The following is a 115,343-nucleotide window of genomic DNA, read 5'->3' as shown; positions in this document are numbered from 1 at the left end:
TTCAAGATCTGGAACATGGCCACGGTGGGCGGGAACCTGTGCAACGGGCTGCCGGCCGGCCCGATGATCTCCCTCACGGCCGCTCTCGACGGGGAGTGTCTGCTCCTCGCCCAGGACGGGGCCCGGCGCCGGGTCCGGGTCGCCGACTTCGTCATCGGAGCGGGTCGCAAGGACCTCGCCGCGGGCGAGCTGCTGCGCTCGGTCACCCTCCCCGCCCGTGCCCTGGCCTGCCGCACGGCGTTCCGGCAGACCTCGCTGTACGGCCTGGGCCGCTCGGCCGCCCTCGTCATCGGCACGCTCGACCCGGTCGACCACTCGGTCGCCATCACCGTCACCGCCGCCACGGTCCGTCCGGTGCGGCTGTGGTTCCCGCTGGCCCCGACGGCCGGGGCGCTGCGCGAGGCGATCGACGGGGCGGTCGCGGACGGTGAGTGGTTCGACGACATCCACGGACTGCCCGAGTGGCGGCGCCACATGACGTTCCGGTTGGCGGAGGAGATCCGCCGCGAGCTGACGGAGGAGGAGCGGCGATGAAGGTGGAGCGGCGATGAAGGTGGACGTCAACGGCCGGACCTTCGAGGAGGAGCCCCGGCCAGGCCAGTGCCTGCGCACCTATCTGCGCGAACGCGGCTGGTTCGGGGTGAAGAAGGGCTGCGACCAGGGCGACTGCGGCGCCTGCACGGTCCACGTCGACGGCGAGCCCGTGCACAGCTGCCTGTACCCGGCCTTCCGGGCCGACGGCCACCGCGTCACCACGGTCGAGGGCCTGGCCGCCCCGGACGGCGAACTCCATCCCGTCCAGCAGAAGTTCCTCGACGCCCAGGGCTTCCAGTGCGGTTTCTGCACGGCCGGCTTCCTGATGACCACGGCCGCCCTCGACGTGGACAAACTGGCCGATCTGCCAAGGGCGTTCAAGGGCAACCTGTGCCGCTGCACCGGCTACCGGGCCATCGAGGACGCCGTCCGCGGGGTGAAGAACGTGGAGGCGCCCGCGCCCGGCGAGTCCGTCGGCCGCAGCCTGCCCGCCCCGGCCGGACCGCAGGTCGTCACCGGCACCGCCCGCTACACCTTCGACATCGACGTGCCCGGCCTGCTGCACATGAAGCTGCTGCGCTCCCCGCACGCGCACGCCCGCATCCTCGCGATCGACACCTCCGCCGCCCTGCGCGTCCCCGGCGTCCAGGCCGTGTTCACCCACCACGACGCCCCGGAACGGCACTTCTCCACCGCCCGCCATGAGCACCCCGAGGAGGACCCGGACGACACCCGGGTCCTGGACGACACGGTCCGGTACGTCGGCCAGCGTGTGGCGGCCGTCGTCGCCGACAGCGAGGCGGCCGCCGAGGAGGGCTGCCGGCGGATCGAGGTGACGTACGAGGAGCTGCCCGCCGTACTCGACCCCGAGGAGGCCATGCGGCCGGGGGCGCCCGTGGTCCACGACAAGGACGCGGGAACGGCCCGGATCTCCCGCCCGCAGGACAACGTCGTCGGCGAGGCGCACGGCGAGATCGGCGACATCGCGGCGGGCTTCGCCGAGGCGGACGTCGTCTACGAGGAGACCTTCCGCACCCAGCGGGTCCAGCACGCCAGTCTGGAGACGCACGGCGCGGTCGCCTGGATCGACGAGGACGGCCGGCTCACCGTCCGCACCAGCTCCCAGACCCCCTTCCTCACCCGCCGCGCCCTGTGCACCCTGTACGACCTGTCCGAGGAACAGGTCCGGGTGATGGCGGGCCGGGTCGGCGGCGGGTTCGGCGGCAAGCAGGAGATGCTGGTCGAGGACATCGTGGCCCTCGCCGTGCTGAGACTGCGCCGCCCGGTGAAACTGGAGTACACCCGCGCCGAGCAGTTCTACGGCGCGACCACCCGGCACCCCTTCACGATCCGGGTGAAGGCGGGCGCCCGCCGCGACGGCACCCTCACCGCCCTCCAACTGCGCGTCGTCGCCAACACCGGTGCGTACGGCAACCACGGCCCGGCCGTGATGTTCCACAGCGTCGGCGAGTCCATGGCGGTCTACCGCGCCGCGCACAAACAGGTCGACGCCTACTCGGTGTACACGCACACCGTCCCGGCGGGCGCCTTCCGCGGCTACGGCCTCGGCCAGGTGCTGTTCGCGGTGGAGTCCGCGCTGGACGAGCTGGCCCGCCAACTTGGCCTGGACCCGCTGGAGTTCAAGGCCCGCAACATCATCGGCCCCGACGAGCCGATGCTCACGCCCGGCGGCCACGAGGAGGACCTGCACATCGCGAGCTACGGCCTCGACCAGTGCCTGTCGATCGTGCGCCGGGCGCAGGCCCAGCCCGGTGAACCCGCCCCCGAGGGCTGGCTGCTGGGCGAGGGCGCGGCCCTGGCGATGATCGCGACCGGCCCGCCCGGCGGCCACATCGCCGACGCCAAGGCCACACTGCTGCCCGACGGCACCTTCGATCTGGCCGTCGGCACCGCCGAGTTCGGCAACGGCACCACGACCGTGCACCAGCAGATCGCGGCCGGTGAACTCGCCACCACCGTCGACCGGATCACCATCCGCCAGTCCGACACGGACGTCGTACGGCACGACACCGGCGCGTTCGCCTCCACCGGCACGGTCGTCGCCGGCAAGGCCACCCTGCGTGCCGCCCGTGCCCTCGCCGACCAGCTGCTGGACTTCGCCGCCGCCCAGCTGGGCGTGGAGCGCGCGAACTGTCGGCTCACCGAGGAGGCCGTCCTGCACCCCGGCGGACGCCTGCTGCTCAAGGAGGTGTACGCGGCCTCCCGCGCGGTCGGCCTCGCACTCGCCGCCGACGGGCACTTCGGCGGGACCCCGCGCTCGGTCGCCTTCAACGCGCACTGGTTCCGGGTGGCGGTCGACCCCGGCAGCGGCGAGATCCGCATCCTGCGCAGTGTGCACGCGGCCGACGCCGGCAAGGTGATGAACCCGATGCAGTGCCGGGGCCAGGTGGAGGGCGGCGTCGCCCAGGCGCTCGGCGCCACGCTCCTCGAGCAGGTGCTGCTGGACGAGCGGGGCGCGGTCGACACGGCCGCCTTCCGCCGCTACCGGCTCCCGCAGTACGCCGATGTGCCGCGCACCGAGGTGCACTTCATGGAGACGGCCGACGCGATCGGGCCGCTGGGCGCGAAGTCGATGAGCGAGAGTCCGTTCAACCCGGTCGCCCCGGCCCTGGCGAACGCCCTGCGGGACGCGACGGGTGTGCGGTTCACCGAGGTGCCGCTGCTGCGTGACCGGGTGTGGCGGGAGCTGGAGCGGCACAGCGGTAGCCGCCGTCCACTCGGATCGCCGTGATCCCGCTGATGTGCCGGGCCCCGCACCGGTCCTGCGGGAGCACCAGCTGGGGCCCGGCCGCGTCCAGCGGGGTGCCGTCGATGCGCACGCCCAGCAGGACGGGCGCGTGGGCGAAGTCCGGGTCGATCTCGGCCCAGGACAGCACGGCGTGGTGGCCGTCGGTGCCGGTGATAGCGATGAGGAAGCGCAGCCGGTCCTTGCGCCGTGCCGGGTCGAAGTCCGGCCCGGCGTCGACGAGGACGTCGTACAGGCGCGGACCGGCGAACCGGTGGTGCTGGATGCCGCTGGTCGCGCACTCGAAGCTGACGTCCACCCGGTGCTGCGGCCAGCGGAGCAGGTCCGGCACGGTCAGCCGGGCGGGCCGGGCCAGATCGCCGGTCAGGTCGAGTTCCGCGAGCGTCACCTGCGACCACCTCCCGCAGCACCGTACCCGCCGTGGCGCACCGTGCAAACGCACATGCAAGCTACAGGTCACGAGTTCGCAGCTCATGCGATGTGACAGGAGACTTACAGCTGGCAGATGCGGCAGTATCATCGCCGCACGGCGGACTTCCCCCGGCCGTGACAGGGCGCGACAGTTGTTCCACAGAACGCGAGGAGTAGAAACGTGATGACCCGTTCCGTGCGCCGGACCCGGCGGATGCTGCAGCTGGCCGGTGCGGGAGCCGCCGCCCTGATGGCACTCAGCGCCTGCTCCTCCTCGTCCGACTCGGCCAAGTCGACGGACACCTCGGCCTCGTCCGGCGCGTCGAACGCGCAGAAGCTGTCCGGCACGGTCACCGTGTTCGCGGCCGCCTCGCTGAAGGAGAGCTTCACGACCCTGCAGCAGGAGTTCGAGAAGCAGCACCCGGGCACCAAGGTCACCTTCAACTTCGGCGGCAGCGACACCCTGGCCGCGAGCATCACCGGCGGCGCCCCGGCGGACGTCTTCGCCGCCGCCAGCCCCAAGACCATGAAGATCGTCACGGACAAGAAGGACGCGGTCGGGACCCCGGCCACCTTCGTCCGCAACCAGCTGGAGATCGCCACGGTGCCGGGCAACCCGCACAAGGTGGCCTCGCTGAACGACCTCACCAAGTCCGGCCTGAAGGTCGTGCTGTGCGACAAGACGGTGCCGTGCGGCGCCGCCGCGCAGAAGGTCCTGGACGCCGGCCATCTCAAGCTCACCCCGGCCTCCTACGAGCAGGACGTCAAGAGCGCCCTGAACAAGGTGGAGCTGAAGGAGGCCGACGCCGCGATCGTCTACAAGACCGATGTACACGCCGCGGGTGACAAGGTGCAGGGCGTGGAGTTCCCCGAGTCGGCCAAGGCTGTCAACGACTACCCGATCACCCTGCTGAAGAACGCGCCGAACGCCGAGGCCGCCAAGGCGTTCATCGCCTTCGTGCAGTCCCCCGAGGGCCAGAAGGTGCTGAGCCAGGCGGGCTTCCTCAAGCCGTGACCTCGCTCCTCGAGCCCGGCGCCGCGGCCGGCCCCCGCACGGGCCGACCGCGGCGCCGCCGCGTCGGCACGGGGAGCCGACGCGGCGTGCCGTTGCCGCTGCTGCTGCCGGGTCTGGTGGCGCTGGCGTTCCTGCTGCTGCCGCTGGTCGCGCTGCTCATCCGCGCACCCTGGGGCAGTCTGCCGGGCCAGCTGTCCAGCACCGAGGTGTGGCAGGCGCTCCAGCTCTCGCTGGTCAGCGCCACCGCGGCGACGGCCGTCAGCCTCGTCCTGGGCGTGCCCCTGGCCTGGCTGCTGGCCCGTACGGACTTTCCCGGCCGGGGGTTCGTACGGGCCCTGGTGACCTTGCCCCTGGTGCTGCCGCCGGTGGTCGGCGGTGTGGCGCTGCTGCTGGCGCTCGGCCGCAACGGGGTGATCGGCACCTGGCTGGACTCCTGGTTCGGGATCACACTGCCGTTCACCACCACCGGGGTCGTGATCGCGGAGTCGTTCGTCGCGATGCCGTTCCTGGTCATCAGCGTCGAGGGCACCCTGCGCGCGGCCGACCCGCGTTTCGAGGAGGCGGCGACGACGCTCGGCGCGTCCCGCTTCACCGCGTTCCGCCGGGTCACCCTGCCGCTGATCGCGCCCGGCATCGCGGCCGGGTCGGTGCTGGCCTGGGCGCGTGCGCTCGGCGAGTTCGGCGCGACGATCACCTTCGCGGGCAACTTCCCCGGCCGCACCCAGACCATGCCCCTCGCGGTCTATCTGGCCCTGCAGAACGACCCCGAGGCCGCGATCTCGCTCAGCCTGGTCCTGCTGGTGGTCTCGATCGCGGTACTGGCCGCGCTCAGGGACCGCTGGATGACGGGAGCGTGATCATGGCAGCGGGACCGGGCCGTGTGCGAACGTACGGACCCATGACCGACATCGACGCCCCCGAGGCCGACCTGCGCAACATGGGCGACGAGGGACTCGATGCCCACCTCGTCGTCGACCGTGGCTCCTTCCGGCTGGACGTGACCATGGCGGCCGCCCCCGGAGACGTCGTAGCCCTCCTCGGCCCCAACGGCGCCGGCAAGACCACCGCCCTACGCGCCCTGGCCGGCCTGGTCCCGCTCACCGACGGCCACCTCTTCCTGGACGGCGTCTCCCTGGACCGCACTCCCCCGGAGTCCCGCCCGGTCGGCGTGGTCTTCCAGGACTATCTGCTCTTTCCGCATCTGTCCGCGCTGGACAATGTGGCGTTCGGGCCGCGCTGCCAGGGCGTGCCCAAGGCCGAGGCGCGTGCCCAGGCCGCCGCGTGGCTGGACCGGATGGGGCTCGCCGGCCACGCGGGCGTCAAGCCGCGTCGGCTGTCCGGCGGTCAGGCCCAGCGCGTGGCCCTCGCCCGCGCCCTGGCCACCCGCCCCCGGCTGCTGCTCCTGGACGAGCCGCTGGCCGCGCTGGACGCCCGTACCCGGCTGGAGGTCCGCGCCCAACTGCGCCGCCATCTGGCCGAGTTCGAGGCGGTCGCCGTCCTCGTCACGCACGATCCGCTGGACGCCATGGTGCTCGCGGACCGGCTGGTGGTGATCGAGCACGGCCGGGTCGTCCAGGAGGGCACCCCCGGCGACATCGCCCGCCATCCGCGCACCGACTACATCGCCCAGCTCGTCGGCCTCAACCTCTACCGGGGCCAGGCGGAGCGGCACACGGTACGACTCGACGCGGGTCCTTCGATCACCACCACGGAAGACCTGTCCGGGCCGGTCTTCGTGGCGTTCCCGCCCAGCGCCGTCACCCTGTTCCGGGAGCGGCCCACCGGTGCCAGCGCCCGTAACCTGTGGCGCTGCGAGGTGACCGGCCTGGAGACGCACGGCGACCAGATCCGCGCCGACCTCGGCGGCGAACTCCCCCTCGCCGCCGACCTCACCACGGTCGCCGCCGCCGAGCTCGAACTGCACCCGGGCGCGGCCGTCTGGGCGACGGTCAAAGCGACGCAGACACATGCATACCCGGCCTGAGCGGACGGCCACCCTACCGTGGGTGCCCATGACCCTGAGCATCCGCAACCAGCTCCCCGGCACGGTCACGGCGATCCAGCCGGGCGAGGCCATGGCCACCGTCAAGATCCGGCTCGACGGGGGCCAGGACCTGACCGCGGCGATCACCCTGGAGTCCGTCCGGGACCTGGGCCTCGCCGAGGGCGCCACGGTACGGGCCCTGGTGAAGTCGACCGAGGTCTCCCTCGCCACCGCGCCGATCGACCGCGTCTCCATCCGCAACCAGCTGCCGGGCACCGTCACCGACATCGCGGCCGGCGCCGCGATGGCCACCGTGAAGATCTCGATCGACGGTGGCTCGGTGACCTCCGCCATCACCAAGGAGTCGGCCACCGACCTCGGGCTCTCCACCGGCTCCGCCGTGGTCGCCCTGATCAAGTCCACCGAGGTGGCGCTGGCGACGGCCTGACACGGGCGAGGGCCCCGCCCGGAAACCGGACGCTGACTCTGTCGGGGATCTTGAGGATCCCCGGCGGGGCAGCGTGATCAACGGGCATGCTCGGCTCTGTTCAAGGACCGATGCAGTTGTCGAGGTGCTCGTTGTCGCTCCATGCCCGTTCTGGTGAGCAAGTCCCGTCTCTGACCGCGCAGATGGCGCGGGCGAGCAATCCGGGCGGTACAACGGCGATGTGGGTGAGAGACCACCTGGGCGGGCTGTGGGGTGACGAGGACTTCGCCGACTGGTACCCGCGTGACGGCCGCCCCAGCCTCTCGCCCGCCCAGCTGGCCACCGTCTGCGTGCTCCAGTTCCTCCTCGGTCTGTCGGACCGGCAGGCGGCCGAAGCGGTTCGCTGCCGCATCGATTTCAAGTACGCGCTGGCCATGGACCTGGACGATCCCGGCTTCCACCACAGCGTGCTGGCCGACTTCCGCGACCGTCTCACCGAGGACGGCCGAGCCGACCGTCTCCTCGACCTCGCGCTCGCGCGCCTGAAGGAGGCCGGTCTCGTCCGCGAGCGCACCACCCAGCGCACGGACTCCACCCACGTCCTGGCCGCGGTCCGCGACCTGACCCGGCTGGAACTGGTCACCGAGGCCGTCCGCGCCGCGCTGGAAGAACTGGCCGGCACAGCTTCGCACCTGCTGGCCGGCCTGGTCGACGAGGAGTGGGGGCGCCGCTACGGCCGCCCGGTCCGTCTGGGCAAGAACCCCACCCGCCCCAAGACCAGAATCCTCGCCACCGGAGGCGACGCCGTCCGGCTGATCGAGCACCTCGGGCAGCACGGGCCGGAACGCCTGTCCGGTCCCCGCGTCCAAGCCCTGCGGCAGATCATGGTGCAGAACTACTACCGCGACGGGGCCGGCCGCCTGCGCTGGCGCACCGCCGAGGACGGCGGGCTGCCGCCCTCTGCCGTCGCAGTCGTCTCGCCCTACGACCCGACGGCCCGCTACGCGCGCCGCGGACACATCACCCGCTGGAAGGGGTTCGTCGCACACCTCACCGAAACCTGTGATCCCGACGGCGTCAACGTGATCACAGATGTGGCCACCACCGACGCCACCGGGTACGACGCGAAGGCTCTGCCCGGCATCCACACCCGGCTCAAGCATCGCGGGCTGCTGCCCGCCGAGCATCTGGTCGACGGCGGCTACACCTCCCTGGTCCATCTGGAACAGGCAGCCCGCGAACAGTCAGGGTCACCGGACCACTGCCGGTCAACACCACCCGCCAGAACCGCAGGAACAACGGCTTCGGCCGCGACGACTTCCACATCGACTTCGACCGCCGCCAGGTCACCTGCCCGCAGGGCGAGACCAGCGCGGGATGGCACGGCCCCTACCCGACCTCCTCACCCACCGCGGCACCTCTGATCGTGGCACGGTTCACCAAGAGCCAGTGCCGTCCCTGCCCGGTCCGCACCCGCTGCACGACCACCACCGACAACGCCCGGAGCGTGGGCTTTCCCCCGCGAGAACTCCGTGACCTGCAACTCCGCGTCCGCGCCGAGCAGCAGACACCCGAATGGCAGGCCCGCTACGCGGTCCGCTCCGGAGTGGAAGGCACCATCAACGAACTCGCCCACGGACACGGCATGCGCCGCTGCCGCTACCGGGGACAGCACAAAGCCCACTTACAGCACGTGTTCACAGCCATCGCCGCAAACATCGAGCGCCTCAGCCGACGGCCGCCGACCGGAGAAACACCCCCGTCACGGCCGCCGACCGCCTTCCAGAACTACCTGGACCAGCACGGGATCCCCCGGCCGAGGTCTTGGCGGTCCGCCAGAGACTGAGCAGACCGCCAAGAACCCCGACAGAGTCAGCGTCCGGAAACCGGACGGGGCCCTGAAGGTCACCGCTCGCTCAGTTCGCTCAGTTCGCTCAGTCTTCGTATGCGTCCATCGGCGGGCAGGAGCACACCAGGTTGCGGTCGCCGAAGGCCTGGTCGATACGGCGCACCGGCGGCCAGTACTTGTCGGCGACCGAGACACCGGCCGGGAAGACGGCCTCCTCGCGGCTGTAGGCGTGCGCCCACTCGCCGCCGAGCGCGGCCGCGGTGTGCGGGGCGTTCCGCAGCGGGTTGTCCTCCGCCGGCCAGGCGCCGGAGCCGACCTTCTCGATCTCCGTGCGAATGGCGATCATCGCATCGCAGAAACGGTCCAGCTCGGTGATGTCCTCCGACTCGGTCGGCTCGATCATCAGCGTGCCGGCCACCGGGAAGGACATGGTCGGCGCGTGGAAGCCGTAGTCGATCAGGCGCTTGGCCACGTCGTCCACGCTCACGCCGGTCGCCTTGGTCAGCGGGCGCAGGTCGATGATGCACTCGTGCGCGACCAGGTTGCCGGGACCGGTGTAGAGCACCGGGTAGTGCGGCTCCAGGCGCTTGGCGATGTAGTTCGCCGAGAGCACGGCCACCTGCGTGGCGCGCTTGAGGCCCTCACCGCCCATCAGCCGGACGTACGCCCAGGAGATCGGCAGAATGCCCGCGGAGCCCCAAGGCGCGGCCGAGATCGGTCCGACGCCGGTCTCCGGGCCCGCGGCGGGCTGCATCGGGTGGTTCGGCAGGTACGGCGCCAGGTGCGCGCGCACGCCGACCGGGCCGACGCCCGGACCGCCGCCGCCGTGCGGAATGCAGAACGTCTTGTGCAGGTTCAGGTGCGAGACGTCACCGCCGAAGTGACCCGGCTTGGCGAGACCGACCAGGGCGTTGAGGTTGGCGCCGTCGACGTACACCTGGCCGCCCGCCTCGTGGACCTGGGCGCAGATGTCGGCGACGTGCTCCTCGAAGACGCCGTGCGTCGACGGGTAGGTGATCATCAGCACCGCCAGCTCGTCGCGGTACTGCTCGATCTTGGCACGGAGGTCCTCGACGTCGATCTCGCCGTCCTCGGCGGTCTTGACGACGACGACCTTCATGCCGGCCATCACGGCGCTGGCCGCGTTGGTGCCGTGCGCGGAGGACGGGATGAGGCACACGGTGCGCTGCTCGTCGCCGTTCGCCCGGTGGTAGCCGCGTACGGCCAGCAGACCGGCCAGCTCGCCCTGGGAGCCGGCGTTCGGCTGCAGGGAGACCTTGTCGTAGCCGGTGACCTCGGCGAGACGTTCCTCCAGCTCACGGATGAGCGTGAGGTAGCCCTGCGCCTGCTCGGCCGGGGCGAAGGGGTGCAGCTGGCCGAACTCGGGCCAGGTGACCGGCTCCATCTCCGTGGTCGCGTTGAGCTTCATCGTGCAGGAGCCCAGCGGGATCATGCCGCGGTCGAGCGCGTAGTCGCGGTCGGCCAGCTTGCGCAGGTAGCGCAGCATCGCGGTCTCGGAGCGGTGCTGCTGGAAGACCGGGTGGGTGAGGTAGACGTCGGTGCGCAGCAGCGCCTCGGGGAGGGTGTCCTCGGCACTCGCGTCCAGCGCCCCGATGTCGCCTTTGACGCCGAAGGCGGACCAGACGGTGGCCAGCTGGGCCCGCGTGGTGGTCTCGTCGCAGGCCAGGGAGACGTGGTCGGCGTCGACCAGGTGGAGGTTGACCCCGTTCTGCCGTGCGGCGGCGACCACCTCGGCGGCCTTTCCGGGGACGCGCGCGGTAACGGTGTCGAAGAAGGAGCCGTGGACGATCTCGACGCCGCCGGCCTTGAGCCCCTCGGCGAGGATGGTGGCGTACCGATGGGTCCGCCGGGCGATGGTCTTGAGCCCCTCCGCCCCGTGGTAGACGGCGTACATTCCGGCCATCACGGCGAGCAGCACCTGCGCGGTGCAGATGTTGCTGGTCGCCTTCTCCCGGCGGATGTGCTGCTCACGGGTCTGCAGTGCGAGCCGGTAGGCCTTGTGCCCGTCGGCGTCGACGGAGACGCCCACGAGCCGGCCCGGCAGGCTGCGCGCGAACTTCTCCTGTACGGCCATGTAGCCGGCGTGCGGACCGCCGAAGCCCATCGGCACACCGAAGCGCTGGGTGGTGCCGACGGCGATGTCCGCGCCCAGCTCGCCCGGCGAGGTCAGCAGGGTCAGCGCGAGCAGGTCGGCGGCGACGGTGACCAGGGCGCCCAGCTCATGCGCCTGGTCGATGACCGGCTTGATGTCCCGTACGGCACCGGAGGCGCCCGGGTACTGGATCAGCACGCCGTTGATCTCGCGCGCGGCGATGTCGGCCGGGATGCCCTCGCTGAGGTCGGCGACGACGACCTCGACACCGGTCGGCTCGGCGCGGGTCTGGATCACGGCGACGGTCTGCGGCAAGGCGTCCGCGTCGACCAGGAAGAGGCCCTTCTTGTTCTTGCCCATGCGCCGGGACAGCGCCATCGCCTCGGCGGCGGCCGTTCCCTCGTCGAGCAGGGAGGCGCCGGAGGTGGGCAGACCGGTGAGGTCGGCGACCACGGTCTGGAAGTTCAGCAGGGCCTCGAGCCGCCCCTGGGAGATCTCCGGCTGGTACGGCGTGTAGGCCGTGTACCAGGCCGGGTTCTCCATGACGTTGCGCAGGATGACGGGCGGCGTGAACGTCCCGTAGTACCCGAGCCCTATCATCGAGCCGAGGACCTGGTTGCGCTCGGCGAGCGAGCGCAACTCGGCGAGCACCTCGGCCTCGGTACGGGCGCCCGGCAGGTCGAGGGCGTCGGCGTTCTTGATCACATCCGGGACCGCCGCGGCGGTCAGCTCGTCCAGCGAGCCGTAACCGACCTGCGCGAGCATCTTGGCCCGCGCCTCCTGGTCGGGCCCGATGTGACGCTGCTCGAAGGGGATGCCCGCTTCGAGCTCCGAGAGCGGAATGCGATGGGCGGTCATTGCGGAGGCCTCCTGGTCTGACGCGACCTTCGAGGGGCACCACGGCGCGGGTACCCCGACGGCCTCCCCCTCTGTCATCTCAACCTGAGAGCTTCACCGGGCACCCGAAAGGGTCCCGGCTTTCACCGTCGGTGAGGGCGGGAGCCGTCGACACCCGCCCTGCTTTCCAGAGTGACCTCGTCCGTGCGGTACGTGAGCCTGAGAGATTCCGGGGAGGAGTTGCTCCTTCGGCGCCTCCGAGGTGGTCGGAGGACTCTCCCGCACGGGGTCAGCAGCCGCTGTCAGCCTACCAGCGGGGTCAACGCCCGAGCCCTCGAGTGGCCGCCTCCTTGAATGTGCTCTTTTGTAGTGCTTACGAATGAGTTGCGAACCAGTGGAGGGAGAAGGACCGTGCAGACCGACATCGATCCTCGCAACCTGATCGGCCGCAAGGCGTTCGACCGCACTGGCACCAAGATCGGCACCATCGACGAGATCTATCTCGACGACGCGACCGGCGTACCCGAGTGGGCGGCCATACGCACCGGCCTGTTCAGCCGGGACGCGTTCGTCCCCCTGGAGCCGAGCGAACTGCTCAAGGACGGCACCCTCCACGTCCCCTTCGACCGCGCCCTGATCAAGGACGCCCCCGACTTCGGCGTGGGCCGCCACCTCTCCCCCGAACAGGAACTCCAGCTCTACCACCACTACGGCCTGGATGCGGCGCCACCCCCTTCCCTCCAAGACCACGACTTCGGCAAATTGGCAGGCTCGGAGGAGACGTGAGCTTGGTGCGGGCTTTTGGCCCGGGGCTTGAGCTTCGTCCGGGGCTCGGGCTTCGTCCGGGGCTCGGGCTTCCGCTGAGGCCAGCACTTCGCCCGACGCCCGAGCCGCGACCAGGGCCCCAGCTCCGTCCAAAGCCCGCATTTCATCCGACACCCGAGCCTCGGCCGGGGGCTCAAGCTTCGTCCGAGGCCTGCACTTCGTCCAAGACCCCAGCTTCTGCTGAGGCATGCACTTCGACCGGGGCCCGAGCTCCCTCCGCGGCTCGCACTTCGACCGACGCCCCAGCTTCCGCTGAGGCCGGCACATCGACCGGGGACTGGGCCGCGACCGGGGCCCTGGCTTTGCCCGAGGCCCGAGCATGTGCCAGGACCCGAGGCTCGACCGAGGCCTGTGCTTCGAGCGGGGCCGGCACCTCGTCCGAGGTCTGCTCCTGGTTCTCACGGTCCCCCCGCTCACCTCCGCCCCCACTCCCACCCCCGCCCTCTCCCGGGGTCCGGGGCGGAGCCCCGTGTCGGTCGCTGTTGGACTGACCGAGACGGGTGGGCGGGTGGGCAAGGTCCGCCACCAACGGCAACGGATCAGCCGACTCCAGCGCAGGATCACCCACAAAAAACGTCCGCACCCGCCCCGGAGGGGACTGCGGAGTCTCGAACCGCACCGTCACCCGCCCCAGCCCACTCCCCTGCACCCACCCATGCCCGTACTCGGTATGCCGCACATCCTGCCCGGCCCGCCAGTGCCGCTCGACCGGCTCCGCCCGCTCCTCGACGGCCTCAACGGCGCCCTTCTCCGGCTCCTCCGCCGGAGGCAACGGCACCGCCTGCGCGAACAGATCCTCCTGCGTGTAGTCCGCGAGCCCGGAGACCCCCACACCCAGCAGCCGTACCCCACCCGTGGTGTCCACGGAATCCAGCAGCCGTGCGGCCGCCTCCCGTACCACCGCCGGATCGTCCGTGGGCCCTCTGAGCGTCTCGGACCGGGTCAGGGTCGAGAAGTCGTACCGACGCACCTTCAGCACGATCGTCCGCCCCGACAGCCCCGCCCCGCGCAACCGCCCCACACACCGGTCGGCGAGGCGCTGCACCTCCAGCCCGATCCGCAGCCGGTCATGGATGTCCACGTCATAGGTGTCCTCGACCGACACCGACTTCGCCTCGCGCTCGGCCACCACGGGCCGCTCGTCGTGGGCCAGCGCCATGGCGTACAGCCCGTGCCCGTGCGCCTTGCCGAGCAGCCGTACCAGCTCGTCCTCGCCCGCCTCGGCCAGCTCCTCGACCGTGGTGATCCCGGCTCTGCGCAGATGGTCCCCGGTGGCCGGCCCGACCCCGGGCAGGGTCCGCACCGGCATCGGCCCCAGCAGCGCCCGCTCGGAGCCCGGCTCGATGATTCGCAGACCGTCCGGCTTGGCCTGCTCGGAGGCGATCTTGGCGAGCATCTTGGAGGCGGCGAGCCCCACCGAGCCGGTGAGCCCGGTGACCGCCCGGATGTCCGCGCGCAGCTTGATCCCGGCCAGTCGCGCCGACTCCTCGTCCCAGGCCGTCCCGCCGACCTCCAGGTCCACGAAGGCCTCGTCCAGGCTGAGCGGCTCCACCAGCGGCGACAGCTCCCGCAGCATCGCCATCACCTGCTCGCTGATCGCCCGGTACAGGGTGAAGCGCGGCACCAGATACGCAGCATTCGGTGCCAGCCGGCGCGCCTGGGCCATGGGCATCGCCGAGTGGACCCCGAAGGTCCGTGCCTCGTACGACGCGGTGGCCACCACCCCGCGCGGTCCGAGGCCGCCCACCACGACCGCCTTCCCGCGCAGGCTCGGCTTGGATGCCTGCTCCACCGAGGCGTAGAAGGCATCCATGTCGAGATGCAGGATCGTGGGCGCGTTTCTCACATCTCCGATGCTGCACCACGGCACTGACAATGCCCCGACCGTGCCGGCCTCCGTGTCACACGGCCGTAGCGATGTCGGACCACGGTACGGACCGCAGTACGGCTGTCGGACGGCCGTACCCCGGCGTCAGACCGCCCGGTTGCGGCGCCGCGCCAGCTCGTCCGCGGGATTGTGCCCGACGAGGGTCTCACCGGTGTCGATGCGCTCGCCGTGCAGCTGGGAGAGCGCGCTTTCCACGTCCCGCCACACCACGCCGACGGCGATCCCGAAGATGCCCTGACCGCCCTGGAGCAGGGCGTGCACCTCGTCCGGCGAGGTGCACTCATAGACCGTCGCACCATCGCTCATCAGCGTCATCCGCTCCAGGTCACGGAAACCGCGTTCCCGAAGGTGCTGCACGGCCGAGCGGATGTTCTGGAGCGACACGCCCGTGTCCAGGAACCGCTTGACGATCTTCAGGACGACGACGTCCCGGAAGCTGTACAGACGCTGCGTGCCCGACCCGTACGCGGGCCGTACGCTCGGCTCGACGAGGCCGGTACGGGCCCAGTAGTCGAGCTGTCGATAGGTGATGCCGGCGGCCGCGCAGGCCGTGGGCCCGCGATAGCCGATCTGTTCCGACGCCATGGACGCCGCCCCTCCGCCGTTCGGCACCATCGTCGGCCGTTGCGGAGCGTGATCCACCGCGCTGCTGTGAACCGGGTACGGACCGCTCTCCCCGAAACCGCGCACGGGAGCACCCCCAGCCGTACCGTCGCCGCTGGTTCTCACGCCGACCTCCGTCCTTGACCTGCCTTCACGACGGTAGGCAGTCACCAGGGGTGCGTCAACGATCGCCACACTCGGCACGCCGAGTGATAATCACCCTAGGAGTGGTTTCCCGTGTCCCACCGCGGGGAAAGGCTAGCCGAATGCTCTCGCGGGAGACCGCAGGACGCCCTCAATGGCCGCTGGCAATTGCCTGGGCGCGAGGCGTCGACGGGCACCGGCGCACGCGCTCACTGGCTGCTCGTGCCGAAGTCCTCGGGCGAGATCTGGTCGAGGAACTCGCGGAACTTCTCCACCTCGTCCTCCTGCTCGTCCGGAATGGCGATGCCGGCGTCGTCCAGCACCGTGTCACTGCCGTAGATCGGCGTTCCGGTGCGCAGGGCCAGCGCTATGGCATCGGAGGGACGGGCACTGACCTCGACGCCGCTGGCGAAAACCAGCTCCGCGTAGAAGACGCCTTCGCGCAGATCCGTGATGCGTACCTCGGTCAGCTCCTGGCCGACGGCCTCCAGCACGTCCTTGAACAGGTCGTGGGTCAGCGGCCTGGCCGGGGCCATGCCCTGCTGGGCGAACGCGATCGCCGTCGCCTCCCCCGGCCCGATCCAGATGGGGAGGTAACGGTCGCCTCCCACTTCGCGCAGGAGCACGATCGGTTGGTTGGAGGGCATTTCGACCCGGACACCTACGACATCGAGCTCGTTCACACAGCAACCCTAGGCCGTGCCCGGGATGTTTGGGTAGTCGGGCCGGGAACAGGTGCCCGATCCGGCCGCCGGCCGGCCCTGGCGTTCACGGCAGCCGTACCCCGAGGGCGGTCTGGACCAGTGCAGCGTGCAGCTTCACCGTGAGCACCGCCAGTTCCTTCGCACGGGCCTCGGCATGGGCCCTGGTCTGCGGGTTGCGGTGGCGCTTCAGCGGGGCCACCACCTGGTCCACCAGTCCCGCCTCGCGGTCGGCGGCCGCCTTCATCACCCGGAGGTGGCGTGGCTCGATACCGAACCGGCCCAATTCGGCCACCAGTGAGGCCACGGTCACCGCCTCGGCGTCGTACACCCCGTCCTCCAGGGGCGCGATCAGCCCGTACGACTCCCACTCCTTCAGCTCGCCCTCGCCGATGTCCGCGGCCGCCAGCAGCTCGGCGCGGCCCACCCGGGCCACCGTAGGCGCCCGCAGCGACTCCGAAGCGTCCTCCCCGGTGCGCTGACGCCCCACGACGGGCAGCTGGACGGCCTCGCCCTTCTCCATGGCGTCCAGATGCTCGCGGATCACCTTGAGCGGCAGATAGTGGTCCCGTTGCATCCTCAGCACATGAGCCAGCCGCTCGACATCCCCGGCGCTGAACTTGCGGTACCCCGAAGGGGTCCGCTGCGGCTCGATGAGCCCCTCGGACTCCAGGAAACGGATCTTGGAGATGGTGACTTCGGGGAATTCGTCGCGCAGCACGTTCAGCACCGTGCCGATGCTCATCAGCCCACTGGCCCTGGCGGCGGTACCGCTTCCGGCACCGCCGCTCGGTGTTTGAAGCATGGACCTTCCCTGGGGTCCCCCCGGACACCGGTCCGGGGGCGGGTCAGATGCCCTGCCGGCTCGCGTAGAACACCAGCCGGTACTTGCCGATCTGCACCTCGTCGCCGTTCGACAGAGCGACCTGGTCGATCCGCTCGCGGTTGACGTATGTGCCGTTCAGACTGCCCACGTCGGCCACGGTGAACGAGCCGTCCGGGGAACGCCGGAACTCTACGTGCCGACGCGAGACCGTGACGTCGTCCAGGAAGATGTCGCTCTGCGGATGACGACCGGCCGTGGTCAGATCGCTGTCCAGCAGGAAGCGGCTGCCCGAGTTCGGTCCCCGGCGCACCACCAGCAGCGCCGAGCCGATCGGCAGGGCGTCCACCGCGGCCTGCGCCTCCGGCGACAGCATCGGCACCTGCGTCTGCCCGGTCACCTCGGAGTCGTAGGCCTCGAGACCCGAGATGGAGATCGTGGACGTCGTCTCCGCGGCGCGCTCCGGCACCGCTCCCGGGCGCAGCGGCGCACCGCAGTTGGAGCAGAAACGGGCGTTCTCCGCGTTGCGGTTACCGCACCTCGTACACACCAGGACCGACATGGACGGATCCTCCTGCTGCGGTTGCCCCGCGGGGGCGTTGGACGCGTACGGACCGGAGGCGTACCCTCCGCCCGCACCTGAGGTTGACGGCTGCCCGAAACCTATGCCGCCAGACTGGGCAGGGTCAACCGACGCCCCGCCCTGACCTCCGGAAATGTCACCGCCCGGACCAGCGACCTGGTCCCGGAACAGTGGGCGCTGACCCTCCGCGTCAGGCTGCGCGCGGTGGCGAGCGGTCGCGTTGTCGCTGCCCTCTCGCACGCTCTTGCCGAACAACTTCGCAAACAACTTCACGGGCGATTCCCCTTGACCGAAACAGACCCGCCCGTGGGGCAGGACGAACCCTGATTGCCTACACCGGCCGAGCCGGACATTCTCACAACGTCCGTAACCACCAGACAGTTTCCATCACGCACCACCCCTTCGGTGCGCCGACCCCCCGCAACCTCATGCCCCTGCCCGACGTCCCCCATGCACCGCCGGTTCACTGGGAGGACGACCGAGCGTAGTCAGGCCGCTTCACCTGCCGCAAGGCGTCCACGACGACCTTGTCCGACTGCTGGACCGACACCGTGGCCTGCTCCTTCTCCAGCGTCTGCACCACGCCTCCCGGGATGTTCAACGCGGGCTCCAGGTCCTGCGGCTTGCCGATGACCTGGAAACGATAGGGGGCGTTGATCTTGTTCCCGTCGACGGCGACACTCTTGCCGGAATCCGTGAAGTAGGTACCCGCGACCACCCGGACCCCGTTGACCTGGATCGCCTCCGCACCGGCCGCGCGCAGCTCCTGGATCGCGTCGAGCAGCATGTCCGCCTTGACCGTCCCCTTCAAGTCCTCGATGGTCATCGTGATGCCGGGGCCCTGCGCCGCCACGGTGCCCGCCAGAATGCCGAGTTGCTTCTCCTTCTCGGCCGTCTGCTTGCGAGCCTCCGCGGCCTGGTCGGAGCTGCTCTGCAGTTCCTGGCGCTGCTTTTCGAGTCCCTGCTTCTCGTCCTCAAGACGCTGAGTACGCGAATCCAGTTCATCGAGGATGCGAACAAGATCTTCCTGACGTGCGCCGCGCAGCGCGCTGTCGCTGTTGCTGTTCGACGCCACCTGCACCGCGAGCCCGAAGCCGAGGCCGAACAGCAGCAGGGCGACGATGAGTTGGGCCCGGGTGACCCGCGGCGGCCACAGCCCCTTGACCAGCCGCTGCCGCCCGGTCAGCGGTGCCTCCGGCTTCTCCTCGGACGCCGGCTCCGGTGCCCGCGCGGGCACCTCCTCGGGCAGTTCCTTGCGCAGCCTGTTCTCCGGCCGCTCGTTCTCCTCGCTCATCAGCGTCACGCCCGGAACACGTGGCGCCGGATCGCCGCGGCGTTGGAGAAGATCCGGATGCCCAGGACCACCACGACACCCGTGGACAGCTGCGCGCCCACGCCCAACTTGTCGCCCAGGAAGACGATCAGCGCGGCGACGACCACATTGGACAGGAACGACACCACGAAGACCTTGTCGTCGAAAATGCCGTCGAGCATGGCCCGCAGACCGCCGAACACGGCGTCCAGCGCCGCTACCACGGCGATCGGCAGGTAAGGCTCGACGACCGCCGGAACCTCGGGCCGGACCAAGAGGCCGGCCACGACTCCCACGACGAGGCCCAGTACGGCGATCACGATGTGCCCTTCTCAGTTTTCTCAGTGGTCGGCTGTGCTGTACGTACGATCACACTGGGTGCGGCGGGCAACCGCACGTCACCCTCCGTGGAGATGGTGGCGCGGATGCCGAAGTTCTGCTCCAGGGCATGCAGGTACAGCCCGTCGGCCCCGTTCTGGAACCTGGTGCTCATCCGGTCCCCATCTCCCACCGCCAGCACGGTGTACGGCGGCACCAGCGGCCTGTTGTCGGCCAGTATCGCGTCCCCCGCGGCCCTGATCGCGGACAGGGCGGTCAGGCGCTGGCCGTTGATGGAGACGGCCTCGGCGCCGGACTCCCACAACCCGTTGATCACGCGCTGCATGTCCCGGTCACGCACCCGGCCGGTGTCGGAGAACCCCGAGGTCTCCCGGGGATTGGTGCCGTCGCCGCCGGTGCTGGCCTCTTTGGCGTCGTTCACGACGAGCTTGACGCCTGGTCCGTGGACCGCGGTGGCGCCCGACAGCACGCCCACCAGGTCCACCTGCACGCTGCCGCCGCTCGACTTCAGCGCCGCCCGCTGACGTGCGCTGACATCGTCACGCAGCTTGTCGACCGTGCCCTCGAGCTTGTCCGCGGACGCGGTCTCGCTGTCGACGCGGTCGATCAGCTCCTGGCGCTCCTTGGCGACCACGGGTGCCGCCGCCTGCGTCTGTGCCGCCCCTACGGTCACCACCAGCGCCGCGAGGACGAGGCCGGCCGCGAGGCCCAGCTTCGCCCGGAGGGTCTTGGGCAGCCCGCCCTCGCCCTGGGACTTCTTCCGGGCGGCGGCCTCGGCGTAGCCGTCGTCGAGGCTGTGGTCCATGACGTTGGTGATCAACGACATGGAGGCGTCCGGGCGGTGCGCCCGGGTGGCGCTGCTCCGAACGGGGGGTTGCTGCGGCATGCCGCACATCGTCGCATGTCACGAGCGGTTCCTCCGAATGGCCCCACCGGCGTGCCGGACAGGCCCCCTTGGGGACACTTGTCCGGCACGCGCGTGTGCGTGGGTTTTGCCGTCCGGCGGCGTGTACCGCCCTACCGTCCGGCGCTGTCCACGACGGCCGACCACTCGTCGAGCAGAGCCTGCGCCGAGGTGTCGTCCGGTCCCTCGGCCCACAGGTGGGTGACGGCCTCGGCCGGGTCGGGCAGCACCATCACCCAGCGCCCGTCGGTCTCCACGACCCGCACCCCGTCCGTCGTGTCGACAAAGCGATCCCCGGCGGCCTCGACCACCCGCCGCATGACCAGTCCCTTGACCGCCCACGGCGTGGCCAGGTCCCGCTTGAGGACGTGCGCCCGCGGGATCCGCGCGTCGATCTGGCTGAGCGTGAGCTGCGTGCGCGCCACCAGCCCGATCAGCCGTACGAAGGCCGCCGTACCGTCGTAGACGCTGCTGAACTCGGGGACGATGAACCCGCCCTTTCCGTCACCGCCGAAGATGGTGCCCTCCTCGCCGCCCACGCGTGTGAGGTCGTCGGGCGAGGTGGTCGTCCACTCGACCTGGGTGCCGTGGTAGGCGGCAACCTGTTCGGCGATCCGAGTGGTGGTCACCGGCAGCGCCACCCGCCCGCTCCGCCGCTCGGCTGCCACCAGGTCCAGCATGACCAGCAGAGCACGGTCGTCCTCGATGATCCGGCCCTTCTCGTCGACGAGCGACAGCCGCTCGCCCACAGGGTCGAACCGGACACCGAACGCGGCGCCCGAGGAGGCCACTATCTCGCCCAACCGGACCAGACCGTTGCGCCGCACCTCGACCGTCTCGGTGGGCCGGGACTCGTCCAGACCCGGGTTGATGGTCAGCGAGTCCACCCCGAGCTTGCCGAGCAGGCTGGGCAACACCAGCCCCGCACTGCCGTTGGAGGCGTCGACGACGACCTTCAGACCAGAGTCGGCGATCCCGGTCGTGTCGACATTCCGCAGCAGCGAGCCGGTGTACGAGTCGAACACACTGGCCGGGAAGTACAGATCCCCGATCTCACCCGGGAACGCCCGCCGGTACTCCTGCCGCGCGAACACCCGGTCCAGCTTGCGCTGACTGCCCTGCGACAGGTCGGCGCCGTTGCCGTCGAAGAACATGATGTCGACCGAGTCCGGCACCCCCGGCGAAGTCCGGATCATGATGCCCCCGGCACTGCCGCGCGCGGTCTGCTGCCGGGCCACGGGCAGCGGTACGTTCTCCAGATCGCGTACGTCGATGGCGCTGGCCTGCAGCGCCGAGATGACCGCCCGCTTGAGCGCACGGGCGCCTCGGGAGTGATCGCGGGCCGTAGTGACCGTGGAGCCCTTCTTGAGGGTCGTCGCGTAGGCGCCGGCCAGCCGCACGGCCAGTTCCGGCGTGATCTCCACGTTCAGGATGCCGGACACCCCACGGGCGCCGAACAGATGGGCCTGCCCTCTGGACTCCCAGATGACGGAGGTGTTGACGAAGGCGCCGGCCTCGATGGTCTTGAAGGGATACACCCGGACATTGCCCTGGACGATCGATTCCTCGCCGATCAGGCACTCGTCACCGATGACCGCACCGTCCTCGATCCGCGCGGCCCGCATGATGTCGGTGTTCTTGCCGACGACACAGCCGCGCAGATTGCTGTGCTGCCCGACGTACACGTTGTCGTGCACGACGGCCTTGTGCAGAAAAGCACCGCTCTTGACGACGACATTGGAGCCGACGACGGTGTGTTCGCGAATCTCGGCGCCGGCCTCGACCTTCGCGTAGTCGCCGATGTACAGCGGCCCCCGCAGTACGGCATCGGGATGCACCTCAGCGCCTTCCGCAACCCACACGCCCGGGGAGATCTCGAAGCCGTCGATGTCGACGTTGACCTTGCCCTCGAGTACGTCGGCCTGGGCTTTCACATAGCTCTCATGGGTGCCGACGTCCTCCCAGTAGCCCTCGGCGACATAGCCGTAGATCGGCTTGCCTTCCTTCATCAACTGCGGGAAGACATCACCGGACCAGTCGACCGGAACATCGGGTTCGACATAGCTGAATACCTCGGGCTCCATGACATAGATGCCCGTGTTGACCGTGTCGGAGAAGACCTGCCCCCAGGTCGGCTTCTCCAGGAATCGCTCGACCTTGCCTTCCTCGTCGACGATCGTGATGCCGAACTCCAGCGGATTGGGCACCCGGGTCAGACAGACCGTGACCAGCGCACCCTTCTCCTTGTGGAAATTGATCAGCTCCGTGAGGTCGAAGTCGGTCAGGGCATCACCGGAGATCACGAGGAAGGCATCGTCCTTCAACGCCTCTTCGGCGTTCTTGACGCTTCCGGCGGTACCGAGTGGCTTCTCCTCATTGGCATACGTGAGCTCCATTCCGAGCTCTTCGCCGTCACCGAAGTAGTTCTTGACGAGCGATGCCAGGAACTGGACGGTGACCACGGTCTCGCTGAGCCCATGCCTTTTGAGCAGCCGGAGCACGTGCTCCATGATCGGGCGGTTGGCCACGGGCAGGAGCGGCTTGGGCATGCTAGAGGTCATGGGGCGCAGGCGCGTGCCTTCGCCCCCGGCCATCACGACGGCCTTCATGTCGGAAGCGTCCTCCTCCAAGAGACGACGGTCTAGCCGACTTCACCCGTCCAGATTGTCCCGCACTTTTCCACCGCGGGCCATCGTGGCGTACGTCCGGACAATCGCCGAGCTCAATCGGCCATGGCGTCCGCACGGACCAAACGGCGGACCTGTACCACGTAGAGCACTCCTGCCCACCAGTAGAGCGTTGTACCCCACCCGGCGAACGCCCATCCGAAAACAGCGGCGACTGACGCGATCCAACCGCTTCCATCGCTGAGGAGCAGCAACGGGAAGGCGTACATCAGGTTGAAGGTGGCCGCCTTGCCGAGGAAGTTCACCTGCGGCGGCGGATACCCGTGCCGGCGGAGGATGCCCACCATCACCAGGAGCATCAGCTCTCGCGCGAGGAGCAGGCCGGTCAGCCAGATCGGGAGGATCTCACGCCAGGTGAGACCGACCAGCGTGGAAAGTACGTACAGCCGGTCGGCGGCGGGGTCGAGAAGCCGGCCGAGACTGCTGATCTGGTTCCAGCGCCTGGCGAGCTTGCCGTCGAGATAGTCACTGATCCCGCTGAAGGCCAGCACGAGGAGGGCCCAGCCGTCGCTCTTGGGGCCCCCGAACTCGGGCCTGAGGATCAACCACAGGAAGAGGGGGACGCCGACGAGCCGTGCCATGCTGAGGATGTTGGGGATGGTGAGGACCCGGTCCGTCTGGACACGCGTCTCCTGGACCTCCACCCGGGAGCCTCCTGTGCAAAACGAGCCAACGATGCCCCCTGACCTTACCTCAACGTAAAAAAGCTCCGGCCCCTGGGCAGTGCCCAAGAGCCGGAGCTGTAAAAGGAGTTCGGCGGTGTCCTACTCTCCCACAGGGTCCCCCCTGCAGTACCATCGGCGCTGTGAGGCTTAGCTTCCGGGTTCGGAATGTAACCGGGCGTTTCCCTCACGCTATGACCACCGAAACACTATGAAACTGTGAACGCCACACCACGCTGTGACAACGTGGGGCTGTTCGTGGTTTCAGAACCAACACAGTGGACGCGAGCAACTGAGGACAAGCCCTCGGCCTATTAGTACCGGTCACCTCCACCAGTTACCTGGCTTCCAGATCCGGCCTATCAACCCAGTCGTCTACTGGGAGCCTTACCCCATCAAGTGGGTGGGAGTCCTCATCTCGAAGCAGGCTTCCCGCTTAGATGCTTTCAGCGGTTATCCCTCCCGAACGTAGCCAACCAGCCATGCCCTTGGCAGAACAACTGGCACACCAGAGGTTCGTCCGTCCCGGTCCTCTCGTACTAGGGACAGCCCTTCTCAAGACTCCTACGCGCACAGCGGATAGGGACCGAACTGTCTCACGACGTTCTAAACCCAGCTCGCGTACCGCTTTAATGGGCGAACAGCCCAACCCTTGGGACCGACTCCAGCCCCAGGATGCGACGAGCCGACATCGAGGTGCCAAACCATCCCGTCGATATGGACTCTTGGGGAAGATCAGCCTGTTATCCCCGGGGTACCTTTTATCCGTTGAGCGACGGCGCTTCCACAAGCCACCGCCGGATCACTAGTCCCGACTTTCGTCCCTGCTCGACCCGTCGGTCTCACAGTCAAGCTCCCTTGTGCACTTACACTCAACACCTGATTGCCAACCAGGCTGAGGGAACCTTTGGGCGCCTCCGTTACCCTTTAGGAGGCAACCGCCCCAGTTAAACTACCCATCAGACACTGTCCCTGATCCGGATCACGGACCCAGGTTAGACATCCAGCACGACCAGACTGGTATTTCAACGACGACTCCACACACACTGGCGTGCATGCTTCACAGTCTCCCAGCTATCCTACACAAGCCGAACCGAACACCAATATCAAACTGTAGTAAAGGTCCCGGGGTCTTTCCGTCCTGCTGCGCGAAACGAGCATCTTTACTCGTAGTGCAATTTCACCGGGCCTATGGTTGAGACAGTCGAGAAGTCGTTACGCCATTCGTGCAGGTCGGAACTTACCCGACAAGGAATTTCGCTACCTTAGGATGGTTATAGTTACCACCGCCGTTTACTGGCGCTTAAGTTCTCAGCTTCGCCCACCCGAAAGTGAGCTAACCGGTCCCCTTAACGTTCCAGCACCGGGCAGGCGTCAGTCCGTATACATCGCCTTACGGCTTCGCACGGACCTGTGTTTTTAGTAAACAGTCGCTTCTCGCTGGTCTCTGCGGCCACCCCCAGCTCACCGAGTAAATCGGATCACCAGGCGTGGCCCCCCTTCTCCCGAAGTTACGGGGGCATTTTGCCGAGTTCCTTAACCATAGTTCACCCGAACGCCTCGGTATTCTCTACCTGACCACCTGAGTCGGTTTAGGGTACGGGCCGCCATGAAACTCGCTAGAGGCTTTTCTCGACAGCATAGGATCATCCACTTCACCACAATCGGCTCGGCATCAGGTCTCAGACTTAATGGCGTGCGGATTTACCTACACACCGTCCTACACCCTTACCCCGGGACAACCACCGCCCGGGATGGACTACCTTCCTGCGTCACCCCATCACTCACCTACTACCAGATTGGTCCGGCGGCTCCACCACTTTCCATTCCCCGAAGGGTCCGGAACGGCTTCACGGCCTCAGCATCACTGGATTCGATGTTTGACGCTTCACAGCGGGTACCGGAATATCAACCGGTTATCCATCGACTACGCCTGTCGGCCTCGCCTTAGGTCCCGACTTACCCTGGGCAGATCAGCTTGACCCAGGAACCCTTAGTCAATCGGCGCACACGTTTCTCACGTGTGTATCGCTACTCATGCCTGCATTCTCACTCGTCAACCGTCCACGACTACCTTCCAGTGCCGCTTCACCCGGCAGACGACGCTCCCCTACCCATCCATACACCCGTTGGGGCTTACATATGAATGACACGACTTCGGCGGTACGCTTGAGCCCCGCTACATTGTCGGCGCGGAATCACTAGACCAGTGAGCTATTACGCACTCTTTCAAGGGTGGCTGCTTCTAAGCCAACCTCCTGGTTGTCTCTGCGACTCCACATCCTTTCCCACTTAGCGTACGCTTAGGGGCCTTAGTCGATGCTCTGGGCTGTTTCCCTCTCGACCATGGAGCTTATCCCCCACAGTCTCACTGCCGCGCTCTCACTTACCGGCATTCGGAGTTTGGCTAAGGTCAGTAACCCGGTAGGGCCCATCGCCTATCCAGTGCTCTACCTCCGGCAAGAAACACACGACGCTGCACCTAAATGCATTTCGGGGAGAACCAGCTATCACGGAGTTTGATTGGCCTTTCACCCCTAACCACAGGTCATCCCCCAGGTTTTCAACCCTGGTGGGTTCGGTCCTCCACGAAGTCTTACCTCCGCTTCAACCTGCCCATGGCTAGATCACTCCGCTTCGGGTCTTGAGCGTGCTACTAAAATCGCCCTGTTCGGACTCGCTTTCGCTACGGCTTCCCCACCCGGGTTAACCTCGCAACACACCGCAAACTCGCAGGCTCATTCTTCAAAAGGCACGCAGTCACGAGAACGTGCAAGCACGTTCCGACGCTCCCACGGCTTGTAGGCACACGGTTTCAGGTACTATTTCACTCCCCTCCCGGGGTACTTTTCACCATTCCCTCACGGTACTATCCGCTATCGGTCACCAGGGAATATTTAGGCTTAGCGGGTGGTCCCGCCAGATTCACACGGGATTTCTCGGGCCCCGTGCTACTTGGGTGTCTCTCAAACGAGCCGCTGACATTTCGACTACGGGGGTCTTACCCTCTACGCCGGACCTTTCGCATGTCCTTCGTCTACATCAACGGTTTCTCACTCGTCCCACGGCCGGCAGACCGCAGAAGAGAGATCCCACAACCCCGTATACGCAACCCCTGCCGGGTCTCACACGCATACGGTTTGGCCTCATCCGGTTTCGCTCGCCACTACTCCCGGAATCACGGTTGTTTTCTCTTCCTGAGGGTACTGAGATGTTTCACTTCCCCTCGTTCCCTCCACACTGCCTATGTGTTCAGCAGTGGGTGACAGCCCATGACGACTGCCGGGTTTCCCCATTCGGAAACCCCCGGATCAAAGCCTGGTTGACGACTCCCCGGGGACTATCGCGGCCTCCCACGTCCTTCATCGGTTCCTGGTGCCAAGGCATCCACCGTGCGCCCTTAAAAACTTGGCCACAGATGCTCGCGTCCACTGTGCAGTTCTCAAACAACGACCAGCCACCCATCACCCCGAACCAGAAGGCTCGAGTGCACTGGGGCCGGCGGACTGAGGAAAGTTCGTTCCCTCAGACACCCAACAGCGTGCCCGACACGACCAGCCGACCAGATCAGCGTTCCACACCCCGAAGAGCAGTACTAGCGCCTGGTCCATCCTGGACCGTGCCGAATAATCAACGTTCCACCCATGAGCTGACCACCGCCAGACATTTGCTGGCGTAGTGGCTCTGACTGCCTTGCGGCAGCTAGATGCTCCTTAGAAAGGAGGTGATCCAGCCGCACCTTCCGGTACGGCTACCTTGTTACGACTTCGTCCCAATCGCTAGTCCCACCTTCGACAGCTCCCTCCCACAAGGGGTTGGGCCACCGGCTTCGGGTGTTACCAACTTTCGTGACGTGACGGGCGGTGTGTACAAGGCCCGGGAACGTATTCACCGCAGCAATGCTGATCTGCGATTACTAGCGACTCCGACTTCATGGGGTCGAGTTGCAGACCCCAATCCGAACTGAGACCGGCTTTTTGAGATTCGCTCCACCTCACGGTATCGCAGCTCATTGTACCGGCCATTGTAGCACGTGTGCAGCCCAAGACATAAGGGGCATGATGACTTGACGTCGTCCCCACCTTCCTCCGAGTTGACCCCGGCGGTCTCCTGTGAGTCCCCATCACCCCGAAGGGCATGCTGGCAACACAGAACAAGGGTTGCGCTCGTTGCGGGACTTAACCCAACATCTCACGACACGAGCTGACGACAGCCATGCACCACCTGTACACCGACCACAAGGGGGACCCTGTCTCCAGGGTTTTCCGGTGTATGTCAAGCCTTGGTAAGGTTCTTCGCGTTGCGTCGAATTAAGCCACATGCTCCGCCGCTTGTGCGGGCCCCCGTCAATTCCTTTGAGTTTTAGCCTTGCGGCCGTACTCCCCAGGCGGGGAACTTAATGCGTTAGCTGCGGCACCGACGACGTGGAATGTCGCCAACACCTAGTTCCCACCGTTTACGGCGTGGACTACCAGGGTATCTAATCCTGTTCGCTCCCCACGCTTTCGCTCCTCAGCGTCAGTAATGGCCCAGAGATCCGCCTTCGCCACCGGTGTTCCTCCTGATATCTGCGCATTTCACCGCTACACCAGGAATTCCGATCTCCCCTACCACACTCTAGCTAGCCCGTATCGACTGCAGACCCGAGGTTAAGCCTCGGGCTTTCACAATCGACGTGACAAGCCGCCTACGAGCTCTTTACGCCCAATAATTCCGGACAACGCTTGCGCCCTACGTATTACCGCGGCTGCTGGCACGTAGTTAGCCGGCGCTTCTTCTGCAGGTACCGTCACTTGCGCTTCTTCCCTGCTGAAAGAGGTTTACAACCCGAAGGCCGTCATCCCTCACGCGGCGTCGCTGCATCAGGCTTGCGCCCATTGTGCAATATTCCCCACTGCTGCCTCCCGTAGGAGTCTGGGCCGTGTCTCAGTCCCAGTGTGGCCGGTCGCCCTCTCAGGCCGGCTACCCGTCGTCGCCTTGGTGAGCCATTACCTCACCAACAAGCTGATAGGCCGCGGGCTCATCCTTCACCGCCGGAGCTTTCCAGCCTCCACGATGCCGTGGAGGCTCGTATCCGGTATTAGACCCCGTTTCCAGGGCTTGTCCCAGAGTGAAGGGCAGATTGCCCACGTGTTACTCACCCGTTCGCCACTAATCCACCCCGAAGGGCTTCATCGTTCGACTTGCATGTGTTAAGCACGCCGCCAGCGTTCGTCCTGAGCCAGGATCAAACTCTCCGTGAATGTTTTCCCGTGATCGGGATGAACACCACGAGAGCGGAACAGCCGGATGGAATGACCCGACCGTTCACAGCGTCCTCGCTGTGTTTTTCAAAGGAACCTCGACCATCGGAATGTTTCCGACGGACGGGGTATCAACATATCTGGCGTTGATTTTTGGCACGCTGTTGAGTTCTCAAGGAACGGTCGCTTCCTTTGTACTCACCCTCTCGGGCTTTCCTCCGGGCGCTTCCCTTCGGTGTTTCAAACTCTATCAGGGTTTTTCCGCCTCTCTGACCACCCTCCTGCGAGCATGCAGAAGCGGATCCAGAGATAGGATCTGACGAGTTTGGGTTCTGCTGAGCGAGAGCGCTTTCGCGTCCCTCCGCCCCAAGCAGGAGTACGACTCTACACGGAGCCTTGAAGGCCGTGCAAATCCACGAGGCTGGTGGTCTAGACCACTAACTGGTAGCTTCTAAACGGAACCGCCACTTCATATGACATACGCTGCTGCTCAGTGTGCCGTCCGGGACAGGCAGTGACGGCCCGTAGAGCAGCTCCACTCCTTGGGAGGCTTCCCATGACCACCGTGACGTCCCCGCTTGCCGGGCGTGCCATCGGACTGGCCGAAGTGCCGGATCCGGTCTTCTCCGGGGCCATGGTCGGCCCGGGCACCGCGATCGACCCCGTGCGTGAGGCCTCCGAGGCCGTGGCGCCCGTTGACGGCGTCATCGTCTCCCTGCACCCGCACGCCTTCGTCGTGGTGGACGAGAGCGGGCACGGCGTGCTCACCCATCTCGGCATCGACACCGTGCAGCTCAACGGCGAGGGCTTCGAGCTGCTCGTCAACAAGGGCGACACCGTGACGCGCGGTCAGGCCGTCGTGCGCTGGAACCCCGCCGCCGTGGAGGCTGCCGGCAAGTCCCCGGTCTGCCCCGTCGTCGCTCTCGAAGCCACGGCCGAGTCCCTCTCCGACCTCCGTGCCAGCGGAGACGTGAGGGCCGGCGACAGCCTCTTCGCCTGGAACTGACAGCAGTGCCGTCGGCAGACGGCGATCAGGACAACCACCGCGGCGGCGGGACCCGCCGCACTATCGGAGACGGGTGAGATGGAGACAACGCTGCGAGGCGTGGGCGTGAGCCATGGCGTGGCCATCGGCGAGGTACGGCACATGGGCACGGCGGTGCTGGAGCCGCCGGCCAAGCAGATCCCCGCGGAAGACGCCGAGCGGGAGCAGGGGCGTGCCCGCCAGGCCGTGGACGCCGTGGCCGCCGATCTGATGGCGCGCGGCAATCTGGCCGGCGGCGAGGCCCAGGCCGTGCTCGAGGCACAGGCCATGATGGCCCAGGACCCCGAGCTGATGGCGGACGTGGACCGGCGGATCGCCGTCGGCAGCACGGCCGAGCGCGCGGTGTACGACGCGTTCGCGGCGTACCGGGAGCTGCTGGCCGGTGCCGGTGAGTACCTGGCCGGCCGGGTGGCCGACCTCGATGACGTACGGAATCGCATCGTCGCCCGGCTGCTGGGCGTTCCGATGCCGGGTGTTCCGGACAGTGACGAGCCGTATGTGCTCGTGGCGCGGGACCTGGCTCCTGCCGACACGGCGCTGCTGGATCCCTCCCTGGTGCTCGGTTTCGTGACAGAGGAGGGCGGGCCGACCAGTCACAGCGCGATCCTGGCGCGCGCGCTGGGTGTGCCGGCGGTCGTGGCGCTGCCGGGCGCCGGTGAGCTGGCCGAGGGCACGGTCATCGCCGTGGACGGCAGCACCGGCGACATCTTCGTGAACCCGAGCGCGGCGAAGAGGGCGGAGCTGCAGGCCGCGGCCGCCGAGCGCAAGGCCGCGCTGGCCGCCTCGACCGGGCCGGGTGCGACCGCGGACGGGCACAAGGTGCCGCTGCTGGCCAACGTGGGCGGGCCGGCGGACGTACCGGCCGCGGTGGAGGCCGGGGCCGAGGGTGTCGGTCTGTTCCGTACCGAGTTCCTGTTCCTGGACGACAGCAAGAACGCTCCTTCCGAAGAGAAGCAGGTACAGGCCTACCGGCAGGTGCTGGAGGCGTTCCCCGAGGGCCGTGTGGTCGTGCGGGTGTTGGATGCGGGGGCGGACAAGCCGCTGGACTTCCTGACTCCGGCCGACGAGCCGAACCCGGCGCTGGGCGTGCGCGGTCTGCGGACGCTGCTGGACCATCCCGAGGTCCTGCGTACGCAGCTGACCGCGCTGGCGAAGGCCGCCGAAGGGCTGCCCGTCTACCTCGAGGTCATGGCGCCCATGGTGGCGGACCGCAGGGACGCGAAGGCGTTCGCCGACGCCTGCCGTGAGGCGGGGCTGCAGGCGAAGTTCGGCGCGATGGTGGAGATCCCGTCGGCCGCACTGCGGGCGCGTTCGGTCCTGCAGGAGGTCGAGTTCCTGTCGCTGGGGACCAATGACCTCGCGCAGTACACGTTCGCGGCCGACCGGCAGGTGGGTGCGGTGTCCCGGCTTCAGGACCCGTGGCAGCCCGCGCTGCTGGACCTGGTGGCGCTGTCGGCGGAGGCGGCCAAGGCCGAGGGCAAGAGCTGTGGCGTGTGCGGTGAGGCCGCGTCCGATCCGCTGCTGGCCTGTGTGCTGACCGGTCTGGGTGTCACCTCCCTGTCCATGGGTTCGGCGTCCATTCCGTATGTCCGGGCGACGCTGGCGAAGTACACGCTGGCGCAGTGCGAGCGGGCCGCGGCGGCCGCGCGGGCTGCGGAGAGCGCCGAGGAGGCGCGCAGCGCCGCTCAGGCGGTGTTGTCCGGCGAGTAGCCGGCCGGCGCGTCCGGTGTGTCGGGTTCAGGGGCGTCCCGCCTTCGGGTGGGGCGCCCCTGGCGCGTTCGGCGTGGTGTCGGCTCGCTGTCGGCGCGTTCGCCCTTGGGGCGCATGGTCCGTTCAGTGGCGGTGGTCCGGGGCTGTGCTCTCCTCTCCGAGGTCGGGGGGTGTGCAGTAGTCGACGCCGGATTCCGGGGAGATGAGGTCGCCGGATTCGACGTCGGTGCAGTAGGCGTCGAACACCTCGGAGGCGGTGAGGGGTTCGAGGGTGCCGGCGCGCAGTCGCCAGCCGTAGATGCGGTCGGTCGTGTCCGGGGCGCTGGCGCGCAGGACGAGTCCGCCGGGGCTGCGGGTCGCGAGGCCGAGGGCGAGGACGCTGGTGAATTCCAGGGCTTCGGCCTCGTCGAGGCGGGTGTCGCCGTGGCTGTCCTGGTCGCCGTGCAGGACGGAGACGAGGGTGTCCGGTGGTCCGGAGACGCTGCACACGAGGTGCCGGTCGCCCGGCGGTGCGGTGTCGAGGATGCGGACGACGAGGTCGGAGGCGCGGGTGAAGCCGGCCCTGCCGATGTCCTCGCCGCAGGTGGGGCAGGGGCCGAGGCGGGAGAGCAGAGTGGTGGCGTACTCCCAGGTGGCCTGGCGTACGGCTTCGTCCACGAGAGCCGGTACCAGAGTGGCGAGGGGGCTGCCGTCGTAGGGGATGGTGGGGCCCGTGGCCGCGAGTTCCGCGGTGAAGCGGGTCCGGCTGGCCGGGGCTTCCGGGTCGAGGCCGGCTTCCGCGCAGTACTCGGCGTAGTCCTCGGGGTCGAACAGGGCGAGGGTGGTGTGGGTGCCCTGGGCGGCTCGGGTCTTGAGGACGGACTCGACCTGCTGGAGGTAGGTCGCGTGGTCGTCGAAGGTGAAGCTGCGGTAGCGCCGCATGGCGCGGAAGTCGTGTTCGTCGGTGAGCAGGCCGATGGTGCCGGCGATCTCGCGGCGCAGGACGCGTCGCAGGGTCTGGTGGTCGGTGTGCGCCATGTTTCCCCCAAAGTGCGCGGTCGATCAATGCTCACTCACCGTAACCGGCGGCACTGACAACGGGCTGCGCTGGAGCCGGCGGTGGACCAGACGGTGCTGGAGTGCGCAGGTCGCGGCGATGGTGGCGCCGAAGACGGTCCAGCCGAGGGGGCCGGTGGCGATGGCGGCGGTGACGGCGAACGGGCCGAGGCTGCGCTGGCCCGACTGGGCCAGGCCGTGGACGCCGAGGTAGGCGCCTTGTGCGGTGTCGGGGGCGAGGGCGACGGAGAGTTCCCAGGACACGACGGCGTGCAGCATCTCGGCCAGGGTGAAGAGGGCTGCGGAGGCGGTGAGCAGGCAGATCGCCTGGAGGGTGCCGCCGGTGGCGGACAGGGCCATGGTGATGCCGCCGGCGGCGGAGGCGGCGGACAGCGGGACGAGCAGTTTGCGGGCTGCGGCGCTGGTGGTGCCGTAGCGGGCGAGCGGCATCTGGAGGGCGACGACCATCACATTGTTGAGCACGAGCAGCAGGGGCGCGAGGCCGTGCGGTACGCCCTCGCTGTGCGCGATCCACAGGGGCAGGCCGATCTGGAAGACGCTGTCGTCCAGGAAGAGGACCGTCTCGGTCGCGACGAAGGCCAGGTACAGGCGGTCGCGCCAGGGGCTTGCCGGCACGGCGGTACGAACAGTGGTGCCGGAGCGAGCGGCGATGCGGCTGCTGGACGGGGGTTCCGCGCAGGTCAGAGTGAGGAGCGCGATCGCCAGGAAGGAGAGTCCGTCGCCGACGATGAGGCAGCGGTAGGCGGTGGTGGTGCCGAGGCTGAGGGCGGCCGCGGCGGCGAGGCCGCCGAGGGCCCAGCCGGCGTTGGAGGCGGTGCGGTTGACGGCTTGGTAGCGGACTCGGTCGGGGCCGGCGATGCGGGTGGCGTAGAGCTTGGTGAGGACGCTGGAGGCGCGGTCGCCGAGGCTGCCGACGGCGGAGATCGCGAGCAGCGGAAGGTAGTGGTCGGTGGCGAGCAGGCCGAAGGTCGCGAACCCGCGCAGGAGTTGGAGTGCGATCAGGATCCGGGTGAGGGGGTAGCGGTCGGCGATGCGTCCGCCAAGAGGTGCGCCCACGATGCCGACGGCTCCGGAGATGGCGGCGAGGGTGCCGACCTGGGCGATGGAGAGTCCGGAGACGTAGGTGAAGTACAGGACGGAGACGGATGCCCACAGGCCGTTGCCGATGCGGTCGACGAAGGTGATGAGGAGCATCCGGCGTCCATCGCGGCCGCCTGGTATGCGGGTCGGCCGGATCGTGCCCTCGGGCTCGGCTTCCACTGTTCCCCCTTGGGTGGAGCTTGCTTCGAGATTATGTACTGATACATAATCAGTAACGTGGCAACACAATATGAGATCAGTGGTACGACGGCCAAGGGAATTGCCGGATCCGTCGAACGGGGCGTGGCGGAGGGGGCGTTGACACCGGGGGTGGCACTGCCGCCGGTGCGACGGCTCGCGGACGAGCTGGGGGTGAGTCCGGGCACGGTCGCCACGGCCTACAAGGAGTTGCGGCGACGCGGCATCGTCGTCACGCGCGGGCGCGGCGGCACGGTGGTCGCTCCGGCGCCGGCTGTCGCGTCGCGGCGGCCGCCGAAGGTGCCCGAGGGGCTGCGGGACCTGGCCGGCGGGCATCCGGACCCGGCGCTGCTGCCCTCACTGCTGCCGCCGGCGCGCCTCTCCCCGGGCCTCGGTTCCCATCGCTCCGCGCCCCGGCTGGCGCGGCTCGAGGAATCGGTGCGCGAGTGGCTGGGGGCGGACGGTGTCCCTGTGGAGCATGTGACGTTCGCGCACGGCGCGCTGGACCTGATCAACCGGGTGCTGTCCGTCGAGTTGCTGCCCGGGGACGGTGTGGCCATGGAGGATCCGGGCTATCACCATCTGCTGGATCTGGTCGCCGCGCTGGGGCTGCGCAACGTCCCGGTCGCGGTGGACGACGAGGGGATGCGTCCGGAGGCCCTGCGGGCGGCAATGCGGGCCGGGGTGCGGGCGGTGGTGCTCAGCCCGCGGGGGCAGAATCCGTACGGCGGGTGTTTCTCCGCCGCCCGTCGGGATGCGCTGGCTGAGGTGCTGCTGGACGCGCCCGATGTGCTGGTGGTGGAGAACGACCATGCCTCCGAGGTGGCCGGCGCCGCTCTGCACACCGTGTCCGCCGCCGGACCGGCCCGCTGGGTGCACGTACGGACGGTGAGCAAGTTCCTGGGGACCGATCTGCGCTGGGCGGCCGCGGCCTGTGATCCGGTGACGCTCGCCCGGCACGACGGCCGGCTGCTGCTGACATCGGGCTGGGTCAGCCATCTGCTGCAGGAGACGGTGCACGGACTCGTCACGGACGAGGGCACGCGCGCGTTGGTGGCACGCGCGCGTGAGACGTATGCCCGGCGCCGCGCCGCGCTGGCCGCTGAGCTGGCCGCGCGGGGCATCGCGTCGCACGCCGCGAGCGGGTTGAACCTGTGGGCGCCGGTGCGGGACGAGTCGGCCGTGGTGAACGGGCTGCGGTCGTACGGCTGGTGGGTCGCGGCAGGTGCGAGGTTCCGGCTGTCCTCCGGGCCGGGCGTCCGGATCACTACCGCCGGGCTGGAGCCGGCCGACGCCGTGCGGCTGGCCTCGGACTTCGCTGTCGTGCTCGGCGAGTCCGAGGCCACCTACGGAGGGTGAGGCCCGCGGGGTCAGGCGCGCTTGCGGGCGAGTTCCTCGTAGAAGTCGAGCAGGGCGAGGTTGTCGATGGAGCCGGGGTTGACCGCCTTCTCCAGGGGCGTGCCCTGCAGGAGGCGCTTGACGGGCACCTCGATGCGCTTGCCGGTGAGCGTGTGCGGGACGCCGGGCACCTCGATGATCTCGTCGGGTACGTGCCGCGGCGAGAGCTGTTCGCGGATGGCCTGTTTGATGCGGTTCAGGAGTGCCTCGTCGAGCGCGGCGCCCGGCGCGAGGTGTACGAACAGCGGCATCCAGTAGCCGCCGTCGGGCTGCTCAACGCCGATGACCAGGGACTCCTTGATCTCGGGCAGGCGCTCGACGACCTCGTAGATGTCGGCCGAGCCCATGCGCACGCCCTGCCGGTTGAGGGTGGAGTCGGAGCGGCCGTGGATGATCACGGTGCCGCGCGAGGTGAGGGTGATCCAGTCGCCGTGCCGCCAGACGCCGGGGTAGGTGTCGAAGTAGCTGTCGTGGTAGCGGCTGCCGTCGGGGTCGTTCCAGAAGCGGATCGGCATGGAGGGCATGGGGTTGGTGACGACCAGCTCGCCGACCTCGTCGATGACGGGGTTGCCGCTCGGGTCCCAGGCCTGCAGGTCGGTGCCGAGGCCGGGTGCCTGGAGTTCCCCGGTGTACACGGGGAGCGTCGGTACGCCGCCGGCGAAGCAGGAGCAGACGTCGGTGCCGCCGCTGACGGAGGCGATCCACAGGTCGGCCCCGCTCTCTGCGAACTCGTCGTGCAGCCAGCGGAAGCCGTCGGGCGGCAGTGGCGAGCCGGTGGTGGCGACGCACTTCACTGCGGACAGGTCGTGGTCGCGCGCGGGGTGGACGCCGGCCTTGCGGCAGGCCATGACGTAGGCGGCGGAGGTGCCGTACAGGGTGGCCCCGGTGCGTTCGGCGATCCGCCACTGGGCGCCGGTGTCCGGGTAGCCGGGGCTGCCGTCGTACAGGACGATCGTCGTGCCCGTGAGCAGGCCGGAGACGAGGAAGTTCCACATCATCCAGCCGGTCGAGGTGTACCAGAAGAAACGATCCTCGGGGCCGAGGTCGCAGTGCAGGCCGAGCTGCTTGAGGTGTTCGACCAGAATGCCGCCCTGGGACTGCACGATGGCCTTGGGCAGTCCGGTCGTGCCCGAGGAGTACAGCACCCACAGCGGGTGGTCGAAGGGCACCTGCTCGAAGACGGGCTCGGTGTCCCCCGCCGTCAGCGCCGACCACTCCAGGGCGCCCTCGGGTGCCTCGGTGCCGAGCAGCGGGATGTGGACGACGGCCCGCAGGGTGGGCAGCTCGCGGCGCAGCTCGGCGACGATCTCGCGGCGGTCGTGCTCCTTGCCGCCGTAGCGGTAGCCGTCGACGGTGAACAGGACGACGGGTTCGACCTGCTGGAAGCGGTCGAGGACGCTGCGGGCGCCGAAGTCGGGGGCGCAGGAGGTCCACACGGCGCCGACGGCGGCCGACGCGAGCAGGGCGACGACGGCCTGCGGGATGTTGGGCAGGTAGCCGCTGACGCGGTCGCCGGGGCGCACGCCGAGGCCCCGGAGCCCGGCCGCGAGGGAGCCGACCTGGCGGCGCAGTTCGGCCCAGGTCACCGGGCGGGGTTCGTGGGTCTCGTCGACGTGCAGGAGGGCGGTGTCGTCCGCGCGATCGGCCGCGGCGCGCAGGGCGTGCTCGGCGTAGTTGAGGGTGGCTCCGGGGAACCACTGGGCGCCCGGCATCGAGCGGTCGCCGAGCACGCGCGCGTAGGGCGTCGAGAACCGTACGTCGAAGTACTCCGTGACGGCCTCCCAGAAGGTGTCCAGCCGGTCGACGGACCACTGGTGCAGGGTGGGGTAGCCGCCCTCGGCCGGGGCGCCGTGGTGCTCGGCGGCCCATGCCTGGAACTGGGTGATGCGCGCCTGGGCGATCCGCTCGGGAGCGGGCTGCCAGAGCGGCTGGGGGTTCGCGGTCGACATGGGGGCGGCTCCCGGGCTGTGCGCGTCGTGGGCGTCGGTCCGCGCACGGGCTGGGGTGTGCGCGTGACGCGGCTGACAGGGACGATGCCATGTGATCGACTTCTACACCAGGGCGCGCCCCACATAGTCCGTGTCGTGAAGATGTGGTCCCAGCACGGGTGAACGGCAGTTGAACGATACGCACGCGTGGGGCGTTCAGTGGCAGGGTGAGCAGCATGGACGGTCGTGACCTGGTGCGTTCGGTGGGTGTGGTGGGTTCGGGGAGGGCGGCTCGGGGGTTGCGTACCGTACGGGCCGCGTGGCGCAGGCGGCGGATCGACGCCGTCGGGTTGCCACGGCGGGGAGCCGAGCGGGCGCGGGTTCCGGGTCAGGTGCTGGGCGCGGAGCCGGGGCCGGGTGGCGGGCTGATCCGGTTCGGCCGGTCCGAGCTGCGGATCACTGTCGCGGTCAACGGGGCCGTGTTCTGGGGGTGGGACGGGGCGGGCCCCCAGCCGTCGTACGCACTCGCGGACGGCTCTCCGGAGCCGGATCCGCGGGCGGTGCTGGAGCCGGACAAGGACGGTGGCTGGCGGGTGGTCGCCGAGCGGGTCACGGTCACCGTCTCACGGCACGGCGCGGTGGAGGTGTGTACGCCGGGCGGGGTGACCCTGCGGCGGGATCTGCCGCCGCGCTGGTGGGAGCCGGTCGGCGGGGGCACGGCACGGTGGCTGCAGCGCTCGGAGGTGGCGGCCGACGCCCGCTTCTTCGGTCTGGGCGGCCGGGCGTCCGGGCCCCGGCTGCGGGACGGCTCGTACCGGCTGTGGAACACCGATCCCGGCCGGGCGTTCGGCCCCGGCGAGGATCCGCTGTATCTGACGATGCCGGTGCAGCTCGTGGTGGCCGACGCCGGCACGCATCTGGTGTTCCACGACACCACGTGGGACGGCACGGTGGTGCTGCGGGAGGGCGAGGAGGGCGCCGGGTCCGGACACGACCGGACGGGGCGCTGCGAGCTGCGGATGGACGGCGGTCCGCTGCGCTGCTGGGTGATCGTGGGCACCCCCGCGCGCGTGCTGCACGCCTGGGCTTCGCTGACCGGTGCGCCCGCGCTGCCGCCGGCGTGGGCGCTCGGGCACCATCACGCGCGGTGGGGCTTCGGCAGCGAGCAGGAGGTACGGCGGATCGTCGCGGGCTACCGACGGCACGGGCTTCCGCTGGACGCCGTGCACCTGGACATCGACCACTACGACGACCACCAGGTGTTCACGGTCGACCAGGAGCGTTTTCCGAAGCTGCCCCAACTCGCCGAGGAGCTGCGGCGGGACGGGATCCGGCTGGTGTCGATCGTCGATCCGGCCGTGAAGGCGGCGCCGGGCAACGGCGTGTACGACAGCGGTACGGCCGTGGACGCGTTCGTACGGGACTCCGCCGGGCGCACGGTGCACGGCGTGGTGTGGGCCGGCGAGTCGGCCTTCCCGGACTTCACGCACGCGGGCGTGCGCACATGGTGGGGCGGGCTGTACGAGGAGCGCCTCGGGCAGGGGTTCGCGGGGTTCTGGCACGACATGAACGAGCCGACGTCGTTCAACGCCTTCGGCGAGCCGACCTTGCCGCGTTCGGCCCGGCACGCCCTGGAGGGACGCGGGGGCGACCATCAGGAAGCGCACAACGTGTACGCGCTGTGCATGGCCCGGGCGGGCTACGAAGGGCTGCGCGAGCTGGCGCCGGGGCAGCGGCCCTTCCTGTTCTCGCGCTCCGGCTGGGCCGGGCTGCAGCGGTACGGGGGCACCTGGTCCGGGGACGTGGCGACGGGCTGGCCGGGGCTGCGGGCGTCGCTGTCGCTGGTACTGGGGCTCGGGCTGTGCGGGGTGCCGTACTCGGGTCCGGACGTGGGCGGTTTCGACGGCAGTCCGTCGCCGGAGCTGTATCTGAGGTGGTTCCAGCTCGGTGCGTATCTGCCGCTGTTCCGCACCCATGCGAGTCTGCGGGCGGGGCGCCGCGAGCCCTGGGAGTTCGGTGCCGAAGTGCTGGAGCACGCGCGCGTGGCGCTGCTCGAACGGCGGCGGCTGCTGCCGTACTTCATGACGCTGGCGCATCTGGCCCGGCGCACCGGTGCGCCCTATGTGCGGCCGGTGTGGTGGGGGGCGCCGGAAGACCGGGCGTTGCGGGACTGCGAGGACACGTTTCTGCTCGGGGACGGTCTGCTGGTGGCTCCGGTGCTGGACCCGGGTGGCGACCGGCGTGCGGTGCAGCTGCCGCGCGGTCGCTGGTACGACACGGTGACGGAGGAGGCGTACGAGGGGCCGGCGCAGGTGCTCGTCGACGCGCCGTTGTCGCGGATACCGGTGTTCGCGCGCGCGGGTGCGGTCATTCCCGTGCGCGGTGCCGACGGCGGCCTCGAGCTGGAGGTGTGGGCACCCGCGCGTGGCCGGACCGGGGGCGGTCTGGTCGTGCCGGACGCGGGCGACGGGTGGGACGAACCGGAGATCGAACGCTACGTCGCCCGCCGGCAGGGCCGGGAGGTGGTGGTCACCCGGGAGCGGGAGGAGGGTTCGGCCGAGCCGCTCTACCCGGTGCGGGTGCGCGGGCTGGACTGAGCCGCCCTGCCCGCTGTGGGTACGGGCGGGCGGTTCAGACGTACCGGCCCTCGAACCAGGCCCGTACGGCCGCGGTGTGCAGCGGGAAGGCGAGTTCCTCGGGCCTGCGCAGCAGCCGCCGGCCCTCGGTCTCGTCCGTGGGTTCGGCGGGCGGGAGTCCGTCCGCCGGGCGCTCCGGGAGGAGTCCGAACAGCAGGAGATGCCCGTCCGGCGAGCTCATGGCGTCCACGAGCCGCACGTCGCGCGGGGCTGCGTCGATGCCGGTCTCCTCCTTGAGCTCGCGTACGACGGCGTGCTTCCAGTCCTCGCGGTCGTCGATGTAGCCGCCGGGCAGTGCCGTGCCTCCGCGCGCGGGGGCGATGGTGCGGGTGATGACGACCAGGGCGGTGCCCTTGGTGTCGTAGACGGGCTGGAGCGCGATCGCGACCGGCAGCGGATTGCGGTAGGCGACGGCGCCGCAGGACGGGCAGGTGCGGGGCCAGCCGGAGACGCCCGCTCCATAAGGCGCTCCGCAACTCGAACAGTGCGAGTCCGGTGCGGAGTTGACCATTGGGTGCTGAGTTTCGGACACGCGCGGACTGTATCCGATCAGAAGAAGGGCGTCTTCCGTCGGCGGCTCAGTCGCCGCTGACGAGCGACTTCCAGGACACGGGGAAGTCGAAATAGGTGTCCGGATACGGCTCCGGCTGGTACGTGTAGTGCCACCATTCCTCGGCGAGGTTCACGAATCCGGCATCCTCCATGGTGCTCTTGAGCAGCAGGCGGTTGGCGCGCTGTGCTCCCTGGATGCGCGGGTCGAGCGTGTGCGCGAGGGTGTCGAAGCAGTCGAATCCGGTACCCATGTCGATGGAGTCGTCGGGGAATCGCTCCCCCTTGGGCGCGAAGCACGGCAGGAGCGGCTCTCCCGGGTGGTACGGCCGGGTCGGCCACGCGGGGAGTTTCACGATCGTCAGGTCCATGGTCGAGCCGCGGCTGTGGCCGGATTTCCTGGCGATGTAACCGTCCTCGAACAGCCGGGTCTTGTCGACGTTCGGGTAGAACTCGCCCTTCATCGCCTGATCGTCGAGGTCCTCGGCCCAGCGGACGAAGTGGTTCACGGCGCGCTGGGGCCGGTAGCAGTCGTACACCTTGAGGCTGTAGCCCTTGCGCAGCAGGGTGAGCTGCGCCTTGTGGAGGGCTTCGGCGGCGGGGCGGGTGAGGATGCAGATCGGCTGCTCGTAGCCGTCGATACGCTGGCCGACGAAGTTGTGCGGGGTGACGTAGCGCATCTCCTGGATGATCGTCGGGTCGACGGTTCTCAGGGCTACGAAGTCCTTCGGTGCTCTGGGCTCCGTCGTCGCCCGGGCGGTGGCGGAGCCGGCGGTCACGGCCAGCACGGCGGCGAGGGCGGTGACGAGACCGCGGACTGCACGGGTGAGTCGTGTCATGTCTCCGCCCTGCCCATTTCCGGATGCCCGTGACACACTTCTGACGATACGTCAGATCGTAGGTCAGGGAGGGGCTTTGTCTCGGACACGTACGCCCGCGGTCGCCGGCTGGTTCAGCGGCGACGGGAACGGCTTCCGACTGCTGGGCACCCGCTGCTCGTCCTGCGCCACGGTGTTCTTCCCGCGCGAGGACGACCACTGTCGCAATCCGTACTGCGCCGGTGGCTCCCTGGAGGAAATGCCCCTGTCGCGTAGGGGGCGAATCTGGTCGTACACGGACAGCCGCTACCGTCCGCCGTCACCCTATGTGAGTAATCCGGAACTTCCGTGGGAGCCGTACGCGTTGATCGCGGTGGAGCTGCCGGACGAGCGGATCGTGGTGCTCGGGCAGGCGGCTCCCGGGGTCACCGTCGCCGATCTGACGGTGGGCATGGAGGTGGAGGTCGTCCCCGGAGTGCTCCACGAGGACGCGGAGACGACCTGGACGACCTGGCACTGGCGGCCGACGGGGGTGGGGGAATGACGAGGGACGTGGCGGTGCTCGGCGCGGGCATGCACCCATGGGGCAAGTGGGGGCGCCCCTTCGTGGAGTACGGGACGGCGGCAGCCCGCGCCGCGCTCACGGACGCCGATGTCGAGTGGCGGGACGTCGGCTCGATCGTGGGCGCGGACACGGTGCGTGGCGGGTATCCCGGATATGTGGCGGGCGCGACGTTCGCCAAGGCCCTGGGCCGGCAGGGGGCCAGGGTGGCCAGTGTGTACGCGGCGTGCGCCTCCGGGGCGCAGGCGATCGCCGCGGCGCGGGCACAGATCCTCGCCGGGCTCGCCGAGGTCGTGCTGGTGGTGGGGGCGGATGCGGCGCCCAAGGGCTTCTTCCGGCCGGCGGGCGGGGAGCGGCCCGACGATCCGGACTGGCTGCGCTTCCGGCTGCTGGGCGCGACGAATCCGGCGTACTTCGGGCTGTACGCGCGGCGGCGGATGGCGGTGCACGGGGACACGCCGGAGGACTTCGCGCTGGTCAAGGTGAAGAACGCCGCGATGGGCGCGCTCAACCCGTACGCCCGCTACCGCAAACGGGTCACCGCCGAGGAGGTCTCCGCTTCCGCGGTGGTCGCCGATCCGCTGCGGCTGCTCGACATCTGCGCCACCTCCGACGGCGGCGCGGCCCTGGTGCTCTCCAGCATCGACTTCGCGCAGCGGCACGGGGTTCCCCGGCCGGTGCGGATCCGGGCGGTGTCGACGGTGACCCCGCGCTTCCCGAACACGGTGCTGGACCTGCCGGACATCGCGACGGACTCCGCGGTGGCGGTGGCGGCCGCCGGCGAGACGTTCCGGGCGTCCATAACCCGGGCGGCCTACGAGGAGGCGGGCATCGGCCCCGAGGACCTGTCCCTGGCCGAGGTCTACGACCTGTCCACCGCGCTGGAGTTGCAGTGGTACGAGGATCTGGGGCTGTGCGGCGCGGGTGAGGGGGCGAAGCTGCTGCGGGAGGGGGTGACGGCGCCGGGCGGCCGTATACCCGTCAACGCCAGTGGCGGGCTGGCCTCCTTCGGGGAGGCGGTGCCGGCTCAGGCCATCGCCCAGGTGTGCGAGCTGACCTGGCAGTTGAGAGGTGCGGCGGGTGACCGTCAGGTCGCCGGGGCGCGGGTGGGGATCTCGGCCAACCAGGGGCTGTTCGGGCATGGTTCGTCGGTGGTCGCGGTGCGGTGACGGAGGCGAGAGGAGAGCACGGTGTGACAGCAGGGGCCGCGGCCGATGTCCACGCTGTGTGACCGCCCCGGAATCCTGCGTGAACGTCTTATGAATTGGCCTTGGGCGTTCTCGGGCGGCGACATCATGCTCCCGTGCACTCCTGGACGGACACTCTCCGCTTCGCCTTCCAGCCGGTGGTCAACCTGAGGACGGGCGCGGTCACCGCACTGGAGACACTCGCCCGCCCGGAGACCGGAGACATCCTGGCCGAGGCCCGCAGAGATCCGGAACTCGACGGAAAACTCACGGTGTTGGCGCTCCGCGCGGCCACCCGCAAGGAGACCCTGCTCCCGCTGCACCTCAACGTGTTCGCGGCCACGCTCGCCGACCTCGGCGGCCTCAGGCCGCTGCACGACGCCGTGCGGGCGGCCGGGCGCATGCCCTGGGAGGTGACGCTGGACGTCGTCCCGCCGTACACGCACGTGCCGCAACGGGCCCTGCTGGAGGCCGTGGCCGCACTGCGTGAGCAAGGCTTCCGGATCAGCGCGGACGGTATCGGGGACGGCGACGTACCGCTGCGGCTGCTCACCGATCTCGCCCCCGACCTGGTCAAGCTCGACGCCTCGCTGCTGTCCCGGCCGGCCGCGGTGCGGGCGATGCGGACGCTGTGCGAGGAACTGGGGGCCCTGGTCGCGGTGGAGGGAGTGGAGACCGAACTGCAGTACACGGCGGCGCTGTCCGCCGGGGCGCAGCTGGCCCAGGGGGAGCTGTTCGCGCCGCCGGCCCGGATTCCCGCCGCGGACGTATACGTTCCGCCCCGCTCCCCAAGCACCGCCGCGGTGCCCCGGTCCGGGCCGTCGGTGCGGGAGTTCGTGCGTCCGGCCGCCGTACTGCCGGTGACAGCGTCGGCGGGGCAGGTGCGGGCGCTGCTGACCGGATCGCCGGACGTGTCCGGCGTGCTGCTGGTGGATCAGACCGGCAGGCCCGTGCGGTCGGTGCACCGCTCGCGCTTCCTGCTGTCGATGTCCGCCCGGTACGGGCACGCCCTGTACGCCGACCGGCCGGCCTTCAAGCTGGGGGACGCGCCCCGCACGGTCGGCGCCGACGCCACCGCCTGGGAGGTGCTGGACGTCGTCGCGATCGGCGGCCGGGATCGGACCTCCGACGATGTCGCGGTGGTCGACCGGCACGGGCGGTGTGTGGGCGTCGTACGGCTCGCGGACCTGGTGCGGGCACTGGCCGAGAGCCGGGTCGAGGAGGCGGCCGGGCTCAATCCGCTGACCCGGCTGCCCGGTTCGGACGCGATCACGAGCGAGGTGGACCAGTGGATCGCCGACGGCCGGAGCTTCGCGCTCAGCTGGCTGGACATCGATCACTTCAAACAGGTCAACGACGGTGCCGGGTTCGCCGCCGGCGACGAGTTGATCCGGTCCGTGGGGCGAGCGCTGCAGCAGGCGGTCTCGGGGCACGCACGCGTGGGGCACATCGGCGGGGACGACTTCCTGGTGCTGGCCGAGGAGGAGTCGCTCGATCCGCTGGTCGGCGCCGTGCTCGACGCGCCCTGGACGGCGGGCGACCGGCCGGTCACGCTCTCCCTCGCGACCGTCGTGTGCGCGCCGGGAAGCGTGGGCGACCACCGCCAGGCCGCGGCCCAGCTCGCGCCGCTGAAACAGGCGGCCAAGGCGCTGCGCGGGGCGAGCTGGGTGCTCGGGCGCGCCGGGCTGCCCGGTCACGAGGTCCGGCGCGGCCCGGGGGCGGCGCCGGCGCAGGCCGGATACGCGGCCGCCGAGCCAGGGTGGTGAACATCCTTCCGGTACAAGTACGTTGTGCCTCGGTCAGATCTCCGTCCGAGGCTCCGCCGGATGTCCGGGGAGACCCGGCCTCGGTGGCACGGCCGCCGGGTGCGCCGCTGTCACCGTCGCCGTCGGCAACCTTGACGCCCTCGGAACGCCGGTGAACACTTCCCGGTGTCGGCCGACATCGCCGTACATTCTCGGCGTTATCAGGCACTGCGCCATGGGTCTGCCCTGCGCCACGGGCCGTTCCTCACCGGCGATACGGCTGCGACGGCACGCTCGTCGCGGACGCCGGGCGGGGCGCGGGGCTCCCTGCCTCCGGCTGACGTCGCCAAGGGAACCTTCCTGCACGGAGAGCCGGGGCCGAGCGCCCCCGACCGGCGTCAAGGGAGCCGTCATGAGCAACGGAGACATCTTCGTCGGCGAGGTCATCGGCACCGCGATCCTCATCCTGTTCGGTGCCGGTGTCTGCGCCGCCGTCACTCTCAGACACTCCAAGGCGCGGGCCTCGGGCTGGGTCGTCATCGCGTTCGGCTGGGGCTTCGGCGTCCTGGCGGGCGCGTACACCGCGGCACCCCTCTCCGGTGGCCAGCTCAATCCCGCGGTCACCATCGGCGTCGCCGTGGACACCGGAAAATGGGACAAGGTCTGGGTGTATCTGCTGGGCGAGATGGTCGGCGCGATGCTGGGCGCGATCCTCGCGTACCTGGTGTATCTCGCGCAGTTCCAGGCCAACGTCCGAAGGGAGGGCACGGGCGAGCCCACGGAGGGCACGGCCGGGAACAAGGCGGGCGCGAGCGCCGACGACGAGCCGCTGCCGACCCTCGGCATCTTCTCGACCATCCCGGAGATCCGGAACCCGGTCGCCAACCTCATCACCGAGATCATCGCGACGATGGCCCTGGTACTGCCGATCCTCGCCTTCGGGCAGACGAAGGGGCTCGGCGAGTCCGGCACCACGGTCCTGGTCGTCTCGCTGCTGGTCGTCGGTATCGGTCTCTCCCTCGGCGGGCCCACCGGCTACGCCATCAACCCGGCGCGTGACCTCGGCCCGCGCATCGTGCACACCTTCCTGCCGATCCCGAACAAGGGCACGTCCGACTGGGGTTACGCCTGGATCCCCGTGGTCGGCCCGCTGATCGGCGGGGTACTCGCAGGCCTCGTCCACAACGCGGCCTTCTGACCGGGCGACCGCGACGCGGCCTCCGGCCCCAGGGACCGCGGCGTGGCCCTCCGACCCGACAGGGGCCACGCAGCACGCGGGCCCGACGACCGCCACGCGACCGTCCGGCCCAGCGGCTGCCACGCGACCGTCCGGCCCAGCGACCGCACCGCGGCCCTCCGCTCCACCGACCGCACCGCGGCCCTCCGACCCAGCGACCCGACCCTCGACCCAGGGACAGCCATGACGGACACCGCCGAGAAGTACGTCGCCGCCATCGACCAGGGCACCACGTCCAGCCGCTGCATCGTCTTCGACCACGGCGGCGCGATCGTCGCCGTCGACCAGCGCGAGCACCGCCAGATCTTTCCCCAACCGGGCTGGGTGGAGCACGACGCGACCGAGATCTGGTCCAAGGTGCAGGCCGTGGTGGCCGGGGCGCTCGCCAAGGCCGGGCTGCGTGCCGAGCAGCTCAGCGCGCTCGGCATCACCAACCAGCGGGAGACGACGGTCCTGTGGGACCGCGCCACGGGCAAGCCCGTGCACAACGCGATCGTCTGGCAGGACACCCGCACCGCAGCGCTGTGCAACGAACTGGGCGGCGCGGACGGCCAGGACCGGTTCCGTGAACAGACCGGGCTGCCGCTCGCCAGCTACTTCTCCGGGCCCAAGGCGGCCTGGCTGCTGGACCACGTACCCGGCCTGCGGGAGCGGGCCGAACGCGGCGAGATCGCCTTCGGGACCATCGACTCCTGGCTGATCTGGAACCTCACCGGCGGCCCCGACGGCGGCCGGCACGTCACCGACGTCACCAATGCCGGCCGCACCATGCTCATGAACCTGGAGACGCGCCAGTGGGATCCCGCCATCCTCTCCGCCATGAACGTGCCCCCGGCGGTGCTGCCCGAGATCAGGTCCTCCGCCGAGGTGTACGGGACGGCGGTCGGCCAACTCGCCGGTGTGCCCGTGGCCTCCGCGCTGGGTGACCAGCAGGCGGCCGTGTTCGGGCAGGCCTGCTACGACGTGGGCACTGCGAAGAACACGTACGGCACCGGCAGTTTCCTGCTGCTGAACACCGGCAACCGGCCGGTGCCGTCCAAGAACGGGCTGCTGACGACGCTGGGCTACCAGATCGGTACGGAAGCGCCGGTGTACTGCCTGGAGGGGTCCATAGCGATAACGGGCGCGCTGGTCCAGTGGTTCCGCGACCAGCTCGGGATCATCCGCACCGCCGACGAGATCGAGACGCTGGCGGCGAGCGTCGAGGACAACGGCGGCGCCTACATCGTGCCCGCGTTCTCCGGCCTGTTCGCACCCTATTGGCGCTCCGACGCGCGCGGTGTGGTCACCGGCCTCACCCGGTACGTCACGAAGGCGCATCTCGCGCGTGCGGTGCTGGAGGCGACGAGCTGGCAGACCCGGGAAGTCGTGGATGCCATGTATCAGGACTCCGGGGTGCGGATCTCCACGTTGAAGGTCGACGGCGGCATGACGAAGAACAACCTGCTCATGCAGCACCAGGCGGACGTACTCGGGGTGCCGGTGATCCGTCCCCGGGTGTCGGAGACGACCTGTCTGGGTGCCGCGTACGCGGCCGGTCTGGCGACGGGAGTGTGGCACGACCTGGACGAGCTGAAGTCCCACTGGCAGCGGGACGCGGAGTGGACGCCGACGATGGACTCGTCGGTGCGCGACCGCGAGTACGGCAACTGGCGCAAGGCCGTCGAGAAGAGCTTCGGGTGGCTGGAGGAGGACGGCGCGTAGCGGAGGACGGCGCGTAGCGGAGGACGGTGCGTCGAGGCGTACGACGCACAGGGGAGGTTGGCGCGCAGACGAGGACGGCGCGCAGGAGCGGCGCGAGGAGCGGGAGAAAGTCGCCGCACGCGCGCGTGAGCGCTCCTCACCGGACCACGGCCCGTACCCCGGTCGGCGGGGGTACGGGCCGTGCCCGTCGGCCGCGAAGAGTCCGTGTCCCGTCGGTCAGCCGAGGGCGGCCTGGCGGCGGTCCGTGGCGTGGTCCATCGCATGCTGGACCACTCCGATGAGCACGTCCTTGACCGACTGCCGGTCACGTGCGTCGCAGAGCAGCACGGGCACGTCGTCGTCCAGGTCGAGGGCCTGCCGTACGGCCTCGGCCGGGTAACGGGCCGCCCCCTCGAAGCAGTTGACGCCGACGAGGAAGGGCAGGGAACGCCGCTCGAAGTAGTCGACGGCGGCGAAGCAGTCCTCCAGCCGGCGGGTGTCGGCGAGGACGACGGCGCCGAGCGCGCCCTCGGACAGCTCGTCCCACATGAACCAGAACCGTTCCTGCCCGGGCGTGCCGAAGAGGTACAGCACCAGGTCCTCGCGCAGGGTGATACGGCCGAAGTCCATGGCCACGGTGGTGGTGTGCTTGGCCTCCACGCCATTGGTGTCGTCGACCGGGCGCCCGGCTTCGGAGAGCACTTCCTCGGTGCGCAGCGGCCTGATCTCGCTCACCGCCCCGACCAGGGTCGTCTTGCCCACGCCGAAGCCGCCGGCCACCAGGATCTTGAGCGTGACGGGCTCGACCGGGGGCTTGCCGCGCTCAGTACGCCCGAAGATCATCGGTCTCTTCTCCTGCTTGATGGGGGTCGGGCTTGACAGGGGTCGGGCGACGGCCGACGGTGGCCGTCGCCGGGGGTTTCGATGCGGCGTACGCCGCTGGGGCCGATGCCTGCCGATCCGCCCGAGCCGAGGCCGGTGGCCCCCGGGCCGAGGCCGGTGGCCGTACCGGCGGACCGTCCCGCCAAGTCGGAGCGGGCGCTCCCCCGTCGGGCGGCCGGCTTCTCGGGACGGACCGGCAAGTGCCGTGCCGGGGTGCGGAGTCCGAGCGGCGGGGGCCGGCCTGTCACGTCAGTGCTCCGTTCCCGCGCCCGTCACAGCGCCCGGAGGCCATTGATGACGTCGCGCAGAATGCTCTCGTCCGGCAGTTCGGCCGGGGGCACCGGGCGCGTGACATGGACGAGTTCCGCGTGCACGAGGTCGCCGATCAGGACGCGCACCACGCCGATCGGCAGGGCGAGTTCGGCGGCGAGTTCGGCCACCGACTGCGGTGCGTCGCGGCAGAGCCCGACGATCTCCACGTGCTCGGGCGACAGCGTCGGATCCGTCTCCGGGTCACCCGTGTCCGCTTCCGTGACGACCACCGCGATCACGTCGAGCCGGTGCTGGGCCGGGCTCGTGGTGCGGCCACGCGTCATGGCGTACGGACGGACGACCGGTCCGGCCTCGTCGTCGAACCAGTGGTTTCTTACCTGACCGTCTGTGCTCATGTCATCCCACTACCCGCCTGCGGGCAGATCGGTGCGCGGGGCGGTGCCCAGATGCACGCCGACCCGCTTGACCAGGAGCGTCATCTCGTAGGCGACCTGTCCGACGTCGGAGTCGGCGTCGGAGAGGACCGCGAGACAGCTGCCGTCCCCCGCGGCGGTGACGAACAGGAAGGCGTCGTCCAACTCGACCACCGTCTGCCGGACACCGCCCGCGTCGAAGTGGCGGCCGACGCCCTTGGCGAGACTGTGGAAGCCGGATGCCACGGCGGCCAGATGCTCGCTGTCCTCCCTGGTCAGGTCCTTGGACACACCCGTTGGCAGGCCGTCGCCGGACAGCACGACGGCCTTGCGGATGCTGGCGACCCGGTCGACCAGGTCGTCGAGGAGCCAGTTCAGCTCCCCCTTGTTCGTCGCCGTGTGGTCGGTCGTCTTCGGTGCGGTCATCGACCGTCCCCCTTAGTCGTTCCTTGTGCGGTGCCGTTCTGGACGCCCTCGCCCGCGGCGTTCTCCCTGCGGCCGCGCTGCCAGCCGCGCTGGAGCGAAGCCATCCTGCTGCGGACCTCGTCGGCGTCGCGGTCGGCGGGCTGCGCCGCGCGTTCGGCCGACCGCGCGGTGTCCTGCTTGAGCTGGGGGGCCAGGCTGGCCTGCCGTACCCGGCGGGGCAGCGGGCCGGCGGCCGCCTCGACCTCGCCGGTGGCCTGGGCCTCCCGGCCGGAGGGCAGGGCCGCCTCGCCGGTGAGCTGGAGCGCCTGGCCGGTGGGCCGGGCCGCCTCGCTGGTGGGGGGCGCCTGGCCGGTGGGTGAGACCGCATGGCCGGTGGGCCGGATTGCCCGGCCGCCGGGCCGGGCCGCCTCGCCGGTGGGCCGAAGCGCCTGGCCTCCCGGCCGGGCCGCCTCGCCAGTGAGGGGAGCCTGGCCAGTGGGCAAAGCCGCCTCGCCGGTGGGCCGGAACGCCTCGCCAGTGGGGGCCGCCTGGCTGGTGGGCAAGGCCGCATGGCCCCCGGGCCGGGCTCCTTCGCCGGTCGGCTCGGCCGTGCCGTCGCCGGAACCGGCCCGCTCAGCGCCCGGCTCAGCCGCGCCGCCCCGCAGGCAGGGCTCTTCACCGACGGGCGGGGGCGCACTGCCACCGGAACCGGACGGCTCGCCACTCGGCTCAGCCGTACCGTCGCCGGAACCGGCCCGCTCGCCGGAGGTGAACTCGGCGCTGGCGTCGCCTGCGTGTCGCGGGGTGCCCGGGTCCGCGGCGGCGGGTGGCGCGGGTCGGGTACGCCGGGGCAGCGCGGGGACGTCGGACATGGCGTCGGTGCCCGCGGCGGGAGCCGCTCCGCGGTCGTCGGCCCGTTCGGTGGGTTCGGCGGGGCGGCGGGCGGCCGTGCTGCGCCGGCGTGCGGGCAGCGGGGTCAGTCCGCCGGTGTCGGGGCGGCGAGTGGCGGCGGAGGGCTCCTGGTCGGCTTCGTCGCGGCGGGAGCGCTGGTCGGTGACGGGCTTGCCGTGCGAGCTGACCAGCTTGGGGGTCTGCCGACGCGGCAGCGGTATGGGCCCGCGGTCGCCGTCCTCTTCGCGTGACCTGCGACGGTCGCCTTCGTCGCCGCGCGACCGGCGGCTGTCACCGTCGCCTTGGTGAGTCCAGCGGTCGCCGTCCTCCCCGCCCGGCTCGCGGTCGCCGGCGTCTGCGAGCGCCCCGCGGACCCTGGCCTCTTCGTCCTCTTCGTCCTCTTCGCGCGACCGGCGGTCGGCGAATGCGGAGGGCTCCGTGTCGTCGGCGCGAGCGAGGGAGCGGCGGGGCCGGAACAGTCCGCCGCGCTCGCTGTCCTCGCCGGCGAGGACGCCGGGGAAGTCGTCGATGGCGTCGAGATCCACCGGCACCTCCAGTTCGACCGGGCCGTCCAGCAGGGAGGTCGGCAGGCCGGGCAGCTGCACGGGCCCCGTGGAGCGGCCGGCGGCACGGCCGGCCGGCCCGATTCCCTTGCCACGGCGGTCGCGGTCGAGGCGGAAGCCGAGGCCGTTGGTCTCCGGTACGTCGTCGCTCAGCAGTGCGTCGGGGATGAAGACGACGGCGGTGGTGCCGCCGTAGGGCGACGGCTGGAGGGAGACGCGGACGTTCTGGCGCTGGGCGAGCCGGCTGACCACGAACAGGCCGAGCCGGTCGGTGTCGGAGAGTTCGAACTCGGGGGTCTCGGCAAGGCGCAGGTTGGCGTCCAGGAGTGCCTCGGCCGCCATGCCGAGGCCCCGGTCGTGGATCTCCAGCGTGAAGCCGTTGGCTACCCGCTCGCCGAGCACCTGGACGGCGGTGTGCGGGGGCGAGAACACCGTGGCGTTCTCCAGGAGTTCGGCCACGAGGTGGGTCAGGTCGGCGACGGCCGGTCCGGTGACGGCGACCCGGGGCAGCCGCCGGACCTCGATGCGTTCGTAGTCCTCGACCTCGGCGACGGAGGCACGCACGATGTCCATCAGCTGCACCGGGCGGCGCCACTGCCGGGAGGGCGCGGCACCGGAGAGAATCACCAGGCCCTCGGCGTGCCGGCGCATACGGGTGGTGAGGTGGTCCAGGCGGAACAGGTCGGCGAGTTCGTCGGTGTCCTCGGTGCGACGTTCCATGGTGTCGAGGAGCGTGAGCTGCTTGTGCAGCAGCACCTGGCTGCGGCGGGCGAGGTTGACGAAGACATCGGAGACACCGGACCGCAGTTCGGACTGCTTGACGGCGGCCTCGACGGCGGCGCGCTGGAGGGTGTTGAGGGCGTGGCCGACCTCGCCTATCTCATTCTTGTCGTACTCCAGGCGCGGCACCTCGGTCTCGACGTCGACCTGTTCACCGGCGGACAGGCGGCGCATCACGCTGGGCAGCCGGATGCCGGAGGCCTCGTGCGCGTCCAGGCGCAGCTGACGCAGGTCGCGGACGAGGCTGCGGCCGATTCGGACCGACACGACGATGGAGAACACGAGCGCGAGCAGACCGAGGAGGCCCGCGACGGCCGCCTGCAGGATGACGCCCATGGCCACGGGGTGCGTACGGTCCTGGAAGCGGTCGCCCACCTGGTCGTCGAGGGTGCCGAGTTCGTCCAGGACGCCCGCGGCCTGGGAGTCCCAGCTCGTCGCGGTGACACCGCGCGGAGTGCCGGAGTCCGTGTCGATGACGGTCTGTTCGGCCGTGCGCAGCGGGGCGGTGGAGGCGTTCTTCCAGAACCGTTCGTAGCGGTCGCGCTCGGTGGAGGGCAGCAGCGGCAGGCTGACCTCGTACAGGACGGTGCGCTGGGCGACCAGGTCGGAGATGTCGCGGGTCTCGACGCGGGTGAGCGTGCCGACGACGAGGGAGGAGCCGAGCAGCGCGTCCTCGCGGGAGAGCAGCTCGCGGGCGCGGCTGATGTCGACCAGGGCGCGGGACTGCGCGTCCAGTTTGACGTCGTCGATGCCTTCGAGGGCGGCAAGCAGGGTGAAGCAGGGGTCGACGAGACGGTTGTACAGGTCGAAGGCCTGAGCACGGGTGACCGTGCCCTGCTCGACGCTGCGGCGCAGCGAGTCGAGGCCGTCGAGGGCGTCCAGGACCGCGGCGAGGCGTCCGCTGTCGCTCGCGTCCATGGCGTCGAGGACGCCGTGGCTGCCGGCGTTCTTCCGGATCTTGGCGATCGCCCGGTCGGTGGCGGTGCGGGTGCGCTGCAGCGCGGTGAGGGCGTCGGCGGCTCGCGGGTCGGCGAGGTAGACGAGGGTCTGGCGGCGCTCCTGCTGCAGCCCCCGGACGATGTCCTCGGCGGGGTAGCCGACGTCCTGCTTGACGTCCGACACGTGGAAGAGCCGGGCGACTTCGCGCCCTGTGAGTACCGTTGCGAAGCCCCAGATGGCGGTCAGGGACACCAGCGGCACGAGAAGCAGCGCCACGATCTTCCGGCGGATCGACTTCCCGCGAAAGCGCATGGCCTCCCCCAGCTCGACCCCCGTCGGCCGGGGGTGCACATGTCCGTCAACAAACGGCGCGAGCCTACTACCGCCGCACACTTAACTCGAAGACGTGTCCGGAGGGTGAACTTCCGCTCCGGCGGCGAGTCATGGCGAGTTGTCCGGGCATTGCGGGAGATTGCCACCGCGATCCGGTACGCGCGCCCGGTGGGACCGCGAGGTCACTGCGCGGTGGTTGGCTGGATTTTTTCGCATCGAGGGAATCTTCCTGCGATTTCGTTCGTCCTTCTCTACGGGAAATGGGGGCGGAATCGGCCACAGGAGCCGCATCCCGCACCCCGGCGGCGTAAATCAGCGCAAGCCGGGCAGCCACTGGGGAGTCGAAATCCTGTGGCACAGGAGCGAGCGGTCAGCTGGCGGTGGGGAGTGACACGGTGATGGGCACGGTGGGGCGGCGCGAAGCGCCCGAAGAGAGCGGTGCGGGGCGCTCGGCGGCGCGGCAGGGCCTGCGGGCGCCGGATCGCGACATTCCGGTACGGAGGCGCGCCGAGCAGTCCGCAGGTGAACGGCAGCAGAACTACCGGCCACTGTGGATCGAGGAGCCGGCCAAGCGGCACCCGATGCCGGATCCGGTGCGTACGGCGGCGGTGCGGGCGCTCCTGATCATCGCGGTGACGCTGATCCAGGCGATGGTGGCGTTCCTGTGCACCATGGCCGACTCCTGGCTGGCGTTCCCCATGGTGATCAGCAGTGTGGCAAGCACGGTGGTGGCCACCTGGGCCGTGGTCGACGTATGGGTGACCCGCCAGGTGTGGAACCAGCGGTACGGCGTGGTCTCCGAGCCGAGCAGCACGGCTCGGGCACTGCGCCGCGAGCGACGCGCCCGCCGCCGCGAGGAGCGGGCCGCCCTGCGCGAGCAGGAGCGGATACGGCGGCGAGGCGGGACCGGGCAGCTGTCCCACCTCTGAGCCTCGGCTGTCCCACGTCCGAGCCGGGGTGGGCGGAGCCGGCATGACCGAGCGGGGTCACGCCGGGCCCGACCCGCCGGCGCTCACCGGGTCCGCCTCCGCCAATCACTGGGCCGCCGCCACCGGTCCCGGGTCACCCGTCGCCGGGACTGTTACCGGTCATCGGCCCGCCGTCACAGCACGGCCGGTACGGCCTGTTCCCGTTCGGGCCGCTGAAGTTCGCGCCGGGCCCGCATGAAGGCGCGGGGTCGGTCGACTCCGAGTACGGCGACGGTACGGCCGCCTCGCTCGTAGTGGGCGAGGAATCCGGACTCGCCGGGGCCGTCGTCGGTGATCTCGCCCTCGGCGAGACGGACGGTGTCGCCGGCGCGGTGCCGGCCCGCGAACTGGATGCGGGAGCCGTACTGGTCGGACCAGAAGTACGGGACGGTGCGGACCCGTTGGAGGGTGCGGCCGGCGAGCAGGTCGGTCACGGCGACGCGGGGTTGCTCGGTGGCGGAGGTCCCGTGCTCGGCCCTGCTGCCGCCGACGCGGGCGACATCGCCGACCGCGACCACCGGGGGCAGGGCCGTCGCACAGCCGTCGTCGCACAGCACGCCGTCGTGCAGCTGAAGGGCGGCGACCCGTGCGGCGCGGCTTGCTGCAGGCGTGCGCACAGGCCGGGATACCCACGGTCCCGTTCAACACCGGGAAGACGGTGGTACGCGGGGCCAAATGGTTCCAGATCAACTCCGACGAGAACAACATGCGCCAGTCGTCGTCGGTCGCCTATCTGCACCCCGTGATGGGCAAAGGTCCGAATCTGGACGTCCGGACGGGGTGCGTGCCAAGAAGCTGGTGCTGAAGGGCCGCCGGTGCGTGGGCGCCGAGTACCTGGACTCCGACCTGGTGCACACCCGCACGGTACGTGCCCGGCGCGAGGTGATCGTCTCGTGTGGCTCGGTCGACTCCCCCAAGCTGCTGATGCTGTCCGGCGTCGTCCCGGCCGGGCAGCTGCGCGAGGTCGGCGTGGACGTCGTCGTCGACTCCCCCGGCGTCGGCGAGAACCTCCAGGACCACGCCGAGGGCGTCATCGTGTGGGAGGCGCGGCAGCGGTCGGTGCCGTTCGACATGAACACCGCCCGCTGGGGCTACCCCACCTAGGAGAACGCGTTCTGTCTGACGCCCAATGTGACGAAGGCGAAGTCGCGCGGCACGGTACGGCTGCGGACCCGCGACTTCTGGGACAAACCGAAGGTGGATCCGCGGTACTTCACGCACGAACACGACGTACGTGTGATGACGTACGGGCTGAAGCCGGCGCGCCGCATCGCGGCACAGCCGGCGCTCGGCGGCTGGGCGGGCGCGGAGCTGGCTCCGGGTCCGGACGTCCGGACGGACGACGAGCTGCTGGATGGGTCGAGGGGCTGCGGGTGGCCGACGGGTCGGTGATGCCGGACCTGATCGCCGTCAATCCGTGCATCACGACGATGATGATCGGCGGGAAGTGCGCGGACCTCTTGAAAGCGGACGTGTGAGCGTCACGCCGGCTTCTTGAACATCCTCGTCGCCGTGATCTCGCTGTGCACCGCCTCTCCGGCCTGGGGCTGCTGCGGCAGCCCGGGACGGAGGTGTTCCTCCACGCTGATGTACTTCAGGCCCGCCCTGAGGTCGGCGTCGTTGCGCAGCCGGATGACCAGCGGGAACTCGGCGAGCGCGGTCGTGTCGAACAGGCCGGTGGTGTACAGCAGCTGCACACCGAGCGCGTCCGACACGGCCCGCTGCAGCTCCAGCAGGTACGTGGCGTTGGCGCGGCCGATGGGGTTGTCCAGGAACAGCGTGCCGGCGTGCCGGTGCTTGTCCCGGCCTCGGTCGTTCGAACGCAGGGCGGCCATGGTGCAGTAGAGCGCGATGGCGGCGGTGAGCAGCTGGCCGCCGGAGAACACGTCGCCCATCTGACCGACCGGGACGCGTTCGGCGCGCAGTACGGCGTCCGGCTTGAGGATCTCGACCGCGACCCCCTTGGGCTGGAGGGCGGCCGCGACGCCCCGCAGCAGCAGGGACATGCCGTCGCGGCGCAGGTCGGAGTTCTTCTTCACGGCCGCGCGGGTGGCCTCGTCGATGACCTCGCCGAGCCGCTCGGTGAGGGTGGCCTGGTCGGGCTCTTCGAAGCGGATGCGCAGGAACTCCTGCCCCGACCACTCGCCGAGGCCTTCGGGGAGCCGGGAGAGGCGCTGGGCGGAGCGCAGGGTGGCGAGGGCGGACTCGACCAGGCCGCGCAGGCGGTCCACGATCGAGTCGCGGTTGCGCTCCAGCTGCGCCAGCTCGTCGGTCAGGACGCGCAGTCGGGGCGCGAAGGCGTCGGCCCACTTCTGCGCGTGCTCCGGCAGCGCGGCCGCGGGCAGTTCGCGGATCTGCTGCCGGGCGGGGGTGCGGACCTGTTCGTAGCGGGTGGAGTTGGCGTGCCGGACCAGCACGTCGCTCGCCTCGCGCACGGCCGCCTCGGCGGCGGACAGGTCGGCGGCGCAGCCGCGCAGCGAGCGGCGGGCCTCGGCCGCGGAGTGCCGGGCCTCCTCCAGGCTGCCCGGGTACGGCTCCTGCTCCTCCTGCTCCTCCTCGGGGGTGTGCTCGCGCAGCAGGTCGCGGAGCATCGCGGCGATCTCGTCGAAGCCGCCGGCCGCGTCCTCGGCGGCCCGGTGGGCGTCCAGCAACTCGGCATGTGCGTCGCGGGCCTCGGTCAACGCCTCGGTGCGGGCGGCGAGTTCGCCGGTCGCGGTGCGCAGCAACGCCTGGGCGTGCTCGGCGTCGCGCGGGAGCAGTTCCTCGGGCAGCTCGGTGTGCGCCTCGCCGTCCTCGGGGGCGTGCCGTTCGGCCTCGCCACGCAGCCGGCCGAGCTGCTCGCTCGCGCTGGACATGCGGGTCTCCAAGAGCTGCACCAGCTCCTCCGCACGGGCGGCGGCGGCCTGCCGGGAGGGGCCGTCCGAGCCGTCGGGCGACTGAAGCAGCTGCTCGGCGCGGGTACGGACCTTGTTGCTGAGCCGGTCCAGCTCGGCGCGGGCGGCGCTCTCGTCGCTCTCCGCGCGGGCCTGCTCGGCGCGCAGGTCGGCGCCGACACCGACCTTCTCGTACACCTGGGAGGCGGCCCGGTAGGCCTCGCGAAGGGCGGGCAGGGACGCCTTGGGGGTGTCCGTGTCCTCAACCGGTACGTCGTCCGGGGCACCGGCGATCTCGGAGCGCTCGGCACGCAGGGCGCGGGCGGTGCGGCGGGCGTCGTCGGCGGCGCGCTGGGCGGCGCGGCGGTCCTCGTCGGCGGCGCGGGCGCGCTCCAGGCAGGACTGCGCGCGCGCCTCGGACTCCGTTGCCTCGTCGGCGAGTTCACGCAGCCGGACCTGCCAGCCGGCGCGTTCGCGCAGCCGGTGGGCGAGTCCGGCAAGGACGTCGGCGGCGCGGCGGGCCTTCTGCGCGGCCTCCTGCCGCTCGTCGCGGACCTGTGCGGCCTCGGCGGCGGCCTCGTCGGACTCTGCGCGTACGGTGCGCGCCTCGGCCAGCTCGGCCTCGGCCTCCTCGGCGAAGGTCCGGGCCTCCTCGGCGGCCCCGGCCAGCTCGGTGAGGCGGCCGGCGGGGCAGCCGCTGCGCCAGGAGGCGAGCCGGGCGGCCAGTTCACGGTCCTTGCCGAGCCGGGCGGCCAGGGCGCGGATCTCCTCGTCGCGCTCGGTGGCCCGCGCGCGCAGCGCCTGCCGTTCCTCGTCGGCGGCGTGCTCGTCGTGCATGGCCGGGTTCGGCGGCACGAGGAAGACGTCACCGGGTGCCGCGCTGTCGGCGGGCGGCGGGGCGAGCAGGGCGGCGGCCGTGCCGACGGCGACGGCGGAGCGGGGCAGCAGGGCGGCGTCGCCGAGCGTCTCGCGGGCACGCGCGTGTGTGTCCGGGTCGGTGATGATCACGCCGTCGACCAGTTCCGGGCGGGCGGCGAGCACGCGTGCGTGGTCGGCGGGGTCGACGGCCTGGGCGAGATAGCGCCAGCCCGGCAGCGCCGGGATGCCGTGCTCGCCGAGCAACTCCACCGTGGCGAGGACGTCCGGGCCGGGCGGCAGCAGTCCGCCGTCACCGAGCGCGCCGAGGATCCGTGAGTCGTCGGCGGCGGCGGTGCGCAGGTCGAACAGGTGCCGTTCGGCGGTCGACACGGCGTCGTCCAGCAGCTCGCGCAACTCGTCGGCGAACCGGTCGAGTTCCTCGCAGGTGAGCGGGGTCTCGGCGGGGACGGCGGGGTCCGTCGCGGATCCCGCGCGTGTGTCGTCGTCCAGGTCCGCCCTCGGGGCGGGCACCCGCACCCGGCTCGGCGCACCCGGCAGGCTGAGCAGCTCCGCGAGCCGCTCCTCCGCGGCCAGGGACTCGGCGAGGCGCCGCTCGGCCTCGTGGGCGCGCTCGGCCGCCGCCGCGGCGTCCGCCGCGCGGGCCGCGGTCAGTTCCGCCCGGGACTCGGCGGAAGCCGCCTCGCGCGCGTGCTCGGTGACCTTGCGGGCGGCTTCACGGGCCGCGTCCCAGGCGGCGACGGCGGTCTTCTCGGCATCGCTGGCGGCCAGCGCGGCACGCGCCGGGTCGGCGTCCGGGGCGCTGTCGTCGAGCCAGCCCGCGCGGACCGCCTCGGCGGTCTCCTGCTCGACCTCGGCGAGGCGCTGGCGCAGATGCCCGGTCTCGCTGCGGGCGCGCTGCGCCTCGGTGGCGGCGGCGGTGGAGTCACGGTAGGCGCAGTCGCTGACCTCCTGGAGGGCGGCGGAGCGCTCCTCCTCCTCGTTGGCGAGCGCCTCGGCGCTCTCGGCGGCCGCGTGCAGGGCCCGTACGAGGTCCACGGCGGCCTTGGCGCGCGCGGCGAGCGCGGGCGCGGCGTCCCGCTCGGCCTCCTGGATGGCGGCGGACACGCGGGCGACACGATCCGCGGCGGCGCGGTGCCGCAGCACGGCCTCGGCGGCCTGCCAGGCGGAGTGCAGGGTGCGCGCGTCGGCCAGCTCGCGCTTCTGCGCGGCGGCGGACTTCTCGGCGGCGGCGAGGGCCAACGACGCATGCCGGTAGGCGAGTTCGGCGGCGATCAGGGCGCTGCGCTCGCGGGCGCCCTCGGAGTGGGTGACCGCGTAGGCGGCGGCCGTGACCCGCTGGGCGAGGTCCGCGGCCCGCACCCGCTCCCGCACCGCCCGCGCGGACAGCCGCCGGGCGAGCGTGCGGGTACGGCGCTCGGCCCCGGCCTGGACGTCACGCGCGCGTGAGCGAGCCTCGGCGGCCTCGACGATCCGCCCGAGCAGGTCGACCGAGCCGGCGGTGAAGTCCCGTTCGGCGATGAGCTCGGCGCGCCGGCCCAGCTTGTTGCCGAAGCCGCTGACGAGGTCGGCGAGCCCGTCGGTGTCCCGGGTGTCGGTGACGGCGCGCAGCAGCAGGTCGGTGAAGTCGGAGTCCTTCTTCACCGCGAAGAGACCGGCCGCCTCGCCCTCGTCGGCGTTCATCTCCCGCTGGTAGCGGAAGAGTTCGGGGTCCAGGCCGAGGTCGCCGAGGTGCTCGATCCAGCGGTCGTGGATGTCCTCCCAGTGCACCTCCAGATGCGGATAGGCCTTGCCCGCCTCCATCAGGGCGTCACGGAAGCCCTTCATGGTGCGGCGCCGGCCCTGGGCGCCCGAGGTGCCCTCGACGGGCGGCCGTACCGCGGTGGCCTCGGCGACCGGCAGGTTGTCCAGGCTCAGACCGGGCCCGGGCCGGAACGAGTACCAGGCCTCGGCGAACTTCCGCGGATCGTTGGACACCTGCCGCCCGCGCCACTCGCTCACCTTGCCGACGACGACGCACTCGCCGGTCTGCACATGCTGCCACTCCAGCGCCACATGGCCGCAGTCGTCGGCCAGCAGGAACTTGCGCAGCACACCGGAGCTGGCGCCGCCCAGGGTGTTGCGGTGGCCCGGCAGCATCACCGAGAAGATCAGCTTGAGCAGCACGGACTTGCCGCCGCCGTTCTCCAGGAAGAGCACGCCGGCGGGCGCGGGCCGGCGCGGCGGGCCGGCCGGCTCCTCCTCGAAGAACTCCGCCTGCATGGGCGCCGGGTCGGGCACGGGCGCGCCGACACCCCGCAGGTCAAGCACGGTGTCGGCATAGCGCGCACCGGCGGGACCGATGGAGTAGAGGCGGACCCGGGACAGCTCGTACATGGCGGACTCTCGTAAGTCTGGTGAAAAGTGCGGTGGTTCTGGTGCTTCGGGAGCCTGTCGGCCCTCAGGAGTGGAACGGCAGCCCGGCGTCGGCCACGAGCTCCAGGTCCTCGGTGTCGTCGGCGGGCAGCAGGCTGGCCGTGCCGTCGGTCACCGGTACGACGCCCAGCTCCAGCAGTTCGGCCAGGGCGGCGCTGCCGGCCATGTCACGGACCTGGAGCTGGTAGCGGGCCGTGGTGCGGTACGTGCCGCCGCTGTCGTCGCCGGTGCGCTGCAGAAAGCCCGAGTCGGTGAGGAAGGCCAGGGCCTTGGCGACGATGCCGGTGGTGGAGGCGGCCGGGCGGCGGGCGTCCTTGGTGGCGCCGGTGGCGCTGCGTCTGGCCCAGATCCGCCAGGCGGCCTCAAGGCCGGGCGCGTCGGTCGCCGGGTCGGTGTTCTCGCCCAGTTCCTCGGCCCGCTCCTCCAGGCGCCGGCAGGCCTGCCGTACGAACGCGTCGACGCCGTTGACGGTGACGCGGCCGATGTAGGTGTCGTCGGCCAGGTCCTCCGGGCGCGGGAACGCCAGTGCGGCGGCGGCGAGATGGGCGAGGCCGTGCAGGAAGCGGTCGCCGGAGTCGGCGGCGGTGCGACGCGCGTAGTCTCCCATGCGGACGGCGAACACCGAGTCCTCGGCGGCCGTCACGGCCATCCCCGCGCGCGGGGACACCTCCAGTACGACGAGCCCCAGACCGGCGGCGACGGCGTCGGCGAGCCGCGCGAACGCCGGGTCCTCCCGGTAGCGGCGCAGCAGCTCCGTGTACTCCTGGTCCCGCGCGGGCTGCAGCTTGGGCTGCAGCCCGAAGGCGACGAGCCGCGCCGCGTCGGCGGCGTCGGCGGGGGTGACGGCGGAACCGGCCGGCGCGGCGGCGGGCTCGGGCTCACTCCGGTCGACGTGCTCGGTCACGGCTTCGGCTCCTTGTCGCGTTCTTGCTTGCTCATGCTGCTTCCGTCCGGTCCGCCGCCATCCCCGCGGCGTCCAGCAGCGCGGTCCCCACGATGAGATCGGCCCCGCCGAACTCGGGGTCGTCCAGCTCGGTCCCGTCGTCCACGGCGAACAGCAGCTTCTCCTCGCCCTGGCGGTAGGCGGTGCCGACGGCCGGGCTGGCGGCGTGGACCGCCAGCAGGGCCACCAGATAGGCCAGATCGGGATCCCCGGTCCGCCGGGCCTCGGCCAGCAGGCCCGACAGCCTGCGCGGCGCGTCGGCCGGAAGGTCCAGCAGCTCCGTCGCGGAGGCCAGTTGCTCCTCGCTGAACCGGCTGTCGTCCGGCGTGGCGATCAGATCCGGCTCCGGCATCTCCGCGCCCAGGTGCTCCCGCTCCACCGGCGGCGTCAGCAGGATCTCCACGAGGTCGCCGACCCGCACCGACACCGGGGTACGCAGACCCGTGCCGTTCGCGAAGAAGGCGTCCGTGGCCCGGATCGCCTGCTCCAGGGGCAACGGCAGGACGGGGGCGAGGAGATGGCCGTACAGGTCCGTCCCGGAGGTGGTCGCCGGTGCGGCGAAGGCCTGCCGGTCCTGCTCGGCACGGAACAGCGGGCCCGCCTCCAGCAGCCGGGACTGCAGCTGGGTGTGCCGCCGGATGCAGTCCTTGACGATGTCGACCAGCTCGGCGGCGCGCCGCTTGTGCTCGGGCTCCTCGGTCTCGTCGCGGGCCTTGCGGATGTTGGTCAGGATCGCGTTCTCGTGGCGGTAGCGGTCGGCCACGTGGTCCAGGGCCTCGGCGATCATGTCGGGCACGGCGCTCAGCCAGTCGACCGCGCGGACGTTGCGCCGGGTGGCGTCCAGGGCGCGGCGCAGGGTTTCCGAGTACTGCACCGTGCGGTAGCGGGCCTGCTCGGCGGCGAGCTGGGCGTCGGCGAGCCGACCGCGGCTGATCAGCACCTCCAGCTTGACCTCGGCGGCGATCTGGGCGCTGGTGACGTCGGTGTCGAGGGCGCCGACCAGGACGTTGACCGCCTCGTCCGTCGTGCGCAGATAGACCGTGCCGCCGGGGCCGGGGACCTCTTCGATCAGCTTGAAGTCGTAGTCCCTGCGGACGTACGTGCCGTCCGGGGCGAAGGTGCCGTAGACGGCGCGGAAGCCGCGGTCCACGCTGCCGACGTTGATCAGGTTCTCCAGGACCCAGCGGGCCACGCGCTCGTGCTCGGCGGCCGGGCGGTGCGGGGCCTGGGCGGCGATGCGTGGGACGAGCCGGGCCACGATCTGCTCGTGGTCGGCGCCGGTGTCGAAGTCCATGTTGAGCGTGACCAGGTCGATGGCGGCGAGGGCGACCTCGGCCATGCCGTACACCGAGTACTCACCGGCCAGGTTGGCCTTGCGCGCGTCGAGGTCGTGCAGCGGCGCGGTGCAGGCGAGCGCGCGCAGCCGCCGCGCCAGCCCCTCGTCGGCGGCCGGGCCCGGAGCCGGGCGCGGCCCCGCGCTGAGCTGGGGCGGAACGCTGTCCGTCGATGCAGGCGAAGTCACGGTGCACAGACTAGGTCCTCGGTCTGACATCGACCCAAACGGGCGGCTCCGCCGGAAGTGCCGGGACACCCGCGTCGTTCCTCGGCTGCGGGCCGTCCGTGGCCGCTCGGCCGGTCGCTCCCCCGTCGCGGCGGAGCCGCGGATCGAGCGGAGCCGCGGATCGATACGGCCCCGCGCCCCTACGGCGTGCTCTCCTCGCCGACTCGTCTCCGGTACACCTCCACGACCCGCTCCAGGGAATCGGTGAGGTAGGTCTTCAGCAGCCGCTCGGCCGCGCTCTTGTCGCCGGCCTGCAGCGCCCGCAGGATCTCGCGGTTGCGGGCGAGGTAGGGCTCGTGCAGCCGGCGCGGGTCGTCGACGACGTGGAAGGCGAGCCGCAGCTCGGCGAAGACGCTGCGCATCAGTTCGTCGGTGCGCTCGCTGCCGGCGAGGGCGACCAGTTCCCGATGGAAGTGGATGTTGGCGGTGCCCAGCGTCTTCCAGTCGTTCCCGGCGGTCGCCGCCTCTCCCTCGACGACCGCCGCGGCCACTCCCTCCAGCCGGTAGGGCGGCTCGCCGAGGCCGCGGACGACGGCGCACTCGACCAGGGCGCGCGTGCGGTAGATGTCCTCGACGTCCTCGACGGTCAGGACCCGCACGAACACACCGCGGTTGAGTTCGTGGACCAGCAGGCGTTCGTGCGTGAGCAGCCGGAACGCCTCGCGCAGGGTGTTGCGGGACACCCCGAGCGCCCCGCCGATGCCGTCCTCCGACAGCCGGGTGCCGGGCGGGAAGTAGCCGTCGGCGATACGGGTCCGGAGGATGTCCGACACCCGCTCCGCCGTGCTCGTACGCCCCAGGAGCGCACGGTCGTCGGCCAGTGCCGTCAGCTGCTCTGCCATGCCCGGAATTCAATCGCACACACCGGAACGAGACAACGTGGGTATTGACGGATTGTTGAACGATCTGGCGGGCTCGGGCCCGGCAGCAGTGAGCTCCCTGCGGAGCCCGGCCCGCCGCGCGGCCCAGGATCCGACTGGCCGGTCACCCGGTGTGCCCGGCGACCGACCCACCGGCCACCAGCCACCGGCCTCCAGCCCCGGCCCCAGCCTCGGCCCCGGTCGCCGATTGCTACCCGGTGATCGCGGTAGTCCGCGCCGCCTGTGCGCCGACGGCCGGGCGAGCCGGGTCCGGCACCGTCACCTCGCGAGCCGCAGCCCGCACCGTGGCCTCGCGACCCGTCTCCAGCACCGTGACGTCGCGGCCCGTACCCGTAGGCGTGGACGGGCCGGTCGTACTCGGCATCACGGGCGCGCGGGTGGGACCAGGGATCACCGCCGGGTGCGTGCTCGTGCCGGCAGGGCGCCGCTGAGCCTCGGCGTCCTTGCCGGTGCCCTCCGTCAGGGCGGACAGGGCCGCGGACACCGCGGCCGAGGCACTGAGGTCGAGGCGGGCGCTGGTGCCCCGGGCCCGGTGGTGCAGTTCGTCGGCCGCCAGCCGGAGCAACTGCGGCAGCAGATCGTGGCAGCGCCGGACCACCCAGCCGGTGCCGGCCGTGGCGAGCCACAGCAGGCTCGCCGCTTTGGTCGGCGCGGGGAACTCCGGTTCGGGCGACGGCGGCCGCCCCGTCGCGCGGCCCGCCTCGGTGAGCAGGGCGTGGAAGCGGACGGCGAGCTGCCGGTGCCCGCGCTCGCCCGGGTGCAGCCGGTCCGCGCTCCACAGGGCCCGGTCGGTGATCCAGGTGCCGTCCGCGGCGTGCAGGTGGACGGCCCCGTAGCGCTCGGACAGCGCGTGCACGATCGTGTTGACGGCCCGTTGCCGGCGGGCCAGCGGGCGGGCCAGGGCGCCCGGCAGACCCAGCATCGCGCCGGGGTCGGGCAGGCAGGCGGTGAGCACGGTGGCGCCCGCGCGCGTGAAGGTCGCGTAGACCTCGTCGAGGTGGGCGGCGACCGCCTGGATGTCGAAGGTGCGGCGCAGGGTGTCGTTGACGCCGATCACCACCGACACCACGTCGGGACGGAGTTCGAGGGCGGCCGGCGTCTGCCGCTCCATGACGTCACGGGTCTGTGCTCCGCTGACCGCGAGGTTGGTGAACTGCACGCCGTCGGTGGTTTCGGCGAGGGCGGGCGCGAGCAGCGCGGCCCAGCCCCGCCAGCCGTCCCCGGCGGGGTCGCCCACGCCCTGGGTCAGCGAGTCCCCGAGGGCGACGAAGCGGACGGGTCTCGTGCCACGCCCTGCGACACGGTGCGTCATGCCACGCCCTCCGACACGGTGCGCCGGGCGCCGGCGGGTCGGAGCACCTCGGCGTCGTGGGCCGCCAGGAAGGCCTCCACGGCCGTACCCCAGCCGAAGCACTCGGCACGCGCGCGTGCCGCCTCGCGCCGCTCGGGTTCACCGCGGTCGAGGAGCATTTCCACGGCGTCGGCGAACGCCTCGCCCCGGTCGGCGGCGGTGGCCCCGGCGGAGCCGATGACCTCGGGCAGCGCGGACGACGCGCTCGCCACGACGGGCGTGCCGCACGCCATGGCCTCCAGGGCGGCGAGCCCGAAGGTCTCGGCGGGCCCGGGCGCGAGGGCGACGTCGGCGGTGGCCTGGAGGGCGCCGAGCGCGGCCCGGTCGGCGACGTGCCCGAGGAACGTCACCGGCAGCCCGAGCTCCCGCGCACGCTGCTCGAGGCGGACCTTGAGCGGTCCGTCCCCGGCCACCACGAGCACCGCCCGCCGCCCGCGGCGCAGCAGCGCCTCCAGGGCGTCCAGGGCCGTGCCGGGCCGCTTCTCCACGGACAGTCGCGAGCACATGACGAGCAACGCCTCGCCGCCACGCGCGTGGAGCGTGCGCAGCCCCGGGTCGCGCAGCGCGGGGTGCCGTTCCATCAGGTCGACGCCGAGGGGGGCGCGTACGACGTTGCGCGCGCCGATGCGCACGAACTCGCGCTCGGCGAACTCGGTCGTGCACACCACCCGCGAGTAGACGTGCGCGGTACGGGTGTTGAGGGCGTCGGCGGCCTTGCGGGAGAGGTTCTCGGACAGACCCCAGGTGCGCAGCACGCCGTCGGCGGTCTCGTGGGAGACCATCACGGCGGGCACGCGCGCGCGGCGGGCCCAGCGGCCGGTCCAGCGCAGGGTCGTACGGTCGGACACCTCCAGGCGGTCCGGGGCCAGCTCCTCCAGGAGGGCGGCCACCCGCCGCTTGTCGGTGAGGACGCGGTAGCCGCCGGTGCCGGGCAGCAGCGGGCCGGGCAGGGTGATGACCCGGCCCTGCTCGGTGTCGCGGTCGGTGTGGCGTTCGCCGGGCACTATAAGCACCGCTTCGTGGCCCGCGGTCTGGAAGCCCTTGCCCAGCTCGCGCAGGGCGGTGCGCAGACCGCCGGAGGCCGGGGCGACGAAGTTGGCGAGCCGGACGATGCGCACGGACTGGCCGGTCATGCCGCCACCACCGTCCTGCGGGCCGCGAGGACATCGTCGTAGTGGCCGATCAGCTGGTCACAGACGGCGGCCCAGGTACGGCCCTCGACCATGGCGCGCGCGGCGGTGCCGAACGCGCTCCGTCGCGCCGGGTCGGCGGCCAGTTCGCGGACGGCCTCCGTCACGGCGGTGACGTCGCGCGGCGGGACGAGCAGTCCGGTACGGCCGTGGGCGACCAGGTCGAGCGGGCCGCCGGCGGCGGGGGCGACGACCGGGACGCCGCTGGCCATGGCCTCCTGGACGGTCTGACAGAACGTTTCGAAGGGGCCGGTGTGCGCGAACACGTCCAGCGAGGCGAAGATCCGGGCGAGGTCGCCGCCGGTGCGGCGGCCGAGGAAGACGGCGCCGGGCAGGGCCTCGGTGAGGTGGTCGTGGCTGGGCCCGTCGCCGACGATCACGACCTTGACGCCGGGCAGGCCGCAGGCGCCGGCGAGGAGTTCGACGTGCTTCTCGGGGGCGAGCCGGCCGACGTAGCCGACGAGGACCTCGCCGTCGGGGGCGAGTTCGCGGCGCAGGGCCTCATCGCGGAGGTCTGGCCGGAAACGTACGGTGTCCACGCCGCGCGGCCACAGCCGGACCCGGGGCACGCCGTGCGCCTCCAGGTCGCCGAGGGCGGCGCTGGAGGGGGCCAGGGTGCGGTCGGCGGCGGCGTGCACGGAGCGGATCCGCCGCCAGGCGGCCGCCTCGCCGGCGCCCATGTAGGTGCGGGCGTATCCGGCCAGGTCGGTCTGGTAGACGGCGACGGCGGGGATGCCGAGCTTGGCGGCGGCGGCCATGCCGCGGACGCCGAGGACGAAGGGGCTGGCGAGATGGACCAGGTCGGCGCGGTGCTCGACGAGCGCCGCGGCGAGGCGCCGGCTGGGGAGGGCGACGCGGACCTGGGGGTAGCCGGGGAGCGGGAGGGAGGGGATCCGGACGACCGGGCACGGGGCGTCCGTGTCCGGTCCGCTGCCCGGAGCGGGGGCGGGGGCGACGACGAGCGGATGGTGACCGCGATCTACGAGGTGCCGGGCGGTCTGGAGCGCGCAGTGGGCCACGCCGTTCACATCGGGGGGAAAGGATTCGGTCACGATGACGACACGCATAGGGGTGTTGTCGCCGTGCAGGACGTGGCCGCGTCGACTTCGATCTTTCCGCTCGGGGAACGTCCCATGAGCGTTGGGCGGCACACCCGAGCAGGTCAGACGCCGGTCATGACCGGCTGACCTGCGGGACACCCGGTGTTCACCCGGCGGGCGGTCGTCCGCCCGCCGGGTGCGTGCGTGAGGTCAGCCCAGGGCGGCGTCCGGTCCGAAGCGGCTGCGGACCGCCGTCTGCACCTCCGCCTCCTCGGCCGGATCGGCGGCCAGTCGGCGCAGGCGCTCCACGACCCGGGTGTCGCCGGTCTCGGCGTGCCGGGCGGCGAGTTCGCGGGTGGTCTCCTCGCAGTCCCACAGGCATTCGACGGCGAAGCCGGTGGCGAAGGAGGGGTCGGTGGCGGCCAGGGCGCGGGCGGCCCGGCCGCGGAGATGGGAGGAGGCCGTCTCGCGGTAGATGTGCCGCAGGACGGGGGCGGCGCAGGCGATGCCGAGGCGTCCGGTGCCGTCGACCAGGGTCCACAGCGTGGGCGCGTCGGGGCCTTCACCCCGTACGGCCTCGCGGAGGGCGCCGAGGACGAGGTCGCGGTCCTGGACGCCGCCGCGGCAGGCGAGCATGCGTCCGGCGGCGGCCCCGAGCGCATCGGGGCGCTGGGCCCAGCGACGCGCGCGGTCCACGGTGGCGATACTGCGCATCCGTTCGAAGGCGTCGACGGCGGCCTCCACGACGACGGTCGTGCCGTCGGCCACGGCGGCCTCGATCAGGTCGAGCGCCTCGGGGTCGTTGCTGTCGGCGAGGTAGCGCAGCGCAGTGCAACGCGCCCCGTCCATGCCGTTGCGGGCGGCCTGGAGGATCTCCGGCCGGTCCTCGGGGCCGGCCACGGCGACCAGGCAGCGGGCAGCCGGCACATGGAGGGCGGCGCCGCGCTCCATGCCCTGCTGGGCCCACTCGAAGACGGCGCGCACGCTCCATCCGGGCCGAGGGCCGGTGGGCCGCATCTGGCGCTGCCAGCGGTCGAAACAGCCGGTCTCCTGGGCGGTACGCACGCGCGTGGCGATCGATTCGCGCGCATCCTCCGCCCACAGGCGCCAGGGCCGCGGCTCGAAGGCGTCGCGCACGACGGTGGCCAGCTCGGCCTCGCCCTCGGGGTCGGTGGCGAAGCGGGCCAGGACGGGTGCGGCGAGGGCGCGCAGGCCCGCGTCGTCGTCCCTGAGGGCCAGCTCGTCCAGGGCCCAGGCCCAGTTGGAGCCGTGGGCGGCATACCTGCGCAGCAGTTCGAGCGCGTCCCGCCTGCCGTAGGAGGCGAGGTGTCCGAGCACGGCGAGGGCGAGGCCGGTACGGCACTCGTCGGTGTCGAGGATGTCCTCGGGGCCGAAGAGATGGGCCTCGATGGCGTCCAGTTCGCCGTCCAGGTCGAGGTAGAGACGGGCGTAGTAGAGGGAGCGGTTCTCCACCTGCCAGTCCTGGCGGGGGTCGCGCAACACGCACTGGTTCAGTGCCGCGAGCGCTTCCGCGCGTGGCGCGGTGAGCGCGTGCAGCGTGCCGTCGCCACGGCCCCGCTGCAACAGGCCGAGCAGCGTACCGCTCGGCGCTATGAACGGATCGAACATGGGAAACAGCCTCACATCAAGCGTCGACGCAACCGGGGAACACGCACTACCTGGCCGCGTGACACAACGTCGGAGCGCCCGCCGTCTCTTGCTTGCTGTAGACCATCTCTCTGCCTCTCGTCTGTGGCCCATGCGGACCGCATCACGGCCCGCGCGGTGCGGCAACACCTGCCCAGCCATCGCGTCCGTGAATCACGTCGTCATGATGACCCGCGGTGTGTGCTGCCGCGACCGTATTTCCGGCGGCCCTTTACCGCCTCCCCCGTTTTCTGTGTCGTACCTGGTCAGGACATGCGCGTCAGTGCGCGCCGAACAGCTCCAGGAGTTCCGCCTTGCCGAACATCCGGGCGGTGTCGACCGCCGACGGCGTTCCCGCCGCGGGGTCGGCTCCACCCTCCAGGAGCGCCTTGATCACTTCGGTCTCGCCCTTGAAGACCGCGCCCGCGAGCGGGGTCTGGCCTCGGTCGTTGATCTGGTCCGCCGCCGCGCCCCGCGCGAGCAGCGCGCGCACCGCCTCGGCGTGGCCGTGGTAGGCGGCGAGCATCACCAGGGAGTCGCCGCGGTCGTTGGTGAGGTTGGCCGGAACGCCGGCGTCGACGTACGCCACCAGCGCCTCGGTCTGCCCCTGCCGGGCCAGATCGAAGATTTTGGTCGCCAGCTCCACGACCTCGGGGTCGGGGGCTTCACTCATCGGGCGGACCGCCTCTCCTGGAAACTTCGGACTCGGGGAGCGTACGGCACCGAGCGGAACACGGCCGTACGAGTGAATCGCCAGCGTACTGGCTCGCGCGGCACATGACCGGTTGTGCCCGAGGTAAAGATCAGCCTCGGCTGCCATCTGAGGCAAGAGCCCGGTTCGACCGGGCCGGAACCGCTGGGCCGACCGGGCGGAATGGACCGAATTTCACCCAGTTGCACCTTTAATAGTATGGATACATCCTGTGATCCTGGAAGAACTCATGGTGACTGTCCCCCACCTTCGACACCAGGAGGCCCGAAATGATCCTCTCCGTCTCAGGCGTCATGCTTCTCGGCGTTGTCGTCTTTCTCTTCTTCCGCAAGGACGGCCTCAAGGGCTCGCACGCATGCACGTCGGCCCTGTTCGGCTTCTACCTGGCCAGCACGGGCATCGCCCCCAGCATCAAGGCCGGCGGCGAGAGTCTGGCGAGCCTCCTCGGCGGCATCAAGTTCTGACCCCGCCCGCCCCGCACGCACGCACCACCAGGAGACAGCAGTGGCCCGGCGTCCTCTCCCCCGCATTCTGAGCAAGGACAGCGCGCAGATCGCCCGGATGCAGATCGCCCGGAGCCGGGAACTGGCCCGGACCGCGGCCGACAGCGCCACCGACGTCCTCCACCCGCTGATCACCGTCACGCGCGGGCTGCGGCTGCTGGCCGCGGCCGGGCGGCGCAGATGGGCGGACACCCCCAAGGACAAGCACGGGCCGCTGCTGTTCCTGGTGGCATCGGTGATCGTGGTCGTGGCGCTGCTGCCGTACGGGCCGTTGCTCGCCGTCATCACCGTGATGGCGGCGGCGGCCTGGCAGGGCCGCGACCGCACCCCGCCGGCCCCCGAAGGACCCGACGAGTCCCAGGCCGAACGGCTCCAGACCCTCTACGAGGCCCTGGTGCCGTACTTCTCCAGCCCCGAGGACCCGGCGCCGCTGTACGCGCACGGCGGGGAGTGGGAGAAGGCCTTCCCCGCCCACGAGTTCGACGACGCCGGGCGCGTCGATCATCTCGTGATCCGCTACCCCGCCTACTTCCCGGACGGCGAGCACGAGGCCCGCGCGCGGATCGAGCAATTGCTCACCGCGAAGTCCGGGCGGGGCCGCGAATACCGCTTCGCGTGGGACGAGGAGGGCAACCAGCTCAGCGTCGTCGTCCTTCCCCCGCTGCCCGCCGACATCCCGGCCCAGCACTTCGTCACCGCGCCCGGCGAGACCGTCCTCGGCTTCACCGACCCGAGCGAGATCCAGCGCACGCTTCCCCTCTCCTACGGAGAGGAACAGATCGACGTGCCGCCGGTCGTCTGGCGCACCGGCGTCCGCTCCACCGAACCGCATCTGCTGGCCATGGGCCACCCCGGCACCGGCACCTCGACCCTGCTGCGCTCCATCGCCCTGCAGGCCCTCCGGTACGGCGATGTGCTGATCGTCGACGGCGGCGGCACCGGCGAGTACGCCTGCCTGACCGGCCGCGCCGGTGTGCTGACCGTGGAGTGCGCGCTGCCCGGGGCGCTGGCGAGCCTGGAGTGGGCGGCACAGGAGACCGAGCGGCGGCTCATCGCCATCAACCTGGCCCGGCAGGCGGGCGATCCGCCACCGGCCGACGCCCGGCGCGCGCTGTGGATCCTGGTGGACCGCCCGTCCGTCTTCACCCACCTCGCTACCGCGGACGGCCGCAAGGACCCGCAGGAGCTGCTCCAGGTGCCGCTGCGGCACGGCCGCGCGGCGAACGTGACGGTCGTCGTGGCCGAGCAGTTCGACGGTGCGCAGGCGCTCGGCGATGCGGTACGGCAGCACACACGCGCGCGTGTCGTGCTCGGGCCCGCGGCGCCCCGGCAGGTGGAGGCGGTGCTGGGGGCTCCACCGCACACGACGCCGCCGGGGCAGGTGCCGCCGGGGCGGGGGTATGCGCGGCTGGGGTCCGGGCCGGTGCACCGGCTTCAGGTGCCGCGGACGCCGGATCCCTACGACGACGCGACGAGCGACGCTGACCGGCAGGCGGTGCTGGAGTTGCTGCCGGCTCGGACGACGCCCGTGGAGTCGGGGGCGTCTGAGGAGCCGGAACGGGCGGACCTGACGAAGCGGACGGTGCCCGCGGAAGCCGTGGTCGCCGAGCCTTCGTGAGGCGCCGTGCACTGGTACGGACCGGGGGCGGGTCCCTTACCTGCGCGACGGCACCGCAGCTCCCCAAGAGGCTCGGGGAACTGGCGACAAGCCACGACGGACGCGCAGTTGCCAGAGCGCGGCGCGCCCCGACCCGGTGGGCGTCAGGCCACGCCGGTGGGCGTCAGGCCACGAACGTGCGAGGCGCCTCCGTACCGCCCGTGCCGCCGGTCTCCACCAGTCGAGCCGCCGCGGCCAGTCGGACCGCCGCCTCCTCCGCCACCGCTCCCCCCACGGTGAACGGAAGCCGCACATACCCCTCGAACGCGCCGTCGACGCCGAAGCGAGGGCCGGAAGGGACGCGGACGCCGGTCCGCTCGCCCGCTTCGGCGAGCCGGGAACCGGACAGGCCGCCGGCCCGGACCCACAGGGTCAGCCCGCCCTGCGGGATCTCGAACTCCCAGGTCGGCAGTTCGCGCCGGATCGCCGCCACCAGCGCGTCCCGGTTCTCCCGGGCCTGCGCCCGGCGCAACTCCACCGCCTGCTCCCAACCCCCGGTGCTGAACAGCCAGTTGACGGCGAGCTGCTCCAGTACCGGCGTCCCGAGATCGGCGTAGGCCCGCGCGGCGACCAGGCTGCGGATGACGTCCGGCGCCGCCCGCACCCAGCCGATCCGCATGCCCGCCCAGAACGCCTTGCTGGCCGAGCCGACCGTGATCACGGTGGAGCCGGCCGGGTCGAAGGCGCAGACCCGGCGCGGCATGCCGGCGCCGGCCCGGTCCTCGTCCAACCACAGCTCGGTCATCGTCTCGTCGGCGACGAGCACCGTACCGGCCGAGCGTGCCGCGTCCACCAGCCGGCGCCGCTGGTCCTCGTCGGCGAGCGCACCGGTGGGGTTGTGGAAGTCGGCGACCACATAGGCGAGCCGCGGCGCGGCCTCGCGCAGGACCTGGCGCCAGCGGTCCATGTCCCAGCCGGACAGGCCCTCGGCCATCGCGACGGGGACGAGACGCGCGCCGGCCTCGCGCATCAGCTGCAGGATGTTGGCGTAGGACGGCGATTCGACGGCGATGCGTTCACCGCGGCCGGCGAAGAGGTGACAGATCGCGTCGATGGCACCCATCGCGCCGGTGGTCACCATGATCTGCTCGGGCATGGTGGGTATCCCGCACGCGGTGTACCGCTCGGCGATCATCGCGCGCAGGGCGGGCAGGCCGGCCGGGTAGTCGCCGTGCGTGTGGGCGTACGGCGGCAGTTCCTCCAGGGCGCCCTGCACGGCGCGGGTGAGCCAGGGCTCGGGGGCCGGCAGCGAGGCGCAGCCGAGGTCGATCATCGAACCCAGGGCCTCGGGGGGCAGGGGTTCGAGACCGCGGGCGGGCAGCGGGTTGCCCGCCGGTACGGCGGTCCAGCTGCCGGCTCCGCGCCGGGATTCCAGGAAACCCTCGGTGCGCAGCGCCTCGTACGCGGCCGCGACGGTGGTGCGGCTCACGGAGAGGGCGAGGGCGAGTTCGCGTTCGGCGGGCAGCCGGGCGGCCACCGGGACGCGCCCTTCGAGCACCAGCAGCCGGATGCCGTCGGCGAGGGCGCGGTAGGCGGGCGGGCGGCGGGTGCCGGGGCCGGCCGGACGCTCCTGCTGGGAGTTGAGGAGCCGAGCGAGCTGTGCGGCTCCCATCGCAGAGGTCCACTGCGCCATGACAATCAGTCCACCTTCCCCGGATTGGCCATGGATGACGATTCATCCCAAGCCACAGAGTGACATGCGTCAGGCCACCGCCACCACCCAGGGGGGTATTCCGTGTCCACTCACGACCGTCTCGGACGCCGATTGATCCAGCTGTACACCGGGCTCGCGCTCTACGGCGCGAGCGCCGCGCTGCTGCTGCGGGCGGGCCTGGGCATGGAGCCCTGGGGCGTACTGCACCAGGGGCTCGCGAAGCTGACCGGGCTGACCATCGGCGTCGTGTCGATCGTCGTGGGAGCGGCGGTACTGCTCCTGTGGATCCCGCTGCGCCAGCGCCCCGGGCTCGGCACGGTCTCGAACGTCTTCGCCGTCGGCCTCGCGATGGACAGCACGCTCGCGCTGGTCCCGGATGCGCACTCGCTGGCCGTACGCGTGCCGTTGCTGCTCGCGGGCGTCGTGCTGAACGGCGCGGCGACCGGCCTGTACATCTCGGCGCGCTTCGGTGCGGGCCCGCGCGACGGACTGATGACGGGCCTGCACCGGCGTACCGGCCACTCGATCCGGCTGATGCGGACCGGGATCGAGGTGGCGGTGGTGGCCACCGGCTTCCTGCTGGGCGGCACGATCGGTGTCGGCACCGTGCTGTACGCCGTGTCGATCGGCCCGCTGGCGCAGCTGTTCCTGCGGGTGTTCGCCGTCCCGGCGGCATCGAGCCGAAGCACGGTCGTTGCCGAAGCGACACCGGGGCGGGTGATACTGCGTCCGTGAGCCTCACGACATCGCCCAAGCGCCATCCGTACCTCGACCACCCGGGCCCCATAGCCTTCGCCCACCGGGGAGGGGCCGCCGACGGGATCGAGAACACCGTGGCGCAGTTCCGGCGCGCGGTCGACATGGGCTACCGGTACATCGAGACCGATGTGCACGCCACGGCGGACGGCCGGCTCGTCGCCTTCCACGACTCGACCCTGGACCGCGTCACCGACGGCGCGGGCCGGATCGCGGACCTGCCGTGGGAGGGCGTACGGCAGGCGCGCGTGGGCGGGCGTGAACCGGTGCCGCTGTTCGAGGAGTTGCTGGAGACCTTCCCCGGGGTCCGCTGGAACGTCGACGTCAAGGCGGAGCCCGCCCTGCGCCCGTTGCTGGATCTGATCGAGCGCACGGATGCCTGGGACCGGGTGTGCGTGGGCTCGTTCTCCGAGGCCCGGGTGCTGCGCGCGCAGCGGCTGGCCGGGCCGCGGCTGGCCACCTCGTTCGGTACGCGCGGCGTGCTGAGTCTGCGCCTGCGCTCGTGGGGACTGCCGGCCGCCGTGCGCCGGTCCGCCGTCGCCGCGCAGGTACCCGAGGCCCAGTCGGGCGTCCCGGTGGTCGACCAGCGCTTCGTCCGCGCGGCCCACGCATACGGCCTGCAGGTGCACGTGTGGACGATCAACGAACCGGAACGGATGCACCGGCTTCTGGACCTGGGAGTCGATGGCATCATGACCGATCACATCGACACGTTGCGCAAGGTCATGGAAGACCGCGGCGTCTGGGTCTGACCACCCGGCCGCCGGGCCCGAGCCTTCGCAGTTGAACGGGGAGGCGAGGGCACGGGTGGAAACCGACACCCTGCGGACACGGACGGCGGACGAGACCGCCGGCCTGCGCCGCGAGCAGCGCGGCTGGTACTTCTACGACTGGGCCTGCTCGGTCTATTCGACGAGCGTGGTGACGGTCTTCCTCGGGCCCTATCTCACGGCCGTCGCCAAGCGGGCCGCGGACGCCGACGGCTATGTGCATCCGCTGGGCATCCCTGTCCGGGCGGGCTCCTTCTTCGCCTACTCGGTGTCCCTGTCGGTGATCCTGGCCGTCGTGGTGATGCCGCTCGTGGGCAGCGCGGCCGATCGGACGGGCCGCAAGAAGCCGCTGCTCGCGGCGGCGGCCTACATCGGGGCCGCCGCGACCACGGGCATGTTCTTCCTGGACGGCGACCGGTATCTGCTCGGCGGGCTGCTGCTGGTGGTGGCCAACGCCGCGCAGGCCGTCGGAATGATGCTCTACAACTCCTATCTGCCGCAGATCGCCCCGCCCGAGGAGCGCGACGCGGTCTCCTCCCGGGGCTGGGCCTTCGGCTACGGAGCGGGCTCCACGGTCCTCGTCGCCAACCTGGTCCTGTACTCGGCGCACGACTCCTTCGGCCTGACCGAGACGGCCGCGGTCCGCATCTGTCTGGCCTCGGCAGGCCTGTGGTGGGGTGCCTTCACACTCGTACCGCTGCGCAGGCTGCGCGACCGGCACGCGCGCGTGGAGCGCACCGCAGCACCCGGGCTCAAGCAGCTCGCGGCGACGGCCCGGGACATGCGCCGCTACCCGCTGACGCTCGCCTTCCTGCTGGCGTACCTGATCTACAACGACGGCATCCAGACGGTGATCACCCAGGCCTCCGTCTACGGTTCGCAGGAACTCGGCCTCGGCCAGTCCACGCTCATCGTGGCCGTGCTGCTGGTGCAGGTGCTGGCCGTGGCCGGCGCACTGGCGATGGGACGGCTGGCCCGGACGTACGGCGCCCAGCGCACGATCCTGGGCTCGCTGGTGGCCTGGACGGTCACGCTGGCGGCCGGATACTTCCTGCCCGCGAAGGCGCCGGTGTTCTTCTTCGTGCTGGCCGGCGGGATCGGCCTGGTCCTCGGCGGCAGCCAGGCGCTGTCCCGCTCGCTGTTCTCCCATCTCGTGCCGCCCGGCAAGGAGGCCGAGTACTTCTCGGCGTACGAGATGAGCGACCGCGGGATGAGCTGGCTCGGGCCGCTGCTGTTCGGCATGACCTACCAGCTGACCGGAAGCTACCGGTCCGCGATCATCTCGCTGGTGGCCTTCTTCATCATCGGATTCGCCCTGCTCGCGCGGGTCCCGGTGCGCCGGGCGATCGATGCCGCGGGCAACCCGGTTCCCGGGAAGATTTAGCATCGATTTAGCGCTCAACCCGAAAGGGCGGTAGTGTACGCCTTTGGCCCGCCAGGCGTACCGTTACTGCGCGTCAAAGATGCCGAAACGCTGGGTGACATCTGCTAGCAGATGTGACAAACCGGGCGCCGGTGGGTACGACATTGGTCAGCAAGGCTGCGGCTACGACGGCGACGCATGACCCGGAACGGGACACGGAACGGGAATCTTTACCGCCGACCGGACGTTGACCGGATGACGACGACAGCGACACCTGTCCTGTGGGCGACAAGCCCGGGAGGCACGATTCATGAGTGAGCGAGCTCTTCGCGGTACGCGCCTCGTGGTGACCAGCTACGAGACGGACCGCGGTATCGACCTGGCCCCGCGCCAGGCCGTGGAGTACGCATGTGAGAAGGGGCACCGTTTCGAGATGCCCTTCTCGGTCGAGGCGGAGATTCCGCCGGAGTGGGAGTGCAAGGTCTGCGGGGCCCAGGCACTCCTCGTCGACGGCGACGGCCCTGAGGAGAAGAAGGCCAAGCCCGCGCGTACCCACTGGGACATGCTGATGGAGCGGCGCACGCGTGAGGAGCTCGAAGAGGTCCTCGAGGAGCGCCTGGCGGTCCTGCGCTCGGGGGCGATGAACATCGCAGTTCACCCCCGGGACAGCCGCAAGTCTGCATAGCGCGGCACACGAAGAACCGCGGGCGCCGTACGTGAGTTTCACGTACGGCGCCCGCGGTTTTGTGTGGATGCGGGGCGCGCTCAGCGCGTCAGCGGCGAGTAGTGCTCCCCCGGCTCCGGGCGGTCGTCCTCCCGGATGACCTCGCCCGGTACGACCTTGCCGTCGGGGCGGTGGATACGGGCCTGCTGGAAGGCGTCACCGAAGCCGCCCGGGGCCGCCGAGCGCAGCCTCTTGTCCAGGGCTCTCTCGGCGTACCGGCTCACGGCCTTCTGGACCGGCGGGACGAGCAGGAGTAGGCCGGCCACGTCGGAGACCAGACCGGGGATCATCAGCAGCAGGCCACCGAGCATCATGAGCCCGTTGCCACCGCCGCTCTTCGGCGAACCGCCCCGCTGCAGCGCCTCGTTCAGACTCTGGAAGGCGCGGCGGCCGGCCCGCTTGATGACCACGGAGCCGGCCACGAAGCCCGCGACGAGCAGCAGGAACACGGCGAACCCGCCGGCCGCGCCCGCGACGAGGGTCAGCAGCCAGATCTCCAGCACCAGCCAGGCGGCGACCCCCAGCGGCAGAAACCTGCGCAGCCGGGAGCGCCGGGGCCGGGTGGTGGGGTACGGAGAGGTCGGAGCGCCAGTCGTCATGCTCCCAGTGTGCCTGGCGGCGGCTCAGCTCGGGATAAGGGGACGCCCGGCCGGAGCCGGGCGGCGACCTGAGCGAGCCTAGGCCTGCTTGGCGGACCGGCCCCCGGCCAGACCCTTGAGCTTGGCGACACGCTCCGCGGCACCCCAGGCGGTGACCCGCCACAGCGCCTCGACGAGGATGTTCTTGCTCATCTTGGAGTCGCCGAGTTCCCGCTCGACGAAGGTGATCGGGACCTCGACCACGTGATAGCCGGACTTGACCGCGCGGCGAGCCAGGTCGACCTGGAAGCAGTAGCCCTGCGAGGCGACCTCGTCCAGGCCCAGGCCCTGCAGGGTCTCACGGCGGAACGCGCGGTAGCCGCCGGTGATGTCGCGCAGCGGCAGGTCCAGGGCGAGCCGGGAGTAGAGGCTGCCGCCGCGGGAGATGAACACGCGGGACTTGGGCCAGTTCACCACGCGGCCACCGGGCACCCAGCGGGAGCCGAGCACCAGGTCGGCGCTCTTGAGGGCGGTCAGCAGCCGGGGCAGTTCCTCGGGCTGGTGGGAGCCGTCGGCGTCCATCTCGATCAGCACGCCGTAGCCGTGCTCCAGGCCCCAGCGGAAGCCCGCGAGGTACGCGGCGCCGAGGCCCTCCTTGCCCTTGCGGTGCATGACCTGGACGTTCTCGTCCTCGGCGGCCAGTTCGTCGGCGAGCTTGCCGGTGCCGTCGGGGCTGTTGTCGTCCGCGATCAGCACGTGCGCCTCGGGGACGGACTTGCGCACCCGGCCGACGATCGTCTTGATGTTCTCCGCCTCGTTATAGGTCGGAATGATCACCAAGGCCGTGCCGAGCGGACCGAACTGCCTCCCCTGGTCCTTGGCCGCCAAGGTCCCGTCGCCGTCGTTCACTGCTGCCCCTTCTGATCGTACGCAGGGGTCCACCATAGTGGTCACGGCCTGGGATGACCTACCGGGTCGTTCCCAGAGCGGTGTCGATTCCGCTAGAGGGGGGTAAGAATGCGCTCTTCGGCTCCTTCTCGGCCGGCTGTCCCGGCTCCCCCGCCACGGCGGATGGGGGCCCGGCGCCCTTCGGGCCGACCTGGGACCCGCTGGCTGCGGATCGACCGAAAGCCGTTGTCTACTGAGCGCACGGGCCCCACCCGGGTCACACCTTGCCGGGCCGGAACGTTCCCTCGGCGGCGCGGGCGCTGAGCCTGGCTCCCAGCGACGGTGCCCCGGTGCGGCACACCGTCCCTGACCCAGCGGCGCTGCGACGAGTTGCACGAACGCTCCCCGGTCGGGCGTCCGGTGGTGGACTCGGCCGAACCTACCGGCCCTCGGCCGTCGACTGTCAACAGCCCTCTGACCTGCTACGACGACCAAGATGCCGGGTTCGTCGACGAGGATGCGCAGGTCGGGCGGCGGGGCGCCGGCGGCCGGTCGCGGCCGCGCCCCGCCCGTAGATCACTCGCCCGGCCCTACGAACACCGTCCGTCCGCCCACCACCGTGCGCAGGCAGACCGGCAGGTCACGGCCCGGGGTGAGGTCGGGCAGGCCGGGCGTGCCCGAGCGCGGGTCGGTCGACCAGCGGGCCACCCGGTCGTCGGGGGCCTGGACGACCAGCTCGCCGGTGTGCCAGACGGCATAGTCGGCGGGTGCGCCCGGCACCAGGACGCCCGCGTCGTCCCGGCCGATGGCCCGCCAGCCGCCACGCGTGTGTGCCGTGAACGCGGCGCGCACGGAGACCCGGTGCCCGGGCGTGTGATGGAAGGCGGCGGCGCGGACGGTGCCCCACGGGTCGAGCGGGGTGACCGGGCTGTCGGAGCCGAAGGCGAGCGGCACGCCCGCGCGGAGCAGAGCCGCGAAGGGGTTGAGGGTGCGGGCCCGCTCGGCGCCCAGCCGCCGGGCGTACATGCCGTCCTCGCCGCCCCACAGCGCGTCGAAGGCGGGCTGCACGGAGGCGATGAGGCCCAGCTCGGCGAAGCCGGCGACGGTCTCGGGGGTGAGCATCTCGGCGTGCTCCACGCGATGGCGGGCGGCGCGGATCCGGGCGAGACCGAGCTTCTCGGCGGCGGCGCGCACGCCCGCCACGACGGCGCTCACGGCGGCGTCGCCGATCGCGTGGAAACCGGCCTGCAGCCCCGCCTCCGTGCAGACGACGACATGGGCCGCGACGGCCTCGGCGTCCAGATAGGCGGTGCCGGCGTGGTCGGCGTCGGCGTACGGCTCGTGCAGGCAGGCGGTGTGCGAGCCGAGGGCGCCGTCGGCGAAGAGGTCGCCGGCCGCGCCTACGGCGCCCAGCTCCCGTGCCCTGTCGGCATTCTGCTCGGCCCAGTAGCCCACGACACGGGGCCCGGGCGCCTCGGCGGCGAGCTTCAGCAGACCGGTGAAGTCGTCCTCGGAGGAGATCTGCGGGCCGCCGCACTCGTGCACCGAGCCGATGCCCAGGGAGGCCGCGTGGGCGAGAGCGGTGCGCTGGGCCTCGGCGCGCTGGGCCGGGGTGATGGCGGCGAGCGCGGCCTGGCGTACGGCGTGGTGGTCGTCCTTGGTGAGCGGGGCGTCCGTGCGCGGGACGGCGTCGGGGACCAGGTCCAGCAGGGCGGTGGTGACGACCGCCGAGTGCACGTCGATACGGGAGAGGTACAGCGGGCGGCCGCCGGTGGCCTCGTCGAGTTCGGCGCGCGTCGGCGGGCGGCCGCCGGGCCAGCGGGCGGCGTCCCAGCCGTGGCCCAGCAGGACGCGGTCGTCCGGGCGGGCGGCGGCGAAGGCGCGGACCAGGGCGAGCGCCGCGTCCAGCGAGGGGGCCGTGGAGAGGTCCAGGCCGGTCAGGGCGAGACCGGTGGCGGTGGTGTGCACATGGGCGTCGGTGAAGGCCGGGGTGACGAGGGCGCCGTCGAGGTCGATCACCTCGTCCACGCCGTCGGCGAAGGCGTCGGCGGCGCCCTCGGAGCCGACCCAGGCGACTTGGCCGCGCTCCACCACCATCGCCGTGGCGAACGGGTCCGCGGGGCTGTGCACCTCTCCTCGGCGCAGGAGGACGGTCTTGGGGGGCTCGGCGGTGGGCTCACTCATAGCGGACAGTTTCCCGCCCCGGTCGGCGCGAGTTGTACCCGGGGCGCCCGCGAGGCGCCCCCGCACGCGGTGATCAGATCCGCGGCGGCCGTGCCTCGTACGGTGTGGACAGGACCACCGTCGTCCGCGTCGACACCCCTGCCAGGCCGCGCAGCCGGGCCAGGAGTTCCTCCAGTTCGTGGGGGGTGGCCACGCGGACCTTGAGGATGTAGTTCTCGTCGCCGGCGACGCTGTGACAGGCCTCGATCTCGGGGACGCCGGCGAGCCGGTCCGCGATGTCGTCGGGGGCGCTGGGGTCGAACGGTTTCACCGAGATGAACGCGGTGAGCGGCAGCCCGACGGCCTCGGGGTCGACCACCGCGGCATAGCCGCGGATGACGCCACGCTGTTCCAGCCGGCGCACCCGCTGGTGCACGGCCGACGTGGACAGGCCCGTGGCCTTGCCCAGGTCTGTGTAGCTCATCCGCCCGTCCTTGACGAGCAGCTGCACGATCTGTCGGTCCAGCTCCTCCATGGCGCCAAAACCTACAGTGCGCTTGATCCTCCGGGATAGCCGAGAGCGCAGGTCATGGCCGGTTCGATACAAAAAGCGCCGCAGCGGGCCCGCACCGCGCATCTGCATGAGGCATGTGACGAACGACACACGCCTCGAACGGGCTCCGTGATGTTCTCGTGATTACCGCCGAGAGCGGACGGGAAGTGCTTGCTGTGGTCGAGGCCGCAGCGCCTTCACGGCCCAGCCTTAGGGGGAGAATCCCATGCAGAGTGTCCATCACCCTGGTCGAGCCACGTCCAAGCGGCAGCAGGCCGCCGAGCCCGAACCGGAGGGCATCGAGACCGACGCCCTCGACGACGAACTCGACGCCTACGAGACCTTCGAGGGGTACCGGGTGATCTGCCCGGACTGCGCCCAGCCGATCGCGCTGCTGGCGGACGAGGAGATCCTGCCGGAGCACGCGCTGTGCGCCTCGCCGTGGAACCCGTTCGGGCTCACGGTCTGTGCGGGTACGGGCCGTTCGGCGGCCGAGGCCCGCCCCGCGGACGAGTCCGCCGAGCCGCAGGAGCAGGACACCGCCCTGCTGCTGACGCTCCCCCAGGGCCTGGACTGGCGGACGCAGCCCTTCTCGCACGTCGGCGGCCCGGGCTCGCGCCCGATGCGCGTACCGGCGATGCGCGGCCAGGCCGCCGCCTGAGCCCCTCCCGGCCGGATCCGGCTCAATCCCAGTACGTGCCCTGCACCATGGCGCGCAGGCTGTCGTGGTGCAGGATCAGCGTGTCCGGGTCCGCCGGGACGGCGACCTCTCCGAAGTGCGCCTGACGGTAGGCGACGCGCAGCATGACGATCGCGTGCCGCAGGGCCGCGTAGAGGGTGTGGAAGTCCATGTCGCGCGGGGTGTGGCCGGTCAGGCGGGCGTAGCGGGCCTCGACGCGGTCGCGGCGCAGGAAGTCCGGGAGTCCGCGCTGTCCGGAGGCGACCGAGAGGTCGTGGAAGAAGCGGTGCAGATAGACGGTCCAGCCGAGGTCGACCTCGCGCGGGGCGAGTGCCGCCATCTCCCAGTCCAGGACGGCGACGGGGTCGAACCCGTCGTACACGATGTTGCCGATGCGGGCGTCACCCCAGCTGAGGACGGATTCGCCCGTCTCGCTCGGCCACAGCTGCTCCAGGCGGTCGAAGGCGGCCTCGATGAGGGGTGAGCGGGGCAGGCCGTCGATCACCCAGGCGTAGTAGGCGCGTTGGGCCGTGACATGCCGGCGCAGGGTGTCGCCCGCACCGGGCAGGGCGAGGAACCCGGCCCGGGCCCAGGGCACTTGGTCGTGCAGGCGGGCCAGCAGTCCGACGGTCGCGACCTCCAGGTGCTCGCGCTCGGCGTCGCTCGCCGCCTGCAGCCAGCTGCCCTCGTAGGTGTACGGCATGACGTCCGGCGGCACGCGCCCGGCGACCCGCTCCATGACGAAGAACGGCGCCCCGAGCGGGCCCGGGTCCTCCTCCAGCCACAGCACGCGGGGCACGGGCACATCGGTGTGCTCGGCCACCAGGCGCAGGGTGCGGTACTGGCGGGCCATGTCGTAGGAGGGGAACACCGTGTACGCCGCCGGGTCCGCCGCCAGCCGCAACGCGCAGGCCCGCCACGGGGCTTCGGGGTGCTCGATGTCGAACAGCAGGGTCTCGCTGGACATGCCGTTGGAGGCCGGGCCGGTGACGCCGGTGGCCTTGGCGCCGGGCAGCCGGGTGCCGAGCCAGGCGGTGAGGCGCCGAGCCAGTTCCTCGGGGTCGCGGGTGGTGGTGCGGGGGCGGGGTGCCGTGGCCATGGCGGGCTCCTCCCTCAGGGTGCGACCGAGTCGAAGCCGGTGAAGCCGCTCGGGTCGTGCCGGCCGAACGAGCCGTGTTCGAAGATGCCGTGACCGGTCTGCCCGTCGAGCCGGAAGCGGGCGGAGTGGTCGGTGACGCCGTAACCGGCCAGGGGGTGCGGCAGGGTCAGGTCGTAGGTGCGGCGGTCGGTCCAGCCGGGGCCGCGCCAGGTTCCGTGCTGCCAGTCGTCCGCCGGTGGATAGCCCGCGCCGAGCGCGAGCGGCGAGGAGGCCAGGATCTCGACGTCGAGCTTCTGCGGGCCCCGGGCGTCCCCCAGATGGATGACCGCCCGTTCCGGGTGGCGGGTGCCGGAGCGGTAGTCGATCTCGGCCCGGGGCCAGCCCAGTTGACGGTCGCGCCGGCCGGGGCGGACCAGGGTGGCGTCGTTCAGGGAGCGGTAACCGTCGGCGTCCTCCTGGGTGACGACCATCAGGAAGCGGTCCGCGAAGCGCACCGGGCACCAGATCCAGTGGAAGCCCTCGGTGGGGTGGTCGGCGGCGAGCCGCCCGCCGTCCTCGCCCGGCACCGGCCGCACGCCCCAGCTGCGGTCCCGGGTGCCGGTCCAGTCGTGCGCGGCGACCCGGAACTCCGTCCCCGCGGCCCGGATCACGCCCTCGGCGGTGCCGGCCTGGACGAAGCGGCGGCCCTCCAGGGTGAGCCGGTCGCCCCGGCGCTGCAGGTGGTGCGGCTCCCAGAGGGCGGGGAAGGCGGCCGTCCAGGTGAGGTCGTACGACACCTGCTCGTCCTCGCAGATCAGGCGCAGTTCCTCGAGTGGCCGCGGGACCTCGATGCGCAGCGGACCCACGGCGAGCCGCATCCGGTCCGCGCCCAGGGCGTCCGAGGCGCGGACGGCGTGCAGGGTGTCGCCGGTGCGCAGGGTGGCGTAGGCGTCGATCACACCCAGGTTGGGGTAGACGCCGAGGCCGAGGATGAGCAGGGCGCGGCCGGAGTGGTCGAAGACATGGAAGATGCAGCGGTCGTAGGCGTTGCGGTCGCCGGTCGCCACGTGCTTCATGGACAGCGGTACCTGGTGCACCGGGTACTCGTCGAGCGGTACGGGACGGTCGTCGGCCACGGGCACCCCCTGAGCGATGGTCGGCTGACGGTACGTCAGACGATCGGAGGAGGCCAGAGCGCGGACCGGATGCGGCTGAACTGACGCCCGATTCCGGCGGACGGTGACCTGTCCGACCCGTTCCGCGTTGCCCAGGTATGACCCCCACGTACTGGGCCACCGGGCGTCAGAGCCGCGTCTTCGTCCCACGCCCCGCAGAATCGCTTCCCCCGTCGGCGCCGCAGGACCCGCCGATCTACCTCGCGCTCATGCGGACCTGGGCCGACCGGGGCCGGACCCTGCCGGGCCGCCACGACCCGGAGTGGATCAGGCTGGCAGCGCCGACGGTCCGCACGGGGCAGTTCAGCGAGCTTCGGGTCCCGCCACGTGGCGGGCGATGACCATCCGCTGGATCTGGTTGGTGCCCTCGACGATCTGCAGGACCTTGGCCTCGCGCATATAGCGCTCGGCCGGGAAGTCGGCGGTGTAGCCGTAGCCGCCGAGTATCTGCACGGCGTCCGTCGTGACCTTCATGGCCGCGTCGGTGCAGTGCAGCTTGGCCATGGCGGCCTGCTTGGCGAACGGCTTGCCGGCGTCGCGCAGCCGGGCCGCCGCGAGGTAGAGCGCGCGGCCCGCCTCGATCTGGGTGGCCATGTCCGCGATCATGAAGCGCAGGCCCTGGAAGTCGGCGATGGGCCGGCCGAACTGGCGGCGCTGGGTGGCGTAGCCGACCGCCTCGTCCAGCGCGGCCTGGGCGAGGCCGATCGCGCAGGCGGCGATGCCGAGCCGCCCGGAGTCGAGGGCGGACAGGGCGATGAAGAAGCCCTGGCCCTCCTCGCCGATCCGCCGGTCGTCGCCGACCCGGACGCCGTCGAAGTGGACCTGGGCCGTGGGGGAGCCCTTCATGCCCATCTTCTTCTCGGGCGCCGCCCCGCTCAGGCCCGGCGCGTCGCCGGGGACCAGGAAGGCGGTGATCCCGCGCGGGCCGTCCTCGCCGGTGCGGGCCATGACGGTGTAGAAGTCGGCGATGCCGCCGTGCGTGATCCACGCCTTGGTGCCGTCCAGCACCCAGCTGTCGCCCTCACGCACGGCCTTCGTCCGCAGGGAGGCCGCGTCGGAGCCGGAGGACGGCTCGGAGAGGCAGTACGCGCCGAGCAGACCGCCGCCGAGCATGGCGGGCAGATGCTCGACCTGCTGCTGCTTGGTGCCGTAGGTGGCGAGGGCGTAGGAAGCGAGCGTGTGCACGCTGACGCCGAGGCCCACGGTGAGCCGCGCCGCGGCCAGCTCCTCCAGGACCTGGAGGTAGACCTCGTAGGGCTGGTCGCCGCCGCCGTACTCGGAGTCGTAGGGCAGGCCGAGCAGCCCGGACTCGGAGAGCAGGGTGAAGACCTCGCGCGGGAAGCGGCCCGCGTCCTCCTCCTCGGCGGCCTTCGGCGCTATCTCGCGCTGGGCGATGTCACGGACGAGTGCGAGCAGATCCCGCGCTTCCTCCGTCGGCAGCTGACGCTCCACCGGCTGCGGGTCGCGGTCGGACATGGCGTCGGTCTCCTCCCTGGTCGGGCACCGGCGGTCTGGCCCGTCGGGTGGGGGCGGCTCCGCCTGATCGTTCCGGATGGCCGATGGCGCCCGCTCCCGGGTCTCGGAAGCGGCTGACCAGCGGCTGTGCGCTGTGAGTATGCCCGATCAGCGACCTCCCGTCACCAGTTAACGACCGCTTACTTCAAGAATCCAGCCGGAACCCGCCCGAGCGCGGAACCGCCTGCCGAAATTGGTCCGAACCATTGACCTGACTGGTCTAGTCCTCCTACCGTGCATGACCCATGCTTTACCGCGTTCATGCCAATCGGCACGCGTTCCTTTCCGACCGCGCCTACACCGCCGACGAGTCCGTCGACGGCGCCGCCGACACCTGGGACCAGCCGCTGCGCGGCAACTTCAACCAGTTGCTGAAGCTGAAGAAGCAGCATCCGGGCCTGAAGATCCTGTGGTCCTTCGACGGCTGGACCTGGTCCAGCGGTTTCGGCGAAGCCGCGAAGAACCCGGCCGCCTTCGCCCAGTCCTGCCACGACCTGGTGAACGACCCCACGTGGGGCGGGCTGTTCGACGGCATCGACATCGACTGGGAGTACCCGAACGCCTGCGGCAACACCTGTGACACCAGCGGCCGGGACGCCTTCAAGAACGTCATGGCCGCACTGCGGCAGAAGTTCGGCGCCGGCAAGCTGGTCACGGCCGCGATCACGGCGGACGCCACCAGCGGTGGCAAGATCGACGCGGCGGACTACCCGGGCACCGCCCAGTACGTCGACTGGTACAACCCGATGACCTACGACTACTTCGGCGCCTGGGACGCCGGCGGCCCGACCGCGCCGCACTCCCCGCTGACCTCCTACCCGGGCATCCCCAAGGCGGACTTCACCACCTCGTCGACCATCGCCAAGCTCAAGGGCCTCGGCATCCCGGCGTCCAAGCTGCTGCTCGGCATCGGCTTCTACGGCCGCGGCTGGACCGGGGTCGGCCAGGCGGCGCCCGGCGGCACGGCCACCGGCCCGGCGGCGGGGACGTACGAGCAGGGCATCGACGACTACAAGGTGCTCAAGACCAAGTGCCCGGCGACCGGCACCGTGGGCGGCACGGCCTACGCCAAGTGCGGCAACGACTGGTGGAGTTGCGACACCCCGGCGACCATCGCCACGAAGATGACGTACAAGAACCAGCAGGACCTCGGCGGCACCTTCTTCTGGGAACTGAGCGGCGACACCGCGAACGGTGAGCTGATCAAGGCCATCGGCTAGCCCCGGACCGGGGGACTCGGGAGCGGAGGACCACGAGCCTCCGCTCCCTTGTGTGTCAGGTGTCGCGGCGGGCCGGCTGCGGCGCCGGGTAGGCCGGGTCCAGTTCCTCGACGGCGCGCAGGGCTCCGCCGAGCGTCTTCACCAGCAGGTCACGCATGGTGTCGCGGGACAGCCCGGGGCGATCGATCCAGTCCAGGGTCGCGCCCTCGACGCTGCACACCCAGGACAGCAGGCTCATCCGGGCCAGCGGGCCGATGTCGCTGCGGCCGTAGGCCCCTTCGGCGATCGTGGCGATGATCGCCTCGCGCACACCCTCCCGGATGGCGTGCACCTCGGCGTCGAAGCCGACGCCACCGCTGACGATGGTGCGGTAGGCGGCCTGGTGGTGCTCGGCGTAGCGCAGATAGCCGTCGATGGTGCGCTGGACCCGGTCCACGGCGGGCAGCTCCAGGCCGCTCGCGGCACAGGCGACCATGTCGGCGACGGAGTCCTGGACGATGGCCAGGTAATAGCCGCGCTTGGACTGGAAGTAGTAGTAGATCAGCCCCTTGGCGACATGCGCCTGGCGGGCGATGTCGTCCATGGACAGCGCGTCGTAGGACGTGTCGGCGAACAACTTCCGCCCGATGGCGATGAGTTCGGCGCGACGCGCCACCGAGCGCTCGGTACCGCGCATCCGGGGACGGACCGCGGCACGCTGATGCGGCATATTCAATTTCGACCCTGTTTCAGGCGGTCGGCGGGACATCCGCAGTATGTCAGAACATGCCGCACACGTGAGCGGATCGCCTCAGAGCAGGCCGAGCTGGGTCACGAGCATCGCGAAGACCGCCACGAGGACCCAGCCCATGACGTGCTCGAGGATCTTCGGGCCGTCTTCCTGAGGGCCGCCCGTGCGGGCGCGGGTGGCGGTGGCCGGGTGTGCGGTCATGGAGCTACTCACAGAGGTCGGACGTACGGAACGCGGGCACGGAGCGGGCCCTCGTCCGCCGGGTGCACGGAGCGGGCCCCACCCGTTTGTCCACCTTGCCACCCTCGGCGCCTTTTGCGGCGATGAGCTTGCTCACACGGTCAGCGCACACCCACCGCCGCGAGCGCCTTGCGCTGGCGCGGGCTCGGGCGGGCCGGGAAGTAGAGGTAGCAGACTCCCCCGGTGCCGGAGACGACCTTGCCGGAGGCGTTGTACCGCTTGGTGCGCAGCCAGATGTTCTCGAACTCCCGGCGCAGATAGACCCGCCGTACCGCGTCGTCGCCCGGCGAGGCCGGGTCGTTGGCGATCACATCGCCGTCCGCGGTGAAGCCGATCACGGTCATCAGATGGCCGGCGGTCCCGTAGCCGGCGCCCGTCAGCTCCGTCTTCAGGAACGACTGGGACGTTATGGCGGGGATGCCGGCCGCGATCAGCGTCTCGAGGTCGGTGAGCGAGGCGAGCCGGGTGACCACGCCCTGGAGCCCCTGGAACGTGGCCGCGTAGGCCGCGTTGAACGGCCAGTTGCCGCAGCCCTGGTACTGGTAGTCGTAGGTGAAGCGGGCGGCGTTGTCGACCTGCGGGTCGGCGTAGGAGGGGTCCACCCAGGCGAGCTGCTCGGGGGTGAGCCGGCCGCCCCAGTACTCGACGATCATCTGCGAAGAGGTGGGGCTGCACCAGGCCTCGCCGCCGTTGTCGTACTCCGGGTACTGGCCCTTGTGGATCTCCTGCGAGTACCGCGGGACGGACAGTTCCTGGGCGAGGCCGGGGGTGGAGGCCGCCACGGTGAAGCGGTCGGGGATGTCGGAGCCCATGGCGCCGAGCCGCCACACGGTGGGGGTCAGCCGGGTGCCGGGCTTGCGGTAGAGGGTGAGGCGCAGCCGGTACGACGTCAGGCGCAGGCCGGTGCTCGCGTCGTCGATGGCGAGGGTGTCGGTCGAGACGGCGCTCTTGCCGTCGGCCTGGCCGTCCACCGAGGTCCGCTTGATGTCCTGGTCACCGGCGGCCCAGCGGCCCATCACGTACCAGGGGGTCTGGGTGCCGTCGGAGTACGCGCCCTGGAGTTCGACCTGGAGCCAGGTGCCGGCGGGGGTGTGCGCGTTCCAGGAGGCGACGACCTCCGTGGCGGGGACGGAGAGCCGGTGCACCGGGGCGCTCCAGACGGCGTACTCCCAGGTGGCGGTGGTGCCGGTGTGCGGGTCGGTGTAGTCGCTGCGGCCGGCGGGAGTGCCGATCACCACGCCGGGACGGGCGCCGGAGACGGCCCGGACCCCCTGGGCGGCGCCGAGGCGCCACTCGTGGTACGTGGTCCAGGCGTGGTAGTCGATCGGGCGGGCCTGCGCGGCGGCGGGGTCGCCGGCGTCGGTGGCGGACCGCTGCGCGGCGGCGGCAGCGGGCGCCGTTCCGCCGGCCACCGCCGCGGCGACGGCAACGGCGAGGACGGTTCTGCGGGACGGCTGCTGGGCTCTGCTCATGGGCGCGAATACCCCCAGGTGTCCGGGTCGGGACCGGGCTGCGGCACGGCTTTGCGCCAACTATGGAGCAGGCGGCATGGCCCTGCCAGCACTTCGGCGCTCGCGGCGCGAGGAATATTGGTCTCCGCCACTGGAAGGACGGCCAGGGGGTCCCTCGCCCCGGCGTGCGGGTGCCGCCGCGCCCTGAAGGGGCGCGCGGCCGTATCGATGTGCGGCCCCGCCGCGTGGGCGCGACCAGCCCCCACGCACCCGCACGTGCACGCGCATCGTACCCGCACCCGCACCCGGCGACGACGCGCCCTCTCAGATGAGATCCATCGCCGCCACCTCATCAGGGCGGCCATAGCTGATCGGCCCCTGGAAGCGGCGGCGGGCCGTGGCGAACCACCACACGGTCGCCACGACCAGGACCGCGGCCAGTGCGATCGGCGCGTAGTTGAAGGAGTCGACGGTGATCGGCGAAGCCTGCGGCAGCATGAACAGAACACTGCTGAGCACGATCCAGATCACCGCGAGCCAGCCGACCGGCCGGCCCCAGCGACCCAGGTGCCAGGGACCGGGCTGGAACTCGTCACCCAGCCGCAGCCGCAGGAAGATCGGCACGGCGTAGGCGAGGAAGAGGCCGACCACGTTGACGCTGACGATCGCGGTGAAGGCCGTGTGGGACCACCAGCCCGGCACGACCAGGGCCAGCGAGCAGACCACCGCGAGCCACACCGCCTTCACGGGCGTACGGGTGCGCGGCGAGACCGAGTGCCACCAGCGGGAGCCGGGCATGGCGCCGTCCCGGGAGAACGCGAAGATCTGCCGGGTGTTGCTGGTGAGGTTGGCGAGACCGCAGAAGAGCATCGCGCCGATGACGATGAGCAGCATCACCTTCGCGGTGCCGAGACCGAGGCCGTCGATGAGAATCTGCACCGGCGGCGCGTCCGAACCGGCCACCTTGGCGTAGTCGCCAATGCTGTAGACCAATGCCAGCATCAGGATCAGCCCGGTGATCGCCGAATAGCCGATGGCACGCATGATGCCCTTGGGGGCGTTGACCGTCGCGTGGACCGTTTCCTCGGACATGTGGAAGCTGCCGTCGAACCCGGTGAACGTCCAGCTCGTGACGAGCAGGCCGAGCATGCCGCCGTAAAGCCCGTTCGTGAAGCCGGTGTTGTTCTCGAAATGGGTCACGAACGACGCCGGCTGATGGTGTTCGGGCATCACTATGAGTGTGCCCACGATCACGACGAGTCCGATCAGCAGCCACCACACGGAAATACGGTTCAGCAGGGCGACAAGCTGGACGGTGTAGGTGTTGGCGAGGCCCTGCACGACGATGATCAGGGCCGTGATCAGCACCGTCTGGTGCGTGGTCGCCTGGTAGGAGGGCCACTGCAGGTGCATGAAGGCCTGGATGAAGGTGGCGGCCGCATACCCGGTGGCGGCGGTGCCGCCGATCTGCCCGACGAAGTTCAGCCAGCCCGTGAACCAGGACCAGGCGCCCTTGTGCCGCTTTGCGAGTTTACCGGCGGAGAAATAGAGAGCACCGCTCGTCGGATACGCCGAGGCGACTTCCGCCATGGCCGCGCCGATGAGCAGCACCATGACGCAGACACCGATCCAGCCGAACACGAGAATGCGGGGGCCGCCCGCGTTCATACCGAATCCGAAGGACGAGAAAATGCCCGAGAGGATATTGATGATGGTGAAGGAGATCGCGAAATTGTCGAACGCCTGGAAGCGCCGGGTGAGTTTCCGCGGATAACCCATCGCATGCAGGGTCGCATCGTCGTCGAGCACGACCGCGTCTTCTGCTCCGCGGGCTGTCGCCCGTGGATTCGACATCCGTTCCGACACAGACCGGCCTTTCTCTCGTGGGGGGTGGAAAAAAGGGACGAACAGCGGTCAGTCGGGGCGCGGGACGGGCAGGCCGCAGGCGCGCCGGGCCCTGGAGAGCTGCTCGACGGGGTCGCCGAAGGCGCTCCAGGGCATGCGCGAGGCGTACGGGCCCATCGCCATGAACACCGCCCGGGCCTCGAACTCGCGCTGTCCCATGACCAGCGCATGCGCGAGGTAGGCCAGGTCGAGCACCGGCGTGAAGCGGTAACCGGCCACCGCGGGGAGCCAGTTCTGGTAGATCGCCAGCGCGGTGGAGCGCCACTGCGGCTGTTCCCAGACCCGGTCGGCGAGCAACTGGGTGGGGTTGTAGCTCTCCACCAGGGCCACCAGGGGCAGCAGCCGGACGACGGAGTCGGCGGGCGCCCGCTGGCTGAGGAAGGCGGCCACGTCCCAGGCCGCGTTGACGGAGCCGCCGTACCGCGTGAAGAAGCACGACAGGAAGCGGTGGTGGCCCTCGCGGTGCCATGGGTCCAGCGACAGGATGTGCGAGAACAGCCGCCAGGGGCCGGGCGGGGCGGTGAGCAGACCGTGCGGGGCCGGATCGCGCAGCCGGTGCAGCCGGGCCATGGCGAGCTTGGCGACCCAGGGCGTGGGGTCCTCGGGGGCCAGGGCGGCGGCCCGGTCGCAGGCGGTCAGCGCGATCCGCTCCAGCGCCTCGGCGCGTTCGTCGCGCGCGTCGGCGGCCCGCAGGGCGCGCTGCACTGCGACCCGGGCCCACATCAGCGCCGCTTCGGGCGTCGGCTCCTCGGCGAGCCAGCGTTCGACGAGATCGGTGCCGGCCGCCTCGGAGGCGAGGACCAGCGAGCGATGGGCGCGCAGCGCGAAGTCAGAACGCGTCTCGGCGAGCGCCTCGTGCGCGTATCGATAACGTCCGGCGCGCACATCGACGCATACGCTTGCCAGGACACGGTCGTCGGCCGCCGGATGCCACACATAGTGCCCTTCGAATAACTCCGCGGCCATGTCCCCCTGCCAGTCCCCGTACGATGCACAGCAGTTGCGCTGCAGGCACCCTACTCAGCGACGGGCGGCCCCGGAACGCCGAATTCGACATATCGGTCAGTGGATTCGCGAATGTTTATGCCGGCGATTGACTGGCCGCCAGCCGATGATTCAAGCCGCGACCTTTGCGGTCCGACAGCCTGCCCGGCTGTGCCGTTATGGGCCGCTACTACACTGTTTCCGGAAAACCGACCGGATCGACCCACACCTGGGGCCCCACCATTCGCGACCTCGCCGCCCGGCTGCGCGGGCTTCCCCCCTCCCTCGGGCCGGTCCGGCTGATCGGCGTCGACGGGCACGCCGGCTCGGGAAAGTCCACCTTCGCCGGGCACCTGGCCGCGGCTCTCGGCGGGGCACCGATGCTGCACCTCGACGACATCGCCAGCCACGAGCAGCTCTTCGCGTGGACCGACCGGGTCATGACCCAGGTGATCCATCCGCTCGCGCGCGGCGAGAGCGCGCTCTACACGCCGTACGACTGGCATGCCCGCAGGTTCGGCGCCTCTCGCCCGCTGCCGGCCGCACCCGTGGTCCTCGTCGAGGGGGTCGGCGCCGGCCGCCGGGCGCTGCGGCCGCATCTGGCCCTGCTGCTGTGGATGGAGGTGCCGCGGGAGGAGTCCTGGGCGCGTGGCCGGCGGCGGGACGGGACGGAGCAGCGGGAGTTCTGGGACGGCTGGGTCGCGGCGGAGCACGCACACTTCGCCTCGGACCCCTCGCGCCCCCATGCCGATCTCCTGGTGCTGCAGACGCCGAGGGGGTACGAGGTGCTTCCGGGGCCAGGGTCGACTCCTGGGTCGGACCAAAGCGTGACCCAGAGTGATGGACCATCCGCGTTGTGGTGAAGTTGTGAAGGCCCATGTGAGGGAACTTCTCCCAGAGCCCCAACTCGGCTTGACCCGGGGGCCGTACAGGTCTTACGTTCTCAATGTGCGGTGATGCGAAGCCGCCCAGAGACGCGAAGCCCCCGGTTGTTCCCCCGTGATCGGGGGCTTCGTTCTGCCCTGCGCGCACTTTTCCGGGCGCCCCTTGCACCGATCCGCTCACCCTGGGTAACCAAGCGGTGTGCGCCCCGTCTGCTCCCACCTCGTCAAACGGCCTGTGCGGCACCCTTCGGCACGCGGTCGTCCCGCGGGTACGATGCCCTCGGTGCGACCTTCGAGAATGCCTCGCGCCGGTAACTCCGGTCCGTGGCACGGCGGTTCGACCGCGGCGGCAGCCGGGCGATCGCCCGGTGGTGAACCACGGGGGCACGGTCTGTGGGGGGACGGGATGGACTTCGGCACGCAGGGCCCCGAGGCCCCGGCCGACCTCGCCTGGCTGCGGGGGGTGGACGCCTACACGATGGGCGCCTATCCGCAGGCGGAGGAGGAGTTCCGCACCGCGGTGCGGATGGACCCGGGGATGGCGGACGGCTGGCTCGGGCTGCATGCGCTCCGGGTCGACACGACGACCTCGCTGCTCCGGATGTTCCGGCACCGCGATCGCTTCGGCGAACAGCGCGCCCGGCACCACCGGACGCTCAACTCCTGGTACTGGCTGGGCTGGTGGGTGCAGCCGGTGCTGGAGAGCCCGCGTGATCTGTTACTGGCGCACGCCTCGCACTGGCTGGACGGACGGCACGTTCCGGAGCTGGACCGGGCCCTGGCCGGGCTCCCGCCCGTGGACACCGACCCCCAGGTCCGCTTCCTGCACGCCTGCCGCGCCTATCTGGTCAAGGACTGGGAGCAGTTGGTACGGCACACCGACCCCCTCCTGGACGACGCCATGCTCGGCATCGAGGCGGGTCTGTTCGGCGGCATGGCCCGAGTCCGGCTGGAGATGTACGGCCAGGCCGAGCCGCTGCTCTCGGCGGCGCTGATGCGCTGCCGCAGCGAGCAGCCGCAGCGCAAGGAGCTGCGCTACTGGCTGGCGCGGGCGCACGAGGGCACGGGGCGCTCGGCGGCCGCACTCCCCCTGTACCGGGCCGTGCACCGCGTCGACCCCGCCTTCATGGACACCTCCGCCCGGCTGGCGGCGATCGCCGAGGGCGACGGGTACGACGACGCCGCCGACCTCGCCGCGATCACCCTGATCGGTGCCGGGCAGGACAGCGTGGACGGTCCGGACGGCTTCGATCCGCTCTTCGGCGCCGAGGGCCGCGATCTGCGGCTGCCGGAGCCGGATCTGCCGACCGGACCGCTGCCGTCGGTGCCGGACCCGGCGGTGCGCAGGAAGACCGGGGTCAGCTCCTCCCCGATCCCGGCCGGGCCGACCGATCCCGCTCTGCTAGAGGAGGCGCTCGCCGAGCTGGAGCGCATGGTGGGGCTGGAGCCGGTCAAACGCCAGGTCAAGGCGTTGTCCGCGCAGTTGAACATGGCTCGGTTGCGGGCCGGGCAGGGGCTGCCGGTGCAGCCGCCGAAACGGCACTTCGTCTTCTCGGGGCCGTCGGGGACGGGGAAGACCACGGTGGCCCGGATCCTCGGCCGGGTCTTCTACGCGCTGGGCCTGCTCGGCGGGGACCACCTGGTGGAGGCCCAGCGGGCCGATCTGGTCGGCGAGTATCTCGGGCAGACGGCCGTGAAGGCCAATGAGCTGATCGACTCCGCGATCGGCGGGGTGCTGTTCGTGGACGAGGCGTACTCGCTGTCCAACTCCGGGTACGGCAAGGGGGACGCATACGGGGACGAGGCGCTGCAGGTGCTGCTGAAGCGGGCCGAGGACAACCGGGACCATCTGGTGGTGATCCTGGCCGGCTACCCGGAGGGCATGGACCGGCTGCTCGCCGCCAACCCCGGCCTCTCCTCCCGGTTCACGACCCGTGTCGACTTCCCCTCCTACCGGCCGCAGGAACTCACCGAGATCGGGAAGGTGCTGGCCGCGGAGAACGGGGACGTGTGGGACGAGGAGGCCCAGGAGGAGCTGCGCTCGATCGCCGGGCATGTGGTCGAGCAGGGGTGGATCGACGAGTTGGGCAACGGCCGCTTCTTGCGGACCCTGTACGAGAAGAGCTGCGCGTATCGGGATCTGCGCCTGTCCTCGTATCTGGGCTCCCTGTCGCGGGAGGACCTGGCGACGCTGCGGCTGCCGGATCTGATGCAGGCGTACGGGGAGGTGCTGTCGGGGCGGGGGCCGCAGGATCCGTCGGCCATGTAGGCGCAGTGACGGCAGCTCCCCGGGGGCGTGGGGAACTGCGCGACCAGCCCCCACGCACCCGCGGGCGACGACGGTCTAGGTGGCCAGCGCCTCCTCCGGCTCGCCGCTCACCCTCGGCTGCTCTGCCGGCATCACGTCCGCCGTCGCCCGGTGGGCCGGGTCGCGGACCTCGCCCACCAGCGTCTCCAGGACGTCCTCCAGGGCGACCAGGCCCAGCACCTTGCCGGAGGCACCCGCGACCTGGGCGAGATGCGTGGCCGCTCGGCGCATGACGGTCAGCGCGTCGTCGAGGGGCAGCTCGGCCCGCAGGGTCGTCATCGGGCGCCACACGTGCTGCGGCACTGCCCGGTCGGACTCCTCCAGGTCCAGGACGTCCTTGACGTGGACGTATCCCATGAAGGGGCCCTGGTCCGTCGCGGAGACCGGGAAGCGGGAGTACCCCGTGCGGGCCGTCAGCGCGACGATCTCTCCCGGGGTGACCGCCGGTGTGACCGTGACCAGCGACTCGCGGCGCAGCAGGACGTCCGTCACCGGGCGGGAGCCCAGCTCCAGGGCGTCCTCCAGGCGTTCCCGCTCCTCGGGGTCGAGCAGGCCCGCCTGGCCGGAGTCCTCCAGCAGGCGGTTGAGCTGCTCGGTGGTGACGACCGCCTCCACCTCGTCCTTCGGCTCGACCCGGAACAGGCGCAGGATGGCCTGGGCGCAGGCGCCGAGGGCCACCGTGATCGGCTTGCACAGGCGGGCGAAGGCCACCAGACCCGGACCGAGCCACACCGCCGCCTTCTCGGGAGCCGCCATGGCGAGGTTCTTCGGCACCATCTCGCCGATGACCAGGTGGAAGAAGACCACCGCGGCCAGGGCGATGACATAGCCCAGCGGGTGCACCATGCCGTCCGGCAGGTGGACCGCCTCGAACACCGGCTCCAGCAGACGCGCCACCGTCGGCTCGGCGACCGCGCCGAGCGTCAGGGAGCACACGGTGATGCCGAACTGGGCCGCGGCCATCATCTGGGGCAGCCGCTGCAGGCCGTAGAGGACCTGGCGTGCCCGCGCCGTCCCCAGCGGTTCGATCTGGCTGCGGCGGACGGAGACGAGCGCGAACTCGGCGCCGACGAAGAAGCCGTTGGCGAGCACGAGCAGCGCGGCGAAGGCCAGTTGGAGGACGCTCATCGGGCGGCCTCCATCACGTTGGCCGCCGGGGCCGTCCTGACCAGGCGGACCCGTTCGGCGCGGTAGTGACCGACCTGGCGGACCGAGAGCCGCCAGCCGGGCAGTTCGGCCCGGTCACCGGGGGCCGGGATGCGGCCGAGCACGTCGGCGACGAGCCCGGCGACCGTCTCGTACGGCCCCTCGGGCACGTCGAGGCCTATGCGCTGGAGGATGTCGACGCGGCAGCTTCCGTCGACGTCCCAGGCGGGCCTGCCGTCCTCGGGCGGGGCGGCGGCCAGCTCGGGCACGTCCGTGGCGTCGTGCTCGTCGCGGACCTCGCCGACGAGTTCCTCGACGATGTCCTCCAGGGTGACCACGCCCGCCGTGCCGCCGTACTCGTCGACGACGACGGCGATGGGCTGCTCGGAGCGGAGCCGGGCGAGCAGGGGCTGGACCGGCAGGGTCTCGGGGACCAGCAGCGCCTTGCGGGCGATGCGGCTCACCGGCGTGCGCAGCCGGTCGCGCACCGGGACGGCGAGGGCGTCCTTGAGGTGGGCCATGCCGACGATCTCGTCGATCTTCTCCCGGTAGACGGGGAAGCGGGACAGGCCGGTGGCCCGGGTGAGGTTGACGACGTCCTCGGCGGTGGCCGAGTCCTGCAGGGCACTGACCTTCACCCGCGGGGTCATGACGTGCTGGGCGGTCAGCTCGCCCAGGGACAGGGTGCGTACGAACAGGTCGGCCGTGTCCTGCTCCAGGGCGCCCGCCTGGGCGGAGTGCCGGGCGAGGGACACCAGTTCGCCGGGGGTGCGGGCGGAGGCCAGTTCCTCGGCCGGCTCCACGCCGAGCGCGCGCACCAGCCGGTTGGCGACCGTGTTGAGCGCGGCGATCACCGGGCGGAACAGCCGGGAGAAGTGGTGCTGCGGGCCGGCCACGAACCGGGCGACCTGCAGCGGCTTGGACACCGCCCAGTTCTTGGGCACGAGCTCGCCGACCACCATCTGGACGGCGGAGGCCAGCAGCATGCCGACGACCACGGCTATGCCGGAGACGGCTCCGCCGGGGATGCCGAGCGCGGCGAACGGGCCGCGCAGCAGCCGGGCCAGCGCCGGTTCGGCGAGCATGCCGACGACGAGGGAGGTGATCGTGATGCCGAGCTGGGTGCCGGAGAGCTGGAAGGACAGCTCCTTGAGCGACTCGGCGACCCGGCGGGCCCGGCGGTCGCCGTCGGCGGCGGCCTGCTCGGCGTCCGTCGACTCGACCGTCACCAGGCCGAACTCGGCCGCCACGAAGAAGCCGTTGGCGAGGATCAGCAGGAAAGCCGCTCCGAGGAGCAGCAGGGGGATGGTCACGCTGCCACCGCCTTCCCGGTATGTCGGGTCGGGGCGGCGCAGGTACTACAGGACGATCCGTCCATCGCTGGAGGGAGTCACTCCTCGGGTAGCAGGAACCCCTGGGCACCGGGTGGCGTCAAGGGGCGGAGGCGCAGCGAAAGGGCCTCCGCCACCAGATTAATCAAGACACGGGCCACTCGGGCAGGGGCGGCACCCCCAGTCAGCCCTGATCTTCCGTCGGGTGGGCCGGGGAGCGGGCCTCGGCGAGGGCCCGCAGGGCCTGCGCGTCGGCGATGGCGCGCTGCTTGGCGAGGCCCGGCTGGATGCCGAGCGCGGGCAGGCTGGTGCCGTCGCTGAGGTTGAGGAACACCCAGGGATCGCCCGGACGGAGGTTCACCTGGAGGATCTCCGCCCAGTCCAGGCGCCGTTCGCCGGCGATGTTCACCACGGTCACGCCGGACTCGTCGGCGACGACCTTCACCCGGGCCAGCCGGGCCAGCACCCAGAAGATCAGCGCCCCGGTGACGACGAAGCTCGCCCGCTCCCCCGGACCGAGGTGCTCCAGCAGCAGTGCGATCCCGGAGATCGTCAGGAAGATCGCCACACCGGCGGTGAGCAGGATGGCCCGGGTGTGTCCCGGCCGGAAGGTGACGGGCAGCGAGGGCGTGTCGGACATCTCGTGCGTGTCCCTTACAGGCGGCAGGCGTGGATGGCCGTGGTGAGGATGGCGCGGGCGCCGATGGCGTACAGGTCGTCCATGATCCGCTGCGCCTCCTTGGCGGGGACCATGGCGCGGACCGCGACCCAGCCTTCGTTGTGCAGCGGGGAGACGGTCGGGGACTCCAGGCCGGGGGTGAGTGCGACGGCCTTCTCCAGCTGCTCGACGCGGCAGTCGTAGTCCATCATGACGTACGTCCGTGCGACCAGGACGCCCTGGAGACGGCGCAGGAACTGCTCGACCTTCGGTTCCTCGGTGTCGGCGCCGGTGCGGCGGATGACGACCGCCTCGGACTTCATGATCGGCTCGCCGAAGACCTCCAGGCCGGCGTTGCGCAGGCTGGTGCCGGTCTCGACGACGTCGGCGATCACCTCGGCGACACCGAGCTCGATCGCGGTCTCCACGGCGCCGTCCAGGTGGACGACGGAGGCGTCGATGCCGCTCTCCGCGAGGTGCTGCTGGACGATGCCCTCGTAGGAGGTGGCGACCGTCTTGCCCTTGAGGTCGTGGATGCCGTTCGCGGTGCCCGGCTTGGCGGCGAACCGGAACGTGGAGCGGGCGAAGCCGAGCGGCAGGATCTCCTCGGCGTCGGCGCCGGAGTCGATCAGCAGGTCACGGCCGGTGACGCCGATGTCGAGCCGGCCGGAGGAGACGTAGATCGCGATGTCGCGGGGGCGGAGGTAGAAGAACTCGACCTGGTTCTCCGGGTCGACGATCCGCAGCTCCTTGGACTCGCGGCGCTGCTGGTAGCCGGCCTCATGCAGCATCTCCGCCGCAGGGCCGGAGAGTGAACCCTTGTTGGGGACGGCGATGCGCAGCATGAGGTCGGCTTCCTTTGCGTGAAGGGGTTTCTACGGCTCGTACGGCTGATACGTCTTATACAGCGGGCGGTTCACAGATGGGCGTAGACGTCGTCCAGGGAGATCCCGCGGGCGACCATCATCACCTGGACGTGGTACAGCAGCTGGGAGATCTCCTCGGCGGCCGCCTCCTTGCCCTCGTACTCGGCGGCCATCCAGACCTCGGCGGCCTCTTCGACGACCTTCTTGCCGATGGCATGGACGCCCTTGCCGACCAGCTCTGCGGTGCGGGAGGTGGCGGGGTCGCCGTGCGCGGCCTTCTGCTGGAGCTCGGTGAAGAGCTCCTCGAACGTCTTCTTGGACATGGTGGTCCTTACCCTACGCGCTCCGGCCGCTGCCTCAGTGCCAGGGTTCGGATACTGAGCGGAGCGTGGCGGCGGTCGCGACCGCCGCGGTCACCGCTTCGTGGCCCTTGTCCTCGTTCGAGCCCTCCAGGCCGGCCCGGTCCAGGGCCTGCTCCTCGGTGTCGCAGGTGAGCACGCCGAAGCCGACGGGGACGCCGGTCTCGATGCTGACCTGGGTGAGGCCCTGGGTGACGCCCTGGCACACGTAGTCGAAGTGCGGGGTGCCGCCCCGGATGACGACGCCGAGGGCGACCACGGCGTCGTAGCCGCGCCCGGCCAGCACCTTGGCGGCGACCGGCAGTTCGAAGCTGCCGGGGACCCGGATCAGGGTCGGCTCGTCGATCCCCAGGTCGTGCAGGGCGCGCAGGGCGCCGTTCACCAGACCGTCCATCACCTTCTCGTGCCACTGCGCCGCGATGACGGCGACCCTGAGGTCGCTCGCGTTGCGTACGGACAGTTCCGGTGCACCCTTGCCGCTCACGTGTCTCCTAAGTGCCTTCTTGCTCACTGGTTGCCGCAGGTGGCCGCGGGGGCGGCCACAGAAGCTGTTGCCGGCACGGCCGCGGAGGCGGTCACCGCGGGCGTGTCCAGCCAGGGCAGGTCGTGCCCCATCCGGTCGCGCTTGGTGCGCAGATACCGGAGATTGTGCTCGCCGGCCTGGATCGGCATCGGCTCGCGGCCGGTGACCTTCAGGCCGTGGCGCAGCAGTGCGTCGGTCTTGTCGGGGTTGTTGGTCATCAGCCGGACGCCGCGCACGCCGAGGTCGGCGAGGATCTGCGCGCCGGCGCCGTAGTCGCGGGCGTCGGCGGGCAGGCCGAGTTCGAGGTTGGCGTCCAGGGTGTCGCGGCCCTGCTCCTGGAGCTCGTACGCGCGAAGCTTGGACAGCAGGCCGACGCCCCGCCCCTCGTGACCGCGCAGATAGACCACCACGCCCCGGCCCTCCTCCTGGATGCGCGCCAGGGCGGTGTCCAGCTGGGGGCCGCAGTCGCAGCGCAGGGAGCCGAAGACGTCGCCGGTGAGGCATTCGGAGTGGACGCGGACCAGGACGTCCTCGCCGTCGCCGATGTCGCCGTGGACCAGGGCGACGTGCTCGACGCCGTCGACGGTGGAGCGGTAGCCGTGGGCGGTGAACGTGCCGTGCTTGGTGGGCAGTAGGGTCTCGGCCTCGCGGCGGACGGTGGGCTCGCTGCTGCGGCGGTAGGCGATCAGGTCCTCGATGGAGATGATCGTCAGGCCGTGCTTGCGGGCGAACGGGATCAGCTCGGGCAGGCGGAGCATCCGGCCGTCCTCACCGGCGATCTCCACGATGGCGCCGGCCGGGCGGAGCCCCGCGAGCCGGGCGAGGTCCACGGCGGCCTCGGTGTGGCCGTTGCGGACGAGGACGCCGCCGGGCTTGGCGCGCAGCGGGAAGACATGGCCGGGGCGGACGAAGTCCGTCGGCTCCGCCGCGCCGCTCGCCAGCAGCTGGAGGGTGGTGGCGCGGTCGGCGGCCGAGATACCGGTGCTCACTCCGTGCGCGGCGGAGGCGTCGACGGACACGGTGAACGCGGTCTTCATCGACTCGGTGTTGTCCTCGACCATCTGCGGCAGCCGCAGCCGGTCGAGCTCCGGGCCCTCCATGGGGGCGCAGATGAGCCCCCGGCACTCGCTCATCATGAAGGCGACGATCTCGGGGGTCGCCTTTTCGGCGGCGACGACGAGGTCGCCCTCGTTCTCCCGGTCCTCGTCGTCCACGACGACGACCGGGCGGCCGGCCGCGATGTCGGCGATGGCCTGCTCGATGGGGTCGAGCCCGAAGGTCTCGATGGGGTCGGTGGCGTACAGGGGCGGTGCCGAGGTCATGCCGGGGCTCCTTCCAGGACGGGCTGCGCGCCCCGGCGGGAGCGCAGCCACCAGTCGCGCATGCCCCACAGGACGAGTGCGCCGTAGATGACGTAGACGAAGCCGGAGAAGGCGTAGCCGTTGGCGAAGTTGAGGGGGACGCCGACGAGGTCGACGAGCAGCCAGGCGATCCAGAACTCGACCATGCCCTTGGCCTGGGCGTACATGGCGACGACGGTGCCGACGAAGATGTAGGCGTCGGGCCAGGGGTCCCAGGACAGGGACGGGTAGGCCGTGAAGAGCTGGGCGACGGCGATCGTGCCGGCGGCGGCCGCGCCGAGCATCGTCGCGCGCTCGCGCCAGGTGGCGAAGCGGGGGGCGATGTGGCCGTCCGCGGAGCGGCCCTTGCTGCGCTGCCACTGCCACCAGCCGTACAGGGCTACGGCCATGACGACGGTCTGCTTGCCGGCGCTGCCGGTCAGATGGCCGTAGAAGGCGGCGAAGAGGACCAGGCCGGAGAGGAACTGCACGGGCCAGGTCCACAGGGAGCGGCGCCAGCCGAGGGCGAGGGTGATCAGACCGAGGATGTTGCCCACCATGTCCGACCAGATGATGCGCTGGCCGAAGAGGGTGAAGGCTTCGGAGTTCAGCCAGTTCACTTGCCCGCTCCCTGGGCGCGGTCGCCGAGGAGACGCTCGACGTACTTGGCGATGACGTCGACCTCGAGGTTGACCGGGTCGCCGGGCTGCTTCACGCCGAGCGTGGTCAGGGCGAGGGTGGTCGGGATGAGGCTGATGGTGAAGTAGTCGGGCCCGGCTTCCACGACGGTGAGGCTGATGCCGTCGACGGTGATGGAGCCCTTCTCGACCACGTACCGGGCGAGGTCCGCGGGGAGCGAGATCTTCACGATCTCCCAGTTGTCGGAGGGCTTGCGCTCCAGCACCGCGCCGGTGCCGTCGACATGGCCCTGCACGATGTGCCCGCCGAGGCGCGCGCCCACGGCGGTGGGGCGCTCCAGGTTGACGCGGGAGCCGACGGTGAGCGCGCCGAGGCTGGAGCGGTCCAGGGTCTCGGCCATGACGTCGGCGGTGAACTCGTCGCCCTCGTGCTCCACGACGGTGAGACAGACCCCGTTCACGGCGATGGAGTCGCCGTGCTGCGCGCCCTTGGTCACGACGGGGCCACGAAGCCGGAAGCGGGAGGCGTCGCCGAGATTCTCGACGGCGGTGACCTCACCCAGCTCTTCGACGATTCCGGTGAACACTTCCCGGGTCCTCCTGCCTCTTCGGGCACGGACTCCGGGGCCTGTCGATGACGACAGAATGTACGGGTGAGCACACCGAGGCGACGCCGAAAGAGGGACCCGTCCCGTACGGACGAGTCCAGAGTCGGCGGCGCGCATGGGTACATGCTCGCCCGCCGCGCACTGCCTCCCATCCGGACTTTAACCGTCGGTCCAGGAATTTCACCTGGTCAACCGGCCGCTGGAAGCGACCGGGTCGCGGACTGTAACCGCCGGTTCGGACTTTCACCGACCCCGGAGTGCGCTGCTTCTGGTACAGAGTCAGTGTGCCACGCCGGGTGGCGATGCAGACAGGCGAGGGGTGTGGGCTCCCTCACAGTGCGTGTCGCGGGACTTGCGCGGCGCAGTCGTGGCGTACAACTTCCCTACTGCCAGGGCGGATTGACCTTGGTCCGGACCCATTGACCACAATGGTCTAGTCCTTTTAGGGTGCGGACGGGTCCGGCGGCGGTGACGACGGCCCTTGCCCGCCGCCGGACCGCCACAGTGCGCCCGCCCGGACCGTCACCGACGTGCGGCGTTCGGCCGATGTCACATTTCCCGGGGGCCGCACGGTCTCAGTGGACGAGGGTGCTCCGATCGGGGGCACACGGAGTCCGAAGGGACGAACGGCATGACCACGATCCTGGTGACCGGCGGGACCGGCACGCTCGGCCGACGGGTGACGGACCGGTTGCGGGCGGAGGGGCACGAGGTGCGGGTGCTCAGCCGGCACACACCGCCGTACGCCGTCGATCTGCGCGTGGGCGGGAGCGGGCTGGACGCCGCGCTCGCCGGTGTGCAGACCGTGGTGCACTGCGCGAGCTCTCCGCGGGGCGGGGACGAGGAGGCGGCCGGCCGTCTGATCGCGGCGGCCCGGCGGACCGGGGTGGGCCATCTGGTCTACATCTCCATCGTCGGCATCGACCAGGTGCCCCTCCGCTATTACCGGACCAAGCTGGCCGTGGAGCGCCGGATCGAGGCGTCGGGGCTCGGCTGGACGGTCCTGCGCACGACCCAGTTCCACGACCTGCTGGTCACGATCCTGGCCGGGCTGGCGAAGTCGCCCGCGCTGCTGGTCCCGGCCGGGGTCCCGGACCAGCCGGTGGAGGTGACCGAAGTCGCCGACCGCCTGGCCGAGTTGGCGCTCGGTGCTCCGGCCGGACGGGTCGCGGACATGGGCGGCCCCGAAGTCCGCACCCTCGACTCCCTGGCCCGCGCCTACCTCCGCGCGACCGGCCGCCGCCGGGCCGTGGCACAGGTACCGCTGTTCGGCCGCACCTACCGCGCCGCTCGCGCAGGAGGCCTGCTGACACCCGAACGCGCCGTGGGGAAGGCGACGTTCGAGGAGTACCTGGGGCGACGGTTCGGGGGGTGACGACGCGGGCGGGGGGAGGCGGGCCGGGAGAAGGGGGCGGCTCAGGGGGCCTAGGGAGGGCGGCCGGGAGAAGGCGGGCGGTGGAGGCGGCTTGGAGGAGGCGGGCGGCGGAGGGGGCCTGGGGAGGGCAGGCGGTAGAGGCGGCCTGGAGGAGGGGGCGGCACAGGCAGCCTGGAGTAGACGGGTGGCAGAGGCAGCCTGGAGTAGACGGGCAGCACAGACAGCCCGGGGAAGGCGGGCAGCGCAGGCGGCCTGGAGAAGGCGAGCGGCACAGGCGGCCCGGGGAAGGCGGGCGGCACAGGCGGCCCGGGGAAGGCGGGCAGCACAGGCGGCCCGGGGAAGGCGGGCAGCACAGGCGGCCCGGGGAAGGCGGGCAGCACAGGCGGCCCGGGGAAGGCGGGCAGCACAGGCGGCCCGGGGAAGGCGGGCGGCGGAGGCAGCCTGGAGTAGACGGGCGCCGGAGGCGGCCTGGAGAAGGCGGGCGGCACAGGCGGCCCGGGGCGGGCGGGTAGGCGAGGACGGCAGGGAGAGGGCGGTCGCGGGCAGGCGGGGTTGGGGGCAGACAGGTTTGGGCGACGGACTCGGCCGCGCCCACGCCCGTGCGGCGGTCAGCTCCATCCGTCCGACCGCTGAGCCGCGCGCCTGGTAACCAGCCAGTTCCCGTCTGGAGACCGAGCCCCACGCCCAGTTCAGGGCCAGCCCCCACCCGGAGACCGAGCCCCACGCCCAGCGTGACAGTCAGTTCCGGTCCGAAGGTGCGAACAGTTCGTCCTGGGCCCGGTCCCGGGCAGTCAGCAGGGCGCCGCGGAGCACCGCCGTACCACCGAGGGTGCTCGCCCGGACCTCCGTGGGCAGGGGCGACATCCGGCGGAGCCGCTCCTCGACGAGGTGCGCGAGGACCGGGCCGCCGGCCTGCCCGGCCTCTCCGCCGAGCACCACACAACCGGGGTCGAGTACGGCCACCACGGACGCGGCGCCGATGGCGATCCGGTCGGCGAGGGCCTGGAGGAAGCGGTCGGCGGGCCCTTCGGCACCGGAATGAGCCGCGTCCGCGGCACCACCCTCCGCCGCCGTCTCCGCCGTGCCCGCAGAGCCCTCCGCCACGCTCTCCGCCGCGTCCGCACGGCCCTGCTCCCCCGTCGTGCCCACCGCGCCCGCGGGACCCTCCCCCGCCCTGGTCACCGTGCCCGCAGGACCGTAACCCCCCGTCCTTTCCGCCACCGCCTTGCGGATCACCTCCGCCGCGGCCGGGCCGTCCATCGTGGTCGGGACCGGAAGGCCGTGTTGCGTCGCGAGGGAGCCGATGGCTGCCGCTCCCGCCAGCGAGTGGAAGCCTCCGTCGCAGTCCCGCGCCGAGGGAAGGGAGCCGGTGCCCGGGACCGGCAGGAAGCCGATCTCGCCGGTGCCGCCCGAGGCGCCGCGGCGGAGCGTGCCGTCCAGGACGACCGCCGCGCCCACGCCGTGCCCCAGCCAGAGCAGCACGAAGGTGTCCCGGTCCCGGGCGGCGCCCTCGCGCTGTTCGGCCAGGGCGGCGAGGTTGGTCTCGTTCTCCACGGTGACCCGGGCCCCGGGCAGCCGTTCCTGCAGAGTGGCGGCCAGGCTGCGGTGCCAGGCGGGCAGGCCGCCGGAGTCGCGCAGATCGCCGGTGGCCGGGTCGATGAGGCCCGGTGCGCCGATGCCGACGGTGTGCAGCCTCCCCCACCCGCGAACGCCCTCGCGCGAGGGCGCCCCCATGGCCCCGGCCTCCTTCGCGGTCCGCTCCACCGCGGCCACCGCCTGCTCCACGGCGGGCCCGGTCCCGGTGTCCCCTCCGATCGGTACGGACGCCTCGGCGAGCACCCGCCCGAGCAGGTCGGAGACCAGCACGTCGACGCCCCCGGTGCGGACGTCGAGCGCGGCCAGATGAGCCTGGTCGGCGACGATGCCGTACAGCCGGGCGTTGGGGCCGCGGCGCTGCTCGCCGGACTCGCCGACCACCGTGATCAGCCCGGCGGCGCCGAGCCGTTCCACGAGGTCGGCGACCGTCGGCCGGGACAGGCCCGTCAGCTGCTTCAACTGGCCTGCCGTGAGCGGGCCTTCCTGCTGGAGCAGGCTCAGGGCGAGCCGGTCGTTGATGGCCCGGGCGGTGCTGGGTGATGCGGGCATGAGGGGAATCCTCCCAGATCCACGCGGCACGGGACGGCCACATATCCCCTATCTATCAGGCAGGGTCCCTGATAATTTACGGCGGGTCAGCGGGCGGCAGCCACCCGGGGAGGGGCAGACCATGAAGGACGTGGGCTACGAGCACCGCGAGGTGACGCGCGCCCGGTACGCCGTGGCGGCGGTGTTCACCGTGCACGGCGCCGTCACCGGCTCGTTCGCGACCCGGGTGCCGTGGATCCAGGACCATGCCTCACTGGGCGCGGGGCAGCTCGGCTTCGCGCTCGCCTTCGGGGCGTTCGGCGCCTCGTGCGCGATGCCGCTGGCGGGCCGGATCAGCCACCGCTTCGGCAGCCGTACGGCGCTGCGCGGCCTGATCGCGCTGTGGACGCTGTCGCTGATCCTGCCGTCCCTCGCGCCGAACCTGTACACACTGTGCCTGGCGATCTTCGTGTACGGCGCGAGCTCGGGCATGGCCGACGTCGCCATGAACGCGCTCGGCGTGGAGGTCGAGCGGCTGCTCGGAAAGTCGATCATGTCGGGGCTGCACGGCATGTGGAGCACGGGCGCCCTGATCGGCTCGGCGGCGGGCACCCTGGCCGCACACCTCGGCGCGGACGCCCGGCTGCACTTCGCGCCGGCGGCGGCCACCCTCACCGTCCTCGGTGTCCTGGCCGCCGGCTGGGTCCTGGACGTGCAGCCGGCCGCCGACGAGGAGCCGCCGCCGAGGTTCGCGCTGCCGCCCCGGTCCGCGCTGCTGATCGGTGCGGTGGGCTTCTGCGCGGTGTTCGCGGAGGGGGCGAGCCTGGACTGGTCGGCGGTGTTCCTGCGGGACCGGATGGACACGTCGGCCGGTCTCGCGGCGGCCACCACCACCGGGTTCATGCTGACCATGGCGATCGCCCGGATCAGCGGAGACGCGGTGGTGAACCGTTTCGGCCCGGTGCGCACCGTGCGCGCCGGAGGTCTGCTGGCCGCGCTCGGCGGGCTGCTGATCGTCCTCGCCGGGGATCCGGCGGTGGCGATGGCCGGGTTCGCGTTGATGGGCCTGGGCATAGCGGTGGTCGTACCGCTGTGCTTCGCGGCGGCCGGGCACGCCGGACCGAACCCCAGTCAGGCCATAGCGGGCGTCGCGACGATCACCTACACCTCGGGGCTGATCGCGCCCGGCCTGATCGGCGGGGTGGCCCAGGCGACCAGCCTGACGGTGTCGTTCTGCCTGGTCACGGCGCTGGCCTGCGGTCTGGTGGGGTGCGCGGGCGTGCTGCGCGCCGGGGAGCGGGGCGTGCGGGCAGGGGTCAGCTCCCGGGCCGCAGCAGTTCCCGGCCCACGGCCCTGAAGGCGTCGGCCCACGGCGTGGGCCGCAGCGTCGACGCGTCCAGCCGGACCAGCACGCGGGTGCCCTGGCCGTCATCCGTGCCCAGGGCGGGACAAGCGCCACCGGGACCGGCGCGGTCTTCGTCGGCGGTGTCGCGCTGTTCCTGGTCGGGCTCGCGGTGCAGCGGTTCGGCGCGCGGATCATCCACGCCGCGATGCCGCCGTTCGTCACCGGCGCAGTCGTCCTGCTGATCGGCTTCAACCTGGCCCCCCGGTACCGACCACTGGCGCCTGGACCTCTCCGGCGTCTCCAAGGCCGACTGGATCGGCCTGCCGCATTTCACGACCCGGAGTCGGGCGTCCCGGAGGCTCCGCGCGCCAAGTCGTAGGCGTACGACGGGGTGAAGGTGCCGGCCGTGCCCCGGCAGCCGTCGGACTCCCCCGGCAGCTTCACCCACAGGTACGCGTCGATCCGGGCCGCGCCGGTGTCCAGGGTCGGGGCCCGGCCGATCCTCCGGCCGGCCGGGTCGCACCACTGGCCGTCCGGCGGGGCGCCGTTGCCGTTGCGGCTGGTGTCGATCACCGCGCCCAGGCGCGCCGGGCCGCCGAGCGCGGCCAGGACCTGCCGGTCGTAGGCCATCTCCTCGGCCGTGGTACGGAAGTTGGAGACGTTGCTGAAGACGCCGTCGGCGTCGGCCGCGCCCGCCTGTCGCAGCAGGGCCGCCTGCTTGTCCGGCGGGTTCCAGCCGGAGTGGCCCGCGTCGTAGTAGACCCGGGCCCGTGGATCGGCCGCCTTCAGCACCCGGCCCGCGCGGGCCAGCGAGGCGAACCGGGCGGCGCGGTCGGCCCGGCTCAGGCAGCCGGACTGGGCGACGGAGTCCGGCTCCAGGATGACGATCACCTCGCCCGGGCCCAGTCCCCGAGCGAAGGCGTCGATCCAGGCGTCGTAGGCGGTGGGATCCGGCGCGCCGCCCTGGGAGGCGCCGCCGCAGTCCCGGTCCGGGATGGTGTACGGCACGAGCACCGGGACCCGGCGCTGCGCCACCGCGTCCGCGGTGACCGCGCTCACCCGGGCGGCGATGGTGCCCGGGTCCGGATCGGTGAACCACACGGCGGCCGGCCGGTCGGCGATCCGTGAGGCGATGACGACGGTGCGCGGATCGCCGGGGTGGGCGCGGACCCAGTCCAGCACCTGCGAGCCGGGATGGCGGTACAGGAGCGGGGGCGCGGGGGAGGTCGACCGCGTGCTCGGGGCGCGCGTGACGGCGGAGGTGGGGGTCGCCGTGTCCGGCCCGTGCCTCGAAGGGGCACGGGGCTGTGCCTGACCTGCGGCCTTCGTCGCGTGGGCGCGATCGGCGACGTCGGACCCGCGGACGACCGACGGACCGGCACGGCCCTCCCGCGGAGCGCTCAGCGCGGAGATCACGCCGGTGACGGCGCCGACCAGGGTCACCAGCGAGGCCGCCGTGACCATCACCCCGCGCCGCACGGCACGCCGGCGTGCGGCCCGGCGTTCGGCCAGCCGCCGGGTACGTAAGCCTGACACGGTACCCCTCCCCCCTCAGCAGCCGCACCACGGCGGTCCGTTCCCCCGTTCCGGCGAAGCACCGGGCCCGTCGGGCGCGCCGGTCGGCCCAGGGCTGGGACCCTTCCCCCATGGCGCAGCTGGAACACTTCACCACCCCCGTCGACGCGGTCGTCTCCCGGATGCGCGCCCTCGCCGCGGCCCTGCCCGAGCGGGACGGTGTCGCCGTGTTCAACCGCGTCTACCTCACCGTCACCGAGGAGGTCGACCGGCGCCTGGACGCCGGGGAGTTCCCTGACCCACGAGCGGCGACCGCGCTGGACGTGCGGTTCGCCGAGCGCTATCTGGCGGCGGTCGACGCGTCGGCCGCGGACCGCCGTCCGCCCGCCTGCTGGCGTCCGCTGTTCCAGTTCCGCCGCCATCCCGGGGTACGGCCGCTGCAGTTCGCGCTGGCGGGCATCAACGCGCACATCGGGCACGACCTTGCGCTCGCCGTGGTGGACGCCTGTCGTACGCTCCGCTGCGAACCGCCCGATCTGGAGGACGAGTTCGACCGCGTGGGCGATCTCCTCACCTCGCTGGAGGAGCGTGTCCGCGAGGATCTGATGCCAGGTCCCGACCTGCTCCAGATCGCGGATCCGCTCACGCATCTGCTGGGCTCCTGGAGCCTGGAGCGGGCCCGCGACGCGGCCTGGGCGGCGGCCCGGGCCCTGTGGGCGCTGCGCCACTGCGGTGATGTCGCCGAGGACTTCGCCGAACGGCTGGACGCGGCGGTGGGATTCGCGGGGCGGATGCTGCTGACACCGCTCGACGACTGACCTGGCCGGATTTCGCCCCTGCGCGCGCCGCCTGTGGAACTCCCCAGTGACCGCCGTACGTTGCTACGCAAGCATCCGATCGCAGAGGAGCAGCGGTATGGCGACCCGGCTCGGCCTGAGTCTTCCTCAGATGCGGCAGTACTCGATCGGCACGGACGTGCCCGCGGTGGCACGCGCCGCCGAACGGATCGGCTATGACAGCCTGTGGGTGTTCGAGCGGGCTCTGTTCCCCGAGCCCGCCACCCAGGGCCTGTACGGCGTCGAGGGCCTGCCCTGGCCCGATCAGTACCGGAACGTGGCGGACCCGCTGGTCACCCTCACCCTGGCCGCTGCGGCCACCGAACGGGCGGAGCTGGGTTCCAGCGTCCTGGTGGCGCCGCTGCACGTGCCGTTCCAGCTCGCCAAGGTCCTGGCCTCGCTGGACGCGGCGAGCGGGGGCCGGGTGATAGCGGGCCTCGGCACCGGCTGGTCCCTGGACGAGTACGCGGCCTCCGCCGTCCGGCCCTTCGAGGAGCGCGGCAAGGTCCTGGACGAGATCATCGAGGTGTGCCGGGCCGTGTGGGGGCCCGATCCGGTCGTCCACGACGGACAGTTGACCAAGATCGCTTCCGCCGTGGTCGGGCCCAAGCCCGCCCGGCCGATCCCGATTCTGCTCGCCGCGGGCAACAGGCGGGCGTGGCGGCGGCTGGTGGACCACGCCGACGGCTGGCTGCCGGTGGGCCTGGGTGCCGAGCAGGTCGCCGCCCAGTGGCGCGAGCTGCGGGAGCTGGCGGAGGAGCGCGGGCGCACCGAACCGATCCGGACGGTTCTGCGGGTGAACACCGTCCAGCTGCCCAAGGCGTACGAGGGCGCGGACCGCCGGCCCTTCCAGGGCAGCGTGGACCAGATCGTCGAGGACCTGGTGGAGCACGCGCGGATCGGCTTGGACGAGATCCTCATCGACCTCCAGGGCAGCGCGCGGGACGCCCAGGAGCTGGCGGACGTCGCCGCCGAGGTGTTTGAAAAGGCGCGGGCGGCCGGAGTCTGAGGCCGGCCGCCCCCGCCTTGGTCTGTGCCCGGTTCCCGGTCAGTCCTCGGGGAGTTCGACGGGCGCGATGTCGTCGTAGACGTCGCCCGGGCCCGGGTTGGCCGGGTCGGTCTCGCCGCCGAAGTGGTGCATCACGCCCCAGACCGCGTTCAGCGCGGTCTGGATCGCGCCCTCGGCCCAGCCGGCGGTCCAGGAGATGTCGTCGCCGGCGAGGAAGATGCCCCGCTTGTCCTCGGGCAGCCGGTCCTGCATGAAGTGGGTGAACAGGCGCCGCTGGTAGCGGTAGTGGCCGGGCAGGTTGGCCTTGAACGCGCCCATGAAGTAGGGCTCGTTCTCCCAGGAGACGGTCACCGGGTTGCCGATGATGTGCTTCCGGATGTCGACCTTCGGGTAGATCTCGCCGAGCGACTTCAGCATGACCTCCATCCGCTCGTTCGCGGACAGCGGCAGCCACTTCAGGCTGTCGTCGCACCAGGTGTAGGACAGGCAGATGACGGCGGGCTTGTCCGGGCCGTCGTCGAGCAGGTAAGTCCCGCGCGTCATACGGTCGGTGAGCGTCATCGACATGACGTCCCGGCCGGTCTCCTCGTCCTTGTCGAGCCAGAACGGCCGGTCCACGGGCACGAAGAGCTTGCTGGACTCCATGTAGTGGGTGCGCTCGATCGCGGTCCAGTGGTCGATCGGGAAGAGCGAGTCGTCGCAGGCGATCTTGGACAGCAGCATCCAGGACTGGGCGGTGAAGATCGCCGCCTTGTAGGTGCGGATGTCGCCGTCGGCGTCCGTCACGGTGATCTGGTTGCCCGCGGTGCGGTGCAGCCGGGTCACGGCCGGGCGCGGCTCGCCGTCCGCGTGCAGGGACTTCAGCGAGGTGCCGTACGGCCAGTGGACGATCTTCTGCGGCTCGCGGTCCCACAGCCGCAGCGGCAGCTGCTGGGAGCCGCCGACGATGCCGCGGTGGTGGTCGTCGGCCTCGGTGTAGACGACGCGCAGGATCTCCAGGATGGAGTTCGGGAAGTCGGTGTCCCAGCCGCCGGTGCCGAAGCCGACCTGGCCGAAGATCTCGCGGTGCCGGAAGGACTTGAAGGCCTCGGAGTCGCAGAGGAAGCCGTAGAAGGTCTGGTTGTCGAGCTTCTCGACCAGCTGCGCCCAGATCTCGCGGATGCGCGGGACATCGCGCTCGCGCATGGCGCGGTTCATGTCGGAGAAGTCGGCGCCGTCCTCAAGGCACTTGTTCCAGGCGTCGGCGACGTCCCGGTACACCTGGGGCAGGTCGTCGACGGTCTCGGCGTAGTGCGACTCGCCCTTCAGGTCCACGACGGTGGACGGGGTGGCCTCGGCCAGCGGGTTCGGGAAGGGCCTGGTCTCCAGGCCGACCATGTCGATGTAGTGCTGCAGGGCGGTGGAGGACGGCGGGAAGCGCATCGCGCCCATCTCCGCGGTCAGCGACTCGTCGCAGCCCTCGAAGCCGACGGTGCGCAGCCGGCCGCCGATCTGGTCGGCCTCGTAGACGACGGGCTTGAGACCCATCTTCATCAGCTCGTACGCGGCCACGATGCCGGACAGACCGCCGCCGATCACGGCGACCTCGCTGCCGTGCTCGGTCGCGGGTATCTGACCGAGGCCCGCCGGGTGGGCGAGGAAGTCGTCGTAGGCGTAGGGGAAGTCCGGGCCGAACATGGTGATCGGCGGCTGCTGCTCGTCGGTGTGCTCGACGGCGTTGGGCACCGTGGACGTCATGGGGTACGGACTCCTTGCGCGGGGGTGGAACGGGGCGGGCTCGTGGGGGCGGTCAGACCAGGGACCCGTACAGACCGGGGCGGCGGTCCTGCAGGTACGGGTTGGCCTCGCGGGAGGCGGCCAGGAAGGCGGGGTCGGCGTCGGCGAACACCAGCTGTTCGGCGCGGCCGGCGCGGGCCCGGGCGACACCGTCGGGACCCGCGAGGACGGAGAGCCCGACGAACTCGAACTCCCCTTCCTGGCCGACCCGGTTGACGTACGCGACGTACATCTGGTTCTCCCAGGCCCGCACCGGCACGAGGGACTCGGCGACGAACTGGAAGGGGTGCATCTGCGCGGTCGGGACGACGAGGAGGTCGGTGCCGGCCAGGGCGTGGGCGCGGACGTTCTCCGGGAACTCGACGTCGTAGCAGATCATCAGGCCGACGGTGAGGCCGTTCAGCTCGGCCTGGACGACCGGCTGCTCGCCCGGGGTGAAGTGGTCGCGCTCGAAGCAGCCGAAGAGGTGGGTCTTGCGGTAGTTCGCGAGCCGGGTGCCGTCGGCGGAGATCAGCTGGGCGGAGTTGTAGACGGTCTCGCCGTCGCGCTCCGGGTAGCCGTAGGCGATCGCGATGCCGTGCCGGGTGGCGGTCTCGGCGATCGCGTCGGCCCAGTCGCCGTCGGCGGGCTCGGCGAGGCGGCCGATGGCGTCGCCGATCGCGTACCCGGTCAGGAACATCTCCGGTGCGGCGAGCAGCGCGGCGCCCGCGGCGGCGGCACGGGCCGCGGCCTCGTCGAGGACCTTGAGGTTCTCGACGACGGAGCCGGGGCGGCCGGAGCTCTGGAGCAGGGCGGTACGCATGCGTGTTCCTCACCGGACGCGGAGGGGTTAGGAGGTCATTAAGAAGGTACGGTCGGCGCGCTCGGCCGGACAAGAAGGAGCCGTTGCGCGCCGGTGCGCGGTTCGTTGCGTGGAGTGCGGGCCGGGCGGCGATTCGTTGCGCGCCCTCGCGGCCGGTTCCCGTCCTCCCTGAGACGCAGGTCACGGCCGGTGCTCCCCGCCGGATGGCGGAGACGGGATCCCGCCCGCGGTGCGATGTGCGGGCGGCCCGCCGCCGGGAGAGTGGTGAGCGTTCAGTTCACGCGCTTGATCTGCGGAAAGGACCGTCATGAAGCGTCGTACGAGGATCGCCGCCGTCGCCGCCACCACCGCCCTGCTGATCACCGCCGGTACGGCCGGGGCGGCACTGGCCGCGGGCGGCGGGGCGCCCGACCCCACGCGCGAGGCCGCGGCGCTGACCGGTACGGCCAAGCTGTACCGCTCGGCCGGGGACGACATCACCTTCAGCTTCGACGCGCATCTGGCGCAGAAGAACACCATGGACCCGCGCAAGGCCACCGGGACCTTCGAGTTCAGCCACTACCTGCACGGTCGGGGAGCCTGGGCCAAGGCCAAGGTCGACTGCCTGGTCACCGGCGGCCCGGTCGCCGTCGTCTCCGGTGTGATCACCGCGTCCGACCTGCCGGGGGCCAAGGGCAGGCGGGTCGGCGTCACGGTGCACGACCTCGGCCGGCACGACCGGCTGGGCTACAGCTGGGCGGGGGTCGGCAGCCCCACGGACACCAAGGACCTGCCGCCGTGCGTGTCGTCGGCTCCCTTCGAGCAGGTGAAGCAGGGCACGGGTGACTTCAAGGTCGTGCCCTGGCAGCCCAAGCTCTAGCTCTACGGTCGCCTACTTGCCGGTGCCGGCACCTAGATCTCGCGCAGCCGCTCCACGATCTCCCGCAGCAGCCCCGGGTCGGTGGCCGCGCCCCCGGCCGGGAGCTTGCGCGGCTCGTCGATACGGATCAGGCCCGCCTCGGCCAGGTCGCCGAGCAGGACGCGGAGGACGGTCAGGGGCAGGTCGGCGTCCGCGGCCAGCTCCACTACCGGGCGGGGGCCGCGCCGGATCACGTCGAGCAGGGCGGCGCGGGCGTGGTCGATGTCCGGGCCTTGCGCGTCGGTCTCCAGCGCGGTGACCCGGGACATCAGGTCGATGGCGTGCGCGCCCGAGGGCCGGGTGCGGCCCCGGGTCACCATGTAGGGGCGCACCATCGGGCCGGTCTCGTCCTCGTACCAGTGCTCGTCGCTCACCGCGGGATCATCTGGTCGTGCGGGCGGCCGCGTCCAGGTGGCGGCCGAGGCGGCGGACGAGCAGGGCCATCTCGTGGGCGAGCTGCCCGACGTCGGTACCGGCCTCGCTGAGCACGGCGAGGCGGCTGCCGTGGCCGGCCGGGGTGATGAAGAGGTAGGCGTCGTCGAGCATGACCATGGTCTGCCGCACCTCGCCCGCGGCGAACCGCTCGCCCGCCGAGCGGGCCAGGCTGTGAAAGCCGGAGCAGACGGCGGCCAGATGCTCGATGTCCTGTCGGCGCATCCCGTCCGAGCTGCTGAGCGGCAGGCCGTCGGCGGTCAGCAGCACGGCCTGGCGGACGTGGTCGGTACGGGCCACGAGGTCGTCCAGCAGCCAGCCGAACGCTCCGCCGGGCTCGGCGGACTGCTCGGGCCTGTCTTCGTCACCGGGCATCGTCGGTGTCCGTCCCTTCGTGGGCTTGGGTGGTCACGGTGTCAGCTTCGGTGTCGGGGATCGGGCGGGCCGCGCGGTCGGGGGCGGGGGCGTGGTGGGGTGCGGATGCCGGCGCGTCGTCGGGCGCGAGTACCGGTGCGTCGTCGAGTGCAGGTGCCGGCGCGTCGTCGGGTGCGGGTGTGTCGGGGCC

At 71.3% G+C, this 115,343-nt stretch carries 92 protein-coding genes, 3 rRNA genes, 5 pseudogenes and 2 riboswitches (2 of these 102 only partly in view); of the genes and pseudogenes, 36 read left to right on the top strand and 64 right to left on the bottom strand.

From position 1 onward, the window contains the following. Together AB5L52_RS36170 and AB5L52_RS36165 are read left to right on the top strand one after the other, a co-directional pair. On the top strand, nt 1–534 hold the 3' portion of the coding sequence (locus AB5L52_RS36170; RefSeq protein WP_351019553.1) for an FAD binding domain-containing protein. The gene continues 291 nt to the left of window position 1, outside the view; only the last 534 of its 825 coding nucleotides appear in the window; its start codon lies beyond the left edge, outside the window; its stop codon occupies nt 532–534. 13 nt (nt 535–547) lie between these two features. After that, nucleotides 548–3,286, top strand: a complete 2,739-nt coding sequence (locus AB5L52_RS36165; RefSeq protein ID WP_369367709.1) for a molybdopterin-dependent oxidoreductase — start codon at nt 548–550, stop codon at nt 3,284–3,286. Here the strand turns inward: AB5L52_RS36165 and AB5L52_RS36160 are convergent. Continuing rightward, complete coding sequence (locus AB5L52_RS36160; RefSeq protein ID WP_369367708.1) at nt 3,201–3,689, bottom strand: molybdopterin-dependent oxidoreductase; 489 nt, start codon at nt 3,687–3,689, stop codon at nt 3,201–3,203. The two genes, AB5L52_RS36165 and AB5L52_RS36160, sit on opposite strands and share 86 nt — an antisense overlap. A 207-nt stretch (nt 3,690–3,896) precedes the next feature. Between AB5L52_RS36160 and modA the strand changes: the two genes are divergently transcribed. The 6 genes from modA to AB5L52_RS36130 all read left to right on the top strand — a co-directional run bounded on the left by modA (nt 3,897) and on the right by AB5L52_RS36130 (nt 8,984). Continuing rightward, nucleotides 3,897–4,727 carry a molybdate ABC transporter substrate-binding protein gene (gene modA, locus AB5L52_RS36155; RefSeq protein ID WP_369367707.1) on the top strand — a complete coding sequence of 277 codons (831 nt, stop codon included), beginning with the start codon at nt 3,897–3,899 and terminating at the stop codon, nt 4,725–4,727. Then, on the top strand, nt 4,724–5,584 hold the full coding sequence (gene modB, locus AB5L52_RS36150) for a molybdate ABC transporter permease subunit (protein WP_369367706.1): 861 nt from the start codon (nt 4,724–4,726) through the stop codon (nt 5,582–5,584). The genes modA and modB overlap by 4 nt, the downstream gene beginning before the upstream one ends. 41 nt (nt 5,585–5,625) lie before the next feature. Then, the gene (locus tag AB5L52_RS36145; RefSeq protein ID WP_351019539.1) at nt 5,626–6,711 is read left to right on the top strand and encodes an ABC transporter ATP-binding protein; all 1,086 of its coding nucleotides are present in this window, start codon (nt 5,626–5,628) and stop codon (nt 6,709–6,711) included. A gap of 28 nt (nt 6,712–6,739) precedes the next feature. Further along, on the top strand, nt 6,740–7,159 hold the full coding sequence (locus AB5L52_RS36140; protein WP_351580917.1) for a TOBE domain-containing protein: 420 nt from the start codon (nt 6,740–6,742) through the stop codon (nt 7,157–7,159). 224 nt (nt 7,160–7,383) lie between these two features. After that, a complete protein-coding gene (locus AB5L52_RS36135; RefSeq protein ID WP_369367705.1) occupies nt 7,384–8,562 on the top strand; it encodes a transposase in 1,179 nt (392 codons plus the stop codon). Further along, nucleotides 8,463–8,984: a transposase gene (locus AB5L52_RS36130; protein WP_369369022.1), complete on the top strand. Its 522-nt coding sequence runs from the start codon at nt 8,463–8,465 to the stop codon at nt 8,982–8,984. Before AB5L52_RS36135 ends, AB5L52_RS36130 begins: the two co-directional genes overlap by 100 nt. A gap of 88 nt (nt 8,985–9,072) precedes the next feature. Here the strand turns inward: AB5L52_RS36130 and gcvP are convergent, their stop codons facing one another. Beyond that, on the bottom strand, nt 9,073–11,958 hold the full coding sequence (gcvP, locus tag AB5L52_RS36125) for an aminomethyl-transferring glycine dehydrogenase (protein ID WP_351580457.1): 2,886 nt from the start codon (nt 11,956–11,958) through the stop codon (nt 9,073–9,075). 176 nt (nt 11,959–12,134) lie between these two features. After that, nucleotides 12,135–12,229, bottom strand: a riboswitch (glycine riboswitch). A 119-nt stretch (nt 12,230–12,348) separates the two neighbouring features. On the opposite strand from gcvP, the gene AB5L52_RS36120 reads away from it, so the two are divergent. Further along, nucleotides 12,349–12,723 (top strand): PRC-barrel domain-containing protein, encoded by a 375-nt coding sequence (locus tag AB5L52_RS36120; RefSeq protein WP_351019529.1) that lies wholly within the window; start codon nt 12,349–12,351, stop codon nt 12,721–12,723. Between the two features lie 172 nt (nt 12,724–12,895). Here the strand turns inward: AB5L52_RS36120 and AB5L52_RS36115 are convergent, their stop codons facing one another. The 13 genes from AB5L52_RS36115 to AB5L52_RS36055 all read right to left on the bottom strand — a co-directional run bounded on the left by AB5L52_RS36115 (nt 12,896) and on the right by AB5L52_RS36055 (nt 28,651). Beyond that, nucleotides 12,896–14,608 carry a DNA polymerase IV gene (locus tag AB5L52_RS36115; RefSeq protein ID WP_369367704.1) on the bottom strand — a complete coding sequence of 571 codons (1,713 nt, stop codon included), beginning with the start codon at nt 14,606–14,608 and terminating at the stop codon, nt 12,896–12,898. A gap of 126 nt (nt 14,609–14,734) precedes the next feature. Next, entirely contained in the window at nt 14,735–15,379 is a 645-nt protein-coding gene (locus tag AB5L52_RS36110) for a MerR family transcriptional regulator (RefSeq protein ID WP_351019523.1), read from the bottom strand. A gap of 227 nt (nt 15,380–15,606) precedes the next feature. Next, the gene (locus AB5L52_RS36105; RefSeq protein WP_026253112.1) at nt 15,607–16,080 is read right to left on the bottom strand and encodes a bifunctional nuclease family protein; all 474 of its coding nucleotides are present in this window, start codon (nt 16,078–16,080) and stop codon (nt 15,607–15,609) included. 85 nt (nt 16,081–16,165) lie between these two features. After that, nucleotides 16,166–16,903: a MerR family transcriptional regulator gene (locus AB5L52_RS36100; protein ID WP_351019520.1), complete on the bottom strand. Its 738-nt coding sequence runs from the start codon at nt 16,901–16,903 to the stop codon at nt 16,166–16,168. A 43-nt stretch (nt 16,904–16,946) separates the two neighbouring features. Then, a complete protein-coding gene (locus tag AB5L52_RS36095) occupies nt 16,947–17,777 on the bottom strand; it encodes an FHA domain-containing protein (protein WP_369367703.1) in 831 nt (276 codons plus the stop codon). Between the two features lie 190 nt (nt 17,778–17,967). After that, nucleotides 17,968–18,798, bottom strand: a complete 831-nt coding sequence (locus tag AB5L52_RS36090) for a DUF881 domain-containing protein (RefSeq protein ID WP_351580449.1) — start codon at nt 18,796–18,798, stop codon at nt 17,968–17,970. 5 nt (nt 18,799–18,803) lie between these two features. Further along, nucleotides 18,804–19,136, bottom strand: coding sequence for a small basic family protein (locus tag AB5L52_RS36085; RefSeq protein WP_003988855.1), 333 nt, complete (start codon nt 19,134–19,136; stop codon nt 18,804–18,806). Beyond that, nucleotides 19,133–20,050, bottom strand: coding sequence for a DUF881 domain-containing protein (locus tag AB5L52_RS36080; RefSeq protein ID WP_351580446.1), 918 nt, complete (start codon nt 20,048–20,050; stop codon nt 19,133–19,135). Before AB5L52_RS36080 ends, AB5L52_RS36085 begins: the two co-directional genes overlap by 4 nt. A 122-nt stretch (nt 20,051–20,172) precedes the next feature. Continuing rightward, nucleotides 20,173–22,668: a mannose-1-phosphate guanyltransferase gene (locus tag AB5L52_RS36075; RefSeq protein ID WP_351019509.1), complete on the bottom strand. Its 2,496-nt coding sequence runs from the start codon at nt 22,666–22,668 to the stop codon at nt 20,173–20,175. A 113-nt stretch (nt 22,669–22,781) separates the two neighbouring features. Beyond that, nucleotides 22,782–23,390 carry a CDP-alcohol phosphatidyltransferase family protein gene (locus AB5L52_RS36070; protein ID WP_351580443.1) on the bottom strand — a complete coding sequence of 203 codons (609 nt, stop codon included), beginning with the start codon at nt 23,388–23,390 and terminating at the stop codon, nt 22,782–22,784. A 107-nt stretch (nt 23,391–23,497) separates the two neighbouring features. Next, a 5S ribosomal RNA gene (gene rrf, locus AB5L52_RS36065) occupies nt 23,498–23,614 on the bottom strand. Nucleotides 23,615–23,702: 88 nt separating this feature from the next. Then, a 23S ribosomal RNA gene (locus tag AB5L52_RS36060) occupies nt 23,703–26,822 on the bottom strand. A gap of 303 nt (nt 26,823–27,125) precedes the next feature. Further along, nucleotides 27,126–28,651 (bottom strand): 16S ribosomal RNA (locus tag AB5L52_RS36055). Together the 16S, 23S and 5S rRNA genes form the textbook arrangement of a ribosomal RNA operon. Before the next feature lie 556 nt (nt 28,652–29,207). Here AB5L52_RS36055 and AB5L52_RS36050 point away from each other — a divergent pair. Next, nucleotides 29,208–29,657 (top strand): PTS glucose transporter subunit IIA, encoded by a 450-nt coding sequence (locus AB5L52_RS36050; protein WP_369367702.1) that lies wholly within the window; start codon nt 29,208–29,210, stop codon nt 29,655–29,657. Nucleotides 29,658–29,735: 78 nt separating this feature from the next. Further along, nucleotides 29,736–31,406: a phosphoenolpyruvate--protein phosphotransferase gene (gene ptsP, locus AB5L52_RS36045; protein ID WP_351028197.1), complete on the top strand. Its 1,671-nt coding sequence runs from the start codon at nt 29,736–29,738 to the stop codon at nt 31,404–31,406. Between the two features lie 123 nt (nt 31,407–31,529). On the opposite strand, the gene AB5L52_RS36040 is transcribed toward ptsP, so the two are convergent. Together AB5L52_RS36040 and AB5L52_RS36035 are read right to left on the bottom strand one after the other, a co-directional pair. Beyond that, nucleotides 31,530–32,423, bottom strand: a complete 894-nt coding sequence (locus AB5L52_RS36040; protein ID WP_369367701.1) for a hypothetical protein — start codon at nt 32,421–32,423, stop codon at nt 31,530–31,532. Nucleotides 32,424–32,447: 24 nt separating this feature from the next. Next, nucleotides 32,448–33,656, bottom strand: a complete 1,209-nt coding sequence (locus tag AB5L52_RS36035; RefSeq protein WP_369367700.1) for an MFS transporter — start codon at nt 33,654–33,656, stop codon at nt 32,448–32,450. 123 nt (nt 33,657–33,779) lie between these two features. Between AB5L52_RS36035 and AB5L52_RS36030 the strand changes: the two genes are divergently transcribed. Next, a complete protein-coding gene (locus AB5L52_RS36030; RefSeq protein ID WP_351028205.1) occupies nt 33,780–35,099 on the top strand; it encodes an aminotransferase class I/II-fold pyridoxal phosphate-dependent enzyme in 1,320 nt (439 codons plus the stop codon). 11 nt (nt 35,100–35,110) lie between these two features. Here the strand turns inward: AB5L52_RS36030 and AB5L52_RS36025 are convergent, their stop codons facing one another. Then, on the bottom strand, nt 35,111–37,087 hold the full coding sequence (locus AB5L52_RS36025) for an acetoacetate--CoA ligase (RefSeq protein WP_369367699.1): 1,977 nt from the start codon (nt 37,085–37,087) through the stop codon (nt 35,111–35,113). Nucleotides 37,088–37,302: 215 nt separating this feature from the next. Here AB5L52_RS36025 and AB5L52_RS36020 point away from each other — a divergent pair, with 215 nt between their 5' ends. After that, a complete protein-coding gene (locus tag AB5L52_RS36020; RefSeq protein ID WP_369367698.1) occupies nt 37,303–39,663 on the top strand; it encodes a glycoside hydrolase family 31 protein in 2,361 nt (786 codons plus the stop codon). Between the two features lie 34 nt (nt 39,664–39,697). Here the strand turns inward: AB5L52_RS36020 and AB5L52_RS36015 are convergent, their stop codons facing one another. After that, complete coding sequence (locus tag AB5L52_RS36015) at nt 39,698–40,234, bottom strand: NUDIX domain-containing protein (protein ID WP_369367697.1); 537 nt, start codon at nt 40,232–40,234, stop codon at nt 39,698–39,700. 46 nt (nt 40,235–40,280) lie between these two features. Continuing rightward, nucleotides 40,281–41,090, bottom strand: a complete 810-nt coding sequence (locus AB5L52_RS36010; RefSeq protein WP_369367696.1) for a M15 family metallopeptidase — start codon at nt 41,088–41,090, stop codon at nt 40,281–40,283. 76 nt (nt 41,091–41,166) lie between these two features. Here AB5L52_RS36010 and AB5L52_RS36005 point away from each other — a divergent pair, with 76 nt between their 5' ends. From AB5L52_RS36005 to glpK, 5 genes are all read left to right on the top strand, one after another. Further along, a complete protein-coding gene (locus AB5L52_RS36005; RefSeq protein WP_369367695.1) occupies nt 41,167–41,613 on the top strand; it encodes a Zn-ribbon domain-containing OB-fold protein in 447 nt (148 codons plus the stop codon). Next, the gene (locus AB5L52_RS36000; RefSeq protein ID WP_369367694.1) at nt 41,610–42,800 is read left to right on the top strand and encodes a lipid-transfer protein; all 1,191 of its coding nucleotides are present in this window, start codon (nt 41,610–41,612) and stop codon (nt 42,798–42,800) included. Before AB5L52_RS36005 ends, AB5L52_RS36000 begins: the two co-directional genes overlap by 4 nt. 134 nt (nt 42,801–42,934) lie before the next feature. Further along, a complete protein-coding gene (locus AB5L52_RS35995; protein ID WP_351028222.1) occupies nt 42,935–44,584 on the top strand; it encodes a GGDEF domain-containing protein in 1,650 nt (549 codons plus the stop codon). Between the two features lie 391 nt (nt 44,585–44,975). Then, nucleotides 44,976–45,761: an MIP/aquaporin family protein gene (locus AB5L52_RS35990; protein WP_351028225.1), complete on the top strand. Its 786-nt coding sequence runs from the start codon at nt 44,976–44,978 to the stop codon at nt 45,759–45,761. 222 nt (nt 45,762–45,983) lie between these two features. Next, a complete protein-coding gene (glpK, locus tag AB5L52_RS35985; RefSeq protein ID WP_369369021.1) occupies nt 45,984–47,504 on the top strand; it encodes a glycerol kinase GlpK in 1,521 nt (506 codons plus the stop codon). Nucleotides 47,505–47,720: 216 nt separating this feature from the next. Here the strand turns inward: glpK and AB5L52_RS35980 are convergent, their stop codons facing one another. From AB5L52_RS35980 to AB5L52_RS35965, 4 genes are all read right to left on the bottom strand, one after another. Continuing rightward, the gene (locus tag AB5L52_RS35980; protein ID WP_351028230.1) at nt 47,721–48,326 is read right to left on the bottom strand and encodes an ATP/GTP-binding protein; all 606 of its coding nucleotides are present in this window, start codon (nt 48,324–48,326) and stop codon (nt 47,721–47,723) included. Nucleotides 48,327–48,637: 311 nt separating this feature from the next. After that, nucleotides 48,638–49,033, bottom strand: a complete 396-nt coding sequence (locus AB5L52_RS35975) for a DUF742 domain-containing protein (RefSeq protein WP_351028232.1) — start codon at nt 49,031–49,033, stop codon at nt 48,638–48,640. Nucleotides 49,034–49,042: 9 nt separating this feature from the next. Beyond that, entirely contained in the window at nt 49,043–49,477 is a 435-nt protein-coding gene (locus AB5L52_RS35970) for a roadblock/LC7 domain-containing protein (RefSeq protein ID WP_351028233.1), read from the bottom strand. After that, on the bottom strand, nt 49,474–52,941 hold the full coding sequence (locus tag AB5L52_RS35965; RefSeq protein ID WP_369367693.1) for a nitrate- and nitrite sensing domain-containing protein: 3,468 nt from the start codon (nt 52,939–52,941) through the stop codon (nt 49,474–49,476). Before AB5L52_RS35965 ends, AB5L52_RS35970 begins: the two co-directional genes overlap by 4 nt. A gap of 419 nt (nt 52,942–53,360) precedes the next feature. On the opposite strand from AB5L52_RS35965, the gene AB5L52_RS35960 reads away from it, so the two are divergent. Further along, entirely contained in the window at nt 53,361–53,891 is a 531-nt protein-coding gene (locus AB5L52_RS35960) for a hypothetical protein (protein WP_351028238.1), read from the top strand. A 173-nt stretch (nt 53,892–54,064) separates the two neighbouring features. Here AB5L52_RS35960 and AB5L52_RS35955 read toward each other — a convergent pair. Continuing rightward, nucleotides 54,065–54,511, bottom strand: a pseudogene (locus AB5L52_RS35955) (oxidoreductase C-terminal domain-containing protein); the annotation flags it as partial. A gap of 17 nt (nt 54,512–54,528) precedes the next feature. On the opposite strand from AB5L52_RS35955, the pseudogene AB5L52_RS35950 reads away from it, so the two are divergent. Continuing rightward, nucleotides 54,529–55,408, top strand: a pseudogene (locus AB5L52_RS35950) (GMC family oxidoreductase); the annotation flags it as partial. A gap of 3 nt (nt 55,409–55,411) precedes the next feature. Here the strand turns inward: AB5L52_RS35950 and AB5L52_RS35945 are convergent. The 9 genes and pseudogenes from AB5L52_RS35945 to AB5L52_RS35905 all read right to left on the bottom strand — a co-directional run bounded on the left by AB5L52_RS35945 (nt 55,412) and on the right by AB5L52_RS35905 (nt 69,380). Further along, nucleotides 55,412–60,055, bottom strand: coding sequence for a hypothetical protein (locus AB5L52_RS35945; protein WP_369367692.1), 4,644 nt, complete (start codon nt 60,053–60,055; stop codon nt 55,412–55,414). Between the two features lie 64 nt (nt 60,056–60,119). Next, on the bottom strand, nt 60,120–60,998 hold the full coding sequence (locus AB5L52_RS35940; protein WP_351028242.1) for a hypothetical protein: 879 nt from the start codon (nt 60,996–60,998) through the stop codon (nt 60,120–60,122). Nucleotides 60,999–61,029: 31 nt separating this feature from the next. Beyond that, nucleotides 61,030–62,559, bottom strand: a complete 1,530-nt coding sequence (locus AB5L52_RS35935) for a hypothetical protein (RefSeq protein ID WP_351028244.1) — start codon at nt 62,557–62,559, stop codon at nt 61,030–61,032. 179 nt (nt 62,560–62,738) lie between these two features. Continuing rightward, the gene (locus tag AB5L52_RS35930) at nt 62,739–63,440 is read right to left on the bottom strand and encodes a GntR family transcriptional regulator (RefSeq protein WP_351566851.1); all 702 of its coding nucleotides are present in this window, start codon (nt 63,438–63,440) and stop codon (nt 62,739–62,741) included. Nucleotides 63,441–63,936: 496 nt separating this feature from the next. After that, nucleotides 63,937–64,791: pseudogene (locus AB5L52_RS35925) on the bottom strand (SGNH/GDSL hydrolase family protein); the annotation flags it as partial. Continuing rightward, a complete protein-coding gene (locus tag AB5L52_RS35920) occupies nt 64,788–65,963 on the bottom strand; it encodes a glycosyltransferase (protein WP_369367691.1) in 1,176 nt (391 codons plus the stop codon). The pseudogene AB5L52_RS35925 and the gene AB5L52_RS35920, both read right to left, overlap by 4 nt. Continuing rightward, the gene (locus AB5L52_RS35915; RefSeq protein ID WP_369367690.1) at nt 65,960–67,087 is read right to left on the bottom strand and encodes a glycosyltransferase family 4 protein; all 1,128 of its coding nucleotides are present in this window, start codon (nt 67,085–67,087) and stop codon (nt 65,960–65,962) included. The genes AB5L52_RS35920 and AB5L52_RS35915 overlap by 4 nt, the downstream gene beginning before the upstream one ends. Before the next feature lie 183 nt (nt 67,088–67,270). Then, complete coding sequence (locus AB5L52_RS35910; protein ID WP_369367689.1) at nt 67,271–68,689, bottom strand: HEAT repeat domain-containing protein; 1,419 nt, start codon at nt 68,687–68,689, stop codon at nt 67,271–67,273. A 298-nt stretch (nt 68,690–68,987) separates the two neighbouring features. Further along, nucleotides 68,988–69,380 carry an ankyrin repeat domain-containing protein gene (locus AB5L52_RS35905; protein WP_351028256.1) on the bottom strand — a complete coding sequence of 131 codons (393 nt, stop codon included), beginning with the start codon at nt 69,378–69,380 and terminating at the stop codon, nt 68,988–68,990. A gap of 308 nt (nt 69,381–69,688) precedes the next feature. Between AB5L52_RS35905 and AB5L52_RS35900 the strand changes: the two genes are divergently transcribed. After that, on the top strand, nt 69,689–69,883 hold the full coding sequence (locus tag AB5L52_RS35900; RefSeq protein ID WP_067046482.1) for a hypothetical protein: 195 nt from the start codon (nt 69,689–69,691) through the stop codon (nt 69,881–69,883). Nucleotides 69,884–69,923: 40 nt separating this feature from the next. Then, a complete protein-coding gene (locus AB5L52_RS35895; protein WP_369367688.1) occupies nt 69,924–71,540 on the top strand; it encodes a hypothetical protein in 1,617 nt (538 codons plus the stop codon). A 163-nt stretch (nt 71,541–71,703) separates the two neighbouring features. On the opposite strand, the gene AB5L52_RS35890 is transcribed toward AB5L52_RS35895, so the two are convergent. Beyond that, nucleotides 71,704–73,212, bottom strand: coding sequence for a PLP-dependent aminotransferase family protein (locus tag AB5L52_RS35890; protein WP_369367687.1), 1,509 nt, complete (start codon nt 73,210–73,212; stop codon nt 71,704–71,706). Between the two features lie 102 nt (nt 73,213–73,314). On the opposite strand from AB5L52_RS35890, the gene AB5L52_RS35885 reads away from it, so the two are divergent. The 4 genes from AB5L52_RS35885 (at nt 73,315) to AB5L52_RS35870 (ending at nt 76,807) form a co-directional block, all read left to right on the top strand. Then, a complete protein-coding gene (locus tag AB5L52_RS35885) occupies nt 73,315–73,968 on the top strand; it encodes a YitT family protein (protein ID WP_369367686.1) in 654 nt (217 codons plus the stop codon). Further along, nucleotides 73,965–74,741 carry a glycerophosphodiester phosphodiesterase gene (locus AB5L52_RS35880; protein ID WP_369367685.1) on the top strand — a complete coding sequence of 259 codons (777 nt, stop codon included), beginning with the start codon at nt 73,965–73,967 and terminating at the stop codon, nt 74,739–74,741. Before AB5L52_RS35885 ends, AB5L52_RS35880 begins: the two co-directional genes overlap by 4 nt. Nucleotides 74,742–74,796: 55 nt before the next feature. Continuing rightward, entirely contained in the window at nt 74,797–76,143 is a 1,347-nt protein-coding gene (locus tag AB5L52_RS35875; protein WP_369367684.1) for an MFS transporter, read from the top strand. A gap of 289 nt (nt 76,144–76,432) precedes the next feature. Next, on the top strand, nt 76,433–76,807 hold the full coding sequence (locus tag AB5L52_RS35870; protein ID WP_003977404.1) for an RNA polymerase-binding protein RbpA: 375 nt from the start codon (nt 76,433–76,435) through the stop codon (nt 76,805–76,807). An 80-nt stretch (nt 76,808–76,887) separates the two neighbouring features. Here the strand turns inward: AB5L52_RS35870 and fxsA are convergent, their stop codons facing one another. The 4 genes from fxsA to AB5L52_RS35850 form a co-directional block, all read right to left on the bottom strand. After that, entirely contained in the window at nt 76,888–77,445 is a 558-nt protein-coding gene (fxsA, locus tag AB5L52_RS35865; RefSeq protein ID WP_369367683.1) for an FxsA family membrane protein, read from the bottom strand. Between the two features lie 78 nt (nt 77,446–77,523). After that, entirely contained in the window at nt 77,524–78,333 is an 810-nt protein-coding gene (locus AB5L52_RS35860) for a polyprenol monophosphomannose synthase (RefSeq protein WP_351028271.1), read from the bottom strand. A 555-nt stretch (nt 78,334–78,888) separates the two neighbouring features. Further along, entirely contained in the window at nt 78,889–80,496 is a 1,608-nt protein-coding gene (locus AB5L52_RS35855) for an amidohydrolase (protein ID WP_369367682.1), read from the bottom strand. Between the two features lie 73 nt (nt 80,497–80,569). Continuing rightward, complete coding sequence (locus AB5L52_RS35850; RefSeq protein WP_043498889.1) at nt 80,570–81,010, bottom strand: Lrp/AsnC family transcriptional regulator; 441 nt, start codon at nt 81,008–81,010, stop codon at nt 80,570–80,572. Nucleotides 81,011–81,254: 244 nt separating this feature from the next. Here AB5L52_RS35850 and AB5L52_RS35845 point away from each other — a divergent pair, with 244 nt between their 5' ends. Then, a complete protein-coding gene (locus AB5L52_RS35845) occupies nt 81,255–81,689 on the top strand; it encodes a hypothetical protein (protein WP_369367681.1) in 435 nt (144 codons plus the stop codon). A 22-nt stretch (nt 81,690–81,711) separates the two neighbouring features. Here the strand turns inward: AB5L52_RS35845 and AB5L52_RS35840 are convergent, their stop codons facing one another. From AB5L52_RS35840 to AB5L52_RS35830, 3 genes are all read right to left on the bottom strand, one after another. Next, nucleotides 81,712–82,806: a phosphotransferase family protein gene (locus AB5L52_RS35840; protein ID WP_369367680.1), complete on the bottom strand. Its 1,095-nt coding sequence runs from the start codon at nt 82,804–82,806 to the stop codon at nt 81,712–81,714. Nucleotides 82,807–82,820: 14 nt separating this feature from the next. After that, the gene (locus tag AB5L52_RS35835; RefSeq protein ID WP_369367679.1) at nt 82,821–83,921 is read right to left on the bottom strand and encodes a hypothetical protein; all 1,101 of its coding nucleotides are present in this window, start codon (nt 83,919–83,921) and stop codon (nt 82,821–82,823) included. Nucleotides 83,922–84,263: 342 nt separating this feature from the next. After that, on the bottom strand, nt 84,264–85,436 hold the full coding sequence (locus tag AB5L52_RS35830; protein ID WP_351028280.1) for an acyl-CoA dehydrogenase family protein: 1,173 nt from the start codon (nt 85,434–85,436) through the stop codon (nt 84,264–84,266). A gap of 284 nt (nt 85,437–85,720) precedes the next feature. On the opposite strand from AB5L52_RS35830, the gene AB5L52_RS35825 reads away from it, so the two are divergent. Then, complete coding sequence (locus tag AB5L52_RS35825) at nt 85,721–86,695, top strand: glycoside hydrolase family 18 protein (RefSeq protein ID WP_369367678.1); 975 nt, start codon at nt 85,721–85,723, stop codon at nt 86,693–86,695. 55 nt (nt 86,696–86,750) lie between these two features. Here the strand turns inward: AB5L52_RS35825 and AB5L52_RS35820 are convergent, their stop codons facing one another. The 5 genes from AB5L52_RS35820 to AB5L52_RS35800 form a co-directional block, all read right to left on the bottom strand. Then, the gene (locus AB5L52_RS35820) at nt 86,751–87,410 is read right to left on the bottom strand and encodes a TetR/AcrR family transcriptional regulator (protein WP_369367677.1); all 660 of its coding nucleotides are present in this window, start codon (nt 87,408–87,410) and stop codon (nt 86,751–86,753) included. A 75-nt stretch (nt 87,411–87,485) separates the two neighbouring features. Beyond that, nucleotides 87,486–87,626, bottom strand: a complete 141-nt coding sequence (locus AB5L52_RS35815; RefSeq protein ID WP_023552163.1) for an SCO1431 family membrane protein — start codon at nt 87,624–87,626, stop codon at nt 87,486–87,488. 140 nt (nt 87,627–87,766) lie between these two features. Then, nucleotides 87,767–89,137, bottom strand: coding sequence for a peptidase C39 family protein (locus tag AB5L52_RS35810; RefSeq protein WP_369367676.1), 1,371 nt, complete (start codon nt 89,135–89,137; stop codon nt 87,767–87,769). Between the two features lie 303 nt (nt 89,138–89,440). Further along, nucleotides 89,441–90,970: an amino acid permease gene (locus AB5L52_RS35805; protein WP_369367675.1), complete on the bottom strand. Its 1,530-nt coding sequence runs from the start codon at nt 90,968–90,970 to the stop codon at nt 89,441–89,443. A gap of 60 nt (nt 90,971–91,030) precedes the next feature. Next, on the bottom strand, nt 91,031–91,987 hold the full coding sequence (locus tag AB5L52_RS35800; protein ID WP_351028292.1) for a hypothetical protein: 957 nt from the start codon (nt 91,985–91,987) through the stop codon (nt 91,031–91,033). A 197-nt stretch (nt 91,988–92,184) separates the two neighbouring features. Between AB5L52_RS35800 and AB5L52_RS35795 the strand changes: the two genes are divergently transcribed. Together AB5L52_RS35795 and AB5L52_RS35790 are read left to right on the top strand one after the other, a co-directional pair. After that, nucleotides 92,185–92,868 (top strand): uridine kinase, encoded by a 684-nt coding sequence (locus AB5L52_RS35795; protein WP_369369020.1) that lies wholly within the window; start codon nt 92,185–92,187, stop codon nt 92,866–92,868. A 427-nt stretch (nt 92,869–93,295) separates the two neighbouring features. After that, complete coding sequence (locus tag AB5L52_RS35790; RefSeq protein ID WP_369367674.1) at nt 93,296–95,158, top strand: AAA family ATPase; 1,863 nt, start codon at nt 93,296–93,298, stop codon at nt 95,156–95,158. Nucleotides 95,159–95,233: 75 nt separating this feature from the next. Here AB5L52_RS35790 and AB5L52_RS35785 read toward each other — a convergent pair whose 3' ends face one another. The 9 genes from AB5L52_RS35785 to AB5L52_RS35745 all read right to left on the bottom strand — a co-directional run bounded on the left by AB5L52_RS35785 (nt 95,234) and on the right by AB5L52_RS35745 (nt 102,645). Then, nucleotides 95,234–96,325, bottom strand: a complete 1,092-nt coding sequence (locus AB5L52_RS35785) for a hemolysin family protein (RefSeq protein WP_369367673.1) — start codon at nt 96,323–96,325, stop codon at nt 95,234–95,236. Next, nucleotides 96,322–97,656, bottom strand: a complete 1,335-nt coding sequence (locus tag AB5L52_RS35780; RefSeq protein ID WP_351028301.1) for a hemolysin family protein — start codon at nt 97,654–97,656, stop codon at nt 96,322–96,324. Before AB5L52_RS35780 ends, AB5L52_RS35785 begins: the two co-directional genes overlap by 4 nt. Nucleotides 97,657–97,858: 202 nt before the next feature. Beyond that, nucleotides 97,859–98,314: a PH domain-containing protein gene (locus AB5L52_RS35775; RefSeq protein WP_351028304.1), complete on the bottom strand. Its 456-nt coding sequence runs from the start codon at nt 98,312–98,314 to the stop codon at nt 97,859–97,861. A gap of 14 nt (nt 98,315–98,328) precedes the next feature. After that, entirely contained in the window at nt 98,329–99,177 is an 849-nt protein-coding gene (gene hisG / locus AB5L52_RS35770) for an ATP phosphoribosyltransferase (RefSeq protein ID WP_351028306.1), read from the bottom strand. 71 nt (nt 99,178–99,248) lie between these two features. Continuing rightward, a complete protein-coding gene (locus AB5L52_RS35765; protein ID WP_023552153.1) occupies nt 99,249–99,521 on the bottom strand; it encodes a phosphoribosyl-ATP diphosphatase in 273 nt (90 codons plus the stop codon). A gap of 34 nt (nt 99,522–99,555) precedes the next feature. After that, nucleotides 99,556–100,041 (bottom strand): 6,7-dimethyl-8-ribityllumazine synthase, encoded by a 486-nt coding sequence (gene ribH / locus AB5L52_RS35760; RefSeq protein WP_351028309.1) that lies wholly within the window; start codon nt 100,039–100,041, stop codon nt 99,556–99,558. 23 nt (nt 100,042–100,064) lie between these two features. Then, nucleotides 100,065–101,402, bottom strand: a complete 1,338-nt coding sequence (locus AB5L52_RS35755) for a bifunctional 3,4-dihydroxy-2-butanone-4-phosphate synthase/GTP cyclohydrolase II (protein WP_369367672.1) — start codon at nt 101,400–101,402, stop codon at nt 100,065–100,067. Then, nucleotides 101,399–102,040, bottom strand: a complete 642-nt coding sequence (locus AB5L52_RS35750) for a nicotinamide riboside transporter PnuC (RefSeq protein ID WP_369367671.1) — start codon at nt 102,038–102,040, stop codon at nt 101,399–101,401. Before AB5L52_RS35750 ends, AB5L52_RS35755 begins: the two co-directional genes overlap by 4 nt. Then, nucleotides 102,037–102,645, bottom strand: a complete 609-nt coding sequence (locus AB5L52_RS35745) for a riboflavin synthase (protein ID WP_351028317.1) — start codon at nt 102,643–102,645, stop codon at nt 102,037–102,039. Before AB5L52_RS35745 ends, AB5L52_RS35750 begins: the two co-directional genes overlap by 4 nt. A 155-nt stretch (nt 102,646–102,800) precedes the next feature. Next, nucleotides 102,801–102,931, bottom strand: a riboswitch (FMN riboswitch). Between the two features lie 366 nt (nt 102,932–103,297). Here AB5L52_RS35745 and AB5L52_RS35740 point away from each other — a divergent pair. After that, nucleotides 103,298–104,041: an SDR family oxidoreductase gene (locus AB5L52_RS35740; RefSeq protein WP_369367670.1), complete on the top strand. Its 744-nt coding sequence runs from the start codon at nt 103,298–103,300 to the stop codon at nt 104,039–104,041. 738 nt (nt 104,042–104,779) lie between these two features. Here the strand turns inward: AB5L52_RS35740 and AB5L52_RS35735 are convergent. Beyond that, nucleotides 104,780–106,186 carry an ROK family transcriptional regulator gene (locus AB5L52_RS35735; protein ID WP_369367669.1) on the bottom strand — a complete coding sequence of 469 codons (1,407 nt, stop codon included), beginning with the start codon at nt 106,184–106,186 and terminating at the stop codon, nt 104,780–104,782. Nucleotides 106,187–106,307: 121 nt separating this feature from the next. On the opposite strand from AB5L52_RS35735, the gene AB5L52_RS35730 reads away from it, so the two are divergent. Next, nucleotides 106,308–107,522, top strand: coding sequence for an MFS transporter (locus AB5L52_RS35730; RefSeq protein ID WP_369367668.1), 1,215 nt, complete (start codon nt 106,308–106,310; stop codon nt 107,520–107,522). Here AB5L52_RS35730 and AB5L52_RS35725 read toward each other — a convergent pair. Next, nucleotides 107,482–107,589 (bottom strand): annotated as a pseudogene (locus AB5L52_RS35725) (acyl-CoA thioesterase); the annotation flags it as partial. The gene AB5L52_RS35730 and the pseudogene AB5L52_RS35725 overlap by 41 nt on opposite strands. On the opposite strand from AB5L52_RS35725, the pseudogene AB5L52_RS35720 reads away from it, so the two are divergent. Then, nucleotides 107,590–107,842 (top strand): annotated as a pseudogene (locus AB5L52_RS35720) (solute carrier family 23 protein); the annotation flags it as partial. On the opposite strand, the gene AB5L52_RS35715 reads toward AB5L52_RS35720, so the two are convergent. Beyond that, the gene (locus AB5L52_RS35715; protein WP_369369019.1) at nt 107,841–108,974 is read right to left on the bottom strand and encodes a glycoside hydrolase family 6 protein; all 1,134 of its coding nucleotides are present in this window, start codon (nt 108,972–108,974) and stop codon (nt 107,841–107,843) included. The pseudogene AB5L52_RS35720 and the gene AB5L52_RS35715 overlap by 2 nt on opposite strands. Nucleotides 108,975–109,156: 182 nt before the next feature. Here AB5L52_RS35715 and AB5L52_RS35710 point away from each other — a divergent pair, with 182 nt between their 5' ends. Next, entirely contained in the window at nt 109,157–109,843 is a 687-nt protein-coding gene (locus AB5L52_RS35710) for a DUF5995 family protein (protein WP_351566920.1), read from the top strand. Nucleotides 109,844–109,940: 97 nt separating this feature from the next. Continuing rightward, on the top strand, nt 109,941–110,870 hold the full coding sequence (locus AB5L52_RS35705; RefSeq protein WP_369367667.1) for an LLM class F420-dependent oxidoreductase: 930 nt from the start codon (nt 109,941–109,943) through the stop codon (nt 110,868–110,870). A gap of 39 nt (nt 110,871–110,909) precedes the next feature. On the opposite strand, the gene AB5L52_RS35700 is transcribed toward AB5L52_RS35705, so the two are convergent. Then, nucleotides 110,910–112,607, bottom strand: coding sequence for a flavin monoamine oxidase family protein (locus tag AB5L52_RS35700; protein ID WP_369367666.1), 1,698 nt, complete (start codon nt 112,605–112,607; stop codon nt 110,910–110,912). Nucleotides 112,608–112,659: 52 nt separating this feature from the next. Continuing rightward, on the bottom strand, nt 112,660–113,448 hold the full coding sequence (locus tag AB5L52_RS35695) for a carbon-nitrogen hydrolase family protein (RefSeq protein ID WP_351028332.1): 789 nt from the start codon (nt 113,446–113,448) through the stop codon (nt 112,660–112,662). Nucleotides 113,449–113,755: 307 nt separating this feature from the next. On the opposite strand from AB5L52_RS35695, the gene AB5L52_RS35690 reads away from it, so the two are divergent. Continuing rightward, nucleotides 113,756–114,307, top strand: a complete 552-nt coding sequence (locus AB5L52_RS35690) for a Repetin (RefSeq protein WP_369367665.1) — start codon at nt 113,756–113,758, stop codon at nt 114,305–114,307. A gap of 32 nt (nt 114,308–114,339) precedes the next feature. Here the strand turns inward: AB5L52_RS35690 and AB5L52_RS35685 are convergent, their stop codons facing one another. The 3 genes in view from AB5L52_RS35685 to AB5L52_RS35675 are tightly spaced (at most 7 nt apart) and all read right to left on the bottom strand, a layout consistent with a single transcriptional unit that may run on beyond the window. After that, nucleotides 114,340–114,720, bottom strand: a complete 381-nt coding sequence (locus AB5L52_RS35685; protein WP_351566932.1) for a DUF742 domain-containing protein — start codon at nt 114,718–114,720, stop codon at nt 114,340–114,342. 7 nt (nt 114,721–114,727) lie between these two features. Then, entirely contained in the window at nt 114,728–115,153 is a 426-nt protein-coding gene (locus AB5L52_RS35680) for a roadblock/LC7 domain-containing protein (protein WP_351028338.1), read from the bottom strand. Beyond that, a protein-coding gene (locus tag AB5L52_RS35675; RefSeq protein ID WP_369367664.1) for a nitrate- and nitrite sensing domain-containing protein crosses the window boundary here: on the bottom strand, nt 115,143–115,343 show its final stretch. The gene runs 2,424 nt beyond the window's last position; the window shows 201 of its 2,625 coding nt (coding positions 2,425–2,625); its start codon lies off the right edge, out of view; its stop codon occupies nt 115,143–115,145. Before AB5L52_RS35675 ends, AB5L52_RS35680 begins: the two co-directional genes overlap by 11 nt.

The sequence above is a fragment of the Streptomyces sp. CG4 genome, assembly GCF_041080655.1.
GTDB lineage: Bacteria > Actinomycetota > Actinomycetes > Streptomycetales > Streptomycetaceae > Streptomyces.
The sequence above is the reverse complement of the archived record's forward strand: the minus strand, read 5'-3'. Positions and strand labels throughout refer to the sequence as shown.

Excerpts from the sequence above, each read along its gene's own strand:
- AB5L52_RS36165 (WP_369367709.1), top strand. The coding sequence starts at position 548 with ATGAAGGTGGACGTCAACGGCCGGACCTTCGAGGAGGAGCCCCGGCCA.
- modA (WP_369367707.1), top strand. The coding sequence starts at position 3,897 with ATGACCCGTTCCGTGCGCCGGACCCGGCGGATGCTGCAGCTGGCCGGT.
- AB5L52_RS36145 (WP_351019539.1), top strand. The coding sequence starts at position 5,626 with ATGACCGACATCGACGCCCCCGAGGCCGACCTGCGCAACATGGGCGAC.
- AB5L52_RS36140 (WP_351580917.1), top strand. The coding sequence starts at position 6,740 with ATGACCCTGAGCATCCGCAACCAGCTCCCCGGCACGGTCACGGCGATC.
- gcvP (WP_351580457.1), bottom strand. The coding sequence starts at position 11,958 with ATGACCGCCCATCGCATTCCGCTCTCGGAGCTCGAAGCGGGCATCCCC.
- AB5L52_RS36100 (WP_351019520.1), bottom strand. The coding sequence starts at position 16,903 with ATGCTTCAAACACCGAGCGGCGGTGCCGGAAGCGGTACCGCCGCCAGG.
- AB5L52_RS36090 (WP_351580449.1), bottom strand. The coding sequence starts at position 18,798 with ATGAGCGAGGAGAACGAGCGGCCGGAGAACAGGCTGCGCAAGGAACTG.
- AB5L52_RS36080 (WP_351580446.1), bottom strand. The coding sequence starts at position 20,050 with ATGTGCGGCATGCCGCAGCAACCCCCCGTTCGGAGCAGCGCCACCCGG.
- AB5L52_RS36075 (WP_351019509.1), bottom strand. The coding sequence starts at position 22,668 with ATGAAGGCCGTCGTGATGGCCGGGGGCGAAGGCACGCGCCTGCGCCCC.
- AB5L52_RS36050 (WP_369367702.1), top strand. The coding sequence starts at position 29,208 with ATGACCACCGTGACGTCCCCGCTTGCCGGGCGTGCCATCGGACTGGCC.
- ptsP (WP_351028197.1), top strand. The coding sequence starts at position 29,736 with ATGGAGACAACGCTGCGAGGCGTGGGCGTGAGCCATGGCGTGGCCATC.
- AB5L52_RS36040 (WP_369367701.1), bottom strand. The coding sequence starts at position 32,423 with ATGGCGCACACCGACCACCAGACCCTGCGACGCGTCCTGCGCCGCGAG.
- AB5L52_RS36035 (WP_369367700.1), bottom strand. The coding sequence starts at position 33,656 with ATGCTCCTCATCACCTTCGTCGACCGCATCGGCAACGGCCTGTGGGCA.
- AB5L52_RS36025 (WP_369367699.1), bottom strand. The coding sequence starts at position 37,087 with ATGTCGACCGCGAACCCCCAGCCGCTCTGGCAGCCCGCTCCCGAGCGG.
- AB5L52_RS36020 (WP_369367698.1), top strand. The coding sequence starts at position 37,303 with ATGGACGGTCGTGACCTGGTGCGTTCGGTGGGTGTGGTGGGTTCGGGG.
- AB5L52_RS36010 (WP_369367696.1), bottom strand. The coding sequence starts at position 41,090 with ATGACACGACTCACCCGTGCAGTCCGCGGTCTCGTCACCGCCCTCGCC.
- AB5L52_RS36000 (WP_369367694.1), top strand. The coding sequence starts at position 41,610 with ATGACGAGGGACGTGGCGGTGCTCGGCGCGGGCATGCACCCATGGGGC.
- AB5L52_RS35990 (WP_351028225.1), top strand. The coding sequence starts at position 44,976 with ATGAGCAACGGAGACATCTTCGTCGGCGAGGTCATCGGCACCGCGATC.
- glpK (WP_369369021.1), top strand. The coding sequence starts at position 45,984 with ATGACGGACACCGCCGAGAAGTACGTCGCCGCCATCGACCAGGGCACC.
- AB5L52_RS35980 (WP_351028230.1), bottom strand. The coding sequence starts at position 48,326 with ATGATCTTCGGGCGTACTGAGCGCGGCAAGCCCCCGGTCGAGCCCGTC.
- AB5L52_RS35975 (WP_351028232.1), bottom strand. The coding sequence starts at position 49,033 with ATGAGCACAGACGGTCAGGTAAGAAACCACTGGTTCGACGACGAGGCC.
- AB5L52_RS35970 (WP_351028233.1), bottom strand. The coding sequence starts at position 49,477 with ATGACCGCACCGAAGACGACCGACCACACGGCGACGAACAAGGGGGAG.
- AB5L52_RS35965 (WP_369367693.1), bottom strand. The coding sequence starts at position 52,941 with ATGCGCTTTCGCGGGAAGTCGATCCGCCGGAAGATCGTGGCGCTGCTT.
- AB5L52_RS35960 (WP_351028238.1), top strand. The coding sequence starts at position 53,361 with ATGGGCACGGTGGGGCGGCGCGAAGCGCCCGAAGAGAGCGGTGCGGGG.
- AB5L52_RS35945 (WP_369367692.1), bottom strand. The coding sequence starts at position 60,055 with ATGTACGAGCTGTCCCGGGTCCGCCTCTACTCCATCGGTCCCGCCGGT.
- AB5L52_RS35930 (WP_351566851.1), bottom strand. The coding sequence starts at position 63,440 with ATGGCAGAGCAGCTGACGGCACTGGCCGACGACCGTGCGCTCCTGGGG.
- AB5L52_RS35920 (WP_369367691.1), bottom strand. The coding sequence starts at position 65,963 with ATGACCGGCCAGTCCGTGCGCATCGTCCGGCTCGCCAACTTCGTCGCC.
- AB5L52_RS35915 (WP_369367690.1), bottom strand. The coding sequence starts at position 67,087 with ATGCGTGTCGTCATCGTGACCGAATCCTTTCCCCCCGATGTGAACGGC.
- AB5L52_RS35910 (WP_369367689.1), bottom strand. The coding sequence starts at position 68,689 with ATGTTCGATCCGTTCATAGCGCCGAGCGGTACGCTGCTCGGCCTGTTG.
- AB5L52_RS35905 (WP_351028256.1), bottom strand. The coding sequence starts at position 69,380 with ATGAGTGAAGCCCCCGACCCCGAGGTCGTGGAGCTGGCGACCAAAATC.
- AB5L52_RS35900 (WP_067046482.1), top strand. The coding sequence starts at position 69,689 with ATGATCCTCTCCGTCTCAGGCGTCATGCTTCTCGGCGTTGTCGTCTTT.
- AB5L52_RS35890 (WP_369367687.1), bottom strand. The coding sequence starts at position 73,212 with ATGGCGCAGTGGACCTCTGCGATGGGAGCCGCACAGCTCGCTCGGCTC.
- AB5L52_RS35870 (WP_003977404.1), top strand. The coding sequence starts at position 76,433 with ATGAGTGAGCGAGCTCTTCGCGGTACGCGCCTCGTGGTGACCAGCTAC.
- fxsA (WP_369367683.1), bottom strand. The coding sequence starts at position 77,445 with ATGACGACTGGCGCTCCGACCTCTCCGTACCCCACCACCCGGCCCCGG.
- AB5L52_RS35855 (WP_369367682.1), bottom strand. The coding sequence starts at position 80,496 with ATGAGTGAGCCCACCGCCGAGCCCCCCAAGACCGTCCTCCTGCGCCGA.
- AB5L52_RS35850 (WP_043498889.1), bottom strand. The coding sequence starts at position 81,010 with ATGGAGGAGCTGGACCGACAGATCGTGCAGCTGCTCGTCAAGGACGGG.
- AB5L52_RS35845 (WP_369367681.1), top strand. The coding sequence starts at position 81,255 with ATGCAGAGTGTCCATCACCCTGGTCGAGCCACGTCCAAGCGGCAGCAG.
- AB5L52_RS35840 (WP_369367680.1), bottom strand. The coding sequence starts at position 82,806 with ATGGCCACGGCACCCCGCCCCCGCACCACCACCCGCGACCCCGAGGAA.
- AB5L52_RS35830 (WP_351028280.1), bottom strand. The coding sequence starts at position 85,436 with ATGTCCGACCGCGACCCGCAGCCGGTGGAGCGTCAGCTGCCGACGGAG.
- AB5L52_RS35825 (WP_369367678.1), top strand. The coding sequence starts at position 85,721 with ATGCTTTACCGCGTTCATGCCAATCGGCACGCGTTCCTTTCCGACCGC.
- AB5L52_RS35815 (WP_023552163.1), bottom strand. The coding sequence starts at position 87,626 with ATGACCGCACACCCGGCCACCGCCACCCGCGCCCGCACGGGCGGCCCT.
- AB5L52_RS35810 (WP_369367676.1), bottom strand. The coding sequence starts at position 89,137 with ATGAGCAGAGCCCAGCAGCCGTCCCGCAGAACCGTCCTCGCCGTTGCC.
- AB5L52_RS35805 (WP_369367675.1), bottom strand. The coding sequence starts at position 90,970 with ATGTCGAATCCACGGGCGACAGCCCGCGGAGCAGAAGACGCGGTCGTG.
- AB5L52_RS35800 (WP_351028292.1), bottom strand. The coding sequence starts at position 91,987 with ATGGCCGCGGAGTTATTCGAAGGGCACTATGTGTGGCATCCGGCGGCC.
- AB5L52_RS35795 (WP_369369020.1), top strand. The coding sequence starts at position 92,185 with ATGGGCCGCTACTACACTGTTTCCGGAAAACCGACCGGATCGACCCAC.
- AB5L52_RS35790 (WP_369367674.1), top strand. The coding sequence starts at position 93,296 with ATGGACTTCGGCACGCAGGGCCCCGAGGCCCCGGCCGACCTCGCCTGG.
- AB5L52_RS35785 (WP_369367673.1), bottom strand. The coding sequence starts at position 96,325 with ATGAGCGTCCTCCAACTGGCCTTCGCCGCGCTGCTCGTGCTCGCCAAC.
- AB5L52_RS35775 (WP_351028304.1), bottom strand. The coding sequence starts at position 98,314 with ATGTCCGACACGCCCTCGCTGCCCGTCACCTTCCGGCCGGGACACACC.
- hisG (WP_351028306.1), bottom strand. The coding sequence starts at position 99,177 with ATGCTGCGCATCGCCGTCCCCAACAAGGGTTCACTCTCCGGCCCTGCG.
- AB5L52_RS35765 (WP_023552153.1), bottom strand. The coding sequence starts at position 99,521 with ATGTCCAAGAAGACGTTCGAGGAGCTCTTCACCGAGCTCCAGCAGAAG.
- AB5L52_RS35755 (WP_369367672.1), bottom strand. The coding sequence starts at position 101,402 with ATGACCTCGGCACCGCCCCTGTACGCCACCGACCCCATCGAGACCTTC.
- AB5L52_RS35740 (WP_369367670.1), top strand. The coding sequence starts at position 103,298 with ATGACCACGATCCTGGTGACCGGCGGGACCGGCACGCTCGGCCGACGG.
- AB5L52_RS35735 (WP_369367669.1), bottom strand. The coding sequence starts at position 106,186 with ATGCCCGCATCACCCAGCACCGCCCGGGCCATCAACGACCGGCTCGCC.
- AB5L52_RS35730 (WP_369367668.1), top strand. The coding sequence starts at position 106,308 with ATGAAGGACGTGGGCTACGAGCACCGCGAGGTGACGCGCGCCCGGTAC.
- AB5L52_RS35715 (WP_369369019.1), bottom strand. The coding sequence starts at position 108,974 with ATGGTCACGGCGGCCTCGCTGGTGACCCTGGTCGGCGCCGTCACCGGC.
- AB5L52_RS35710 (WP_351566920.1), top strand. The coding sequence starts at position 109,157 with ATGGCGCAGCTGGAACACTTCACCACCCCCGTCGACGCGGTCGTCTCC.
- AB5L52_RS35705 (WP_369367667.1), top strand. The coding sequence starts at position 109,941 with ATGGCGACCCGGCTCGGCCTGAGTCTTCCTCAGATGCGGCAGTACTCG.
- AB5L52_RS35700 (WP_369367666.1), bottom strand. The coding sequence starts at position 112,607 with ATGACGTCCACGGTGCCCAACGCCGTCGAGCACACCGACGAGCAGCAG.
- AB5L52_RS35695 (WP_351028332.1), bottom strand. The coding sequence starts at position 113,448 with ATGCGTACCGCCCTGCTCCAGAGCTCCGGCCGCCCCGGCTCCGTCGTC.
- AB5L52_RS35690 (WP_369367665.1), top strand. The coding sequence starts at position 113,756 with ATGAAGCGTCGTACGAGGATCGCCGCCGTCGCCGCCACCACCGCCCTG.
- AB5L52_RS35680 (WP_351028338.1), bottom strand. The coding sequence starts at position 115,153 with ATGCCCGGTGACGAAGACAGGCCCGAGCAGTCCGCCGAGCCCGGCGGA.